This is a genomic window from Legionella jamestowniensis, assembly GCF_001467745.1.
GTDB classification, from domain to species: Bacteria; Pseudomonadota; Gammaproteobacteria; order Legionellales; family Legionellaceae; genus Tatlockia; species Tatlockia jamestowniensis.
The window spans coordinates 1,887,781-1,978,200 of record NZ_LNYG01000013.1; the positions used below are offsets into that span (position 1 = coordinate 1,887,781).

The window sequence follows — 90,420 nt, forward strand, 5'->3', positions numbered from 1 at the left end:
ATGGGTGGGGCATTTTGTGCTGCTTCCTTGCCATATCGCTCAACAAAATATTCACCCTGGAATGCCATGCGGTGTTGTACTGCAATACCACCTCCAAGCTTTTTAATACGTTCCAGATTGTGTTCATCTACTGTTTCTGCATGATCAAAGAACCAGCGCAAACCATCAAATGCTGTATCCTTGTTTACTGATTCAAATACACTTAGTGCACGATCAATGGTTTCATTATAGGTTGCATGCAATCGGAAGGGCCAACGTTGGTCAACAAGAAAACGTACTACATCTTTTAATTCGTCTTCCATTTTTCCAGGCATATCTGGACGTGGTTGCAAGAAATCTTCAAAATCTGCTGCGGAAAAGACTAGCATTTCACCAGCACCGTTGTGACGATAAAAGCCATCGCCACTATAAGGACTAATCTGTTTAGTCCATTGTTGAAAATCAGCTAATTCCCTACCTGGATTTTGAGTAAAAAGATTATAGGCAATACGCACGGTCATTAAACCTTCTTGATGCAGTTTTTCAATCACTTGATAATCTTCAGGATAGTTTTGAAATCCACCACCGGCATCAATACAGCTGGTAATCCCTAAGCGGTTTAATTCGCGCATGAAATGGCGGGGAGAATTAACTTGATGTTCAAAGGGCAGTTTGGGACCTTTAGCTAGGGTGGAATAAAGAATCATTGCATTTGGTTCAGCAATCAGCATACCAGTTGGATTGCCTTTTTTATCACGTTCAATACGACCACCTATTGGATCAGGTGATTCACGAGTAATTCCTGCTGCTTTAAGTGCTGCGCCATTGAGTAACGCGCGGTCGTACAAATGCAGAATAAATACAGGCGTGTTAGGTGCTGCGTGGTTGATTTCAGCAAGGGTTGGCATCCGGCGTTCTTTGAATTGGAACTCGCTCCATCCACCTACGACACGAACCCATTGTGGATTTGGTGTTCGTTCTGCTTGTACTTTCAATATCATTAGTGCATCAGCTAGTCTGACTACCCCATCCCAACGTAGCTCCATATTATAATTAAGACCGCCACGAATAAGATGTAGATGTGAATCATTAAGTCCTGGAATGACTCGCTTACCCTGAAGGTTGATTTGCTGTGTTCCTTGTCCTGCGAGTTTCAGGATTTCTGCATCGTTACCAATCGCCGTGACTACCCCATCTGATAAAGCAATGGCCGATACTTCTGATTTTTTTTTATCTAACGTTGTGACTTTTCCATGATAAAGAATAAGTTCGGGATGTCCTTTTGACATAATGGTTTCTCCTGAAACATAGACAGATCAATAACTTTCATTACCGTCCGTAATTTTAAGCAACAATTAAGCTTTATTTTGGGGTTGCATGACCTTATGGAGATATTTTGCTCGTTGCCCGTAGTCATGCACCATGCTTGCTGCATAATCAATACCCATTCCATAGGCACCGAAATGATCACGCACAATATTGGTTATACCTTCGTAAGTCTCCTTACGACTCCAGTCACGTTGTAATTCGAGGGTTAACTGTACTGTAGAGATTGATTCGGCACCATGTTGTTCACAACGACGAATCGCTGCGTCATGAGCTTCTTTCGATGTACCTCCAGAGGCATCAATATTCATGATGACCTCATATCCTTCATCCAAAGCACATAGCGTGGGAAAAATTAAACAGGCTTCTGTCCAGAGTGCTGCAATAACCAGTTTTTTTCGCCCCGTTTTTTTTACCGCATCCACAAAAACCTTGTCTTCCCAACTGTTCATGCTGGTACGCTCAATGGGGTCTTGTTGCAGTACATCCATCAACTCAGGCCAAATGTAACCACTGAATGATTCTGTTTCGACTGCGGTTAGGAGGGTGGGGATATTGAATAATTTGGCAGTTTTTGCCATGGCGACCACGTTATTCTTAAGCAGCTGACGATCAATGCTGGTGACACCAAATGACATTTGCGGTTGGTGATCAATAAAAACAAAAGCGCAGTTTTGTGGGGTAAGTAATTGTTCGGTTGCTGCAGACATTGCCTTCTCCGGGAGTGTGTTATTAATTCCATTTCATACTGAATTTATACTATAGCTCAAAGCAAAATAACCGCAACCATGCGGGGTCATATTAGGCTAAAGAATTAGGGCGTTTATGTTGACACTTGTTATCTGTGAGTGCACCGTAAGTGCCCCTTAGCGGTCTTCAATCTTTGGGAATTACTCGGAACTGCTTAATTTTATTGGTGGGCCCACTAGGACTTGAACCTAGGACGACCAACGGATTATGAGTCTGTAAAATGCGGGTTTTAGCACGTTTTATCAAATTTTAAATTCTTTCAAAAACCTTTTAAAATCAACGTTTATAAGCCATAATTTGCCATATTGGAATTTATTTAGTTTTAAATAAAGTGTCTACATGGCGTCTACATGGAATTTTAGAGGTGTATTATGGTGGAAGCTGAAAAGGGTATTAAATTAACCAAAACCATCGTTGATAAACTCGAATATATCGCTGGAAAAACCCAAACCTTTTATCGTGAGCATGATTTAAAGGCTTTGCTTTAAGAATTACCTCTGGCGGCGTCAAAAAGCTTCATCGTTGAAAACAAGAATCAACGGTAAGGGCTATTTTTAATTACGCCATGTATGAATATTAAGATGGTAACGGCCATTCCATCATCACTATTAACCCGGTCAAATACCTATCGCATACCCGGGGATGGTATCGAGTGGATCGAAAACAAACTGTCATCAACCGCATCAATTAGCTGAGTTGTATAAAGCTATAATTGTATTGGTAGAGACCGATAACTACCGCAATGCCTTATTGTGGCATGATTATTTTTTATTACTCTTATTCACTGGCATGCGAAAAATGGAAGCAGCTTCTTTACGTTGGGAGGATATTGATCTCAAATCTAAAACGCTCACTTTGCAAGATACCAAAAACCACGAAATCCATACACTGCCTATGTCTGATTTTGTCTATGAGCTAATGGAACGTAGAAGCCGGAATAAATCCAGTGAATTTGTATTTCCTGCTGATAGCAAAACTGGCTACGTCTATGAACCTAAAAAAGCAGTAAATAGGGTGGTGGAATTATCCGGTGTACCATTTACTTTACATGATCTGAGAAGAACATTCGCTACTATTGCTGATAGCCTTGATTTACCTGCTTATGCCTTGAAGCGTTTGCTGAATCACAAAATGAATAATGATGTTACAGCAGGGTACATCATGAAAGATGTTGAGCGGTTGAGAAAGCCGATGCAACAAGTAGCTAATTTTTTACAGGAACACATGACAGAGGCAGTTGAGTTATGAATATCAATGAAGTAATAGATCATTGGAAACATATTTCACCGGTAATACGTGAACCTCAAAATGTAGACGAATACGATAAATTGGCTGATTTTCTTGATAAGTTGCTGGATATTGTTGGTGAAGATGAGGCACATGAGCTAATAGGACTTGTAGATGTAATTTTGCCAAGTATGATGAAACTCATTAGAATTAATTGATTTGTTCCGTTTTTACCCTATTTGTTTGTATGTGGGGATAAATCGACATGTGGGGCATCCACGCCATTACTGGACTAATAATTGAGTAGAAATTTTGCTATTAAAAAGTCATGTTAAGAAAATCCACTTTTTTTAACACGAACATGTACTCATGTTAAAAAATCTCTATTTTCTTAACATGATGAGTACAAGGATCTGAATATTACATGCTAATCATTAAATCCTTTCTTGATCATTTCAAGCATCGTGAGCGCATGATCGTATTCAAGTTGAGAGTGAGTTATAGAAATAGCCAGATTATCCATTAAGATGGGATCATTAAATAACTCCTTAAGACGAATCTTAGTTTCTAGAGATAGTTCCTTAAAATCTCGCCCTAAAAGCCGACACCCGCTTAAGGTATAATCAAAGTCCTTCTCTAAAAGATCATGATGTTTTCCATTTAGCCTATCTTGATCATCGAAATCGAAGTAGTTGGAAATAATATAAGCCAAATCACTTGCATCTTTATTTGCCTTTCTGGAAAGCCAGGAAAATAGCTTTAAAAGTGCCAATCCTAAGGATGAGGCTACTTTTATAGTAAGATCGTTAATACTGATATCCATAGATCTTTGATATGCATCATTAAATCCTGTTAGGCTAAATTCGATGTCATATTCTGGTGGCCATTTTAGAGTAGAGTTCTCATCTTTTATATCGCCGAAAGGGACTATGTCTAGATAACCATATTTATTTGATTGAAGTCGGTGTTCACTTTTTTGATAGACAACAAAATCGCTCTTTTCGATTAGGGCATTTTTAATTTTATAGAACTCTTCCCAGCTTTTGCAGCAGATAGCTATATCGGTATCTAATGTTGCTCTTTGAGCTTCGTTTTTACCAAAATATTCTAAAAGAATATCTCGAGCTTTAGCTCCAATTAAAAAATAAGTACAATCATTGATAAGGGTAATTTCATTTATCAATTTAAATAAATCAATATTTTCTTCTGAAAAGCTATTCCATTTGTTGTTTAATGAATTTGTCATAAATAATTTCCGCGGTTTCTTGGTTGCGTTCATCTGATGAGCTTAATAAATCGGCATAAATCAAAATAAAGGGTACAACATTATGTTTGTATAACTTTGTATCAAAATTCCAAAATTTTTTTATCAGCTCAATATTCCCATTAATATTTTTCTTTAATCGGTATTTATACTGTAGTAAAGGCAATTCATTATCTGCATACACTGTAATTATTTGTGGTTTTAGATATTGGGTTAATTTAGCAGCGGCTATTTCTCCTCCCCAAAGAAAATTAAAGTCTATTGGGTTCGTTTCTTTTAATTTCTCAAGATTATCGCTGTTAAATTTTTCAATTATTAATTTGGGGCGTAATTTTTCGTTGTACCCAATACACCATTTGCTTAGTAAATTTTCTTTATTAAGTAAGAATTTTTCGCCATGATTTTTTTCAGTTATATATCCGTATTTTTCTAATATTGAAAAAGTTTTACTTACACTCCCAAGTGCTACATCACTCATTTTTGCAATGTCACGGTAGTTATGGTTTAAGGCACTTTTCATTGTTAATAATGTAAAAATAATTTTTATGCTGGCAACGCTAAGCGTGAAAGAGTTTGTATCTAATTGGTTTGATTTCTGAGGTGTTTCACCCTTAATAGAGATATAGACTGGGTCAGTATTTATAAACATATTTCCTGAAAAATCTATATATTCAATATTCGCATTTTGCAATTTTTCAGCAAGATTTTTATTTATGTACTTAGTAATTAGTATGCTTTTTTTATCTAAATGATGCATATGCTGAATTATTGCACCCACGTTTGTTTGATCAATATTACCAATCATTTCAGGATTAAAATTAAGCTTGGTATGAGGTTTTATATAGATATAAAGCTGATTGATTTTTTCGTCATACTTGCATTGAAATCCTAGTTTATCTTTAATATTAGATATCAATTGTTGAGTATTCATAGCCGTTTACCATTCGCCCTTTGTTCATAATTATAGTATGTTCATTAAAAATGAACAACATTAAAAAATGAACAAGCCTGTTAACCAATTGTTTTTAGGTATTTTCGTCTAAAATAACCCCAAGATAAATAATTTAATTCCATGTGGAAATCCTAGGTTATTAAGCTGTGGAAATCATAGTTTATTGTGTTGCAACGAGAAATTTTATTGATGAGATAAAAATCTTTGGGACTAAGGGGACACAAGTGGGATGTTCTCATCATTACTGGACTAGATTCGTCCCAGCCTTCTATTGCAACACTGGGACGCATGGGACATGAGTAATTCTTACATATTGAAGGCTATGATTAATTCGCAATTCGCGAATTGCGAATTAATGACATGGCATGTTTAGTATTTATTTCCAATATCATTCGATACCGTTTATTTGAATTCGATCTTTTTGCTTGACAAGATTTGAAGGAATACGCAATACTTTTTCCGAGCTTGAAGTTGAAGCTTTCATGGCCAAAAGGCTAGTGAATATCAATTACTTGTCCAAATTTAGTCGGATAGGCATTTGAATTCATCTCCAGGGACGGTGCAGGTCGGCATTATGCTGAATGAATAGTCACATGCGGAGTCCCTATGTCTTTACAAAAACCAACACGTTTACATCTATTAAACGAATTTGAATCTGCGCCACATTCTGCGCTTTTTAATCAACAAACCATCGCTGCGGTATTAAGCTGCTCCACCCAGTTACTTGAACGTAACCGTTGGTCGGGTGGTGGTGTTCCTTATTTGAAAATCGGTCGCAAGGTGTTGTACCGAAAAAGCGATGTATTGAGTTTTCTCCAACAACAAAAAATTTATTACTCAACCAGTGACGAAGGTCAGTTACAGCTCGTTGAGAACGCATAAATTTAAAATTTGTCAGAATGGATTTGTTTCATTCCGATGGTTTGATTGTTGTTTGGAGAATATTGTATGTCACAAAATCATGTTATTGAATTAGCAAATACACTAAAGCAGCGCCCCAATTGTATGTGACTATGCTGGTGGTCGCTTCCGGTTAACTAATGAAGGGCTAACTTTTATCGGTATTGATAAGGATGGAACTCCTTTACCATCTCGATGGATATGTGCACCATTGCATGTCGTTGCCAAAACCCAAGATGCTCAGAGCGGTGAATGGGGTCGCTTGCTGGAATGGCAGGATGATGATGGGGTAACTCATCAGTGGGCGATGCCATTGGCTTTATTGCAAGGTGATGCCTCCGATGTAAGGCGAGCTGGCAAGATTGGGATTGAGTATTTCTCCCAATAGGACTACACGCGATTTGTTGGCCTCCTATTTACAAGTTTTTCCAGTAGACGCACGTGCCCGATGTGTTGATAAGCTTGGTTGGCATGGGGATATCTTTGTAACAGCTTCTCAATGCATCGGGAATTCAACAGAAAAAATTGTGTTCCAAAATACAAATGCCATTGAGCCAGCTGTATCCGCGAAGGGCAGTGTTGAAGAATGGCGCGACTCAATAGGTCGTCTGGCTTCCGGCAACTCAAGACTGGTATTTGCCATTTCTGTAGCACTTGCTCCAGTTTTGGCAAAGATTGCTGGTGAAGATTCAGGAGGTTTTCATTTCAGAGGCGCATCTTCATCAGGCAAAAGCACTGCATTGAGTCTGGCTGCTTCGGTGTGGGGAAACCCGCAATCCTATTGCCGTTTATGGCGCAGTACTACCAATGGGCTTGAAGGCTTAGCCGCATTGCATAATGACGGCTTGCTGATTCTTGATGAACTCAGTCAAATGGATCCCAGGGAAGCAGGGGAGGCCGCTTATTTGCTGGCTAATGGTCAGGGAAAAACACGTGCTTCTCGTACGGGTACAGTAAGGCAATCCTCCCGATGGTCTTTATTTTTCTTATCTGCTGGTGAAGAGTCATTGACGGCACTCATGGCAAAATCAGGGCAACGCATCAACGCAGGTCAGGAAATCAGGCTTGCTGATATCGAGGTGGATGCGGGCTGTCAGATGGGGATATTTGAAACGATTCATGATCAACTAAGCCCAGCCAGCATGGCTTTATCGCTAAAGAAATACAGCAGTCGATTCATGGCGCAATCGGCATGGCGTGGCTGAATCAAGTCGTTGCCAATCGACAAACAATCAGCCGATTTATCACCGACACCATTCAAACCTTTGTTGATGCAGTCATTCAACCTGACGCAACAGGACAGATAATCCGTGTTGCCAGACGCTTTGCATTAGTTGCTGCTGCCGGAGAACTGGCCAGTCAATATGGTCTGACAGGATGGCAAAAAGGTGAATCGTTCCATGCTGCAAAGGCCTGCTTTATTGCATGGCAAGATGCTTTTGGGATTGATGGCCATCGCGAAGATCGCGCCATTATGGCGCAAGTACGTGCTTTCTTTGAATCTCATGGTGCCAGTCGATTTGATAATGCCAATTCACCCAACAATGACAAGATTCTCAACCGAGCAGGATTTTATCATACAGATGGCGAAGGCTTTCGAATCTATATGGTATTAACCGAGACGTACAAAAATGAACTGTGCAAAGGTTTTGATCAACGGACTGTGACAAGGGTTTTATTACAAGCCGGCTGGTTGAAACCTGCCTCTGATGGCAAAGCCTCACACAAACCGAGAATCAAAGGAGTTGGCACCCCAAGACTGTATGTTTTTACCGGTAAAATTTGGGGCGGTGAATAAGAATTGCCTATAAAATTGGTTTTTACGTTGAGCACCGAAGGTGCGAATAAGACTCGTGAAGTTTGGCAACCAGCTCGCTGGTTAGCTAACTTCACCTATCTTGCCCTGTATTTTGAAATTTATTTTAGAACCATCTTCTGGTAATTATTCGTAATTGTTCGTTATATAACGATTAATTACGAAAATAATCATGAATAAACGGAAATAAATAATAAATTACTGAAAATTACCAAAAAGGGCTTTGCCAGTTACCGAAAAAGTCGAAAATAAATAGAAATAAACGATAAAACTCAAAGGATTGAATAACCAGTAATATGGAGAGTAAACCATGAAAAAATCTTTAACAGAAAACATAACGACTTGTAAGCAGGGTCAAAAAAGAACGAATGCCAGAATAAATAAGGTGGAATTTCTAGCTATGCACAAAGACATTTCCGAAGCCTTGGAAAAGGGGTGGTTGATTACAATCATTTGGGAAACGCTCAGAGATGAGGGAAGTTTCACTGCAACGTATAACACGTTCCGGTTATACGTATTGAAATACCTGAAAGTTCAGAAGTCTGGATATTCGCCAAAGGAAGACATCGAGCAACGAACTAAGAGACTAGTCGAAAATCTCGCCAAAATGAAAAAGCCAACAGCTATGCCTTCGTTTACTTTTAATCCAATACCAAATCCAGAGGAATTGTTATGATGTGCTGGATTTTTATTGGTGGATATATGATATTTTAATGAACTGAGTCCCATATGCCCCACCTTCATGACACAAGGTGGGGACGGCTAAAACCTAGTAGTGACGTGCTTGCCCCAAATGTCCCATTTGTCCCTGAGATATTGGATAACATGTTTATGTGAATTTACTTTCATGATGATAAAAATGTTAATCAATCGAGTCTGATCCCTAATGATTATGACCCCATTGATTCCTACTGGTATATTAGCAATTAAGTTATTATATCTTATTTACACGAATTGGTAGAAAAATGTCTCGTTATAATAGGGTTGACAAAGCATATAACTTTCTTATTAATAAGGAAAAATCTGGTCTATCTTTTTCTATTGAAGAGTTGGCAGATTATGTAGGTTGGAAACCTCAATCATGCAAAACTTATCTTTCAAAACGCTGGTTCCAATACATCCAAAAGAAAGAGCACAGGTATGAGGTAATAGGTATTTCCTTCCTTAGTCAAGAGGACTTTCGTAAATTAAACTGTCAAAATTTGGAGAGAGTGAGCGATTCTTCAGAAAGAGGGATGTTAATTAAGAAAGCTAAGGAGTTTACTCTTATTGCTGTTGCAACCTATAACAATCCTTTTATTGAACTGAAGACCCATGGTTTCATTGTCAATATAGTTATTGCCTTTACTGCCCTATTTCACGCCATTTTTGACAAAAACTCAATTGATTTTCTTTATAAAGATAAGCACGGAAATCAAATGTTCAAAGATGGTGAAGCTAAGGCTTGGGAACTGAGTAAATGTTGCGAACACTATTGGAGTGGGCAATCGCCAGAAAAGTCTAATTTAAAATTCTTAATTGGCTTGCGTAACAAAATTGAGCATAGAAGTTTACCTTACTTGGATCTTATAGTCGCTGGATATTGTCAAGCTGCACTGTTAAATTTTGAAGAAATATTAGTTAATGAATTTGGTAATAAACATGCACTAATGGCTAATTTAGCTATGGCAATGCAAATGACTCGAGTCGCTAATGAACAACAAACTGAAGCAATGAAATGCTTCCAAAGAGAAAATTATAAAGTCATAAGAGAGTATATGCAGACTTTTAGTGATGACTTGAGTAATGAAATTATCGAAAGTCAAAAATATCGTCTAAATGTATTTCTTGTGCCAAAGATAGGTTCCCGAGCTAGTACGACAGATTTAGCTATAGAGTTTGTAAATGCAACTAATCTAGATGAAGAAGAGCTAAAAGCTTACAATCACGCCATCGCTTTGATCAAAGGTGTGGAATCACAATATAAGTTGAGGCCAAGAAAAGTTGTTGAGCAAGTTAAAATAAAAATCCCAGAATTTAATATGGCTCATCATACTAAACTTTGGAAGAAGTATAAGGCAAGACCTTCCAAAAAAATGCCTAAATATAAAGGCAAATATTCTGGATATGTTGAGGGATTTGATGGTTATTTATATTCGCAAGATTGGGTAAACTTCATAATTGAAGAATTAAGCCAATAAAAAATAGAGAAAAGCTGTTATACATATTAATTTGTATTCTCGGTACTCCACGCATTATCAATTAATCCATTTTTAATGTATCGATGAATACTCGTAGGGGGCACCCATTAATTCGTGTAATGAAATTGAGTTGGACTATCCATGGAGATGAATAATAAGGCTACATAGGCTATATGTAAAAGTTATTTGAAGGTGTGATAAAAACCTTGATTACTCTGTCGCTGCATCAAGGCTACGCTGGCTAATTTTTTGTTCTTCAATTTTTGACTTATCCATAATAATCCTGCGGACATTCATTTATTTTGTTTACTTGAATAATGATTATAGACGTATTTATTGGATTTATGAGCAAATTGAAGAGGGATACCTTCTTCAAATATTGAGGTTTTTAATACTAAATTTTCAGATGATTTGATTTTGAAAGAATTAAGTTTGAAGAGTAACAATTAAGGCCAAGGATCGCTAAGAAAAATTTGTAAGGATTTAAATATTCTAATTTAAACCCTCACGGACGCAAATATCCTGCAAGATTACGATTTATTCTTTTTTTTATTTGAAGCGATATTTAATGAGTTTTTTGGTTTAGAAGGATAAATAATAGGGCCGTTATCCAGATGGCCGCTCACAGCTCTACCTTGACTGTCAGCGCCAGTAACTTCCGTTTTATGTTCGAGAATGACCGCTTTATTTGAACTCATAGAGAAAACAGATGATGTTAAAATTAAGGATATAGAGATTAAAACTAATTTATTCATAATGGTTCCTTATTATAATAATTCTATATTAGCGCATTATTTACTTACAGAAATAGATGCTCGACCGCTTGCATTTGAGGACGTGTCTCCTGAAATCGTTGTTGTTGCCTCCAGTGTATAATTTCCGGCATAAGAAAACGAACAGGTTAGATAACTATTTGAGCTGTTTGAGTAAGAGCCTCCCTTGTAAACACCCACGGTCGTTTGATCATGAAAACAATAGGTAGAATTAGCACATAATTTAATATTTACAGTATAGGTTTGATAGCTTCCTGAGGTGTTATTTATAGAGAAGCCATGTGAGCCATTCGTATAAATATTGCTGTTCACTGTTCCTCTAGCATTATCTGCGCGTGCGCTAGTTGAAGCGGACGAAAAATAAGTATTGGGGTTATTTTCTATATGGCCTGCAATTATAGTGATTTTATTATCAGGGCCACTGAACCAAGAATGATGCTCTAATATTTCAGCATTCTTAAGTTCCAATGCATAACTAGATGACGTAGCAACAAGTGCTCCGATTAAGACTAATTTTTTCATTATTTTTCCTTTTATTGGACGTCGCTGTATAATCTTTTGTTACTTAAAATTTGGCTGGATTTTTAACGCCATCAATTCGCACTATTTTAACTAAATATTAACTGGGTGTTTATCCAAGTATAACTGTCATCCTTTTCTACACTGAAAGGCTTTATAGAAACCCACCATAAGCTATTTTTATTTTTTATGCACGAATATTTTCCTATTTTCCCCTCACGTATAGCTTTTCTGTAATCTTGGGCTTCAAATGAGTTATTGGTGACATTGGCATTATGTTTCAGTCTTAAATATTCGTTTTGTGCTGCACTTAAGGCATAATCCTGTTTATTAACATTATAAGTCTCAGATCCAATCATATTATTAATAGTAATTTGAGACGGCGCAGATGCCTTGGCATTTTTATAGGTGTAAAACACGGCTTGTTTTATATCGTCTTCAGAAATATATAAACCCGGAGGTGGATTATAATAAGCCTGTTTAATTACTAAATTTCCTCCAAGAGCCTGGCAGAAATTGTTTATATCATCATATGGTCTTTCTATTCTACTGGCGAGCAATCGAATATTGATAGAATTTTTGGATGTTTCTTTATTATAAAAGCCTGTAGCGCGACCAAGCTGATCAGTAAAGCGCTCTTTCATAAAGTCGGCTAATGAAGTGTTTTTATATTTTAGAGCAGCTTCTTTCGATAAAGGCCTTTGGCAACCGGCACATATTTGGTTATCTATCATTGTGCATGAAGATATAACAGAGCTTATGAAAGGGCAAGAAACAATTTTTGAAGTTTACTATTTACAGAATACATATTTAACAATCCAAGCTGTCTAAAATTAAATTTACTTCCTTAAAGTGTCTACATTGCGTCTACATGGTTTTTTTGAATTTCCTAAAACTACACGTAACTACTTGATTTTATTGGTGGGCCCACTAGGACTTGAACCTAGGACCAACGGATTATGAGCCCCTCAATCTAAAAATAAGTTATTGATTTTATTACAATATTTATCGCGGGAATCCACTACAAATGTCCTACGATGTATAACAGTGTCGTACTCAAATACGCAAATTCCCCACAGTCAAATTATGAGGTCTGTTTATCAATCATGGTATAATTTCCCTCAATGAATCAGTCGATGATGTAAAATCCCCCTGCTTTCGTTAAAAGCTCAGTCTATTTCGCGTTAGATTAGTGATTAATTCGCATACTCAAATTACGAAATGTCCATTTAGAGACTCCCTTTTAGAAAATCATTTGTGTTTGTCAAACCCAAAACAATTTTAATGTTTATATATGGGGCACTAGGTTTAAATTGATAATATATTTCAATGTGTTGTAATATACTTCGGGTAGGTATAGCAATGGTTATAACTACAAAACTTAAGACTTGATTAGGATATCCCTCGGTTATACTAAGCAAACAAATTAGAAAATAGGATAATTTAAATTATTCTTACTAAGTTAATCATTACTATGTATTCAACAAAATGGAGTTATTTATGAAAACATCTACAAAAACCAAAACATTGACCATCTCTAAAGTTTCAAACGCGACTAAAATTGCTACGAAAGCATCTTTAATCACCGCTGTACCTTAGTCTTTATAATCTTAGCTGTAATTTCGCGTTAATTTTAAAATATTATTGTTAATGATTCGGTTGCAGCTAAGACTAGCAGAACGCATGGATTTATATGAAACAGATTAAGTTAAATGATAATCTTTATTTACAACCATATGAAAGTCAAATAATCATCCACCTACCTGATGATCAATCACTTAAAATAGAAGAAAGAGAGCTTTTCATCGATTTACTCTACGAAATTAAAAGATCAGGATTAAATGGCTTGGAGGAGGTCTATAAACAAATCACACTCAACCATGATTTATCTAGAGAAGAGTTTAATGATCTTATCGAAACTCTAAGTGATAATAATATTATAAAATTTAAAACCGATTATACTCATTCATTATCTGACAAAGAATTAATAAAATATGATCGTCAGATTAAGAGCTTTGCTACACTGCAAAGCAATAATATTGACGATGCGATTCATTTTCAGGAGAAAATAAAAAGTTCCAGTGTAGGAATTCTGGGTGTTGGTGGTGTTGGCTCTTATGTATCTTATGGCTTAGCTTCAATGGGTATTGGCAAATTAACGCTTATTGATCATGATCATATAGAACTTAGTAATACTGCTAGACAAATGCTTTATAATGAAAATGATATAGGTAAGCAGAAACTTGAAGTAGCTCAACAAAAATTAAACCTAGTTAATCCCTCCATGGACATTGTTACAATAAATAAAAGAATTACAAGTTCATTGGATTTAGAACCTCACCTAGATAATCTCGATATTTTAATACTGTGTGCTGATACTCCCCGGGGAAAAATCGTATATATGGTTGACGATGCCTGCCAAAATAAGGGATGTCCCTTTATTTTTGGTTTGCCATCTTTCAACCAGATTACATGCGGTCCTTTAATTATACCGAATAAAACAAGAAGCTATTCAGAAATTTTTCCAGTGCCAATAGAAATTGATATAGCAGATATTTCTGTTTCAGAAAAAGAAAAAACTAACTTAATTAATTCTGGACTCATAGCAACCATTATTGATCCCTACAATGCTATAGCAGGAAAATTAGTTGCTCTTGAAGTGATTAAATTTTTAACAGGGTTTCTCCCTTGTCAATTAATCGATCGTGTATTTAATTTTGATACTAATACGCTAAGTTCAAGCATTACTGAGGTGTAATTTGTTTTTATCATCTGTCAACTTAAACGAGCTAATCCAACAACTAAACTCGAATAATCGACCAATTAATTTATTTGAAATATTATCATTGCTTGAAGCTCAAACTAATATTGTGCTTGATGGCGAGTGGTGCCTTTTCAAAGAAAATAATGATAAAGCAATTTTCAATCAAATTATTCAAGATCATGGTCCCAATATTAATTTGCAAAATGCTTTGAACTATTTGTTAGAGTCGGAATCAGTCTATTCTAACCTTATATCTGACTACTTGGTAAAATATCGAGGTTCTTCTAATAGGGGAAATAATATTCTAGGCCAGTATGGTTATAATCTACTAAGTCTGAAAGAAGAAACCTGCCTTCATAGAGAGCAAGAGCAAGAGCTCATAAAAATTTGCCTTACTCGAAATTATAAGAATAATGTCATGTTAATTGGCAGTTCAGGCGTCGGGAAAACATTCTTAATATCCTCCATAGCTCGTCTTATGAATCTAGATATTTACTACGTAGATATTAGTAGTATATTGTCAGGATCCAAATATCGTGGCGAATTTGAAAAAAAATTTCATACCCTTCTGAATGAAGCATTAAAAAGCAAAACAACCTTGTTCTTCGATGAAGCACATACAATATTAAACACTGGTAATTCTGATGGTGGAATATCTGGCGCAGACATACTAAAACCTTATTTGATGAATAGTGATTTTCGCATGATTGGAGCCACAACTATTGATGAGGCAGAAGCCTTTACTAAGGACAAAGCATTTTCAAGACGATTCAATTTTCTAAAACTCGAAGAGTTACCAATAGAAAAAACTAAAGATATTATTAAACGAAAATACACTCAAACATTGAATTGGGATCAGAAAACATTTAATAAAATATTTACCTATCTTGATAGTGTCTTTCTAAATAGAAATTATCCTGATAAGGCGCTGGACTTTTTTGATTTTTATTTTTCTGGTGAAAGGCTTTCTTTTTTTAATATTAACAATGATATAGAAAAGGTCCTTAATTTATTTACAAAAATGAATACGATAATCGCTTAAAACTCACTCATTAATCATTAAGGTAGAAAATGCCCTTATTCTATAGATTATTAACTTATACCATTTTATTTTCTTGTATAAGAATGCTTATAGGTGGATATGCCTCCTTGTATTTAATGCAACATGGGTTTTCTATAGCTGATATATCTTTTTTAAAAGCATTTCAGAGTCTAGTGATTGTTCTGATTCAAATACCGATAGGATATCTAATTGATAATCGTAGTAATAGATATCCATTTATTCTAATTTCTATTTTTTTTGCTGCAATTTGGATGTTTCTAACTGCTGTGGGTAATAATTCCATTTATTTTTTCATAGCAGAATTATTTAATGCACTATCTTTGGCAATTTTTAATGCTGTTATGCTTCCTATTTTGGTTGAAACTTATACTTATGAAACAGGTAAAAATGATTACAACTATACGTTGGGAAAGTTTTTTAAGTATCAGAACTTATTGATGGCGATATCTGTAATACTTGGAAGTGGTTTTGTAAGGATTGATTCAAGATATGTCTGGTTAGTTTCAGCATTTTTACTGTTTAGCACAGCTATCTTTTCAATTTTGTCAAAAGATATAAAGAAATTTAATTTCTTGCCCCCATCAAATTCAGAAAGAAAAGTGAAAAAACATTTTAGACAAATAATTGAGTTAATAAAAACTGAAAATCTCATGATTTTACTTCTCGTTAATATTGCTCTTACTACAGTTTTTCAAATATTAGCTCAGTTTTGGCAGGTAATTATTTATTCTTACTTAGATGAAAATACATCATATGCTTTAACTTATGGACTTATATTCTCTGCAATTTTATTGCTACAAGCTGTGGGTTCCCATCTAGCTGAGAAGAGGAGCTCGTTGAAATTAAGTCTGCTGAGTATGTTGCTTTTTGTTGGAAATACCGCTTATCTAATCTTTTTTAACAACTATTTTATATTTAAAGTTATTCCTGTTATTTTATTTATAATGTCGTTTATTTTATTTAAATATCCATCGATAATCATTAGCGCGATACTTCATAAAAATATAAATAATAAAGTAAGGGCAACATTCGATTCAATTATAAGCATGTTAACCATGGTGATTTCCACCATCGTATTTTATTTGATAGGAGTTTTGCTTAATAAATATGGTAATAATGTAATTATGCTATCATTAGGTTCTTTATCTTTATTAAGTCTCTTACTTACTTCTGTATATTTATTAAAAAATAAATATACATTAAAAAATAGCTTAGCAGCAGCTTAGTAAGTATTATAGAACAGCTGTCTCTAATAAGCTTACTGTTTCTTCAAATGGATTTATCTCAGCGAGACACCCATATGGCATTATCCACATGGGATCGGAGTGGCCAAAATCCATGTTTATTACTATTGAGGCTCTAGGAATTTCAAACTCATCAAAAACTTCTAAAATTGCTTTGCCATACTCTTTAAACTGAGGAAAAAAAACATGAGATCCACCTGGTTTACTGAACAAAACTCCTGCTATTTTTGATAATATCCCTTGAGCAGCTAAATTCCTCAAAATTCTCTTTAAAGCCAACGGTGTTATTCCCTCCTCAGAGGTTTCAAGGAATAGTATACATCCACTCCAGATATCTAAGGTTGGCCAGATTTCGGTGCCATTAATAAACTGAAGAACTTCAATACATCCTCCTAGCAAACGTCCTTGAACAATTTTCTGGGTATTACCAATAAATTCCCATTTTTCCGTTTTCTGTAATTTCCTTTTTATGTTTTGATTTGATGGATCCTTCCAATCTAAATACTCCTTAGTCCAACCCTCAATTGGAGTAGGTATGTTCCCAATAATATTGTCTGTAAATAAAGTTTGCTTAATACCTTGAACTGTATAGTCATGCATTTCAACATTTTCGGCAAAGCCTGTCATCACTGACGTCCCATAAAAAGTAGCTAGTCCAGCTTTCAGACAAATAAAATGTATCACGGTGCTATCAGAGTACCCTAAAACAACTTTTGGATTCTTTCGAATAATCTCAAAATTGATATAAGGTAATAATCTTATAGCATCGTCACCACCGATAGTTGAGAAAATTCCTTTAATCGTAGGATCTAAAAATGCCTGCATGAGATCATCAGCACGAGCTTTAGGATTTTGATAAACCCATTCAGAATCAGATAAGGCGTGAGGCATTTCAACTACTTCTAAACCAAATACATTTTGAAGACGCTTCTTACCTATTTCATAACGGTATGGAAAAGTACCGGGCCCACCCCAGGAAGCGCTTATCACAGCAATTTTATCACCAGCACTCAATTTTTTTGGTAAGATTAACTTTTGCATTTCCACGCCCCTGTAACTTGTAAGTATTTTAATACAGTGTCGCTAATTTATAGCTTATACAGCAATAATCTATAAATTAACTAATATTAAATACTGATCTTGCCTCGGAAAAACGGACACCCCACTAAGCAACTTTTTTAACTTCAAACTCATCTGGCGATCGATAGTCTAATCTCGCGTGAAGTCGTTTTCGATTATAGTAAATTTCTATATATTCGAATATATGATTTTTAGCGACTGACCGAGACACAAATTTTGCTGCAACAGATTCGGTGCTACTGGAAGTTGATGATTGCTATTGGTGGTCGCCTTAAATTTTTTCGACGCTTTGGCACGCCATCCTTGTTGGCGCATAACCCTCGCAACGCGCTGCTTGCCAACATGCACGCCTTGTTGATGTAAGCGTTTAGTTATTCGGGGTGCTCCTGCACGAGATTTTTCCTCATCAAATAGGGCTTTTATCTTTTTAGTAAGCTCTAAATTTTTCTCTGCCTGCCTTGATGGCTTACGGTTAAGCCATGCATAGTATCCGCTAGCTGAGACGCTCAGCAAGCTACACATTAACTGAACTTTGAATTGATTCGATGCTTCCTTGATCATGGCGTACCTCACTTGGATTCCTTGGCGAAGTACGCTGACACTTTTTTTAGGAATGCATTTTCTTCGGCAAGCCGTGAGCACTCACGTCGCAAACGTGCCATATCAGCCTGTTGGAGTTTTTGATTTTCAAGTGTGTCACCACCTTGGCGTTTCTTCGTCCGCCAACCATATAAAATGGCTTCCGGTATTCCAAGATCTATAGCAACCTGCCTGACACCATCTTTTTCTGCTCGCTCAACTGCTTGATCTTTAAACTGAGGACTATATTTTTTCTTTCTCTTTGTATTTCTGGTTTAGTATTGTTCATTATTCACCTCTGGTTAAGATTTTACTCTCTTAACAAGGTGTCCATCAATTCAAGGCAAGATCAATGTATAACTGTGTCGTACTCAAATACGCAAATTCCCCACAATGGATTTTACGGGGTTATTTTTAATATTAAAACCCATTTAGTGTTTCTGGGTTTTAATATTAAAATTATAAGTACGAAACTAAATAGATATTATCTGCTAGCAAATATTTGTATTGCTTTTTCGCCAAGCAAATATTTAGCCATAGTTTCACTTCTTGTGTCCATAGTAAACCAATAGTGAGATTGTCATCTTCCTGTTAATGAGCGATAGTGGAGCCAATTTAGATTAAAGCTTAATGATAATTCATTTAAGATTTACCACGCACTGCGTGGTGAATTTCAGAGTTAAAATAAACAAGATATCCTGCTCTAGTTTTTTTTCTTGTTCTGATAAAATGAAACGTAATTTTGATACAAATATTCGTTATTTATTTGTAAGTAACGAAATTATGTATCATAATTTAAATATGAAGACAAAGGATAGCTATAAACAAATAGTACTCCAAATGGCTAGAAAAACGGGTGTAATCAAAATGTCCGATCTAACCAAACAGGGGATAACTAGAGCGACCGTTTCAAGACTTGTTAACGAAAACAAACTTGAAAAACTTGCTCCCGGACTATATTGCCTACCCGAGACTAAGTTTTCTGAAAAGGAAAGCCTGATTATTATAGCAAGCCGAGTACCTCAAGCCGTGTTTTGTCTGCTAACTGCTTTGCAGATCCATGATCTAACAACACAACTACCTCGAAAAGTATGGATCGCTATGCCAAAGGGAAGTCATGTGCCAAAAATGGATTATCCGCCGCTAAAAATGGTGCAATATTCAGATGAAGCCTTTAGTGAAGGAATTGAAATTATAGAATCAGATAATATTAAACTAAGGGTGTATAAATGTGCCAAGACAATTGCAGATTGTTTCAAACATCGCAATAAAATTGGACTTGATGTGGCCATTGAAGCGCTCAAAGAGGCTTATACAAAAAATAAAGTAACAGTTGATGAACTATGGCATTATGCGAAAATTTGTCGCGTTGCAAACGTAATGCGTCCTTATATTGAGGCAATTCAATGACAAAAAATATTGGTGAGTCTGTGCGCTCACGTTTGAAGAATATAGCTATAAAAGAAGGGTCTGATTTTAACGCGATATTGACTCGTTACGGACTAGAACGTTTGTTATATCGGATTGGAGAATCAGAATATTCTAATCAGTTCTTGTTGAAGGGTGCTTTACTTTTTAACCTATGGTATGACATGCCACATCGACCCACTAAAGATATTGATTTATTGGGGTTTGGTGATAATGATCTAGCGTATATTAAACAAACGTTTAGTAAAATCTGCAGCATCTCCGCAGATGATGGAATAAACTTTTTATCTGAATCAGTGACGGTAGACACTATAAAAAAAGATGGTGGGTATACTGGAGCAAGAGTTGAATTATTTGGGGAATTAGCTAAAGCAAAGATTAAAATACAAATTGATATTGGTTATGGTGATGCAGTTACACCTGGTCCAATAGATGCCCATTATCCCGTTCTCCTTAATGATCTTCCTGCTCCTAAGATCCGTACTTATCCAATTTATACGGTAATCGCAGAAAAATTGCATGCTATTGCATTATTGGGCATGGCTAATAGTCGGTTAAAAGACTACTTGGATCTTTATGTGTTATTAAGTAATGAGCAGTTAGATAATCAAGTCTTGGCTAAAGCTATACAGGCTACATTTACTCGTCGAGGTATGGCTATTCCTGAAGAGCTGCCTATTGGTCTGACTGATGAGTTTGCTAATGATCCAAGCAGAGAGTCGATGTGGAAAGCCTTTTTGAGAAAAAATGAACTAGAGCAGAAACCATTAACTGAAGTTATTGCTGTGATCAGAAATTTGATTCAAGTGCCATATTCTTTGGCAAAGTAAAATATTATTTTGCTAATGAAAGTCAGATAGCTGCAGCGATAATTGTGCAGATTAATTGACGCAACAAATAGATGAATATTTAAGCTTGCAGTATGTCCTGCCATGCCTCAACGATCATTACCATGGCTAATGTATCTAATTCACAGTATCTCAATAAAGCATTTCTAAGTTCCTCTCGCTCAGAATCACTCATATTTGTAAACTGTAGCTTTGCATAAGCTATTGTTGCGGCACCACCTTCTTTTAAGTCTTCACTATCAAATAAAAGTTGCGCGTCTTCATCAGAGATATCTTTATTAATTGGTGGTAACAAATGATAAGGGTCTTTTATTCGATTATTTTCTTTAACTATCCAGCATTGATTTATAAAGTTATGGCTTTGAATTCCTTTTACGGCTCCATAGATTGGTTGGCTATATTTTTCTTGTAGGAAATCTGATCGATTTAAAATAGCAGGAAATACTTGTTTAATTGAATTAGAACCATTAGTTAGAGGATCATAATAAAAACGCTTAACTAATTCCAAAATATCAACCATACAACGGGGTCCTTCCCATTTTACCTTGCGATCAGATAGTGATTTTGTGATGGAGCGTATAAAAGAACATAAATCTTCTTTATCATTAGGAGGTTCAATCATTTGTTCTAGTCGTTCAAGAATAGAGTTGAGATAGGTATTTTCATGATTACTATATCGAAATATTGTCCCATCATCATTTTCTAATTCCTTTTTTAGATGGCGAACAAATTCGATGCTTGGATCAACTCCAGGCTCAGAATTCAGATACTGACCAACATGAGAAACTTGACAGTTTTCATTAAGTGTATGATGTGAGAATTGAAAGGCGATACCTTGATAAGGGTGCGAACCCTTATTAAAAGGAATTGGCAGCATAGCTGTTTCAAAGTCTATAAAGTGGAAGGGATATCGCCATGAGTCCATCTCCGCTTTTAGGTTTTCTTTATCAATCCAGACACTATTATCTTGAGTTTTAACTTTTTCTATCTGAAGCCATTGCCTTTCTGTCCTGGAAATACCAGGTTTATCTGATTCGGTAATTTTGAATTCTGTTTCGTCAATGTCTTTTAGCTTGATCAGCCCTTGCTGAATGTATTTCGGTTTGTCTCGGAAATCCCATAAAGTGAGAATGGTCGGCTCATTAAAATCCGCTTCTTTATATCCTAATGATTCACGCCAACATTCTTTAAAACCAGATAGGAATTTATCTGATTCATTTGTCTTAAACTGGCAATCACCACATTCGCTTTTTGCTTTAGGGGGAAATTTCTGCCCACTAAAATATATTTTGCTGAAATTGTGAAACTGGTCTTTTACCGTTTGTTCTTCGTCATTTTTTTCTTGCCAAAATAATTCGATATGATGGTCAACATTTACCTCTCTTAGGATTTTTATCGATAAATCTCCTTCAGTTATTGGTGATGTTAATGTGACAATAGCCTTACCGTTTCTATCTTTTTGAACCAGAAACTTTTGATTTAAGCCATCAGTTGGACAGATAGCATCTTTATCGACAAGCATTAAATAACTACTTATGTTGAAGGATGGGTAGAGTTGCTGCAGAACCCATTTTTGAAAAGCGATATCAGCAATATATGGCTGCCATTTTTTAGTTGCCATCTTAGATTCATCTTTTTTACTAATTGATTTTGCTTTAACTTCAATTATTTTGATATGCCCTGGTCTTTTTTGCAGGATATCAGCACGTAGAAAATAGTTTTGATATTGAAAGGAGGCCTCAAATACAGTTATTGAATCCCGTTGAATTAACTCTTGAGTTTTGTTCAGTGCCTCCGTTGTACTTGAGCTCTCAATTGATATGCCATCTGGAAAATAACATCTTGCCAATGCTTCTACTTGAGCGCCACCTTCAGCTAATGCTTTTAGAAAAGAGTCATCATCCAATATATTTGTATATTCATCAGGTCGATCATAATACCAGAGCTTAGTTGGGCATTCTAAGGCCATCTTGAACTTTGATTTAGTTAGGAGCTTTGTCATCCCTGTCTCTATCAATATTGGGTTTAAATATGTATATTATTAAGTTTAGTTGATAAAATAAGAAGCCCTAATGTGGGCAATAGATAGATTTATAATTCTTTTGAAATGGACCTTATAAAAAAATTCTAAAAAAGCATTATCAAAATATGTTGGAAACAACGTGGCTGATGAAACAATTAATTAATCATTCATAGTATTCCCAATCTTTTGGTCAAACAATAATTTCTTAACTTGGAGTTCTCATGAAATCATTTCTAATCGGTTGCATCCCTGGGATAATCATAATTTTAATCTTGACATTGTTAAACTTGACTCCCAAACCATCACTTTCAGATCCTGCTTGGGAAATTGTTCCAACCCCAAATTCAACTTCAGATATTATTAGAACGCGAGTCCCGCATGGATGGTTAGTTGCGTATAGAGCTTATTTCGCAAGAGGATTGGTATATATTCCTGATGATAAACATGAGTGGAAAGTTAAATGAACTCTTAAACCCAAGACTGCATGACTATATAATTTTACGATTCGTGCTTTTTATTCCTATTTTTGCAACTTTATCACTAGTTCATACTTTAATAATATGAACTAGTGATGAAACCAAATTTTTAGTATCCATTAACTCTTTTTGCAGTCTAAATACAGTACTTATTTACAAAACAATAAGAGAATTATACAAGAGGCAGCAAATAATGAGGCTGATGAAACCAATGCAAATCGACTAAATTTTTGCGTTTTTTGTGTTAAGGAGTGAGCCTCAATTAATGAGTCTGAGATTAATTTCTTCATAACTTGTACTGATTCTCTAGTAGATTCTTGCAGTAATCTGGCTATAACCTCTTTACTACTAGCTAATGCAGCATTGAGAACCTTTTCAGCTTTTTCTTTGGCATCTTCTTCCCATTGAGAGGAAATTCCCTCCATCTCCTCTCGGAACTGTACCAGCAAATCCTGTTGGGCTTTTCGATTTTCCTCAATCAGTTGTTCATTCATAGTCTGAAGCATGAGGATTGGATCGTCTTTACCCAAAAGTACACCATGTTTGACGGTGATGTCTTGAACGATTTTATCGAGTTTATCCGACATTAGATCACCCTGGCGCTATCCAGCTGTCCGAACAGTTGATCGCGAACGATTTTTAAGCGTTGGCGGGTCATAATGCTTTTTTCTGGCGTACCCAAAACTTCATCGAAGGTCAATTTCTGTTGAAGCATCTCGGTTAGATCCCGGCCATAGGTTTCTTTTTTCAGATCGGGGATTTGAATTAAGGCTGATATTCTGTCTTTATTATCTCGGTAGGCTTTCAGTTGTTCAAATGCTTTTCCTTCATGTTCGATGGCTCCCCAATAGGGATTAAGCCAGACAACAAACTGGGCTTCATTTGCAAACTGGTCAATTAGCTGTGCAAAACCATTAATGGTATCGAATAAGGCTTGGCCACCGGTGATGACCGTATGAATCACCATTTCATGACCTAATTCCTTTAACAATGCGGGAACTTGGTTGCTGATGAGGTAATGAGATAGTGGTACAAAAGAACTGGCACCGTTATCAATGACTACATCATTAGTTGTGGAGGCAATTTTTTCGATGAGGGTATCAAAGAGACGGGGGTTAATTTCATCACCGCTCATGACTTGAATATGATCGACGTTGAGGGCTTTAAAGCCATGAAAGGTTGAGTTGATGGGGTCGGTGTCAATACACAGCGGAGTATGCCCTTTGTGTTGTTTGTATTGAGCAGTTGTTGCTGAAATAAATGATTTGCCAACACCACCTTTTCCCTGCAGTGTGATATGTATTTTTGCCATTACAAGAGTTCCTCCAAGTTGGGTTTTGGATTAAAAGTAAAGCCGCGAATTTCGGTTTTTGCTTTACTTTTAGCCTTTTCATCATCCTTGGTGTTTTCCTGCATAGATGGCTTTTTTTCTGCAGCAATCAAGCGTGCTACATAGCCACAAAAAGTTTTATATGAAAATGAGATTTTGCCTTCCTCGACTAAGGTTTCCCAGACAATCTTTATAGACCAGCCGTCAGCTAGCGCTGAAGCGATGTCATTTTTTAAAGCAAGAAATGCGGCTTTATTTACAGATTTAGCAGAGGCTTTTCTTACCATTTGCTTTGCTGCGATTCGTTCGCTGAGGGAGTTTCCCATGTCATACCGTCAACATATTATTGTTCTCTTTCTGATGGTACAAACTATTTTATAGTTATGCAATTGGTTAAGTTATTTTATTGCCTTTTGGCGTAATTAAGAATCATAATAAACGTATAAATATGTAATTTATCGTAATAATTGGTAATTATTAGAAATTAATTTGGTTTTAAAGCAAATAGCCTTGAAATTACATAAAATTACCTGATAGTATGCTATTAGATGAACTTAAAACGCAGGGCAAGATAGGTGAAGTTAGCTAACCAGCAAGCTGGCTACCAAACCTCACAAGTCTTATTCGCACCTTCGGTGCTCAACGAAAAACCGGTGTTTTGAGATCAAATTAATACCCAAAGGATTGCATAACCACTTTATTAAGAGGTCGGCATCCTTATGGACGATAAGCTTAAAACACCCACCAGAAAAAATGGTCGCCATCTTCGTGTACCTGTCTTGCCTTCTGAAGAGATTCAAATTAAATCGAATGCAGCCACTGCCGGCCTTTCAATTGCTGAATACTTAAGACGGATAAGTCTTGGTTATCAAATTCAAAGTAGTGTTGATAAAGATCATATACTGCAGCTAGCCAAAATTAATGGGGACTTAGGACGGCTTGGTGGACTGTTAAAACTATGGTTGACTCAGGATAAACGCGTTGCGCATTTTGACCTCCAAACAGTAAAAACATTATTAAATCGTATTCAAACCATCCAGGATGCAATGTTGGAAGTGGTGAAAAAACTATGATTATTCGCCATATCCCTATGAAGAAAACTAGACTTAGTAGTTTTTCGGGTCTTGTTCAATACCTGTGTAATCAACAAAACAAACAGGAGAGAGTGGGAAAAGTCAGATTATCAAACTGTAATAGCCTGGATCCCATTTGGGCTGTTCAGGAGGTATTAGCAACACAAGCTAAAAACCAAAGAGCCACTGGAGATAAAACCTACCATATGCTTATTTCTTTTGCTCCAGGAGAAAACCTTTCCGCTCAAGTTTTACGTGAAATTGAAGATAGAGTGGCATTGTCGATTGGATTTAAAGAACACCAAAGAATCTCAGTCGTTCATCATGACACAGACAATCTTCATATTCATGTTGCGATTAATAAAATTCACCCTCAAACCTTTAATATGATTGAACCTTACAGGGCATATAAGACCTTTGCTGAGGTTGCATCCCAGCTTGAAATTGAATTAGGTCTTCAAATAACTAATCATCGAACTCGAAAAAACCATTCGGAAAATCTTGCAGACGATATGGAGCGCCATTCAGGAGTTGAAAGCTTGATTAATTGGATGAAGCGTCACTGTAAAGAAAAAATTGAGGCAGCTAGAAACTGGAAGGAGATTCATAGTATTTTGGCAGAACATGGGTTGATTATACGTTCTAAAGCCAATGGTTTTGTTTTCTGCAATGCGCAAGGGATGACTGTTAAAGCTAGTTCTATTTCCAGAAGCTTTTCTAAAAAAAATCTCGAATCCAAGCTAGGTGACTTCGTACCATCCTACTCAGAGGACGGTGCACCTGCTTCTAATGTTTACCGTTATGAACCACTAAATAAAAAAGTACTTGGTACGGCCCTTTATGCCAAATATCTGCATGAAAAGTCACACAATAAACACTTCATTTCAGACAAACTTAAAAACTTGCGAGAGGCCAGAGCCAAACTTATTGAAAAGGCTAAAAAGCGAGGTCGAATTAAAAGAGCGGCTTTGAAATTAATGAACCTTCCTAAAGTACAGAAAAAGCTCCTATATAGTCACATAAACAAAACGCTGCTTAATGAAATTGATAACATAAGGAAAAATTACACCAAAGAACGTAGCCGGTTATTAGATTCCTACCAAAATAAAACCTGGGCTGATTGGCTGAAACAAAAAGCACAAAGTGGTGACCAGGATGCCTTAGTGGCAATGCGTTATAGTAATCGTAAAAATAAGCATGATTACACCATTTCAGGTGCAGACTCATTTTTTACACCTTTAAATTTTGGACAAATCGATTCGATTACTAAAGAAGGCACTGAGATTTATAAAAAAGATAACAGTGTTATTAGAGACAATGGAAAGGAAATTATCATTTCTAAAGGCGGGTCTATTCCTACGCTTAAAAGAGCCTTGGAAATGGCAAGGCAGCGCTATGGTGACTGTATTTGTGTGAATGGGTCTCCATTATTTAAAAAGATCATCTTGCAAATTGTTATTCAATATCAAATGCCAATCACTTTTGCTGATTTGGATTTCGAACATCAACGTCAAAAACTAATTTTGGAACAGGAGAAATTTCATGATCAATCAAGATCAAACCGACAAAGCCATCGAGGAAGAACTTCAGGAGGCCATGAGGCTGCTGGAACAGCCACTGGAAATAGAAGGGGCAGTACAAAGCCCCACTCTTTCAGCATTAGACAAGGCTCGCCAGCCAAAGATCACCACAGCTTGCGAAACTTGTCCAAATGCGATCTGGTTCAGCTCATCGGAGGAGGTCAAGTGCTATTGCCGGATAATGCACATGATCACCTGGAGCGGAAAGGATTCAAATTTGATAACCATGTGCGATGGAATGTTTTTGGATTAAAGCAGAAAGGGAAAAATCGAAAACCATAATATTTGAATATTATTTGTTCATTTTGTATACTTAAACTATCGCCCATATGGAAAAGGGTCAGATTATGATAAAGCAATGGAATGATATAAGTCACAAATATGAAGGAGCCTCTCTTATTTTAGGCAATGGCGCGAGCATAGCTTTTAGTAATGTGTTCGACTACACCAGGCTATATGAAGTGGCGAATGATAACAATTATATCAATCCAAAACTACGTAGTTTATTCAGGAAGTTTGGCACGACAAATTTTGAGCTTGTGTTATACAGACTGTGGCAAGCAAAAGAAGTATTAAATTTACTTCAAGGAAATACGAATATAGTTGATGAAAATTATTCGCTGTGTAGAAACGCCTTAATCAAAACCGTCAAAGATGCTCATATTCAATATGATAAAGACGATGAGGTATTTGTAGACAAATTACAAAATGCATCAAACTTCTTAAAGAATTTTAATATTGTATATTCGCTAAATTATGACCTTATTCTTTATTGGGTCATTGCAATGGGTAATCGGGAAGGAACTATCTTTAAAGATTGTTTCTGGGAAAAGTTTCCTGATACAAATTTTAACCTATTTAATTCCAATTGGAGTTTTTTAAAAAAACCTGTCTGTGGCCAAAAGAAGGCTATTTTAATATTTTATCCTCATGGGAATTTAACTTTAGCAAGGGTAAAGCAAAAGCACTTAAATGAGATTGATTTAAAAATAGTATCGGCTGCTGAAATGCATTTGGATGCAATAATTGAAACATGGAAAAATGATAATCTTGAACCAGTATTTATATCAGAGGGTGATTGTACAGAAAAAAGGAACCGAATTTATGAAAGCCATTATTTGAATAGCGTATATGAGAAGGGATTTGAAGAAATTGGACAAAAGTTGGTTTTATATGGGTGGAGTATATCTAAAGAGGATAACCATATATTAGAAAGGATTCAAAATATCCAAAAAGAAAGAAAAAAATTAGAAAATAACGTCACAAAAAAGCCTATTGAAAGTATAGCTGTGTCTGTTTACCAAAATGGTGATGAACAAAAATTCAAAAATCATGTGAAGGATAAGCTTAAGTATATAGCAACTGATATAGATTTTTTTAATTCAAGCCAAGGTTGTTGGTGTTTTTAGTAAGCAGTTAGATGTAAAGCCTCAAAACTTAATCTGAAAGCCTGAAGCTTTACATATCATATTCAACCATATGAAATATGGACTATATTGCTTCTTTGAGGCTGGCGTAATAGGTTATATCGTTTGGCGATTCTATCAACCTTGGGTTTTATCTGACGTTTTACGCCTTCAATACCTAGCTTGCTGTGTTTGGCTAAATCATTAAAATCACTGAATTGCCTGGGGTTTAATGATTGTTCACCTGGTGCAAAGGTTGGTAAAACAATAAAGCCATTGACAGCGTCGGCGGCTTCACCAGCTTTTTCTTTACCGGGGTTGATACCCTTCGATAACTCCAGATGCTTGTCATCATCAGCTGCCAGGATAACTGGAGTATGCGGGTATTTTTTATGCAATGCTTTAGCTACTGCTTTAAGGTTCCCTGAATCAAAAGCGGAAACTACAGCAGGCAGCTCACATGCTTCTTTTATTGTTGCAGCAGTAGCATAACCTTCAGCAATTATAATTACAGGTGCATCAGAAAGTTTGTCCATACCGCCCAGAACATGAAAGCAGCCCTCTTTTTTTGAGTCTTTTGCAAATCGCTTAGTGCCATCTTCAGAAATATATTGGACAGTCCAAATGCTACCTTCGCAATCTGTTGCTGGAATACAGGTTAGTTTTCTTTCTTCATCAGTATATATGCCAGAATGAACTTGAATACCTTTGTTCTGCATATAAGGTGTGGGTTCTACAACCTCTATCATCATAGATAATTTTTGCTTGAGTCTTAGTGCAGTACTTTTTTGCTTAACTTCAAGCTCACGTTGTCGAGTTTGTTGATGTTCAAGTGCCTCTGCTTTGAGTGTTGCCTTCTGTTCATCAGTTAAAATGTAACCCTTACATTTCCAATTAAGCTCAGCACCAGTTCGATTATTTTTAATATATCCAGCCGGAATGCCATCTAAATGGGCTACATAAAATCCTGCCTTTTCACCGTTTTTATCACCCTCTGTGACTATGCGATGAGGTTTACCATCCATAATTGGATGCCCACCTGAAACAATAGCACCAAGGCTCATCAATGCAGCCTTAAATTCATCTTCAGGTATAAGTGCTTTATCCTGGGCCTGGGTTAGTATTTGATTTTCAGGAAGCCAGGCTTTGATTTTCTCAACAGGAACACCAGGATTTGCATACCAACATTTTCGAACTTTATCCCAGGCAATACCTGGTGTTCCATCAGAGAGTTTTCCTATTGTGGATTTGGCTATCTCTTTTTGTTTGAAGGGGATGCTTAACCAGACCTTTTCAGAAGTGGTGTTTTCAGACGCCATAAAGACTTCCTCTTTTGGTTGATCATCCTTGATTTCAATAAGTTCTGTCAGCTGAATGTCTTGGGTTTGCTCTAAGGCGCAGAGGTGATTAATTATTTTCTCTGCATCTGCGGATGCTCTGAATATTTCTAAGGGCTCATCTTCCAAAACACGAATCCATGATTTGATATATGCAGTGTGTTGCGAGGGATCATGACCTATACCAAGTTCTGCACCTAACAGCATGCTTGCAATTTCTGCTCGTAATTCTTCTTTAGCATAGGCATCTGAACCAAAAGGATGACCTAAATCTCTATCCAGTCTTGAAGGATGACCACTCCAATGTCCAAGCTCATGCAGGGCAGTGGCATAGTAGTTCGCTGCGGATTTAAATTGCTCTTTCGGTGGAAGATGAATGCTATCAGTCGATAACCTGTAAAAAGCTCTGTCTGCTTCAGAATGCTCAATGTTAGCGCCAGAGTTATGTAACAGTTTTTCTGCTCTTTCAATTAAGGACCAATCAGGCTCTTTTGCAATAAGCTCTGGCATATTATCAATTTGCGAAGCATGAAATACCGTTGCATAAAACACCTTAGGTCGTTCAATATTCACCTGCACTTTTAATGGGTTACCATGCTCATCGAGCACAGGTTTTCCAGCATCATCGAGTTTGGTTTGTTCCTCATGAAATTTCCAATATTGGATTGTGGTGCCTTTTTCTCCCTTGCGAACTTGCGCATCCATACTTTGTGCTTGCTTGTAGGTTAACCAACGATTGTCATCATTTTGGTTCAGCATTAAATACAATGCATTAATTCCGCGATAACGCTTTCCGGTGATCGGATTATAAGGAACTTGACCATTGCCTATGCCTGGCTCCCATGGTTTCAACCAGGGAGTAGTTCCTGCTTTCAGGCTTTCAATAATTTGATTGGCAACAACTTGATGGTAGGGCATTTTAGTCATACATGGCCTCCATCGCATCTTCTTCATTGAGTGCATCTTCAAAAAATGCGCCCATGATGTCAGCTTCTATCGGACTGACTTCAGCTAGAAAGCCAGGGATTACTAAATCCTCGTATTTTTCTGAAATCAAATCCATTAACTCGGTTTCATGACTCATGTAGTTTTCTCCCATTTATTAATTACCCATATGGGTGTGATCATTCCTTTGATTTGTCTTGTGTGAACAAGACCATAATATCGACCATCAAATGACCATTCGCTTTGGCTGGTCATAGTCATCACTTCATCTTTTTGGAGTTGGTAATTCATTACCTGCCATTGGGGTAAGGCGCGTTTCATCCCATCTTGAACTTTTGGTTTTGAATAGGGTATTAGCATTTGATTTACAAAAACCCCTTCATTGGTCACAGAGAGGATATCGCCAGATACCGCAACCACTTTTTTCATTAAATAACCATATCCGCCACAATAAAGACCGTGGTCTATATAGTCTCTATTCCTTGCTAACCTAAATGACTCTCTGTTATCAGGACAAAAAATCACATAAGTATTTTTGATAGGGGCTGCGCTGGTAATGCGATATAAACCTATTGGAATGGATTCAGTCAGGTTTATCCTAAAACCCATGCCATGAAATAGTGCGGCTAAAACAATAAGGCTTATCAAAAATATAGAGATGATGACTGACAGTTTTTTCATAACCTGATGACCTCATCCTCACTTAAACGAGTATGTAAAATATCTGAGTGAACAGGAGCCTCAACGGATGCTCTTGCCTTGAATATGGGATCTTTATAATAAAGGGGTTGTTTACCATAAATAGCAGGGAAGCCCGCTGCATAAACAACCATATCCCCAGCTTCAACAATCAAACCATTGGCATCTTTTTTAGGCCCTGGCATGCGCAGACACTCATCAACCGTTAAAAGTGGTCTTGATATTTCCTGAACTGTTTTTGATATTTGATTTAAGAACGTAGAAAAACGTTTACCGCTGGTGGTGATGTGTTCTTTAACAATTGTTGTTTGACCTGTCAGCTTCGAAAGATGTTCTGCGGTTTCAACTCTGTTGGGAGGATAGGCATTTTGGATATGACAATTTGAAGTGATGGTTTCATCGGGGCCATAGCCTCGTTCACGGCTTTTAAGCTGATTAATGTCCTGACAAATTAAGTAAAACTTTAAACCATAACTTGCAACAAAGGCTAATGACTCTTGTAGAATATCGAGTTTTCCAAGGCTTGGAAATTCATCAATCATGCAAAGCAGTCTATGCTTATATGTTTTTTTAGCACTTACATAAGATAACCCTTTGTCATCAGACACACGCTCAAATTCCATTCTGTCGGCCAATAGCCTCACTATCATATTAATCATGACTCTAACCAGAGGTTGAAGCCTAGCCTTGTCATTAGGTTGAGTAACAATATAGAGACTCACAGGATTTTCATGATTCATCAAATCGCGGATGCAAAAATCTGAGGCAGAGACGTTATGTGCTACCACTGGATCTCGATATAACGCTAAATAAGATTTTAAAGTAGATAATACAGAGCCTGCTTCTTCTTCGGGTCGGTCTATCATGTCACGCGCAGAGGCCGAAATAACAGGATGGGTTTTGCCTTCAATATGTGGGTATTGCGTCATTTCAATGAGCAGGTCAGCAATATTAATATTGGGATCAACCAACATGCGGTCAATGTTGGGAAATGTGGCTGGTTCTCCTTGGGTTTTCAGTTTATAAATCGCATGCAGAATAAAACCAACCAAAAGGGCTTGAGAGGTTTTTTGCCAGTGCGTCTCCAACCCCTTACCATCGGGATCAACCACAAGCGTTGCCAAATTTTGCACATCACCCACCTCTGATTCTGTACCCACTCTGATTTCATCCAGAGGGTTCCAGCGTGCGCTTCCTTTTAACGTTGCAGGTTCAAATCGAATGACTTTATTGACGGCATGTTTCTGCCTCCATCCAGAGGTCATTGCCCAGAGCTCGCCTTTTAAATCGGTAATAACACAGGAATGTTTCCACGAGAGAAGGGTTGGAATCACAAGGCCAACACCTTTCCCTGAGCGCGTTGGTGCATAAGTTAAAACATGCTCAGGCCCATTATGGCGTAGATAATGAATTTCTCCTTTGTCATCTTCAAACGCGCCAATATAAACTCCTTCATCATGTCCAATAAGGCTTGCACTGTTTAAGTCCTCCCAATTAGCCCACCTGGCTGAACCATGGAGGTAATCACTCACATCGTTCTTTTTAAAATACTTGGAAGCCAACACGATCATCATTAAAAAGAGACAACCCATCATAACGATGAGACCAAAGGCAGCATTAAAAGAATCTGGGTAATTGGATTGATATTTAATAGCCCAGATAAAAATCTGCCAAGGCATATAAATATGGGCGAATGAAGCCCCTAGGGCATCAGCATAGTGAAATTGATGCGCAAAAAACTGTGTGCCAATTTGGATGCTGATTAAGAAAGAACAAACCACTAACAAGACTAAGGTTTTATTTAACTTGCCGTGATTTTTTTCTCTGACTTGAGGACCTATGGCTTTATTAGGCTTGTTTGGGCTCATTGGCTCTCTCCAGATGCCTTTTGGTTTACAAATTGACTCACCTCATCTGATGTCTCAAATTCTGAACTAAGACTACCCGCAGGTGTGCCCATGGATAAAATATTTTGCGCGTTGGATTCTTGCGTTTCAGAAGTGGATGAATTCGCCTTGTTTTGGATTGCTTCGGCAATTTTTCCACCCGTTGTGTCAGCGATTTTTTCAGCAATTGATTCTTTAATCGTGTTCGCTTTCTCACGAGCAACATCCATAGTGCCTGAGGCTAAATGTGATCCAAAAGAGCCTGCAAATTTGGCAGCTGTTCCCATAGCTTCAGCTAAACCACCAGTTTTGGAGCCTTTATCCATTCCAGACAGTGTACTTGTGTCACCAGAATTGGTTGATTGACTGGCTGCTTTAAACGCGGCATTAAGTGCGGATAATCCACCACCACTTTGGGCAAGTGCACTGCCTGCTGCACCTGCCATGGCAGCACCTGCAATTCCTGCGGCTCCCATAGCCCCACCAAGACCTAGTCCACCGCCACCGCCAGAGCCACCTCCTGACACAATGCCAGCTAAAGCAGGTGGAATTTTATCAATAAGAACCAGCAACAGTACGGCAACAACCAGCATGACAAACATTTCTTTGAGCATTATGTTTTCAGACATCGCTGCGTAATATTGATCTACAAAAGATTTACCGATACCAATAATCAAAATCATGGCAAAAGCTTGTAATGCAATACCCAACACAGTTTTGTAGTAGTTAATCGCAATATCCTGCGTCCAACGGCCACCACCAAACCCTAATAAAACAATGCCACCATAAGTTAAGATCCAGGCGGTGATTAAGATAATGAGCATGTTTATACTGACTAAAGCTAGAATAATCAGAATAACCCCTGCAACGATCAAACCAACTGTAGTTGCTGCAGGGGACCAGATAGATGAGCTGTCTATAGCTTTTGAGACAATATCAAACCCAACATCCACAATATCAGAAGGAGAGACATGCTCATTAATTCCAGAAGCCTTTGCCGCAAGTTGCCGCATGGAGTCTATGATTGCCTTAGCAATTGCAGGTCCATTGTCTAAAATCCAATAGAAAAAACCGACAACTACAAAAAAACGTACCGTTTCGCTCAAGAATTCTTGAATGTCTGCTTTCCGCAATGCCATCAAGCCGTAAGTCCATACCATACTGATTAATGCCAAAGACCAGAAAAGATATCTGGCGTAACTCAACATGGTTTTACTCCAGAGCGCAGAAGTGCTGGCAAAACGCTGCAAAATATTATCCAGTAAGTCACGACTATCCATGCCATGCCCTTTGGCATGGCAGCAAGCAGAAAACCCAAATAAACCAAACGCAATTACATAGGGAATTATTTTTTTATTCATAGCATTACCACGTCTGTCCAGAGCTTTTGGAATAACTTCCCCCTCGGAAACACGCATCACCAATAGCTTGTAGTTCTTCTTGAGTTCGACCCTCTCTTGAGCTGCCGCAGGTGAGTGTTGCCAAGTGCTCAGCCTTTTTATGAGCCTTGGTTTCAGCACTGCCGCAACCTGACAGAACACATGTAATAACCATAATTGATAAACATAACATCTTCATTTTCCTCTCCTTTTTATGATGGATTACCATTTTTTTCCTGAGCTTTTATGGTATTTACCTGATCTAAACTGTTCATCCCCTGCAGTCTGTATCGCTTCCTTGTTAGCACTCGCTGCATCTTTGACCGCCTGAGCATTCTGCTGTGCTAATAACACGCCTCGGATTTGAAGCAATTGATGGGATTGATTACTAGCTAATTGAGAAGCGGCTTGAAGAGCCTGTTTTTGGCCTGCAGCATTTTGTGCTTGAGATTGCAAAGTACGCAGCTTTGCAGAATCATTTTTTAAGCTCTGTTGTTGTTTATCAATCCCCTTAAGCATGGCATCATTCGAGCGCTTTTCAGCAACAGAAGCTGCTAATCTGCTTTGTTTGATTTTTTTAAGTTCTTCAGGAGAACATTGCCCATTGCCATTAAAACAAGGGGTCTTTTGATAGTATTCCTGACTTTGGAATCGGTCCAGGTACCCTTGGAGGCTGCCAGCTTCCTGCTTGTAATAATCAATGGTATCAGTCGATTCAAGTAAATTATTAATAACTGAGTTAGCATTATCCCATTCAAAGGAAGTGAGTGACTTCGTGTTTTCCAACATATTTCGATACTGATCCATCTGATTTTTGTATTGATCGACTTGCGTTTTATACTCGCTAATCTGAGTTGCAATCATTTTTCCATTTTGAATCCAATTCGCAACGTCAAACACAGGTGCACCACTTGCGAATACTGGCAAAACAGAGAAATAAATAATCATGGATTTAAATTTCATAATGTTCTCCTTCATTAATAAGCAAATTGCCTATAAGGCTGTTTAAACGTTAAGTCCTTCACCACGATGATATTGAAACGATAACCTGGGCGAACATTGATGGTGGGAGACACATTCAGGTTTTTTGAAACCAGTTGCGAAGTGACCTCGCCCAACTGTTGCCCTAAAGCCTGACTCATCACGCTGCCAGCTGTGGGCTGGGCGTAACCCAATTGGTTAGATTGATTGGTATTTTGGCTATAAGTAATACCAGCAATAATGCCTGACATTAAAAGCGCTGAACCATAAATTCGCGCATAATGATGATCTACCTGATCGCGAAACCCACCATATCCAGCACTATCAGCACCTGGCATAGAGCCGATATCCAGAGCTTTACTGTCTGGAAACACCAAACGTTGCCATGCCACTAATACGGAAGACTGACCAAAAGGGACATCACTGGAATAAAGCCCCAATATCTTGGTGCCTTGGGGTATCAAAAGATATTTTCCGGTAGCGGTGTCATATACGTTTTGTGATACTTGAGCGATAATTTGACCTGGTAATTCTGAAGAAATACCACTAATCATTACCCCTGGAATCACGCTGCCAGCTCTTAGTTCGTATCGACTGTTTGGATTTTGCAGCGTTGAATTTAAATGCCAGCGCATTTCATTTTCCTCACCACCTAATGTTTGTGGCATAGGTTTGGCCTGTCTTCCTTGTAATAATGCGAGCTGCTCTTTAAACGTTGATGAAGGGTCGATGTTTAATGTCATCTCATTGCTATTCATGGACGTTTTGGTAGTGTCGCGATTATTCAATCGTGGGTTATCGACCATTACGGATGACTTAGCTTTTACAGCCTCTTCAAATTCTTGAGTTTTTTCCTGACGAATACGTTCGATTTCAGCTTCAGATACCTCTTGTGTCAGAGTATCTTCTTGATGAGAAAGTTGTTCAGGAATGGGCAAAGGACCTGCTTCATTATTAGCTATCGTGTCACTCTGGGGAGGAATCACTGCTGTTTTATGATTTCCTACCACATCATTGGCAAGGCTCATGGTATTTTTTCTATGGGTTTTAACCTGTACATTGTCTTGCGGCTGGTTTTGCGCATTAGCTCGTTTATTGGCAACTAATGCGATGAGCACCACAAAAAGTGTTAAAATACCAATTGCAATCATGAGTGGCACATTATTTACTCGTTTTACACCTGTGGTTTCAAGCTTTTTTGGTGAATTGTCTGGTGACAAATAATCATTATTTCGATTCATTGTTCTTACTCCTTATGAGTCCATGCGCTGACAGGAATGATATTTTCATTGTTTTTTGCATACAGACGGCTCAATGTTTGTATTCCTACAAAAAGGCTTACTCGATAGCTTTGAGGTTTAAGCTCATCAAGCACGTAGAAAAAATTAGCTTTATTCTTAGGGCATTGATTTTCATTGATGCCATAACCCTTTTTTCTCAAGTTTTGAATAAGACTTAAGCCAAAGCCATCGTTGACTGCCTGACCAATACAAAATGTATTTTGAGCAGGTGGATAGACTCGGGTTAATTGAGTGGCTGCATCTGCCGCCAAATAAGCATCTTTGCCCCGAGACATTTGAGTGAAATTGCCATAACGCATGCTGGCACAGCTTGATAACAAGACGGCAACCAATAAAACACTTAATTCTTTCATCTTCAGCACCTTGTAATCGTAATTTTTTCTTGAGAGGAACCGCTGCCGATAACCAATATGGCTTTATCAAAAACACCATCCACTATGTAACGACAACCCTGAAGGCGATAATTGACCATCACGGACTCTGATTTTTTAAATAGTCCTCGACCTCTTAAAACTAGCAGCGCAGGTGCTTCACTTTGAGCCATGGTTCTTGGCATCTCAATAATCGTTTTGACACCATTGTTATAAACTCTAACTGGCTTAAATCGGGCATTGCCTTGAATTCGATAATTGAAGTTAAGATCGCCTAGATATTCATTGGTTTCTGGTAAGGTATCTACTTTTCGTCTTTCAGCCTGAATGCGTTGTAGTGACTGCCATTTGGCTTTTGCCTCATCAGGATAAGTAAATGAAATGTAAGGCATAAATTCGGTTCTATCTGACTTTAATCTAAAGTGATACGTTCTTCTGTCTGTGGTGACTACCAAAGAAGAATCAAGTCCTACATCTTTAGGTTTTATGAGCAGATGGATTTGTTGCATGCTACCTGCTCCTGTGATGGATGGTTCAACGACAAAGCGTGGGTCACCAACGTTCATGTCATTAAATTGCTCTCCTGGTTGGAGGGCAATATCACACACTTGTAAAGGCGCACAAACTACCCTGATTTGCCCTGATCCATAAATAAAACTGACTGAACCATCAGCGGATGCAAAGGGTTTACTTGTTTTTTCTCCTTTTTGTGTACGCTCTGCAATATCTAAACCTTGTTTTTCCTGACTCGATAGCTTGGGCACAGTATCCGAAAAATAATGCTCGGCTAGAATGGTGTTATCCAATGCAAAACTTGTGAGCGGTGTTAATAAACAAAATAGCTGCATTATTCTTTTCATTGCTGTTCTCCATGCTTTAATTCGTAGGACCAGTTAAAATCACGCACATAAATCAGGTGGGGATTTTTCAAAATGGACTCACTGGTGGCATCATTGATTTCATTCTCCTGATACATCGTAATCATCGCTTTCATCATGCGAGGCTTTTCTTTAAGCGATCCATCACGATTTCTCACCGTTTCAATCCAGTCGACTTGCCAAGTCTCATCCGACTCTTGAAGTACTGAGCGAATGTCTATGCTCACAATCTCAAAGGCCGCTCTTTCAAAGGGATTAGATTGCTGTTTGTCGCTGTAGAACTCTTGAATCTTAGCTAAAGCCGCATCATTGGCATTTAAATAGGAATACACCTGAAAAACCGCTTTCTTTTGCAGTTCTGCATCAAGACTTACCATGCGAACGTTTTCAATGAAATGCGCTGCTGCAGCACGATAATCATCGATGCTTGCTTCACCAACCTTATCAGCACGGGTAACAGATAAGGTATTGCCATTGGCATCTTGTTGAAACACCAAAGGGATAAATTTGGATTGGCTACCTATCGTGATGAGCCCACCAACAGCCGCCAATGCGATTAACAGGCTACCTAATCCCACCAATTGCCAAACTTGTAGTGATTTCATAAGTCCTGCGGTATGAACATTCCAAGCGCGTCTGGCGTTGAGGTAGGGGTTATTCGTTATACTTTTTTTCATGCTGCTTCTCCGTACTGAGCCAAATGAATACCTTTTTCTGAAAGCCATTGAGAGACCCACTCATCTTCATACTTCGACTCTAATTGCTTCATACGCGCAATCGAATCGGGATCTGTTGCACCTACAAATGCTAAGGCATAAGGGCCTAATGCCAATTGATAAAGGCGCTGCCCTTTTTCACTGACATAGTAGTAATCACGTTTAGGTTGAGCAGATGCTATGATGTCTATCTGGCGTGGATTTAAACCCATGCGCTCATAAATGAGGCGGGTTTCAGGATCTCTTGCATACAGATTTGGTAAAAAGATTTTGGTGGCGGTTGATTCAACAATAATATCTAAGATTCCAGAGTTGGATGCATGGGATAAATGTTGGGTTGCCATAAACACCACACAGTTTTTCTTAGCCATGGAATCAAGCCATTCAGCAATCTTGTTTTTAAACACAGGATGCGCCAGCATAAGCCAGGCTTCATCAAGCAGGATTAGAGTGGGGCGGCCATCTAATGAGGTTTCAATACGTCTAAAGAGGTAAAGCAAAACAGGCAAGGCAAACTTCTCACCCAAACCCATTAAATGCTCAATTTCAAATGTCATAAAGGAAGACAAACCAAGCCCATCACTTTCTGCATCCAATAAATGTCCCATTAACCCATCTATGGTGTACTGCTTTAATGTTTCTCGAATGGGTTCATCTTGAATGGTCATCACAAATTCAGATATGGTTTTAGAGCCACTTTGGTGCATGCTTAAAATGGCATGGCCGATTTCATTGCGCTGAGCTGGTGTGGTATTCAAACCATTCAAAGCTAGAATTGTATCAATCCACTCCATAGCCCAAGCCCGATCTGCTTTAGTTTCTAAAAACTGCAAGGGCGCAAAGGCAAGGTGTGAATCTTTACCTGCGATGGTGAAATGCTCCCCGCCTGTTGCTTTACAGGTTGGATACATAGACATGCCTTTATCAAAAGAATAAATACGGGCATCTTTATATCGACGCCAGGATAATGCTAATAAACCAAGATGAGTTGATTTACCAGAGCGTGTGGGACCAAACATTATGCCATGGCCTAAGTCTCTGACATGAAGATTCAAACGAAATGGTGCGTTACCGCTGGTGACACAGTGCAGCAAAGGCGGTGATTGAGGAGGAAATAGTGGGCAAGGCGCTTTATTTTCACCAGTCCAAATGCTAGATGTTGGCAACAAGTCCGCCAGATTCATGGTATTCATTAGAGGTCGTCTGATGTTTTCAACACCATGGCCTGGTAGGCTGCCCATGTAGGCATCCATGGTATTAATGGTTTCTGTCCGTGCGCTAAAGCCTAAAGCGTTGATATTCTTTTCGATAAATAGAGCAGCGTTCTCAACGTTCGCTCTATCCTCATCCATTAATACAACGACAGATGTATAGTAGCCTTGACCCACCATTCCTGAATTGGTTTCGGCAATGGCTGCTTGCGCGTCATTAACCATGCTGAGCGCATCTTCATCAACGATACCAGAGCTGGTATTAAACATTTGGTCAAAAAAGCCTCTGACCTTTTGTTTCCACTTTTTACGGAACTTAGTGAAATGAGCTACAGCTTCATGCGGATCCATGAATATGAAGCGAGAGTTCCAGCGATATTCCACAGGCAGTTGGGTCAACAGCGTTAAAATACCTGGGTAAGATTCCATGGGGAATCCTTCAATAGCAACACATTGAATGAACTTTCGGCCAATTTTGGGTGTTATACCTGGAATTAATTCCTGACCGCCTATGAGTGCATCCAGATAAATTGGATTTTTAGGCAGATTAACGGGATGGTTAATTCCCGTGACACAATATTGGATGTGTCTTAAAAAGTTATCTTGAGTGACTTTATGGTTTTCATTGTTCAATATTTCTGAACCCAACCTTTCGAGGTGAAGTGCAGCACTCATACGAGACTCAAAGTTTCTGCACGATTGCTTGAAGGTTTCAATCAGTTGATGGGTTTTTGCTTTATGGTTTAATTTTTCCCCTGAATCATCAAACATCAACTCAACAAAACGTTTTTGCGCCAATACAGGTGGATACCAGGTTAGTGTGATAACAAAATAACCTTCATACAATGACCCTATACTTTCAAAGTACTGTCTTCTTTCTTCATCAACAGCTTTTGATACAACATCGGGAAAGTATGAAGCACTCTGCTCACTGTAACCAGGAGCAGCCCGCCTTATAGCATCGACATGAATCATCCAGCCATTACCCAATGAGGACATTGCCTGATTGATTCGAAAAGCCATCATTTCACGGGCTTCATCTGTAGTGTTGGCTATGTCTTCACCCTGATACAACCAGGCTGCCATAAAAGAGCCATTTTTACCTACAATAACACCATCATCGACTACTGCTGCGTAATTCAGTAAATCAACCAGTCCAGCTGTATGACTTCGATGTCTTCTGACATGGTGCTTACGGTTTTTCATTTGTGTGGCGTGAAACAATGTACCTAACAACAAAAGCCCAGTAATACTGATTAAAAAGGTAATGAATCCAATCATAGATAACTCCCTTTATTATTACGAAAAGGGGTAGAACGTGCTGGATAATAAGCCTGATAGCCTCTTTGTCTCAGATAGACCGCTCTCATATAGGGATCAGCTTTTGCCATGAGCCTTAGACCTTTTAGGGATAAAAACCAAAGGGCAAAGCCAAAAAGTGCAGCAAGCCAATCCTGAGCTGCAAATATCAAGATTGCTGAGAGTAAACCTGAAAACATAACCAGCTCGCGATCAACACCCATGAAAAGGCTTGGGCGGTTACCACATCTGCGTATAGGAATGGTACGGAGGCTCATAGCTGCGACTCCATAGCGCCCGTTAAAACTGAGGGTTTAGCAATTTCAGCTCCCTTGCCTGTAATCGCTGTCATGGTATTTTGTGCAGCAACCAGGAATGAAAGCACCAACACAATAAAGAGAAGGGTTCGCAAAAAACCATTCATTTCACCACCAAAAATCAGCGTGGCTCCTGCGCCAACTAAACCAATAATTGCAGCAGTAAAGGCAAATGGGCCAGTAATCGATTTTTGTATTTTGGTTAGATAGGAGTCAAAAGGTAAACCTCCACCTGCACTAGAAGCACATGCAGGATCTGTTATAAATAGAAGCAATAAAACAATCGCTCCCAACATCCATAGACTTCGATAATTTATATTGACTGCTTGGTTCATACCTATTCTCCTTAAATAAGTTGTTCGATGTTGAAATGACCGTTTTCATATCCTTTAACTGATATGATTTCTTCAACTCTGCGTCCTTGCGGGGTTCTTGCGATATGCACCACACAATGAACCGTCTCACCAATCAAAGGTTCAATTTCAGTAGGCGCTGCGGGGTTACGGGTAATGAGTGATTTCAAACGATGAAGTCCTGCAAGACAGTTATTGGCATGCAAAGTAGCAGCACCACCCTCATGCCCGGTATTCCAGGCATCGAGTAAATCCAGTGCTTCACTTCCTCTAACTTCACCAACAAGGATTCGGTCTGGCCGCATCCTAAGAGTGGTTTTTAAAAGCTGGGTCATATTGACATCAATAGTGGTGTGATATTGAACGCAGTTCTCAGCGGCGCATTGAATTTCACCAGTATCTTCAATTATGAAGACGCGCTCGGATGGTGAACTACGAACCATTTCATTGATAATGGCGTTCACTAATGTAGTTTTCCCAGAACCCGTGCCACCAATAACTAGAATGTTTCGATGTGCAATAACAGCTTTTTTAATCACTGCACATTGTGCTTCCGTCATAATTTCTGATTTTACGTAGTCGTCCAGTGTAAAAACCGAAATGGCTTTTTTACGAATTGCAAATGTTGGCTTTGAGACCACTGGTGGCAGCTGCCCTGCAAAACGTGATCCATCCAGTGGCAGCTCACCTTCCAGTATCGGATTAAAACGGGTTATTTCCTTACCATGAAAGCCTGCAACAGTTTTAATGATGGATTCAGCACGAGCGTCATTGATACTACCTATACAACGCATTGTTTCACCAAGACGTTCCTGCCAAAGTTTGCCATCTGCATTGAGCATAATTTCAACGGTTTTAGGATCACTTAGCGCCTGTTCAATCATGCCACCCAAATCACGCCTTAGCTTTTCACGGGCGCGGTCTTTAACCGTTATTCCTTGTTCTTCTTGTGCTTTCATACGAATAATCCTCGATGTTTTTAAGCTGACTTCAAGCTGTGTTTGAATTTGCTAATTAAACGGTCAACAATGCTTTCCTTATTGGAAGGACAGTCGCTGAACCATTGATCTTTTTGGCGTTCTCGATAAATACGTCTTTGGATTTCATCACGGTGAACAGGGATCGATTGAGGGGCATCGAAAGCAAGGCGAACTTCACCATCACGATAACCCACTACAGTGCAGTAAACTTCCTCACTGATAACAACGGACTCCCCAACTTTTCTTGTTAAAACCAACATATTGCTTCTCCTTCTATTATTTAAATAAATAGGCTTTGCACTGCCTGATATTCTCTTCAACCACTTCTTTGCTGGCTGGTTGGTGTTTCTCTGGTGCGATGTCAAAAGAATTTCGCCTTTTGATATCGCGACAAAAGCCAATCATTTGCGGTAGGGTAGGAGGCATTTCGCAATGATCACGGCAATCAATAATGACCTGATTCAAAATCTCATCACTGAATTGATTTAGGCCCTCCAGCCACTCCTTCTTGGCAAACTCTAAAAATCCATCACTCTTGAACTGACTGCGCCACAAATGCCCATAGAAAACTGCAAAGCGTGTAAACAGGTTTTCAATACACTTTTTTCTACTGTCGGTAGCATTGCAGGTTGATGACGTTTGATTGCTGATATTCGTCTTCACCGCTGATTGCTGTATCTCCTGCTTCTGGGTTCCAGAATGGATCAATGGCTCCGCTCTTAGTATTTGTGCCGCACTTCTCATTCCTTTTCTCCTGCGTTAATTCGACTTTGACTTCATCTTCCCAACATTTTTGAGACAACCAATTGGCTGGAAATTTCCATGCTGGAACCCATTCCCCATGGGCCTCTTTTGTTGTACGGGTTTTGATTTGTTGATCTAGGGCTTGCAGCATGCTTTGCAGCAAAGGCTCATCTGGATTGATTTGTTTAAAGATTTCAAAGGCACGTTCACGTGACTTTTTCTCGGGGTACATACGCCAGAAATGGTCGAAGCGTTGTAATAAATAAATATAATTATTTTCTTTTATTAGAGGTGTGTCGGCTTTTAGGATTTCATCTGTGTCGGCTTTTGCTCCTACACCCTCAGAATACCCTGTATTTATAGGGAGTTTCGCATGCGGCTTTGTGTCGGCTTGCTGTGTCGGGTTTGTGCCGGGTTTATTTTGGACACAATAATTGATATCCGCTAAAAGACATTTTAAAATAAGATGTTTATCGAAAGACTGAATGACAATAAGTCCTGAGCGTTCAAGCCCTTTAACGGCTCTTCGAATTTGCTGACGGCTAGGATTTCCAGATTCTGTAATGCCTTGATGGGGTTCAATATAAAGCACCTCAGCCAGCGATTGGTAACTAATACGTCGCTTAATCCCTACTATGAAAGTATTGCGATCCATGTAGGGTCGAATCCCTCTTAAGTAAGTAATTTGCTGGATATATGAAAGCCCACAGAGCGCATCCAATTCCTTGTCATTCACTGTAAAGTACATAAATAATCCGTTATTCCTTAACTAAAAGTCTTAGCGCCCTAGGAAACTTGTGGTACCATTTTGAGAACTTAAGACGTTAAATAGCTCTCAATGAGCTTAACTACTCAAAACGAGTATTTTATAGATCTCAAAATAACACAAATTGAGTTATAGTCAATATATAAATGGATTAATTTATTAACCAAACACCGTGGAATAGGTATGAACATCAAAGAGAAAATTGGCCAAAGAATCATGAATGAAAGAAAGGCCAAAGGATTGACTAGAAAAGCATTGGCTGAGTTGACCAGTGAGCTGAAAATTTCACGTATTAATAATTATGAAAGAGGGGACCGTACCCCTGGCCCAACAGAAATTAAATTGTTGGCAGATGCACTAGAAGTTTCAGCTTCTTATTTGATGTGTTTAACTGATAACCGTGAAGGGAAGATGACAAAATCTCTTGGCATGGGTGCATTGATTCCTGTCTTAGATTACAAACAAGCTATTGATCCGGCTGTTTTCATCCAGAAAATTAAAGAAGATGTTGATAATAAAGTTGAATTTATTCCTGTCAGTACAGCTGTTAGTGATAGCATTGGAAAAAATGCTTTTGCGCTGCATATTAAGGATGAAAGCATGATGCCAGAGTTTCGGATTAATGATGTCCTCATTGTAGATCCTGATACTAGTCCTAAGCCTGGCGATTTTATAGTGGCTTTGATTGAAGGAGAGCAGGAAGTCATTGTTCGTAAGTATAAGCAATTATCTGTCGCTAAAGAAGTACGGGAATTTGAGTTGATTGCTCTTAATGAGGACTGGGCTGACATTCGTGTTGGTTCCAACGAAATGCAGGCCCAGATTATTGGATGCGGGGTTGGTTTAGTTCGAGAGTTAAGAGATTAATTATCCACCACGGTGATAATTTGATCGTCAATAATCTCGATTCACCTCTATTCCTCATCAAACTCAGAACTACTAAACCGCAGTACATTACAATTTTCTGTTATCGTGCGCTGAAGTGCTTCATCAAAACCATCCTTAGACTTAGCTTGAATTTCTACGGATATTGAAACTTCAACACCAAGTTTGGCAGTGAACTGCTGCACCACTTCGTCAACGATGGTGGCGAATTCCATTTTGGCTTTCACAGGGTCTAGCTCAATATTGCCGTAAAACTGTCTTTTTACTGCAGTTTGGATAGGTGGTGGCATTGATGTAGATTTACTCGGTAACTGTTGTGGATGAAAACCACTAGTTGTTCCTGCTACACCGGTGGTCAAAGGAGTCGGTTTGCCTCCGGTAGATTGTATAAGCTCGGGTTGGGGTACGGGTTTAGTACGCTCGCGATATTCAGCGGCGGCTTCACGCTCAATCAGCAATGAAGATTCGTCCAATGTTGGCATGGAGTCACAACCAAAAATAAAACCTAAATAACGGTCGCCATCTTTTCCGGAGGCAAAGCCAAAGTAATCCTCACTATTCAAACCTGAGGTGATGGCATTTTTGAATACCTGATCATTGACCAGGCGAGGTAAGTAAAGATAATGGCAGCTGTCTTGCCATACTTTTAATGCGCTCACGTCTTTGACGCCATCTTTAAAATACCATTTCTGTAGAGTGTTACGCAGGTGAATAGGACTCCACTCAGAAGTCAACCACTCTTCTTCACGTAGCGTATTTTCAATTTCAGCGATCAGATTTTGTGTCGCAGGTGATACAGAAACTGCCTCCCATGTTAATTCTGGTTTACCACGCACGAAATCTTCAACTGGGCAGATAATCCACTTATATGTTTCGCGTACAATTTGCTGTAAGCTTTGTTCAGCCACTTCCGCATTGCGTATAGCTTGTTTAGACAGCGATACCGTTAAGTCCAGTTTTCCGTCTGTTACATCTGACACTATGCTTTTCCAAGCAAGGTATGTTTTTCCCGCATCATTTAAACGACTGACAACATCATAATCTGCGGCAAAGAAAATAAGGCGGTTTTGTTTTTGTCGAGGCTGATCACCACGATTGCGAAGTATTTCTTCAGCAGCTTCGTAAGTAAGTCTTGCATCACCACGGCTATAGGCTGCGCTGGGTGGCAACACAACTAAACGTGGGCCAAGGGCATAGTCGTCCGGTATATCAATGGATGGCGTGAATACATGAATCCCGCCAAAACAGTGATTACGGCCAAATATACGAGCGACACTCTCCTTTAATAAAGGGTGCAATTCTTGTTGCTGATTTATATTTTGTTTGCGACTTTCCATCTCACGACGCAGGTTTGGTCGTGTGTCCAAATAGTAACGTTCTTGCTCTGAGTATAAGTAGTGCAAACGGTCGCGTAAGCGTTTTAGCACATCCTCAAAAACGCCGATTGTTTGCCGAGGTTGGACACAACCCAATAAGATGTGTTCTTGGTTGAGTCCTTTAACACCTTGTGCTGCATTTGAAGGCGCACTACCCAAAAAAATGGTTCGCATTGCACGACGTGCCGCTTGCACACTACCAAATCGCGTATCATGTCCATCAATGTCAGCAGGTTCTGAACGCGGCCCATCCACTTCTTTTTCCAGCACGGGTTCCCATCCTTGAGGCAGGTAGTGAATGCTCTTGTTACGCACATTGCTGTCATCTAGGGGGATAGAGCCAGGCATAATCAATGCATCTTTATTGTCTGAATTCCAAAGGCGATGAATGACAATCGCCATGTACTGCAAGACACCACGGGTGCGTTGGAACTTATCAAGTGTCGACCAATCTTCATATAGACGATCAAACACCTCAGGATGAATAGGATAAGATTGACAAAGACGTTCAAAGTAAACATTTGATTGAGTTTCTAGGGGAAATTTATCGCTGTGGGTGCGATAAAAATCTGAAAACTGACGGCTAATGCCCTCGATTTCTGCTCTCTCACCGGCTGATTCAAATAACCGTCTACGTACAATCTCAAAGGCCTCTGTGCTGGCAACAGGTTTCCAAATTGACTCAACACGGGCAAAGTATTTTTCTAAAGATTCCAGCGAACGCTGACCCATTATACCCCCTACTTCCAACTCGGATTCTGGCAATGAAGCTAAAAGAATGGCGTTAGGTACGGTTTTCATCGCTTCAGTGAGCGCCTGAATAAATGAAATATTGCTATCAAAGGTACCGGCTTTAAATTGTTTACCCAATTCCAGCTGACGAATGAAAGCAACTAACTCGTCAATCAAAATAACGCAAGGCGCGGCTTTTTCAATCAGCTGGCGTAACACCTCTTTTCCAGGAGAGGTACCATCAGCATCGCTTTGTGCAACCATGGCGTAACCTTCTTCACCTAACAATTGCCATGCGAGTTCGCCCCACAAGGTATTCACTACAAGTTTCTGGTTTCCTGTGCCATGTTGTTGTGGCTGGCTAGGGGATAGTTTGATGCCATCGATCACCGCTACTTTGGCGCTGGGCAAATCTTGAATACCAGCTTTATCTAATATTGGTGGAATGCCTAGCAGTCTATCGGTGCTCACTTGGCGAGATGCCAAGTGTAAAACTGCTAACATGGTATGGGTTTTACCACCACCAAAGGCAGTTTGTAGCTGAATGACCGGGTCGCCGCCTTGGCCCACTAAGCGCTGGGCCACCGAAATCAACAATAAACGCATACCTTCGGTAATAAAGGTACGGGAGAAGAATTTCTCGGCATCTTGGTATTCATCTGTCGCGGTACCAGAAGCCACTTGAGAAATATCTGCTGCAAACTCAGATTGCTTAAAAGTGCCTTCTAATACGTCTTTGTGAGGCCGGGCAATTTCACGCCATGGTTTTAAACTCATTCTTTTTTCCCCTAAAATTCTAATTCAAGTCCTAGCTGGGTACCGCGATGGCCAACTACGTGTGAAGCAGCTATAATGGCATGCCAGGAACCTATCAATTCGTTATAGGCGCGGGCTTCTTCTGCCCACTTTTTGCGTTCGCACAGCGTATACAAGTGATAAGCCAATTGGCGTATTTGTTCACCTTTCTCAGGCATACGTGCAAGTAGAGCTCCAGCACTGTCTTCACCGTTTTGATTCATCTCACGAATCATGTGGTGACAAGCTTCCCATATAGGCATGTGGTTATCTGTTTTAGGGTCCCAGTCGGTAGGGTATTCATTCCATTTTAGTAACCTTACTTTTCCTGAGCCTGACTTAATCACACCAGACGCATTTACTCTAGGTAGGGAAGTGCCTTTTGCTTGCGCAAGTATATCTGCATCCCCAAAATTACCTGCTGACCAACCTACACTGGTGAACCAGTCTATACAAAAGCCTGTATCAGCATCCTCTGAACCAACACCGCCTAATATTTCATCTTTGGTCTTATTAATGATTTTGAGTGCATCATGCACACTCATTGATGTACCATCTTGGTTTAGAACTGCCTCATATTTCGAATAGATAGCCATGCCAGGCCCAATCGCAGATTGCGCTATATCCACTGGTTTAACAACAGACTGACCAAGAGTCCCCCCCATCATGGCATCTAATGCTTCTGGCAGTTGAGAACGAAGCTCTCGCTGGAATTCCCGTCGAGAAATTGTTCCAGAGCCCGTTTCTCGCCGATGACAAACTAGAACAATCGATGAAGCCAACGCGTTAAAATTCTTCTTCAGATTTCCAGTTAACTCAGTACGAACTGGCCATGTGCCTGAGATAACAAAACCTGCACGAATCACTGCTTCCAAAAATGTTTCCCAACCAGTGGAAGATGTACCGGATTCATTTGTTTCGGACGAGCGGAATGCATAATAAATGGTTACTGGAAACGCAGGATGAGAGTTGACAGCAATTTGATGCATGACATCTGTCATACCTTTCATGAAAAATTTCTCAGCGTTTTCTCGTCCTCCATGACGCTTTTGGTCAGCTACCAGCTCCTCGTGCTTAGGCACTAACATCGTAGAGTAAGTATCGGGTAGAAAATTTTTTAAACTACGACGTAGCCAGACATAGAAGAAGTCTGAGAGATCCGCATAAGGTATATTGTCATAATACGGTGGATCTGTAGATATCACTTGATTCTTGTAATCAGCAGACTGAGCGTCTTTTTGAAATGCAACACCCTCTTTTCCTTCTGCGGGGAGAGTCGCAATGGAGTTTGCTAAGTATTCAATTTGTCCGTAAAAATTTCCAGATGAATTGCTAAAAGGGTTTCCTTCAGCTGTATCCCAAATCATGGGTAAAGCGTGTCGAGCAAAAACTTGCTGTATCTTTTCAGCACTGTTTTCCCAGAAAGTATTTGTTGACTGACGGTTAGCTAATCGGCTAATTCCTAAACCGAGGTAAATGCATATTGCATCAGCATAGGCAGTTGCTCCGTATCCCCCCTCATTGAGTGTGGTGTTGTCATCTTCCATCCCTGCTTTTAATGCATCAGCATGTATCAGCTTATGCATTTCAGTAAGCTTTTCAGCAAATGTATTCAGAGCTAATGTCTGACGATCCATAAATAGATCAGCCACAACTGAAGGACCATAATTGGTCACACTCATGTACTGAGGGTGGGTAGACAATGGAAAATCTGGTCGCCAGTTAGGTTTGGCAGACAAACCTATCTCTTCTTGTTCGGGTGTTGCCTCTGCATAAAGTCTACCTTTTTTTCCTTCAGCCACTATACCCAATAGCTTCCAACCCATACGACCAGCTTTGCCTTCAGCTTTGACGTAATCTGCCGTAATTGGGCTGCCAGTTAAGATGCAGGTAAAGTTCGCTCCTCTTGCTGACTTTGTGCCGGATTTTATTTCTTCCGGTTTTTCAGGGATTCCTCGGTGAAGTTCAAATTTATACTCAAGGCCATCAACCATGGGCTTGATATACACTTCTTTTCCTTTTTTCTTGCACAGCCAGAACGTTGATACCAATGGAACATGTTTTCCTTGCGCTGCTGGATTGGGGCTAGCAACTGTTCTCCCCCAAAGCCAGGCTATAACCGTTGCATCTTCTCCACCAAAGCTTTCATGTACTTTTAATTTCGGATAATAATCTCCAATTGCCTCAAAGGCTTTATCTGATAAAACTTTTGCATAGCGTCTCACATCTTCAGCAAGACCCGTTGCTAATTTCCAATCCTGAATTGGTATTGTTTTTTGATTCTCTAATTCTGGACCGATAGGTGGTTGATTGGCAAAACGTGGTGGAATCTCAATCATTGCTTTATTGATTGTGACAGCTACAGGGTTTAAATCTGTAGAAATGGGCTTAAGGCCAAGTCGCTGTGCTTCAACAGGTATTGTACCACCTCCTGAAAAGGGATCGTGAAATTCTGGCAAAACATCCGGATCAAAACCGAATTTACCTTCATTAAGTTCACAGGTTTCTTTCCAACTTTTAACAATTTCTTGGCGTGCACGATCAAGTAGCTCTTCATTATTGAGGTTTTCCCATTTCACCATTTCGCGGATAATCTCGAATAACCTTTCACGTTCTAAGTCTGCTTGTTTTTTAGTTTTACCCTTGTACCAGCCTCGGTCACCTCCCGGATCGTTTACCAGTTGTGCAAATAAAATAGCGCGAGCAGTAGCTAGAGGACGACGAGCCCACCACAAATGCAAGGTTGATGGATGACCTTTTCGAATTGATTTTTCACGAGTCGCTTGCTCGTTAATATCATCAAGCGGCAAGGCTACCTCAATCAATTTCTTTGGAATCTTTATTTTGCTCATTATCTGCCCTAAATAGTTTGCTCAGGCGCAATTGCTTTCGACAGCAGGTCACTGAGGTCATAGTTAATACTTGCTACACAAAAATCTGGCTCGACGGTAAAAGGCTTTTTTATATAAAACGGCCCTTCGAATTCTTCTCCATCGACAATGACTATGGCAAGCATAAATTTGTCTGCTTGGTTTAGGCCGTAAATAATTTCGTTACGGCTAACCGTGATGGTGTTTTGACCTTTGGCCCGTCCTTTCACTTCAATATGCCTATCTTGTCTTATTGAACCATCTGCATTTGTAGGTGGGCGCGAGGTAACATCCCAACCACATTTTTCGGTACCTACATCCTTTACCTCAAAGCCAAAACTGCGCTCGGTATCAATCACTGCATTCATTGCGATACTCTCTATTCGAGAACGGAATTCAGCATCGACACTAAATTGCGTTTCGCCTTTGCGATGAGCCAACAAGCCTTTAGGAATGACTAATGCTCCCCCTATTACCACTGGGGTGCTGGATACCACATTTTTCAGTGCTTCCAGTTCGGCTTTTCGTTGTTCTAATCGAGCGGTGAGTTCATCTACTCGGCGACGCGCCATTTCGGGTTGCATGCGTGGCTGTTTGCCGGCATTTACATCGTCTTGAAGTTTAATGTAACGGTCAGACCAATAGTTGATCTCCTTTACCAGTCGTTCATTTACTGCTGCGAGGGTTTTATTGGCCTGGCGTTCGCGACGCTCTTTTACTTCAGTGTAATGCTCCGGTACTAACTTTAGTGAAGCGTGGTTTAGTGCCAATGCTTCTAGCTTGTTGTTTAACCAAGGAGCATTCAGAATATCGCTAATCAGGTCATGGTCGTAATCATCGATAGGCTGTAGATCTAAGTGGGGTGCCCAGCCTGCATTAATGGTATTACCTCTTTCATCAATTTCTATGAACTCTAAACGTCGAGAGGCGATTTTGATTGAGTTACCGCCTTCTCTTACTGTGTGATCCAACATAAACAGCACTTTGGGGTCTAGGCCATCGTCATTTGGATCAACCAGTACTGCACCTTGTTTTAGTTTGGAACGGTGGGCTTCTAATACCAAATCGGTTGCAGAATGCATCAATGGGTGCAAAGGGTGAATCATTTCCGCCATGGGTTTGCCTTGCTGGCGAACATGGTTCTTTTCAAAGCAGATGCGTTCGTACTTGCGTAACACGGGTGTTCTTGTTTCACCAATGATGCGATCACGTTCACGAATGGCAGCAGGAACATGGCGTATTTCAAAGCGGCCAGGCTCACGATTACGCATCTCTCCACCCAAGATTTGAAAGGCTTCCGTGAAAAAGGCGCGGATAAAGTATGGCTGAAGTTTACGCGCTTCTGCTTTTTCCATTTCTGCTTTTACCGCATAGAGCTCTTCGAGTCCCATATGCTGCTCAACCAAAGCGTTACGACGAAGGATTTCTTTTAGGTGTTCGGAATCAAGCGCAGAATCGATCACTTCATTCATCTTGGCCCTAGTTTCTGGTGCCTCGCCGTATCGAATGGCATCAACAAGTAAATCTTTTAATGAGACATTGTCAAAGGCCTCACCAAGCACGTCGAAAACTTTTCCTCCCAATGCTTCTTTTTCGATTTCTATTTTGTCAAAGAGCTTTTTGAACACCTCGCCTTCACGAGTTTCAGAAGCGACAATGTTCCAGAGGTGGCAAACTTCGGTTTGACCAATACGGTGGATACGACCAAAGCGCTGTTCAAGGCGATTGGGGTTCCAGGGCAGGTCGTAATTGACCATGAGATTGGCGTTTTGTAGGTTAACACCTTCGCCCGCAGCATCGGTGGCGATGAGTACAATTACTTCGGGGTCGTTGCGGAATTCTTCCTGCACTTTGCGCCGTTCATCTCGATTGGTGCCGCCATAAATGGTGCGAACAGCGTTTTCGTTACCGAGCATGTCTCCAACACGCTTGGCCAGGTAATTCAGGGTGTCTTTATGTTCTGTAAAGATTATCAGTTTGCGACGAGCACCGCTGGTTGTGAGCATTTCTGGTTTGTCTTGTAAAAGGTAGGAGAGTTCTTCCCACTTTTTATCGTTACCTGATTGGACGACTTTGAGCGCTTGATTCTCAAGATCCTTCAGGATAAGTATTTCGGCTTCTAGTTCAGGGATGGTTTCTGATGCAGAAGCTTGGTCGACCACTTGCTCTGAAAGAATCTCATATTCTTCTGCACTTAAATCTTCATCTATTTCATCGAAATTATCAGGTAAATCAATTTGTTTTTTAAGGTTGTATCCACCTAGTGTTTCGGCAACATTATCCTTTTTAACTGTCTGTCCTCGGGCCATTAGCTTCGTTTCTTCCAGGCGATCTTCCAAACGTTTACGGCGACGTTTCAGCGATTGATAGATTGCTTCTGGGCTGGACGCGAGCCTCCGTTGCAACATGGTTAATGCAAAACCGACATTATTTTTCTTTTTACTGTCGAGGTTGTCGGCGCGGTTCATCTCTTCACGAACATAGGTGGTGACCTGTTCGTAAAGTGACGCCTCCATAGGAGAGAGTTCATAGTTGGCGGTATAGGCTCTACGCTCCGGGAAAAGTGGTGTACCGTCAAACTTAAGCAATTCTTCTTTAACCATGCGGCGCATCATATCTGATACGTCAACCTTGTGAGCACCTTCTCGGAATTTGCCATAGAAGCGGTCGCCATCCAGTAAGGAAAGCCAAGTTTGGAAATCTTCTTCTTTACCATTGTGCGGAGTTGCTGTCATCAACAAGAAATGGCGGGTAATTGAGCCGAGCATTTCACCTAGCTGAAAACGTTTGGTCTTGTTGATCTTTGATCCGAAATAACTGGCCGATAGTTTATGTGCCTCATCAACAATGATTATGTCCCATTCAGTGTTTTTAAGCTTTTCTTGGAGTTCTTCGTTTCGAGACAATTGATCCAAACGACAGATAAGTTGGTCGGCTTCATCAAAGTAGTTGCCTGAAGCGCATTGCTCTTGTTTTTCCCGGCTGAAAATATCAAAGGTGACGCCAAACTTTTCTAATAATTCATCTTGCCACTGTTCGGTTAGAGAGCCAGGTGAAACGATGAGTATACGCTTGGCATCGCCACGCATGATGAGCTCACGAATTAACAGGCCTGCCATAATGGTTTTACCGGAACCTGGATCATCTGCCAGCACAAAACGCAGCGGTTGTTTGGGAAGCATGGCCTCGTAAACGGCAGATATCTGATGTGGCAGTGGCTCCACGTTTGATGTATGTACTGCCATCATAGGGTCAAATAAGGCTGCTTGGCTAATTCGGTAAGCTTCCAGTCCAAGCTTGAATTCCGCTCCCGGGGCGTCAAATGCCCATGGCCGGCCAATAGTGGCTAGTTCAAGGCGAGCCTCATCCGAACGAAACAGCATTTGCTCACCGAGATTGCCTTGGCTGTCTTTATAATAGACCGTGATAGCTGCATCACCGATTGGCTCTACCTGTACTACGCGCACAATCTCTTCTGCTTGGATGCCGCGAACCTGTGCGTCTTTTTTAATATCTTCTAACTTTAACATATATCAGATTCTTGTTTTGATCCTTTTTTAATCCAACTATCAACCTCATTAATTTTGAATTTCCAAAGGCGCCCAATCTTACTGGCAGGCATGCCTCTTTCATTAATCCATTTGTAGACAGTATCTCTTTTAACGCCGAGGTACTCGCCAATTTCATCAACAGATAACCATCTATCATTCATTGCTCTTCTCTTATGATTATTTTTGCAATATAGAAACAAGTATAGCCAATGAAAAACTAGATTACATTAGGCTAAAGAGGTTTAAATCGGGCTTATATTAATGAGTTTATTTTGATCAATCAATTTTAAAGCATAATAATAGTCAAAGTGTGCTAATTTTGATTTATTTGGTGAGTGGATCTGTTCTTTAAGTCTCAAAAACAATAGAACAGATCAGGCATGATAGAATTAAAAACGTTAATGGCTAATCAGCATAGTGAAATAATGAAATAGGCTGTGTGCTTTCGATGGTCCTAAGAATTCTTTTCCAGCCAATACATGACTGAGTACTAAGGGGCTGGATTCAAGTATTTGAGCCAGGTCTTTGCAGTCCAATTTACTGTATGACAGAATATAATCAATCAAATATTTCTGAGTATCTTTTTTTAGTTGAAACTTAAGATCAATAACAGGTTCTGCAACCTCGATAAAACATTCCATGTAACATCCTCGCTTTCATATTATTACGGCATAGTCCAGTCGAAAAACAGTAAACCATAGCCACATTATCGATAAAATTAGTTTTTTTACATGGAAAAGATCAGAGGTAAAATGCAATTCTGAACTATTTGTTATCAATTGTTATTGTTTGATACTCCTTTTTTATGCAGCTGTTATCGCTTCCGATAACCCTGAATCTGTTTTTTGGTCAATAACAGGTTTAATTCTTTTGGCAATTAAGTAAAGGAAAACAGCGCCCATTAGTGCCCAGAAACCTAGGTGGTTAAAAACCTGCTGATAATCTCCATTGGAAATCAATGGATTCGTGGATTCACCTTTAGTCATGGCATTGGAAAAGTAATGTGATAATGATGCAGATACTCCTGATACCATCATCCAGGTGCCCATGAGCACGCCTTGTAATTGTGGTGGAGAAATTCTGCCGATCATGGCATATCCTACTGGTCCTATCAGTAACTCTGCAATTGCTTGAGTAGTAAAATGGAGCATCACCCAATAAACACTGACATATCCATTGTTATCGGCAGAAAGGGTGCCGATGGATAACAAGAAGAAAGATCCTGCGAGTATTAGAAAGGCCCAGATAAATTGTGTGGTTATAGATACATTGTATCCTTTTGCTTGCAGTCTTGTTAACAGTATTGATAATAATGGGGCACCTATAATAATTACGATGGCATTGATATTCAAAATCCATTGGGTCGCCATTTCATAGTGGAACAAATGTTTATCGACATTGTTTTTAATGAATAGGGTGACGCCCATTGGGCCAGTGAAGTAGATCATCCAGAACAGGATTGATGTTACAGTTAGGATTAGAAAAGTCATAATCTTGTGCTTATCCAAAGTCGATTTTTGCTGGTAGCCAAGGTATAAAATGACAAAAAACATAATAATGCTGAGTCCTACTACAACTCCATTGCTGAACTGGGCTTTATGAAAACAAAGTAAGGTAAATGGGATAAGGGCTATTATAATTCCCCAGCCAATAGACTTTTTGATATTCAGTGAAGCCTTACTTGTAACTTTAATTAAAGGAGTATCGCGATCATTCAAGTTCGACCAATATCCCCACATAAGCAAAAGTGTGATTAAATTTGGAATTATGCTGGCATAGAGCAGTGTTTGATATTGATTGGAGTAATCACAAAAGCCGCTTATGATATAGCCAGCGCAAAAGCCTACATTCATGTAGGAATAGCTCAAGAAAAAGGCTTTATCTCTGCGGTTATCAGCTGGGTCAAAGCGTTGTGTCAGTATACTGTTGTATGCGGTAGTGTTTAGGCCACATCCTACCAGAAATAAACTCAGTCCGAGAAAAAGCAACGACTTAACTGAAAGTGCCAAAAGTAAAATACCAATCGTTTGTATGGCTGTGGTTATCAAAAATAAGGCTCGGTTGCTTAGATATTGTCCACCAACCACTCCGCCGAGTAAATGCAGAACATAGTTAAATGCTAGAAATAGCCCAACAATACTGTTTGAAAGGGTATTAGACAATCCTAATTGTTTAGTGAGAAACAGAGATAATGAGGAATATAGAATTGCGTAGGAAAAGGTTGAAAAAGCCTGTATTAAATACAGTGGCATGATTCCTTTTGGCATTTTTTCTGGTGACAACATATTTTTTCCCTAAAACTATTTTGGAAGGTGACTCTACCATTAAAAATGGATAAACTTAATCCCTTTCTGCAATTATCCTGATTTTAAAGGGAGGATAATTGATATGTAATTGTTGTATGGGTGTTTAGGAATGAACAAAATTATTAGAGTTTCATGGAATGAAATCAAGCATCAAGTAAAGCAAGTCAACGAATCGATATATCGTGTTATTGAAGAAATTAAACCCGACCAAAAAATACCATTCTTTGTAGCTCGTTATAAATTTGGTGAACATTTCGGTATTAAAAATCATGCTTATCTGCCAACAATTAGTGGCCAAATGGAAAAGATTGACTGTAAGCATACCGATAATGAATTATTCAATCATCTTGGTTATGGCAAAAATAGTCTGCCTTTGGGCTTAATACTGGATAAGTTTTGCGAGTGGCATTATTTTGGTGAAGATGATCGCCTCTTTCCAGATTGTGTCCAGGGACCTGGTGCAATTTTTAATATGCAGGTTATTTTTGATGAGGATCAGACTGTAGATAACAATGTACTTTCTGTCTCATCTGGTGCGCTTTCATCCTTTTTATTACCAAATATCGGTTGCAAAAGAAAGCATGCAAGAATTCAGAAATATTTTAATGTTGCTGTTCCGGCTCCCAAGTCTCCTTACGAACATTACTTGGTATTCAAGGAGATATTGAAGGATAAAAATACCATTGATAACTGGTATAGCGAGATTCTTTATTTTTCCGAGCAGTTTATTAATGAAGTTAAACATAATGATAAATGGCTCAAGCTGAAACTATACTTCTCGGAGTCGTTAAGGAAAAAGCTAACGCAAAATACTTACGATGCTTCTTGTAACGATTTATTCCTTAGTGCCAAGAGTATTAATCGTTTCAGACCTACTCCATTCATCATGGATACTGCAAAATATATTTTTAATATTTGCATGGGTTCTGGAATCGGTGTGAAGCCAGCAGTTGATGAACAATACTTTCCAGTTAAAACGATTCAGAAAATTTATAATGAGTGTTATGACTTAGAATACACAGCCACTGTAATGGTGCCGTCGGCTTTGAATAGTCAGTCTGATAGTGTTTACTATCCCTTACAGTGTCCCTTTGCCAAGATTAATACTTTTAAAACCAATCAAAGCAACAGTGCTTATAGTGAGCTGGAAATGTTGAAAAATGTACTGTTGGCTTATCAGTCGGAGTTTACTGCAGATAATAGTTCTGCTTTTGGAAGTCCGCTTTATCATGTAAGCAAACAAACAGAGTTTTCCTTTTACCATTACAAATCCTTTAGTAATAAAAACATTAATAGTTCTGAAGAAATAGAGAGTGCAGATAACAGATTTGCTTTTTCTTATTGCAGCGATAAAACGCAATTTGCCAGCGATGCGAAGTTGTTTAGAGGGTGTGTAAAATTAAGAAAACAATGAAGCTATATATTTGAGTATATTGATATGGAACTTTGAATAATTGACTGGTATAGTAGTGAAAAATACGTTATCAAGGAAAGCTCGTGAAGAATAGTCCATTTCAACAAAGAACACCGTTAATAGATGGTAATTCACTGATTCGTATACCGCAGCATGAAGCTTATAAAGAGCTTGAGAAGTTTGCTAAAAATCCAAATGAACAAGAGAGGGAAGTTGGAATTGTCTTACCTGTTGGTTGTGGTAAATCAGGGTGTATAACTTTAGCTCCCTTCGCATTTAGTTCTGCCCGTACACTTGTCATTGCCCCTGGATTGAATATTGCGAAGCAGCTATATAATGATTTTGATCCATCAATTTCCAGCATGTTTTACATCAAGTGTCGTATCTTAGATGGCCAACCTTACCCAGAGCCAGTTGAAATTCGAGGTAAAACTACTAATCTTGCAGATCTTGAAGAAGCTGATGTTGTTCTTACAAACATTCAACAACTACAAAGACAAAATAATCATTGGCTGCAAAATCTTCCTCATGACTTTTTTGATCTCATTTTATTCGATGAGGGACATCACAGCGTGGCCGATAGTTGGCACACATTAAAGACAAAGTTTCCAAATGCCAGAATTGTCAATTTTAGCGCGACACCTCTTCGTGCGGATGGTCAGCTTATGGCTGGCCGTATTTTATATTCTTTCCCTATTTATCGAGCGATTCAAGAAGGGTATGTTAAACGCCTTAAAGCTATTGTTCTTAATCCAAAAACGTTACGTTATGTGCGGCGCGCAGATGCACAAGAAATTGAGGTTAGTCTCGATGAAGTTCGTCAACTGGGTGAGCAGGATGCTGATTTTAGACGCAGCATTGTAACATCAAGTGAAACATTAAACACAATTGTTGATGCATCGATTCGAGAGCTTGATAAACTTAGAGAAGGTACAGGTGAAAAACGGTTAAAAATTATTGCTTCTGCTCTTAATTATGAACACTGCCGGCAAATTGTTGAGGCATATAATGCTCGAGGGCGGCGTGCTGATTATGTGCATTCCATTGAAGAAAGCAATGCTAATAAAAAGGTAATGGATCGTTTAGAAAATCATGAGCTGGATGTCATTGTACAGGTTCGTAAGCTAGGGGAAGGGTTTGATCATCCTTACCTATCAGTGGCAGCAGTATTCAGTATATTTGCTAATTTATCCCCTTTTGTTCAATTTGTTGGCCGAATAATGCGCGTCATTAAACAAAATGCTCCTAGTGATGTGCTTAATCAAGGTACAGTCATATTTCATGCTGGTGCAAATGTTGCCCGGAGGTGGGAAGATTTTCAACAATATAGTGAGGCAGATAGAGAGTATTTTGATGCGCTATTGCCAATGGAGGGGCTTAATTTTAGTTCATCAGATGAGCTTCAGGTTGAGATCCAGCCACAAGTTTTCGAAGATAAATATGGTTGTGAGGTACGTAGTCAATCAGAGATTCATATAGAAGAAATACCGCTTATTACCAATGATCCCGAAGCGTTAAAAGCTCTTCAGCTCTTAAAAGCTAAAGGTTATTCCTTAGAGCAAGTCCATGAGGCGTATGAGTTAATCCCAATTCCTGTGACACGGGTTCGACAGCGGCAAGCAAAACGTAATAGTTTAGATACTTGGGCGCGCACAGAAACAGGCCGAATTTTAGCGGAAAAAAGTTTAAACTCACACGGAAGAGATTTAGATAGAAAACATCTTGGTAAAACAAATTTTGTGGTAATTAAATCCACGATTGATCGCCATATTAATGAATTAGTTGGCCATAAGGCAGGTGAAAGGCATGAATTTAATAAGCAAGAACTAGAAAAAATTGAGCAAAATTTTTCTGCTATTTTGGATGCTGTTACTAAGGAGATTTTTGATGCCGAGGATTAAATCTCTTATTACTAGGTTTAATATTGATGAGGCTCAGAAAGCCCATAATTGTCAAGCTAACAACAAACATCGAATAGAGAAGGGAAATAAGCGCCTTAAGGTTAGTAATCAGCGTAGCTGGGATCATTATTGTTTGGATTGTGGAAAAAAGATCGTGCAACGCGATATAGTTAAACTACAAAAACTTCTTGAGGAACTTAATTAACTAATTAAATTTTATATTTTTATATACAGTTAAGAGAAAAGATGAAAATTGGTTATGTGAGAATATTTAAAGCTGAAGATAGGCAATTACTCAAGCTACAAATCGATTCACTTATTAAGTATGGAGTTGAACGAGTAAATATTTATCAAGATTTAGTTTCTGATAAAAGTGAATATTTTCCAGGATTAGATGCTTGTCTGAGAGCTTTGCATAAAGGTGATATTTTAGTCGTATGGAAATTAGATCGTTTAGCTCGGGATCTAAATCATTTGATTAATATCGTTCAGGACATTTCTGCACAAGGTGGTGATTTTAAGGTATTAACTGGGTCGAAAGCGATCGACACCTCTAAGGATTCAGGTAAGTTCATATTTTATATTTTTGCTGCTTTAGCTGAATTTGAACAAGAGGTAATTCAAGAACAGAAAATAATTGGTTTGAAGTTAGCTAGAGCGAGAGGAAAAAATGGTGGGCGGAAATTTCTACTTACGAAAGAGCAAGTAACGCTTGCACAAGAGTCTATGCAACAAAAAGATACAAACGTTAGTACCCTGTGTAAAGAACTTGGAATATCTAAACAAACTCTATATCGCTATATTAGTCCAGAAGGCAATCTTCGAGAGTATGGAAAAAATGTTCTGGGTGTCTAATTAATTTTAATAAAGATAAGGCTTTAGCTTATTGATATATGGATAATTTTTTTATCATTATATAGATATATTTTGGATTTAAGTAAGCGGTTGTATTTGACTAAACATCATCAGCTAGTTCGATTATTTGTCATCCTATTGTATAGCTTAAAACAATTAGGTATTCATCATTTTAGTATTAAATCATCAACTGTTAGATTTAGTAGCCTCAAGTACTTGTTGCTTATAGGTTTATTTTCGATTGGTGGAATGTATGCTGTTGTTATTAAGGAAATATCAAATTGATCCATATGACCGAGCTGTATCCATTCTATCCTAGGAGAGCAAGTGGGGAGGGAAGGTGCCTCATAAAGACAGATTGAGTAGTCTTCTGGATAATAGTCAATTAAATAGTCTTTTAGAATTGATAAGTTGTTAGTTTTTTTCCCATCAGTTCTACCAAAGTTTGACACTTGCCAAAGTATTAAATGCGCCCGCACATCAATGCACCGTTCAAATAATACCAACTCTGTAGCTTCTATCGAAAAACAACCCTGATCACCTGGGTCAATTTCAAGATCGCTAAACAAGCAGTCCTGGGCTGATACTGCAGGTAAAATAATGGCTTCACCACCATTTTTTTTAATTTGTCTTACTGCATTAAGTGCCGAATCTGCAAAGAAAGTAGGATGACCGTAAAAAACAACGCATAAAATTGAAACCTTCTTATATTGTTCAATAATGTAATTTGTCAGAGACTGATATGCTTCAATTCTTTTTTCGCTGCTAAAATAGATGGAATCCAATGATTCAGAGTTTTTAGCTTCTCGTTGAATCCATTGTTTTAGGTTATCTTCATTTACAAGATAAAGTACCTTATCAGCATTTTGGATAACACGTTTTGTTTCTTCGGTTAGATGGGAAATCGATTTTATTCCCGATCCTACTACTATAAGTTTATGCATTAATTCGTTTTTGATTCTCTATGATATTGCTATCAACTTTGTAGGAATTTTGTATTGAAACTATTTTATTGGCATTAGCCTGTCTTTGTTTATTTTGATTGATATTTAAGAATAAGTCTTTATTGTTTACTAAATACTCATTCCCTACAGCATATTCAAGTTTGTCCATTAAACTCATTTTGATGCCACCTTATATTAAATTCTGATAGCCATTGTACAAATAAAATTCTTATAGGTATAGCCTAAAAAAATATTTGCAGTGATGTGCTCAATATGCTCTAATAAATACTCGAAACGAGTATTTTGATTTTATGAGTTACAGGAGTTGAGAAATCATGGGCAATATTCACCTAATCCCCCGACTAATCCGCTTAAGAGATGCCCCAACCTATGTAGGTATGGATCGCCATCGATTTAATAAAGATGTTAGACCTAACTTGGTTGAAATTCCAATGGGAGTTCAGGGAGTTGCATTTGATCGACTTGATTTAGACGCCTGGGTGGACGATTATATACAGTGTAGTGGTCGTCCTGCGGTAACCAAGCAGAGGAGTTTGGAACAATGGGACGAAAAAAATCGCCGGGTCTCTTCAAAAGAGGTGACTATTGGCACATCGATAAAGCGGTCTTTGGATGCAGAATTCGAGAAAGCACTGGTACGGGCAACCTCGAAGAAGCAGAAAAATACTTTGCAAAACGTTTAGAAGAAATAAGGCAAGCGAGTGTGTTTGGGGTAAGACCCAAGCGCACATTTATGGAAGCTGCTATTAAATTTCTGGATGAAAACCAACATAAGCGCAGCATCAGTGATGATGCAGGGCGTTTACGTGTACTGGTTCAATATATCGGAAAAATGCCTTTAGACTCTATTCATATGGGAACTTTACAGCCATTTATTGATGGGCGACGTCAGGATCAGGTTAAAACAAGAACGATTAATCATGGTCTAAAAATAGTGCGTCGTATTTGTAATCTGGCTGCAACCGAGTGGATTGATGAATTTGGGCTAACTTGGTTGTTGAATGCACCCAAAATTAAACTATTGCCAGAAGATGATTTGCGAAAGCCCTATCCGCTAAGTTGGGATGAACAACACAGGCTTTTTGCCGAGTTGCCATCGCATTTGGAGCAAATGGCACTATTTGCGGTGAATACGGGATGCAGAGAGAGTGAAGTATGTCACTTGCAATGGGATTGGGAAATTAAGATCCCTCAATTGTCACACTTAATGGTGTTCATCATTCCGCCTGAAATGGTTAAAAATGGTGAAGAGCGCTTGGTTGTCTGTAATCAAACGGCAAAATCGGTAGTCGATAACCAAAGAGGAAAACATAAGCAGTTTGTTTTTACCTTTAAGGGCAATCCGGTTACCCGTATAAATAATACAGGCTGGAAAGAGGCTCGCAAGAAAGCTGGTTTGGAGTTTGTGCGTGTTCATGATCTGAAACACACCTTTGGCAGACGCTTACGTTCTGTTGGTGTGAGCTTTGAAGACAGGCAAGATCTGCTTGGGCATCGTTCAGGTCGTATTACAACGCATTACTCATCAGCCGAATTGCAAAATCTATATGAAGCTGGAAACAAGGTTTGCGAAAAGCAACAAAGTGGGGTAGTTCTCACTTTGCTTCGTAATCCAAATAATAGGAAAGAAAAAGATACATCTCATGGGCGTAAGGTAGTTAGTTTATGAGTTTGTGTCTACTGTGCCCCACAAAATCCCCACAATGGTTTTTGAGGGGTCGGGATAGTCGATTGCAAGTTATTGATTTTACTGGTTTTAATTGGTGGGCCCACTAGGACTTGAACCTAGGACCAACGGATTATGAGTCCGCTGCTCTAACCAACTGAGCTATGGGCCCGGAGAGTTGCAATTGTAATGGTTATGGTGGTTGAATACCACAAATTTTTTATTTTTTTCTTAAAATTATCTCACTAAGTGTAGCTTATTTTTTTGGTTATTAAAGAACCATGAATTCTTTAATAACCAGTAACTAGCTCGATTAGGTATCGTCGCCTTCTAAGAAGCTTCTGAGTTTCTCTGAGCGGGAGGGGTGGCGCAGTTTGCGTAATGCTTTGGCTTCGATTTGTCGTATACGTTCGCGGGTTACGTCGAATTGTTTACCGACTTCTTCTAAGGTATGGTCGGTGTTCATTTCAATACCAAAACGCATACGTAATACCTTAGCTTCCCGAGGGGTTAGTGTCTCAAGGATTTCCAGGGTTGCTTCACGTAAACCTTCAGCTGTTGCGCGTTCAATGGGGGATTCGATGTTGGTGTCTTCAATGAACTCACCTAAGTGGGAATCATCGTCGTCACCTACCGGTGTTTCCATTGAAATGGGTTCTTTTGCAATCTTTAAAACTTTACGGATTTTATCTTCGCTTAAGTCCATTTTAGCTGCCAGTTCTTCAGGAGTAGCTTCACGTCCTGTTTCCTGCATAATCTGACGTGAAATACGATTAAGCTTGTTAATAGTCTCAATCATATGTACTGGAATACGAATGGTGCGTGCTTGATCTGCAATAGAGCGGGTGATTGCCTGACGAATCCACCAAGTTGCATAGGTAGAAAATTTATAACCACGTCGATACTCAAATTTATCGACTGCTTTCATCAAACCGATATTTCCTTCTTGAATCAAATCAAGGAACTGTAAGCCACGGTTGGTATATTTTTTGGCAATGGAAATTACCAAACGTAAGTTCGCTTCAACCATTTCTTTTTTTGCACGTCGCGCTTTGGCTTCGCCAATGGACATCTTACGGTTAATGTCTTTGATTTCGCTAATAATCAAGCCATATTCTTCTTCAAAACTTGCCAATCTTGCTTGCAGACGTTTTATCTCTTCACGATATTCGTCGATACGAGTCAAATCAAGCTTCTTAGCATGTTTGCTGATAATGGTTTCTAACCAACTTAGATCAGTTTCCTGACCTGGAAAGGTATCAATAAACAATTTACGAGGGATACGCGCTTTTTCAATACAAAGACGCATAATCGTGCGTTCAAATTCACGGATGTGATTTCTTAACTGGCGGAAGTGGCGGGTTAATTTGTCCACCTGTCTTGAAGTTAGTTTTAACTTCAAAAATGATTCTGACATGGTATCCAATAGAACAACCGTTTTTGGAGCGGTGCGGCCATGTTCCTTTAAGGCACTCATTGCGTTGTGATAATTTTCACGCAATTCATCAAAATAAATCTTAGCTTGCTCAGGATTAGGTCCTTCATCTGCCTCAGCGAGCCCGTCACCATCTTCGTCTTCGCCCGTTTCTTCCAGCTCGTCGAGTTCAAGCTCATCTTGTTGGGACTCATCGAGCATCGAACCAATATTGGCTGCAGGTGCTTCTTCTTCAACATCCGCAAAGCCACTAATTATTTCACTTAGACGAATTTCTTCAGTCATCACGCGGTCATAATCTTCAAGAACCAACTGTACGGTTTCAGGATAATGAGCGAGTGCTTTAAGAACCTGATAAATACCTTCCTCAATGCGTTTGGCGATGCGAATTTCACCTTCACGGGTCAAGAGCTCAACGGTTCCCATTTCGCGCATGTACATCCGTACAGGGTCGGTGGTTCGTCCAGTCTCTTTATCAACAGAAGCAAGTACAGCTGCGGCTTCTTCGACGTCATCAGCATCAGGAGCATCTTCCGTGGTACCAAGAAGTGCTAACTCATCTGCGCTAGGAGATACTTCAAATACTTTGATGTTCATGCCTTCCAGCATGCTGATTATTACATCAAAATGTTCGGTATCAACGATATTGGGTAACAAATCATTGATTTGTGCATAAGTCAGGTAATTTTGTTCTTTACCCAAGCGGATGACTTTAGTGATTTGCGAGTGCTGCTGTTCTTGATCATTCATAGTCGTCATAAGCATTTGTGAGGTTAAGGGAGCCACAAAAAGGTTTTGATTATAAACCTGCTATAGCAAACATGCCAGTAAATTTTGCGTTATTTTTTATCATCAACCGTTTGATGCCGTTGTTTTAACATTTCTTGCAAATTAAGTCTTTCTGATAAAGTTAAGCCCTGATTGCGTGATTTTGCAATGTATTGATTAATTTTATTCTCCAAATTCTGCTTTTGCAAAAATAAAATAATATCGACAAACTCTTTAACCAGGGCAACTTCAGGGACTTGATGTTCCCAACTGGCTAATTTTATCAATGCCTCAAAATAGGGGGTATTACGCCATTGTTCAATAAGGGTAGCGGTATTGACTTCAGGGGTTTTGGCGATCTGTTGTAATAATTTTTGCAATAGTTCCTGGTCTTTGCCATCCAGTAAAGCGGGATCGATAGCATGCTTGCACTCATTAAAAATTTCAGGGTGCTGTATTAGCAAGGCGATGGCAAGACGAATAGGGGAGCGGGTAATGGGTTTATGGCTTGTCTTAAGTTGAGGTGCTTTATCACGAAGCAATTGCTCAAGGCGATGGCTTTCAATGTGAGTTATTCGTGCCAGCTCATCAAGCAAAAGTTGTTTGTAAGGGCCTTCTTGCATTTTGAGTAAATGCGGCTTGGTGACATTAACCAATTGGCTTTTACCAGCAACAGACGCAAGGTCAATATTGCGGCTAAGCGTTTCGAAGAAAAATTGATTAAGTGGTTTCGCTTGCTGTAATCGTTCTAAAAATTGTGTGGCCCCTTCTTCCCGGACAAGACTATCGGGATCCTGACCTTCAGGGAGAAAAATAAAACTGGCATTAAGTCCTATATTTAACTGAGGAAGACAACTTTCTAAAGCACGCCAGGCAGCCTGGCGGCCGGCAGTATCGCCATCGAAGCAAAATATGAGATGTTGAGTATGTTTAGTTAATAATTGAATATGATAAGTACTGGTGGCAGTTCCCAGAGTAGCAACTGCATTGCCAATGCCATGCTGGGCAAGGGCTATCACATCTAAATAACCTTCCACAATAATAATACAATTAATCGTTTTTTGTGTTTGCAGAACCTGATGTAGTCCATACAGTTCACGGCTTTTTTGAAAAATAACAGTCTCTGGTGAATTCAAATATTTTGGTTTTTGTTGCGCATCAATAGCGCGCCCACCAAAGCCTATAATGCGTCCATGCCTATCGTGAATGGGGAACATAATTCGATGACGATAGCGGTCATAGGTTTTGCCATCTTCTTTCTGAATGAGCATACCTGTGGTGATGAGCTCTGCACGATGCCCTCTAAACTGTTTTTCAAGTATTTGCCAATCGGAAATTGCATAACCAAGTTGATAGCGTTTGGCAATTTCACCAGTGAGTCCTCGCTGGCGCAAATATGTAATCGCTTGTTGTCCCTGTGTTTTTAATGTTTGTTGATAAAATTGACTGACTTGTTCTAGTAGTTGATACAAACTTAAAGAATGCTGATTTTTTTCCGTACGACCTTCTCTTGGTACTTGCAAACCTAGACGGGAAGCCAAGGTTTCTATTGCATCAGTAAACCCTTGATTGAGATAATTCATTACAAAACTAATGACATTGCCGCTCGCACCGCAACCAAAGCAGTGGTAAAACTGCTTTTTAGCAATGACATTAAAAGAAGGCGTTTTTTCACTGTGAAAGGGGCAACAAGCTACAAAGGCTTGTCCACTTTTTTTTAAAGGAATATAGCTATCAATCAATTCAACGATATCAGTACGAGTTAGCAGTTCGTCGATGAATGGCTGCGGAATTAAGCCAGTCATGATGGGGAGTTAACTCAATCTCGCCTTTATTAGCGCACTAACTTGGGTCATATCAGCTCGTCCTTGAAGTTGAGGCTTTAAAAGAGTCATGACTTTGCCCATATCACTCATTTTTTCAGCACTGGTTTCGGCAATTGCTTTATCAACAAGCGCTTTAATTTCAGCGTCAGACAATGGAGTAGGAAGATAATTATTAATTATATCCAACTCAAACTGCTCTTGTTCGACCAAATCATTACGATTAGCGGATTTGAATTGAGCAATAGATTCTTTTCGTTGTTTGGCGAGTTTATCGAGAATGACAAGCATCCGAGCATCATCAACTTCGATACGTTCATCCACTTCAACTTGTTTGACGGCAGCAGTAATAAGACGAAGCGTGTCCAGTTTCTTTTTATCCCTGGCACGCATGGCATCTTTAATGTCATTACTGATACGGTCTTTAATCATCATAAATTACTTGCGTTTGCGTTTAGCATTACGGCGAGCTGACATACTAACATCACGAGAGATTTTTTTCAGGTGGCGTTTTACAGCAGCAGCTTGTTTACGTTTACGTTCAGCAGTAGGCTTTTCGTAAAACTCGCGACGACGTAACTCAGTTAAAATGCCTGCTTTTTCACAGGAGCGCTTAAAGCGACGGAGTGCATATTCAGGGTTTTCGCCTTCTTTCACACGAACGGTGGGCATTAATGTGTTTCCTCTAAAATTAATTTAACATAATAGGCTGGCAATTCTAGTGCCAGTTAAGGCAATCGTCAAGTTTATAATGGTAATTTAATTTCACTTTAAATCAATCCATAACTATACAATTTATAAATAAGTTAGTCTTTCTTGGTGTTCCAGCGTGTCTTTTCGTATAATGATCGTTTATTTTTTAATCACAGCAGTAGGAGAGCGATGCGAGTACTAGGCATTGAGTCATCATGTGACGAAACAGGGGTTGCCATTTACGATTCCGACAAAGGATTAATTGCTCATGCCCTGCATTCACAGATGGAAACCCATCAGCACTATGGCGGGGTTGTGCCAGAATTGGCCTCACGTGATCATGTTAAATATATAGTGCCCTTGGTCAGTGACGCTTTACAACAGGCTGCTGTTGAAAAGACCCAATTGGATGCCATTGCTTATACTGCGGGACCTGGGCTTATTGGCGCGTTGTTGACAGGGGCTTGTTTTGCAAAAAGTTTGGCACTAGGGCTTGGGATTCCTGCACTAGGAATTCATCATCTGGAGGCTCATTTACTTGCTGCAAAACTGGACTCACCGGCGCTGGATTTTCCTTTTCTTGCCCTGTTGGTTTCTGGTGGGCACACACAATTAGTTGAAGCGCGAGCTTTAGGGGAATACCATATTATTGGGGAAACTCTGGATGATGCAGTGGGAGAAGCTTTTGATAAAACGGCAAAGTTGATGGGATTGCCTTATCCAGGTGGCGCTGTTTTAGCACATCTTGCGGATAGTGTACGGGCAGAGGATAATCAGCTCCCTCCCTTTCCAAGGCCTATGACTGACAGACCAGGCCTTGATTTTAGTTTTAGTGGCTTAAAAACCCATGCGCTAACGGTCTGGCATAGTAGTCATAAGGATGAAAATGCTAGGAAATTAATCGCAAAAGCCTTTCAGGATGCTGTCATAGAAACGTTACTTATTAAATGTAAACGTGCCTTAAAACAAACGGCTTGCCCAAAATTGGTAGTTGCTGGTGGCGTGGGCGCTAATCAGGCATTAAGGGTGGGCTTAACAAAACTGCTTGAGGAGATGGGAGGAGAAATTTATTTTCCACGTCCGGAGTATTGCACAGATAATGGAGCTATGGTGGCTTATGCAGGTTGTCTACGGTTATTGCGTGGTGAAAAAGATCCGGGGCAAGCGGTGGAAGTAAAAGCCCGTTGGCCATTGAGTTAACCTCTACTTACCGCGATAAGCAGAGGTTAGTCGATTAAGGGTTTTCTGTTTTTTCTGTTTGCTCTGTCTCAGTAGTTTCTTTCGTTAAAGAAGTTTTATCTTCTTTAACCAGCTGGACTGGCATTTCTTCATTTTGTTCCAATTCTTGCTGTTCCTCTTCAAGGACGGCATTAATTTCTTCACGCAAGGAGGAGCGTTTAAACTGAATTTTTGATTCTTTGCCATCAATTAAGCGCGTTATATTCTCACGATGCTTGTAAATTACAAACAGCATAATGAAAAACAGCGGGGGGAACATGAGTAAACCATTGGGAATAAAAAGTGCATACCATGGTGCCATGCTCATTGATACCATCGATGCAACGGATGAGTAACGAGTGAAATTGGCAACCAGAAGCCAGGTCGCAATTACAACCACACCTAACATAAAATGCAGGCCTAGTAAGGCTCCAATTGCCGTTGCAACCCCTTTTCCACCACGAAAACTAAAAAATACAGGATACATATGACCCATAACGGCTGCCCAACAGGTAAAACTGACAGCAATAGGATCCGCCCCTATTATTTTTGCGAAAAGAACAGGTAAAACGCCTTTTAAAAGATCAGCCAACAGTACGATAGCCGCAAATTTTTTCCCAGAAATTCTTAAGACATTAGTCGCCCCTGGATTTTGTGAGCCTGTTATGCGTGGATCAGGAAGAGCGAAAACTCGAGAGACAATGACTGCTGAGCAAACCGAACCAGCCAAATAGCCAACCGTGACTACAAAAATAAATAACAGGGCAGATAACATCGCGCCTCCTCGGCAGATAAAAGCTTCATTATTAATGAAAGCAGAACTATTGTGAAGACTCTTAGAGTATAGACTCAATCAAAAATGAGCACAGGAAAGGATAGTGATTGGTAGAAATTATTCCGGTAAAAAGAGCGCTTGCAAATCATTCGTGTAACGTCGTCCAAGTTCAGTAATTTGCCAAAATGATGCATGAAGACTTATTAGCTTTTTTTCGGCAGCAATTGTCAACAAGGGTTCTAATTGTGTGAAAGCCAACCCTGTTCTTTCATAAAAAAGTTGGTAAGCAATAGGTTGATGCAAACGCGTTGTGTTGAGCATAAACTCGAAAATGAGCAACTCAGGTTTAACAGCTTCTTTAGTGGCATAAGGTTTAGTTAAATCCAGATAATCTGCGGGTTGTCGATGTTTTCTAGTGCGAAAGACATGGCCTTCTGCAGAGGTTAGTTTGCCATGGGCGCCGGCGCCAATTCCATAATAATCACCAAAAAGCCAATAGTTTAAATTGTGACGAGCTTCCTTTTCTGTTTTGCAGAATGCAGAAATCTCATAGCGGGTAAAGCCATTTATAGCCAATAGTTCAAGGCCTTTGTCTTCGAGCTCGCAAGCTTCATCTTCATTGGGCAACACAGGACGTTTTTTATAAAAAACAGTATTCGGTTCGATTGTTAATTGATACCAGGACAAATGCTCAGGCTGGTGATTTATGGCGATTGCCAGATCACTTAATCCCTGTTCAACAGTTTGACCAGGTAAGCCATGCATCAAGTCAATGTTTATATTGTCAAACCCAGCGCGTCGAGCGGCTTGGATAGCCCTATGCGCTTGCTCATCATCATGAATACGACCTAGGTTTTTCAAGTGTTGAGAATTAAAACTTTGTATGCCTAAAGAGAGTCGATTAATACCTAATTGGCGATAATTATTAAAGCGTTGTTGTTCTACAGTACCTGGATTTGCTTCTAGTGTAATTTCAATCCCTCGCGTAAAGGGTATTAATTTATTAAGTTGACTAAGCAAGCTATCATAGGCTTTAGCTGAAAATAAACTGGGGGTGCCGCCGCCAATGAAAATACTGCTGATCTCCTGCGGCGCAGGAAAAGTATCTAAATCGGCTTTAAAGTCGGCAACAAGCGCTTGAACATAAGTATCCTCTGGCAAGCTAGACGGACTCTTGTGGGAATTAAAATCACAATAGGGACATTTGCGAATACACCAAGGGATATGAATATATAAGGAAGTGGGTAGCATCGTTTAACATTCAGGCTGGCTTGTTTAGACTCCTAATAGTATCATGACAATATTTTTTACAAAACACTTGTTGATTTAAGTGCAGGTTATTTTTTGCGGCAATCAGTAGGATCCATGATTTAGCTATCTGACGGGATCCCGCGCATAAAGCGCGGGAAGTTGTAAATAAGGCTGGAAGTTGTGGATAAAGAAGGGCCGTTTAGTATGCCTACGTCCTGCGACTTGTCCCCAGGATTCAGACATCTGTGTAAATGCAGAAGGTTGGTGTTAAAGTTTAGACATTAAATTGTAAAGGTATTGGAGATGCGTAAAAAACCGACTTGCTCAAAGCGCTCTGTAGTCGCCAAGTCTAATTTGTTCACGATAGAACAAATGCACCTTCATTTCGCCAATGGAGCGCAGCGGATTTATGAACGCATTCGTAGCCATGGACATGGGGCAGTGCTGATTGCAGCTATCACTGCAAGTGAATCTTTTATCTTGGTGCGTGAATATGCTGCAGGAACGGACACTTATGAATTGGCGTTTCCCAAAGGACTTATTAATCAAGGGGAAAGCCCATTGGACGCGGCAAATCGTGAGTTGCGCGAAGAAGCGGGTTTTGCGGCGAAGCAATTGCATTCATTAAAACGGCTGACATTAGCGCCAGGCTACTTTGGGGCTGCTTTGGATGTGGTAGTGGCGTATGATTTATATCCAGCACCTTTGCCGGGAGATGAACCAGAGCCCCTAGAGGTGGTTGAGTGGCCTTTAGAGGCAATTGAGGAGTTAATTGTACGTCCTGATTTTTCTGAAGCGCGAAGTATTGCTGCGCTTTATTTGGTAAAACAATGGTGGAAAAAGGAAAAGAATAATGAATAAACGAGTACGAGTTGCGATAACCGGGGCTGCCGGTCACATTGGTTATGCCTTACTTTTTAGGATTGCTTCTGGACAAATGTTTGGTCCTCATACCGATGTTGAGTTGCATCTTCTTGAATTAGAGCCTGCTTTGCCTGCGCTTGAAGGTGTTGCTATGGAGTTGGAAGACTGTGCTTTTCCTCTTCTAAAGCGTATTGTATGTACCGCTGATCTTAAGCAGGCAATGGATAGTGTAAACTGGGCTTTGTTGGTTGGTTCAGTACCTCGCAAGCAAGGCATGGAGCGTTCTGATTTACTACAGATTAATGGCAGTATTTTTACTAAACAAGGACGTGCTCTGAATGATTATGCAGCTGAAGACGTCCGGGTTTTTGTGGTTGGCAATCCGTGTAATACCAATTGTCTGATAGCAATGAACAATGCAAAAGATATTCCCAATGATAGATTTTATGCCATGACCACCCTGGATGAATTACGGGCCCGTACCCAACTTGCAAAAAAGGCAGGGGTTGACGTGACAGAAGTTAGTCAAATGACAATTTGGGGAAATCATTCATCCACACAATATCCTGATTTCTACAATGCAAAAATTGATGGTTTATCTGCTGCTTCAGTTATTAAAGATGAAAACTGGTTAAAAGAAACGTTTGTCTCCACCGTCCAACAGCGTGGTGCGGCAATTATTAAGGCGCGTGGTGCATCGTCCGCTGCTTCTGCCGCGAATGCGATTATTCATGGCGTTAATAATCTAATTACCGACACGCCAGCAAATGAATCATTCTCAATGTGCTTAAGTTCACAAGGGGAGTATGGGGTTGATGAAGGTTTAATTTTCTCTTTCCCTTGCCGTCGTACGCATGGTGAGCTTCATATTGTAGAAGGGCTATCATTTAACGAGTATGCGAAAGCAAAATTTGAGGCCACGTTGGATGAACTTCGTCAGGAACGAGATACTGTCAAAGAACTAGGCTTACTTGATTAAAAAATAGAACTAATCCGACAAGATGTTTTGTCGGATTAGTATTTTGATAAAAAATATCCGCTCAAAAATTAACTAACACCCATCAAATAAATAATTAGTGATAAATAAATTCATACAAATTGTTGTTTATTAATAATCTCTTAATGTATTAATGTTATCCTTATTGTCATTTTATTGCGTAGGATGACTTTATGTGGTACCAAGACTTAATGTTACCCCTGCTTGCTAAAGTTAAAACAGCGGATAGACAGAAAGCCGCAATTTTTTTAGAAAATTTTCTTAAGCAGTTAAAGCAAGCGCTTTATTTTGAAGAGAGTAGTATTCCTGTAGCACCTATGCTTCAGCTAATAGATAGTTCTTATTCTGCATTTAAAAATACCAATGATAATTCTCTGTCACTAAATCAGTTTGCTAATGTTGTTTTCCCAAGAGCCTTACTTTATGTCAAAGTTAGTGAGGACTCAGCCACTTGGAATGTCGATTTCTTGTCTATCGTAGAGCAAGTAAAAGAGGATTTGGGTTGGCAAGCAGATATTGATGAGTTAAGCCGTGATTTTGCATCGGGTCAGAAAAAACTTAATAGTAAAACTTATCTTAGTGACACAGACAAGGCTATTATTTATTTGCTGAACAAAAAGGAAATAAAGTTACTCCAAATTTTAAAGCATCAATTGAATGTTAATTTTTTTGATCTTGAGATTATTTTTCGTCGATTCGGCAGCACTAAAAATTTGGAAGCATTTAGACAAGATAGTGTGCAGTTAGAAAATAGTGCCTCTCGAGATTTCAACGATTTGGTAGGTTTTTTAACGCTGCCTGGTCTGATTCAAAAAATGAAAGAGGCTGCTGTATTATTCGCCCGTTTTGAATATGAAAATTCAACATTCCTAAGTCTTGCCAAAACCCTGGAGGGTCAAGAGCAAGAACTCAGCAAGGCATTTGCAGAATTAGCCCCTAATTTGGGAAAAATAAATGAAGTAAAGAAAAGAATTAAAGATAACTTACAAGAGCAAATGGAGCAATTAGTAGCTTCTTTAAGTAACGACATACAGGCAATGCGCCTATTTTCTCATGCATTTGCCTCTCATAATTTTCTTTTTCCAAATCTAGTGCAGCAAATAGAAGACCAACTTAAACTTAAAAACAGGGAAATAAAAGCTCTTTTTCCAGAGAATATTGCTAAGCTCTGTTTAGACATCTTTAAGGTAGAATGTGAACTATGGGAAAGTAGTCTAAATAATCAAAATATAAAGTTAGAAGAAAAAAATAAGATTAAATTGAAGGATTTACTTCAGCAACTCGAATTGCTATTAGATGGAAGTCCATTAAAAACCAGATATTCTTTCTTGAAATATTTTGAAAAATTCTCCGTATTTTCACCTTTGCTTATGAAGCAGAATGGTTTACTTCAACTAAATCCAGTGCCTCAGAGTATTCTAAAAATTAAAAAATTTGCAGAACAATTAGATTCACCCCATAAAGAAAAAATTCAACAGTTTGCTACTCAAGAGCAGGAGCGTTGGGAAAGTTCGGATAAGCCTGCAGATGCGGCTTATACCACTGCCTTTGGAATGTCCCTGACAGAAGCATTTTATAATGAACTGCTCGCTGCTAATTCCTGGGAGTTGTTGCAAAAATTAAAAAGTTTTGCTCCATCTTTTACTGAAAAAGAGGCTGTTAATTTTATTTTTGAAGCGATTTTGAATAGAAATAACAGAAATCTAGCCATGCTTGATACGCATGAGATCGCTACGGCAATTACGCAGATGGAAGTTTTTGCAAATACGACGAGCTTGAGAAAAAAGAACGCAATAAACGATTTAGTACCTCAGCTAAAAACTCAATGGCAGAATTTATCTATAGAGTTGATAAAACCTAACCCTGATAACGGCAAGGTGCAACACTTAAAATCAAATTTTGTGACATTACTTCATTCAAAAGATGAATTAATGAATGAGCATCAAGATCCTTGGTGGCAAATCGTATTTAATATCATGTTTGCTTTGACAGGCGTTGGTGCGCTCGCCATTGCTGGTAAAACAGTCTATAGCGGCCTTAAACATCAACAATTATCCATCAATTCATGCCTCTTTTTTGCAAAGACTGCCTCACAAGGAAAAATTGAGACCATTGAAGAGAAAGTGATTAGTGTGACTGCGTAATGCAGTCATTCTAATAGCAGCTATCTAAATAGTTGATCTTTACCTCTGTATAGCATCAATGTGGGGTGATTACAGTTTAATCTAGTCACTAGTCTTGCATAAGAGCCATACATCTAAAAGTTCATACTCACTTTTGCTTGAGAAGCATTATAATTTTTAATCATTTCGGTAAGCAATTGCTTATCTTGAAGTGTCTCAACAAGCTCTTTGATTCGGGGTTCAAAGGTTATTGCTTCAAAGTAATTTAAATCAGAAAGTGATAGCTTTTCGAGACAACCTTTTACTGTAAGAAAGGTATTTGTTCCAGTACTTTCTGCCATTAAATCTTGACTGAGTTTTCTTAAGACATTAGTTCTATTTTGTTTTTCAATAAAGGTTTGAATTTCTTGACTACTACTAACCGGGAGATCTGCCAATTCCTTACGTAAACTTGTTTCGAGTTCCTGAATGCATTCCACAACCGTTTCAATGTCTTCATTACGATAACCCGTATAGTCGGCTATTATTTTTTCATAATGGTGATATTTATCGATGAAAACCTGAAAGGGCTCTTTCTGTTGAGAATAATTGACTATAGTATCAGCCACAAGTCCTCCTAATACCATGGGGATAGCTGATGAAATACCCACGGGATAATAAGGTGACATGGCGCAATCGCCTAAAAGGACAATATAACCTCCATTAGGAAGTTTTCTGCAGGGTTTATCTACATACCGCATATCAGATAAAAAAGTATTGATATTAGATTGCTTGTCATTTTCACCTTTCTCATCGATGATAAAATTATCTGCGGAAACCTGCACTCTTTTTGCGGCAAAAAAGCTAGCCCACTCAAGCGCCTTTCTTCTTTTAATAACCGGATTAGAGTTTGTATGAAGAAGCTCGGGGATACGAGATGCAATAAATAAGCGAGGTTTCCAGTTTGGATCTTGTAAATTTTCTTTATACAAATTATCGTCAAAAATACAGTCTGGATTGCCCCATAACGGATCCCAGCCGTAAGAGTGTAACTCTTTAGCGCTTAGCTGAATTGGTTTTCTATTTTTTGCCAGAAACTCTTGATAGGTTTTTTCTTTACTCAAAGGTTTTACTGTTAATCTCGCAGCAATGTGATGAGTTGGCGTTCCCATTTTTTTATAGTGGAAAGGAGTTAATGAGGATGTAAAGTCTTTGGAAATGATGTTATTGAGTTCTTGTACTAATTCCCTTTTTTCCCCCTCACAGATCAATAAATAATCAAACGTTACAGATTTCTCATTTTCTAAATGCAGTACTTTTTTTTGCAAATCAATAGTTATGACTCTTGTTTCGTGCCATTGTAATTTAACGTTTGGGATAGTTTGATGATCGATGTGTTCTTTAAGCACTTCTTGTAAGGCTTTAATTGAAAAATTTTTAGGGGCAGGATAATTATCTTTCTGACGCATTAGTTTGCGTAAAAATTTTTGTCGTTTGTTTAAATTGTTAATGGGATTTTGGTGTGTATCAATTAATTCCCCATGATGATTAATTCGTAACTCATTATGTGGATCAAATAACCGGTGGCAAAATTCATCCCATCTTAATTCTGGATCAGGAAGAATGTCCGTTTTAGGAACAATTAGTTTTTGTCGACGTGTAAATTCTTTACGTTTTTCAATAACATCAATTCTAAGTTCAACAGCGGGTGCTTTTTGGGCTTTTTCTAAAAGCGAGGCAATGGTTGCCAAACCAGCAGGGCCGGCGCCTACTACGGTTACATCGATTACAACTTGTGGCATAACTAGATCAAAAAATATTAAAATTGGCGAAAATTATACCACAATGACGCGTAATAAAACTAGGTGGATTGGCTCAAAACAATTATCCTCTTAATTACGAGTTCTTCACAAAAACACCAAAAGGGGCATAAAGTTCTTTACCATTGATTTTTACCTGCGCAAAAACTTTGGTATAGCCTGATTTTTCAGGTTGAATATGGAATTGTAATTCCGGACCTCCTCGCGCCCCCTTGCCAGTTGGTTCTTGCCCCATCGGGTGAATATGTACAACGGTTTTAAGATCCTGGTTAAAACCGACAATGTGAGCAAAAGCCCCCATGATGGGCTCTAAATTCTCTACAGGTTTGCCTTTATTGTCAGTAATAACAATTTTCCCCATTGTAGGTTTTCCTGTTTGTAGAGGAGTGTCAAATGATAAATGAAACTGGTAACCATCTACAGCGCTTTCATAAGAGGATTGAGGTTTAATATTGATAGATTCATTGTTGTCTCCAGAAAGCAAATCGACTGTTACATACTCTTGTTTATTTGTTGTAACAGGTACTAAATCAGCCCAAGCTCGGTACGTGCCGTTCTTATGCGCAGGCTGCCATTGAAAGCGGTAAACACCTGCTACTTTTGTTGGTGTGGGGTGCACATGACTATAATCAGAAAGCGTATTATCAATAATTAATAAATGAATTTTTTGAGTATGAACTTCTTTAAGATCGGACAGAAGGACAGGTTGGTTTGTTTTGTTGTTAGTGAGTTTAATGAAAACTTCTTTCCCTGTATTCTTAGGGATAATTTTTTCAATGGTAAAATCAATGGTTGATAATGGTTGTGAAGTTGACGAGGAGTGTTGATGATGTTGATGCACTGCCAACTTAGAGTGAGCAATCAAAGGGGGACAAATCAAATTCATCAAGAAAAAGATAATCAGATTTTTCTTAGTTAGTATAGAAAGTAATTTTTTCACAACATACTCCAGTGCATTTAGATAATTTATATGGCTTATTGCAGTTGGTGCTTGGCTCGCCATTGTTCAATGTAATTATATACCGTAGGCACCACGATCATATTTAAACAGGTTGATGTGAACAAGCCACCTAACAGCACTTGTGCCAAGGGACGTTCCAACTCTTTACCAACAGGGGATCCCCAAAGTAAAGGAATTAAGCCTAAGGCAGTGGTAGTTGCTGTCATCAATACTGGAATAAGTCTATCCAGGGTGCCTTGCACGACAACTTCCTGCAGTGTTTTTCCTGTTGTGCGTAATTGATTATAGTGGGCAACGAGAATAATACCATTGCGTGCCGCAATACCAAACAAGGTTATGAAACCAATCATGGCAGCGATACTCATTTCTCCACTGGCAAAAAATAAAGAAAAGACACCACCAATTAGGGCCAAAGGTAGGTTAAAAAGCACCAAAACGGCTTCTCTTAATGTACCAAATGCCTTGTACAATAACAGAAGCATGGCGATAATTGCCAAACCACCTAAAAGCAGTATAGTCCGAGCGGCTTGTTGTTGTGTTTCAAACTGTCCCCCATATTGGATAAAATATCCAGGAGGCAATTTGACCTGTTCGTTAATTCGCTGTTTCAGCGTGCGGATAACCTCTCCTAAATCCTTTTCCTGGACATTAAAAGCGATAACGACCATACGCTGGACATTTTCGCGATTGATTAGAAAAGGTTGCTCTTGTTCCGAAATTTCCGCAACGGCCCTCAAGGGAATTTTTTCAGTTTGCTGCGAATCAATTCCATGTGCGTCAATTAACATGTCATGAACAGCCTTTACACTTTGCCGACCTGGTTCAGCCAAGCGTAAATACAGATCAAAACTGCGTTGTCCTTCAAGCACACTTGAAACTTGCACCCCATTAAGTAATGTTTGGATATCTTCAGAAATCTGCCCGACGTTGATTCCGTAATAGGCCGCTTTTTCGCGATCGATTTTAATAATCAATTGTGGGACATTAATTTGCTGTTCCTTGTTAATATCAACAACGCCTGGGATGTCTTTAATAAGTGATGCGATGGAATCTGCGAGTTGGTTAAGCATGGCTAAATTGTCACCGAATACTTTAATCGCTACTTGTGCTCGTACACCAGAAAGCACTTCATCCATCCGGTGGGCAATGAACTGTCCAACATTAAAAACAGCACCAGGTATTAGGGCTAAGTCCTGGCGTATGCGTCTAAGTAATTCATCAGGGGGCATGCTTTTGTCTTTATCAAAGTCTAAGTAGAGATCAAATTCACTGACATTGGGGGGGAGTGCATCTTCATCCAGTTCACTCCGTCCCGCCCGTTGGGCTATGGAAATAACTTGGGGGTATTTTAATAAACGCTTTCGAACTTGCGTGCCTAACCGCATTGATTCTTCTATGGAAGTGCCGGGAAGTGTCGTCATAGCGATGATAAAATTTCCTTCATGAAACTCAGGTAAAAAAGCAGTGCGAAAAAAAGGAAGTAACATCAGCGAAATAAAGAAGATTAAAAATGCGGAAGTAATGACTAACCAGAAGTGATGAATTGACCACTGTAAAATGGGTTGGAAATGACGTTTAAGCCAGGAAACAAAAGGTGTTTCTTTTTCGCTGCTCTGTGACAGTGACAGCATGGCAGTGTTCTCTGAGGACAAACCTTTCTGGATTAATGCATTGAAGGGATAGTTTTTATCCTGTTGTTTTTCTTTGTGATTGACAAATAATAAATAACAAAGAGCAGGTACTGCGGTGATTGAAACCACAAGAGAGCCCAAAACAGAAGCAATATAGGCAATGGCTAAGGGGCTGAAGATTTTTTCACTGACACCGGATAAGAAAAAAATGGGGATAAAGACCAAACTGACGATAATGGTAGCATAAATAACGGAATTTCTTATTTCAATCACCGCAGCAAAAATCACGGATAAGGTGGGAAGAGGATGTGTAGATGCACGATTTAAACGTAAGTGTCGAATTACGTTTTCGACAGTAACGATACCATCATCGACCACTTCACCAATAGCAATGGCAATCCCACCAAGCGTCATTGCGTTAATGCCAAAGCCAAAAAAATATAAAATGAGAATGCCAAATACAAATGAAATGGGCATGGAAAGAAAGGTAATGAATGAAGCCCGCAAGTTCATTAAAAAAATGAATAAAACCAGAATGACAATAAACGCGCCTTCCAGCAGGGCAATACTAAGATTTTTAATAGCTGCTTCAATGAAGGTGGCTTGTCTAAAGACATTAGTTTTTAGCTCCACCCCCGGAGGAAGAGAAGCTTTAATCTCAGCCAGGGCTTTTTCTACCTTATGTGTGGTTGTTAGGGTATTTGCACCAAAGGATTTAGAAATCGTGCCAATGACTGCGTTTTTAACCCCAAAGGCGGCGTCGCCCCGTTTAATTTCGCCTCCAAATGTAACTGTTGCGATGTTGTCAATGGTTATAGGAATTCCTTTGCGAGTGGTTATAATTGTTTTTTTAATATCTTCAAGTGTTTTTATTCTGCCGATGGTTCCAATAATTAGCTCCCCCCCTGCTTTTTGCAGAAAGGCACCAGGAACGTTGCGATTTGACTTTTCCAAGGCTTGGCGTACTTCTTCGATACTAATGCGATAAGCCAACATTCGTGAAGAATCAAGCAGGACTTGATATTGCTTTACTTCGCCACCTAAAGATACTACCGAGGCTACCCCTCCTAAAGCCAATATGCGAGGACGAATTACCCAGTCAGAGATAGTGCGTAACTCTTCAGGGGATAACGTATCACTTAGCAGGGCATATTTTAGCATCCATCCCACGGCTGAAATAACCGGTAGCATCACTGGCGCTTTGCTTCCAGGCGGCAGTTTACCAACCACTTGCTGTATACGTTCATTAATCAGTTGTCTGTCGCGATAAATATCAGTTTGGTCATTAAAAATAACTACAATGGTGGATAAGCCTGCTGAGGTTCGTGAGCGAACAGAGGTTACACCAGGTGTTCCATTAATAGCGCTTTCCAAAGGATAGGTAATCAAGGCTTCGACATCTTGGGGAGCCATTCCTGGGGCTTCCGTTTGAACAACCACTTGTGGTGGGGCAAACTCAGGAAAAACATCCACCGGCATTTTTTGCAACGCATAGCCGCCAAGAATACATAAAGCCACCGTCATGGCTAACACCAAAATTCGATTGGCAAGTGACCAGGCGACGAGACGGTTAAACATCTAATGATGATCCTCTGTTGATGATGATTGTCCTCCTGTTAACCACAGCGTATAAAGTTGGCGATTTCCTTGGACTACCACCTCATCGCCGGCAGATAGGCCTTGGGTAATTTCAGTATAATTGTCATCACTCATTCCTGTTTTAACGATTACCCGCTGAAATTTATTATCATCACGTTTAAAAACAAATTTTTCATCATTGGATTCTAAAATGGCTGCGTTTGGCACGGTTAACGTGTTTTTGTTTTCTTGTAAAATTAAATTTGCACGCGCAAACATCCCGGGTTTCAGTAAATTGTTTTTGTTATCCAGAATAATTTGGACATTGACGGTACGGGTAACGGAATCAAGATTCGGTTCTATTAAAGTCACTTTACCCAAAAAGGTTCGTTTAGGATAACTTAACACGCGAACATACGCCTCTTGTCCAAGTTTTACTTTGCCTAAATCTTCCTCATAAACATTTGCTACAACAAGAAGCCGATTGCGGTTACTGATATGAAACAAGACAGTATTAGGTTCTACGGCTTGACCTAGCGTTACGTTGCGTGCATCGATAATCCCTGACATAGGTGAGGGAATGACGACACTGGGAGGAGGGTCACCAATAAGGCGTGATTGTACTTTTGCCAATGCTTGCCCTTCTTTTACACGATCACCTAAATTGGCGTATAAGGCAGAAACATTGCCACTGATTCTAACGCTGACATCGGCCTGCTCATTTGGCAACAACTGTATTTCGCCGTTTAATCCTAATATTTGGGATAAAGGGCGTTTTGTTGCATGCACAATTTTCAAGTCAATAATTTGCTCCTGCTCTTTGGTCAAAAAAACAGGACCCCGTGGTGTTGTGGAAATTTCAATTTTTTCACCATGAGCAAAACTTGCTTTACTGAAAGCGAATGCCCATAAAATAAGAAGTCCATGAAGGAGACGGTGTTTTCTAGGATACTTCACGATGAACGAATACATTTAGCGTCCTTTTTCCAGAGAAGGGGCTGCAGAGGGAAATGCGGTTATTTCCTAAGGCTGTGCACAATTTCACGACTGCTTGTAAATATTTTTCGAGAACATTGAGTTGACTCGTTTGTAATTCATTTTGCTGCCGTTGAATCTGTAAGACTTCAAGCAAGGAGATTTGGCCTTTTTGGTAGGCCTCTCTTGCTAATTTAATGTTACGATTAACGAGTTTAAACGTATTGCCAGTTTGTAATTGTTGCAAAGCCATATGCAGCGCATTAACCTGGCCATAGTTGCTGGCTACTTCATTTCGAATAGTAAGCTTTAATGCTTTTATTGTCATAAGATTTTTTGTGCCTTGCAACTTTGTTTCCATAATTCGTCCCTGGTTTTTGTTAATCAAGGGAAGTGGAATAGAAATATTGACGTTTAAAGCACGATCAGGTTTTTGCTGAGGGGCACCTTCGACAGCGATTTTCTCTTGTTGCACCGCGAGCCCAATGGTCCAATCTGCCCAGCGTTCTCTGCGAGCGAGTTGCGCATCAGCCTGGGCACGCGTAAAGTTTAGCCAGGCAATCTGCATTTCGGGACGCTGCTGTAAGGCATGTTGTTGTAATGCAGTCAAAGAAGGTAAGCCTGCCAATCTCGGTAAAGACTTATTGATTAGCAACGACGTTTGTCTTTCGCGTCCCAGTAGCAAATTAAGGCGAGCTTGCTGATTAATCCTTAAGCTGGTTAAGGCTTGCTTCTCTTGCAAAAGTCGTTGATATTCAAGTTTTGTAGTGTTTGCATCCAGTTCGGAAACTTCTGCGGCGTAAAAACGTTTTTGGCTTACTTGCATTAATTGTTGGCTTATCGTCAACAGTTTATTTAATTGTTTTAAACGTTCATCGGTAATGAGAAGAGCGTAAAAATTTTCAGCTACTTGGCCGCGAAGTTGTCGTTTCGCATTTCTGATTTCTGCCATGGCAATAGCAATATCGATGCGAGCGACGTTTTTTTGCTTATTAATTCGACCAGAAACAGGAAAGGCTTGGATAAAACCAATGCTGCGTGTATATTCGCCTTCATTGGTGAAAAAACGATCATCGCTATTGAGAATTTGTAAACTTGGATTGGCCCATAAGCCTGTTTGTTTTAAGCGTGAAGCTGCCAAAAGAACATTATAGCGAGCCGCTTTTAAATCTTTATTATTCTCTACAGCAAGTTTCACCACGGATTTCAAACTCAAAGCGGTGGCAGCAAAACCAGGCAAAGGCAGCATACTACAAATCAGTAGGCATGCTAACTTTATTTCCCTTCGCTTGCCAATTTTCATAATTCAATCCATCGCAAGCGTAATGCATTAACAATCACAGAAACAGAGCTTAATGACATCGCTGCCGCTGCAATCATTGGATTTAACAATAATCCTGTGAACGGAAATAAAATTCCCGCGGCTACAGGAACGCCTAAGATGTTATAAATGAAAGCAAAGAATAGATTTTGACGAATATTACGCATGGTTGCTTCAGAAAGACGTCTGGCTTTAACGATGCCATCCAAATCACCATGAAGCAAAGTAACGCCTGCACTTTCTATCGCAACATCCGTACCTGTTCCCATGGCAATTCCTATGTTGGCTTTGGCGAGAGCAGGTGCATCATTAACACCATCACCAGCCATGGCAACAATATTATTTTTAGCTTGTAGTTCAGCCACAATTTTACTTTTTTCAGCAGGCAAAACCTCAGCAACTACTTTATGAATGCCAAGTTTTGCGGCAACGGCTTCAGCCGTTTTTTTATTATCCCCTGTAAGCATTACTATTTCTATGCCTTCTTCTTGCAAGGCTTTAATGGCATTTTGGGCTGTTGATTTTACGGGATCTTCGATAACAAGAATTGCTGCTATCTCTTGTTCAATTGCCATATACATGACAGAAGCACCGTGAGCACGTAATCCTTCAGCTTTTTCTTGAAACACAGAAACATCAGCGTGCTCTTCTTCCATGAGTAATGCATTACCAATAGCAATGTTACGCCCAGTGATGGTACCTCTTACACCTTTGCCTGACGGGGCGTCAAAATGAGTTACCGTTTCAAGTGTTAAACTTTTTTCTTGGGCTGCTAGAACGATAGCACGAGCAAGCGGGTGCTCACTGTTATTTTCCAAAGAGGCAGCCAAAGTTAATGCCTCCGTTTCTGTTATTTTTGTTGTAACAAGTTGGGTTAATTTAGGATGCCCCTCCGTTAAGGTGCCTGTTTTATCCACTACCAGCATGTTAACTTTTTCTAATTGCTCGAGAGATTGCGCATTTTTAATTAAAACACCATGGCCTGCACCTTTGCCAATCCCCACCATAATTGACATAGGCGTTGCCAAGCCTAAGGCACAAGGACAAGCAATAATAAGAACGGAGACAGCAGCAATTAAACCGTAACTGAAAGCAGGGGAAGGACCTACAAAAAGCCAGATAACAAAGGCGAGTAAAGCAATTAAAATCACAATGGGTACAAACCAGGAAGCAACCAGGTCTGCCAAACGCTGAATAGGTGCACGGCTTCGCTGGGCATCACTAACCATTTGAACAATCCGTTGCAACATGGTATCGCGTCCAACGTGGATGGCTTTCATAATGAAACTACCTGTTTGATTAATGGTTCCGCCGATTACTTGCGAACCGGTTTCTTTACTAACGGGAATGGGTTCCCCAGTAATCATTGATTCATCAATATTGCTATACCCTTCGATAATTTCACCATCAACAGGTATTTTCTCACCTGGTCGCACGCGTAAACGATCACCTGTTTCTATCGCCTCAATGCTAATTTCTTGTTCAAGGTTATTGGCATCAAGTCGGTGTGCTGTATCGGGCGCTAAGTTTAATAGTGCCCTTATGGCACCTCCTGTTTTTTCGCGTGCCTTAAGTTCTAACACTTGGCCCAATAATACCAGTGTGGTGATAACAGCAGCCGCTTCAAAATACACAGCAACAATACCCTGTTCGTTGCGAAAAGTAGTGGGGAAAAGTTGCGGAAAAAGGGTGGCAATTACACTGTAGCCCCAGGCGATACCCGTTCCTATTGCAATTAGGGTGAACATATTTAGATGGCCTGTTGTTAGAGAATGCCAAGCACGAACAAAAAAAGGCCAACCACACCATAAAACAACCGGTGTTGCTAAAATAAGCTGGATCCATACTGATGAATTGTCAGGAATAACAGGCAGCAGGTGTTCACCCATTGCAAGAATTAACACAGGCAGGGATAAAAATAAGCCTACCCATAATCGCCGCCGCATATCCACATATTCAGGATTTTGTTCTTCTTGTAACGAGATGGATTCAGGTTCTAAGGCCATGCCACACAAAGGGCAATTACCGGGTTTATCCTGACGAATCTCAGGGTGCATGGGACATGTATACATGACAGGCGCACCAGGTGCGGGAATGGGTTTTTGCACCGCCTCTGAATGATGGCAACAGTTGTGTTGTTGTTCGTTTTCTTTTGCATGATGATGTGAAGGATGTTGATGGTTCATAATTGCCTACTCGTATTTTTGCAATAGATTGATAATTTCTTTAAGTTGTTTAACTTTTTGCTGTTCGTCATTAACTTGACAGGCTTTAGCCAAACAATGGCCCAAATGAACTTCAAGGACACTCAATTCAATGGTTTTTAAGGCATTTCTTGAGGCCCTTAATTGTGTCATGATATCAACACAATAACGTTTTTCTTCAATCATTCGCTTAATGCCTTCAATTTGTCCAAGCACGCGGTTTATACGCGATAATTCTTTGGCATGGGTAGGAAAGTCTGACATAGCTATATTCTCCAATATACCTATATAGGGTATATACCCCCAGGGGGTATTTGTCAAGCCACACTATAAAGTAAGCTTATTACCAAGCAGAAGTTCCTTCGCGACTGCGCAAACAGGATTAACTTTTTCATAACATATGATCAAAAGTATATTTGCCCGATTAACTCTTCCTAAAAAAGACAAATGCTTGGATTTATGAAATAATTTACTTGAGTTTATAGTCGCCGTACAAGGAAGCAATCATGATTTTGAAAACTTATGATATTAATAATATTGATCATCTCCTTACCCCTCTTGAATCTTTCGAGATAACATTAGATTCACCCGCGCTCGATATTTTTACTGACTTTCAAAAGACAGAACCTCTGGTGATTGATGATTCACTCGATGTAGTAACCGCGGAAGATTTAATGAAAAAAACACATGTGCGATTGAAACTTGTGTTAAATGGTGAAGAGTTTGTAGGAACGCTGGCTTATGGTGATTTAATTGGTGAAAAAATGATGGCTCTATCCCATCATACGCCGAGAAATCAAATTTTAGTAAGTGATGTAATGACGCCAAGGAGTCACTTGAAAGCAATCGCTTTTAATGATTTGAAGCGAGCAAAAATCCGGGATGTTGTAGAGACACTAAAAAATGAAGGTAAGCAACATTTTTTAGTCATTGAAGAAGAGCGTTACATACGCGGTATCCTTTCGGCAAGCGACATCGCACGTCGTTTGCATGTACCTGTAGATATTACTCGCGTTTCGACCTTTATCGATATTTATAAGGCTTTAAATCACGATAAATACTAATTTATTTTCCCAGGTACATTATCCTGAAAGTGCCATTCTTCAAGCAGCTATGCCGCTTTCAGGTGGATCGCAGTAATCGGTATTTATAAGACAATATGTTTAAATAATTGCCAATTCGCATCAATTAAGTCATAATGGTTCGGTATGAGTTTTTTTATGACTGTATTATGAGAGCTAAGGTTAGTTTTTTACCTATTTTTAAACCTGTTCATGTTAAGGGCGTATTAAAAGAAGATAAAGTTAGTACCCTCCTTACTGAAGCCACAGAAATTATCGAATCAGCGGTTAGTAATATGTCCTCCATTGTCGAAGAACAGTCTTATGATTTCGGTATTGTTATTGGACATGAAGATTTTTTTGAAAGTGCAAGAGATCACATCGGTGATGGATGCATACCCCAAGCCCAAGGATTGGCTTACTTTGTCAATGAACTGTGTAAATTGAGTGCGCGATATCCCAATGTTCTCCTAATACCGGGAACCATTTATCTTTCCGTGAATAAACTAATCCAAGATGAGAAACACTATCGCCAAAATGGTTCTAAAAATTATACTGCGGCTGTTTATGTGCAAAACATAGCCCCAGTCTTTTATAGAGGCCAGCTGATTCGACTGATTAAAAAAGGGAATTATTTGGAAGGTATTTTTCGTGATGAGGTTAAAGCGTCAAAGTTAAGACGTGAGTCTATCACCACTGAAAATGATTTTTTGGAGATGCTTTCTTCAACCTGTGAGCGTTTGGAAGTAAGCGCTTATGCTGAAGATGAATTAGAGTCTTTTGTTCCACGGGTAGTCATGTTTGGTAAAACGCCTTTACCAGGTGAAGAACAATTATTACAAAAATATAATTTAGCTCATGAGAATTTTTTTTCACCGGTATTTACTGTAAAAGGTGTACACTGCGGTTTGGAAATTTGTGCTGATCATCGTAGAGCCCAAGCGGGTTTGCTGCCTTGTTTAAGAAATTTGGATATTCATCTTTTAACCTGTTTTGGTCAGACACCTGTTTATGACGGCACAAACAATCAAGGTTTTTTTATTCGGGCTGATCATGATAGTTCTACTATTTATGATATGAAGGTAGACAAGGCTATTGAAATAGAAGAACCGCTTGCTTTCTCAAATAAAACAGGGCGTTTGGGGAAAGACCAAGCATTTACATTATTCACTTCGGCAATGAATTCAACAGAAGAACCGTTAAGTTTAAGCGCAGAATCTGCAATAATAAGTCTGAACGATACTTAGTGTTTAAAATGCCGATAACCGGTAAATATCATGGCTATTCTTGCTGCATTGGCGGCCGCAATAACCTGCTTGTCACGGATGGAGCCTCCTGGCTGAATAATTGCTGTTATGCCAGCCTCTGCTGCCATCACTATATTATCTGGAAAAGGAATGAAGGCATCGGATGCCAACACTGCACCTGAAGTAGAAAAACCTCCTTCTTTGGCTTGCCATAGTGCTATTCGTGTACTCATGACACGGCTGGTTTGTCCTGCTCCTATCCCAATAGTGGCTGCATTTTTTGCAAGCACAATCGCATTGGATTTTACATATTTGGCTGTTATCCAGGCGAACATTAGGTCTTGCATTTCTTGTTCAGAAGGTTCTTTTTCAGACACAAGCCTTAAATCATCGCCATTGATAATATAATCATCATGCTCCTGAACAAGTAGGCCGCCGTAAATAGTGTGCATGTCTAGCTTAGATTGACTTTCCTTTGGCCATTCTCCGGTTATTAAGACACGCATGGCGGGTTTACTGGCAAAAATAGCCTTTGCTTCCTCATGAATCGCAGGTCCTATAATTACTTCGGCGAATTGTTTTTCTAAAATTGCTTTTGCAGTTTCCGCATCAATGGTGCGATTAAATGCGAGAATCCCGCCATAGCTTGATACCGGATCAGCCTGGTAGGCGCGTAAATAGGCATTAGTAATGGTGTCTCCAACGGCCACACCGCAAGGATTACCGTGCTTAACAATCACACAAGTCGCAGAAGACAGTGGAAACGCTCTAATGCAATTAAAGGCAGCATCTGCATCCAGCAGGTTGTTATAAGAAAGTTGCTTTCCCTGAATGGTTTGTGCAGTGGCTAGTGAACCTTTTGGTGGGTTTTTATCGCCATAAAAAATGGCCTGTTGATGAGGGTTTTCACCATAGCGCAACGTATATTGTTTTTTAAACTGACAAGTTAAGATAGAAGGAAAACCAGACGGTTCTTTCACATCATTCAGAGTACCCAAATAATTGGCAATAGCAGCATCATAGGCAGCAGTATGGGCAAATGCTTTCTTGGCCAGCAAAAATCCCCAGTTTTGCGGAGCTTGTCGAGCATGCAGATAATTTTCCACTGTTTCATAGTCATCAGGGGTGACAATAACAAAAACATGCGCATGATTCTTTGCCGCAGCTCGAATCATCGCAGGACCGCCAACATCAATATTTTCGATCGCTTTCTGAAAATCACAATCAGGATCGCTAATGGTTTGTTCAAAAGGGTACAAATTAATAATCAATAGATCAAACCGTTGGATCCCAAATTGCTGCAAGGTAGTTTCATCATCCCGGCCCCGAGCAAGTATGCCTGCATGAATGGCGGGGTGCAAGGTTTTCACACGGCCATTGAGCATCTCAGGAAACTTGGTGCAGGCACTGACCTCAGTCACTGGTAAATGATGTTCCTGTAATACAATGGCGGTATTACCCGTTGCAACCAGCTCTACTCCATTTTCATGAAGTGTTTTTGCTAATTTAACAAGGCCTCGCTTATCAGAAACACTTAATAAGGCACGTTTGGGATAAAAGTGAATAAAGTCCTGAGCGCTCATGGTAAAGCCCACATTTTAAAAATTTTTATTTAACGGCGGGAAAATAATAATAAA

General features: G+C 39.3%; 80 protein-coding genes, 1 tRNA gene and 2 pseudogenes (1 of these 83 only partly in view). 27 read left to right on the plus strand and 56 right to left on the minus strand.

What is annotated here, in order from left to right; translation table 11 throughout:
* Together Ljam_RS12710 and Ljam_RS12715 are read right to left on the minus strand one after the other, a co-directional pair.
* Nucleotides 1-1,268 carry the 5' portion of an amidohydrolase gene (locus Ljam_RS12710; RefSeq protein ID WP_058450377.1) on the minus strand. 574 nt of this gene lie to the left of the window's left edge, so only the first 1,268 of its 1,842 coding nucleotides appear in the window; the start codon lies at nt 1,266-1,268; its stop codon lies off the left edge, out of view.
* 66 nt (nt 1,269-1,334) lie between these two features.
* Nucleotides 1,335-2,015, minus strand: a complete 681-nt coding sequence (locus tag Ljam_RS12715) for a hydrolase (protein ID WP_058450378.1) — start codon at nt 2,013-2,015, stop codon at nt 1,335-1,337.
* Between the two features lie 736 nt (nt 2,016-2,751).
* On the opposite strand from Ljam_RS12715, the gene Ljam_RS15660 reads away from it, so the two are divergent.
* Nucleotides 2,752-3,303, plus strand: coding sequence for a tyrosine-type recombinase/integrase (locus tag Ljam_RS15660; protein WP_420795616.1), 552 nt, complete (start codon nt 2,752-2,754; stop codon nt 3,301-3,303).
* Complete coding sequence (locus Ljam_RS12725; protein WP_238583732.1) at nt 3,300-3,500, plus strand: hypothetical protein; 201 nt, start codon at nt 3,300-3,302, stop codon at nt 3,498-3,500. The genes Ljam_RS15660 and Ljam_RS12725 overlap by 4 nt, the downstream gene beginning before the upstream one ends.
* A gap of 209 nt (nt 3,501-3,709) precedes the next feature.
* On the opposite strand, the gene Ljam_RS12730 is transcribed toward Ljam_RS12725, so the two are convergent.
* Both Ljam_RS12730 and Ljam_RS12735 read right to left on the minus strand, forming a co-directional pair.
* Nucleotides 3,710-4,528 carry a nucleotidyl transferase AbiEii/AbiGii toxin family protein gene (locus tag Ljam_RS12730; RefSeq protein ID WP_058450379.1) on the minus strand — a complete coding sequence of 273 codons (819 nt, stop codon included), beginning with the start codon at nt 4,526-4,528 and terminating at the stop codon, nt 3,710-3,712.
* On the minus strand, nt 4,497-5,477 hold the full coding sequence (locus tag Ljam_RS12735) for a type IV toxin-antitoxin system AbiEi family antitoxin (protein WP_058450380.1): 981 nt from the start codon (nt 5,475-5,477) through the stop codon (nt 4,497-4,499). The genes Ljam_RS12730 and Ljam_RS12735 overlap by 32 nt, the downstream gene beginning before the upstream one ends.
* Before the next feature lie 627 nt (nt 5,478-6,104).
* On the opposite strand from Ljam_RS12735, the gene Ljam_RS12740 reads away from it, so the two are divergent.
* The 4 genes and pseudogenes from Ljam_RS12740 (at nt 6,105) to Ljam_RS12755 (ending at nt 10,394) form a co-directional block, all read left to right on the plus strand.
* Nucleotides 6,105-6,380 (plus strand): MerR family transcriptional regulator, encoded by a 276-nt coding sequence (locus Ljam_RS12740; RefSeq protein ID WP_058450381.1) that lies wholly within the window; start codon nt 6,105-6,107, stop codon nt 6,378-6,380.
* A gap of 66 nt (nt 6,381-6,446) precedes the next feature.
* Nucleotides 6,447-8,196 (plus strand): annotated as a pseudogene (locus Ljam_RS12745) (DUF927 domain-containing protein).
* A 328-nt stretch (nt 8,197-8,524) separates the two neighbouring features.
* Nucleotides 8,525-8,890, plus strand: a complete 366-nt coding sequence (locus Ljam_RS12750; protein ID WP_058450382.1) for a TraK family protein — start codon at nt 8,525-8,527, stop codon at nt 8,888-8,890.
* A 289-nt stretch (nt 8,891-9,179) separates the two neighbouring features.
* Complete coding sequence (locus Ljam_RS12755; protein ID WP_058450383.1) at nt 9,180-10,394, plus strand: DUF3644 domain-containing protein; 1,215 nt, start codon at nt 9,180-9,182, stop codon at nt 10,392-10,394.
* A gap of 530 nt (nt 10,395-10,924) precedes the next feature.
* Here the strand turns inward: Ljam_RS12755 and Ljam_RS12760 are convergent.
* From Ljam_RS12760 to Ljam_RS12770, 3 genes are all read right to left on the minus strand, one after another.
* On the minus strand, nt 10,925-11,149 hold the full coding sequence (locus Ljam_RS12760; RefSeq protein ID WP_058450384.1) for a hypothetical protein: 225 nt from the start codon (nt 11,147-11,149) through the stop codon (nt 10,925-10,927).
* 36 nt (nt 11,150-11,185) lie between these two features.
* On the minus strand, nt 11,186-11,689 hold the full coding sequence (locus Ljam_RS12765) for a hypothetical protein (RefSeq protein WP_058450385.1): 504 nt from the start codon (nt 11,687-11,689) through the stop codon (nt 11,186-11,188).
* Between the two features lie 86 nt (nt 11,690-11,775).
* Complete coding sequence (locus Ljam_RS12770) at nt 11,776-12,420, minus strand: hypothetical protein (RefSeq protein ID WP_131762208.1); 645 nt, start codon at nt 12,418-12,420, stop codon at nt 11,776-11,778.
* A gap of 959 nt (nt 12,421-13,379) precedes the next feature.
* Here Ljam_RS12770 and Ljam_RS12775 point away from each other — a divergent pair.
* Genes Ljam_RS12775 through Ljam_RS12785 form a run of 3 tightly spaced genes read left to right on the plus strand, consistent with a single transcriptional unit; the run spans nt 13,380 to nt 16,739 of the window.
* Entirely contained in the window at nt 13,380-14,444 is a 1,065-nt protein-coding gene (locus Ljam_RS12775; protein ID WP_058450387.1) for a HesA/MoeB/ThiF family protein, read from the plus strand.
* Between the two features lies 1 nt (nt 14,445).
* Nucleotides 14,446-15,492 carry an AAA family ATPase gene (locus Ljam_RS12780; RefSeq protein ID WP_052585449.1) on the plus strand — a complete coding sequence of 349 codons (1,047 nt, stop codon included), beginning with the start codon at nt 14,446-14,448 and terminating at the stop codon, nt 15,490-15,492.
* 29 nt (nt 15,493-15,521) lie between these two features.
* Nucleotides 15,522-16,739, plus strand: coding sequence for an MFS transporter (locus Ljam_RS12785; RefSeq protein WP_044496811.1), 1,218 nt, complete (start codon nt 15,522-15,524; stop codon nt 16,737-16,739).
* 6 nt (nt 16,740-16,745) lie between these two features.
* On the opposite strand, the gene Ljam_RS12790 is transcribed toward Ljam_RS12785, so the two are convergent.
* The 4 genes and pseudogenes from Ljam_RS12790 to Ljam_RS15670 all read right to left on the minus strand — a co-directional run.
* Nucleotides 16,746-17,798: a S66 family peptidase gene (locus Ljam_RS12790; protein WP_044496812.1), complete on the minus strand. Its 1,053-nt coding sequence runs from the start codon at nt 17,796-17,798 to the stop codon at nt 16,746-16,748.
* A gap of 124 nt (nt 17,799-17,922) precedes the next feature.
* Nucleotides 17,923-18,048, minus strand: coding sequence for an IS3 family transposase (locus Ljam_RS15665; RefSeq protein WP_080313219.1), 126 nt, complete (start codon nt 18,046-18,048; stop codon nt 17,923-17,925).
* Nucleotides 18,006-18,398, minus strand: a complete 393-nt coding sequence (locus Ljam_RS12795; RefSeq protein ID WP_052585451.1) for an IS3 family transposase — start codon at nt 18,396-18,398, stop codon at nt 18,006-18,008. Before Ljam_RS12795 ends, Ljam_RS15665 begins: the two co-directional genes overlap by 43 nt.
* Nucleotides 18,399-18,406: 8 nt before the next feature.
* Nucleotides 18,407-18,667: pseudogene (locus Ljam_RS15670) on the minus strand (transposase); the annotation flags it as partial.
* Between the two features lie 478 nt (nt 18,668-19,145).
* On the opposite strand from Ljam_RS15670, the gene Ljam_RS12800 reads away from it, so the two are divergent.
* Nucleotides 19,146-19,826 (plus strand): type IV toxin-antitoxin system AbiEi family antitoxin domain-containing protein, encoded by a 681-nt coding sequence (locus Ljam_RS12800; RefSeq protein WP_223918926.1) that lies wholly within the window; start codon nt 19,146-19,148, stop codon nt 19,824-19,826.
* Nucleotides 19,823-20,674 (plus strand): nucleotidyl transferase AbiEii/AbiGii toxin family protein, encoded by an 852-nt coding sequence (locus Ljam_RS12805; protein WP_044496813.1) that lies wholly within the window; start codon nt 19,823-19,825, stop codon nt 20,672-20,674. Before Ljam_RS12800 ends, Ljam_RS12805 begins: the two co-directional genes overlap by 4 nt.
* A gap of 79 nt (nt 20,675-20,753) precedes the next feature.
* Here the strand turns inward: Ljam_RS12805 and Ljam_RS12810 are convergent, their stop codons facing one another.
* The 4 genes from Ljam_RS12810 to Ljam_RS12830 form a co-directional block, all read right to left on the minus strand.
* A complete protein-coding gene (locus Ljam_RS12810; protein ID WP_058450389.1) occupies nt 20,754-22,694 on the minus strand; it encodes a DUF2779 domain-containing protein in 1,941 nt (646 codons plus the stop codon).
* A 646-nt stretch (nt 22,695-23,340) separates the two neighbouring features.
* Complete coding sequence (locus Ljam_RS12820) at nt 23,341-23,778, minus strand: conjugal transfer protein TraM (protein ID WP_058450391.1); 438 nt, start codon at nt 23,776-23,778, stop codon at nt 23,341-23,343.
* On the minus strand, nt 23,778-24,503 hold the full coding sequence (locus Ljam_RS12825; protein WP_058450392.1) for an ArsA-related P-loop ATPase: 726 nt from the start codon (nt 24,501-24,503) through the stop codon (nt 23,778-23,780). The genes Ljam_RS12820 and Ljam_RS12825 overlap by 1 nt, the downstream gene beginning before the upstream one ends.
* Nucleotides 24,503-24,847 carry a TraK family protein gene (locus tag Ljam_RS12830; protein WP_058450393.1) on the minus strand — a complete coding sequence of 115 codons (345 nt, stop codon included), beginning with the start codon at nt 24,845-24,847 and terminating at the stop codon, nt 24,503-24,505. Before Ljam_RS12830 ends, Ljam_RS12825 begins: the two co-directional genes overlap by 1 nt.
* A gap of 393 nt (nt 24,848-25,240) precedes the next feature.
* Here Ljam_RS12830 and traJ point away from each other — a divergent pair, with 393 nt between their 5' ends.
* From traJ to Ljam_RS12845, 3 genes are all read left to right on the plus strand, one after another.
* Nucleotides 25,241-25,594, plus strand: a complete 354-nt coding sequence (gene traJ / locus Ljam_RS12835; RefSeq protein WP_058450394.1) for a conjugal transfer transcriptional regulator TraJ — start codon at nt 25,241-25,243, stop codon at nt 25,592-25,594.
* The gene (gene traI / locus Ljam_RS12840; RefSeq protein WP_058450395.1) at nt 25,591-27,456 is read left to right on the plus strand and encodes a TraI/MobA(P) family conjugative relaxase; all 1,866 of its coding nucleotides are present in this window, start codon (nt 25,591-25,593) and stop codon (nt 27,454-27,456) included. The genes traJ and traI overlap by 4 nt, the downstream gene beginning before the upstream one ends.
* Nucleotides 27,457-27,521: 65 nt before the next feature.
* The gene (locus Ljam_RS12845; RefSeq protein ID WP_058450396.1) at nt 27,522-28,583 is read left to right on the plus strand and encodes a DUF4917 family protein; all 1,062 of its coding nucleotides are present in this window, start codon (nt 27,522-27,524) and stop codon (nt 28,581-28,583) included.
* Between the two features lie 62 nt (nt 28,584-28,645).
* Here the strand turns inward: Ljam_RS12845 and Ljam_RS12850 are convergent, their stop codons facing one another.
* Genes Ljam_RS12850 through Ljam_RS12935 form a run of 18 tightly spaced genes read right to left on the minus strand, consistent with a single transcriptional unit; the run spans nt 28,646 to nt 44,725 of the window.
* A complete protein-coding gene (locus Ljam_RS12850) occupies nt 28,646-30,844 on the minus strand; it encodes a zincin-like metallopeptidase domain-containing protein (RefSeq protein WP_058450397.1) in 2,199 nt (732 codons plus the stop codon).
* Nucleotides 30,837-31,001 carry a hypothetical protein gene (locus tag Ljam_RS15375; RefSeq protein WP_058450398.1) on the minus strand — a complete coding sequence of 55 codons (165 nt, stop codon included), beginning with the start codon at nt 30,999-31,001 and terminating at the stop codon, nt 30,837-30,839. The genes Ljam_RS12850 and Ljam_RS15375 overlap by 8 nt, the downstream gene beginning before the upstream one ends.
* A complete protein-coding gene (gene traF / locus Ljam_RS12860) occupies nt 30,998-31,543 on the minus strand; it encodes a conjugative transfer signal peptidase TraF (protein ID WP_058450399.1) in 546 nt (181 codons plus the stop codon). Before traF ends, Ljam_RS15375 begins: the two co-directional genes overlap by 4 nt.
* A complete protein-coding gene (locus Ljam_RS12865) occupies nt 31,540-33,429 on the minus strand; it encodes a type IV secretory system conjugative DNA transfer family protein (RefSeq protein WP_058450400.1) in 1,890 nt (629 codons plus the stop codon). The genes traF and Ljam_RS12865 overlap by 4 nt, the downstream gene beginning before the upstream one ends.
* Complete coding sequence (trbL, locus tag Ljam_RS12870) at nt 33,426-34,808, minus strand: P-type conjugative transfer protein TrbL (RefSeq protein WP_058450401.1); 1,383 nt, start codon at nt 34,806-34,808, stop codon at nt 33,426-33,428. Before trbL ends, Ljam_RS12865 begins: the two co-directional genes overlap by 4 nt.
* 4 nt (nt 34,809-34,812) lie before the next feature.
* Entirely contained in the window at nt 34,813-35,025 is a 213-nt protein-coding gene (locus Ljam_RS12875; protein ID WP_058450828.1) for a hypothetical protein, read from the minus strand.
* 23 nt (nt 35,026-35,048) lie between these two features.
* Nucleotides 35,049-35,789, minus strand: coding sequence for a P-type conjugative transfer protein TrbJ (gene trbJ, locus Ljam_RS12880; protein ID WP_058450402.1), 741 nt, complete (start codon nt 35,787-35,789; stop codon nt 35,049-35,051).
* Between the two features lie 14 nt (nt 35,790-35,803).
* On the minus strand, nt 35,804-37,048 hold the full coding sequence (locus tag Ljam_RS12885; protein WP_058450403.1) for a TrbI/VirB10 family protein: 1,245 nt from the start codon (nt 37,046-37,048) through the stop codon (nt 35,804-35,806).
* 5 nt (nt 37,049-37,053) lie between these two features.
* Complete coding sequence (locus tag Ljam_RS12890) at nt 37,054-37,461, minus strand: conjugal transfer protein TrbH (protein ID WP_058450404.1); 408 nt, start codon at nt 37,459-37,461, stop codon at nt 37,054-37,056.
* A gap of 2 nt (nt 37,462-37,463) precedes the next feature.
* Nucleotides 37,464-38,339: a P-type conjugative transfer protein TrbG gene (trbG, locus tag Ljam_RS12895; RefSeq protein ID WP_042234474.1), complete on the minus strand. Its 876-nt coding sequence runs from the start codon at nt 38,337-38,339 to the stop codon at nt 37,464-37,466.
* A complete protein-coding gene (locus Ljam_RS12900) occupies nt 38,336-39,034 on the minus strand; it encodes a conjugal transfer protein TrbF (RefSeq protein WP_042234472.1) in 699 nt (232 codons plus the stop codon). Before Ljam_RS12900 ends, trbG begins: the two co-directional genes overlap by 4 nt.
* Entirely contained in the window at nt 39,031-41,565 is a 2,535-nt protein-coding gene (locus tag Ljam_RS12905) for a VirB4 family type IV secretion/conjugal transfer ATPase (RefSeq protein ID WP_058450405.1), read from the minus strand. Before Ljam_RS12905 ends, Ljam_RS12900 begins: the two co-directional genes overlap by 4 nt.
* Nucleotides 41,562-41,861 (minus strand): conjugal transfer protein TrbD, encoded by a 300-nt coding sequence (locus Ljam_RS12910; RefSeq protein WP_058450406.1) that lies wholly within the window; start codon nt 41,859-41,861, stop codon nt 41,562-41,564. The genes Ljam_RS12905 and Ljam_RS12910 overlap by 4 nt, the downstream gene beginning before the upstream one ends.
* On the minus strand, nt 41,858-42,235 hold the full coding sequence (locus Ljam_RS12915; protein WP_058450407.1) for a TrbC/VirB2 family protein: 378 nt from the start codon (nt 42,233-42,235) through the stop codon (nt 41,858-41,860). Before Ljam_RS12915 ends, Ljam_RS12910 begins: the two co-directional genes overlap by 4 nt.
* An 11-nt stretch (nt 42,236-42,246) precedes the next feature.
* Nucleotides 42,247-43,212 carry a P-type conjugative transfer ATPase TrbB gene (gene trbB, locus Ljam_RS12920; protein ID WP_058450408.1) on the minus strand — a complete coding sequence of 322 codons (966 nt, stop codon included), beginning with the start codon at nt 43,210-43,212 and terminating at the stop codon, nt 42,247-42,249.
* A gap of 20 nt (nt 43,213-43,232) precedes the next feature.
* Nucleotides 43,233-43,493, minus strand: a complete 261-nt coding sequence (csrA, locus tag Ljam_RS12925; RefSeq protein ID WP_042754971.1) for a carbon storage regulator CsrA — start codon at nt 43,491-43,493, stop codon at nt 43,233-43,235.
* Between the two features lie 16 nt (nt 43,494-43,509).
* Entirely contained in the window at nt 43,510-43,821 is a 312-nt protein-coding gene (locus Ljam_RS12930; RefSeq protein WP_058450829.1) for a hypothetical protein, read from the minus strand.
* 19 nt (nt 43,822-43,840) lie between these two features.
* On the minus strand, nt 43,841-44,725 hold the full coding sequence (locus Ljam_RS12935; RefSeq protein WP_058450409.1) for a hypothetical protein: 885 nt from the start codon (nt 44,723-44,725) through the stop codon (nt 43,841-43,843).
* 201 nt (nt 44,726-44,926) lie between these two features.
* On the opposite strand from Ljam_RS12935, the gene Ljam_RS12940 reads away from it, so the two are divergent.
* A complete protein-coding gene (locus tag Ljam_RS12940; protein WP_058450410.1) occupies nt 44,927-45,610 on the plus strand; it encodes a helix-turn-helix domain-containing protein in 684 nt (227 codons plus the stop codon).
* Nucleotides 45,611-45,657: 47 nt separating this feature from the next.
* Here the strand turns inward: Ljam_RS12940 and Ljam_RS12945 are convergent, their stop codons facing one another.
* From Ljam_RS12945 to Ljam_RS12970, 6 genes are all read right to left on the minus strand, one after another.
* Nucleotides 45,658-48,342 (minus strand): ATP-binding protein, encoded by a 2,685-nt coding sequence (locus tag Ljam_RS12945; RefSeq protein ID WP_202967569.1) that lies wholly within the window; start codon nt 48,340-48,342, stop codon nt 45,658-45,660.
* Between the two features lie 182 nt (nt 48,343-48,524).
* On the minus strand, nt 48,525-51,383 hold the full coding sequence (locus Ljam_RS12950; protein ID WP_058450412.1) for a DUF1156 domain-containing protein: 2,859 nt from the start codon (nt 51,381-51,383) through the stop codon (nt 48,525-48,527).
* 8 nt (nt 51,384-51,391) lie between these two features.
* Nucleotides 51,392-54,931: a helicase-related protein gene (locus Ljam_RS12955; protein WP_058450413.1), complete on the minus strand. Its 3,540-nt coding sequence runs from the start codon at nt 54,929-54,931 to the stop codon at nt 51,392-51,394.
* Entirely contained in the window at nt 54,925-55,113 is a 189-nt protein-coding gene (locus Ljam_RS12960) for a helix-turn-helix domain-containing protein (protein ID WP_058450414.1), read from the minus strand. Before Ljam_RS12960 ends, Ljam_RS12955 begins: the two co-directional genes overlap by 7 nt.
* Nucleotides 55,114-55,350: 237 nt before the next feature.
* A complete protein-coding gene (locus tag Ljam_RS12965) occupies nt 55,351-55,593 on the minus strand; it encodes a hypothetical protein (RefSeq protein WP_058450415.1) in 243 nt (80 codons plus the stop codon).
* 162 nt (nt 55,594-55,755) lie between these two features.
* Nucleotides 55,756-57,237 (minus strand): peptide MFS transporter, encoded by a 1,482-nt coding sequence (locus Ljam_RS12970; RefSeq protein ID WP_058450416.1) that lies wholly within the window; start codon nt 57,235-57,237, stop codon nt 55,756-55,758.
* A gap of 130 nt (nt 57,238-57,367) precedes the next feature.
* Between Ljam_RS12970 and Ljam_RS12975 the strand changes: the two genes are divergently transcribed.
* From Ljam_RS12975 to Ljam_RS12990, 4 genes are all read left to right on the plus strand, one after another.
* Nucleotides 57,368-58,672: a hypothetical protein gene (locus tag Ljam_RS12975; protein ID WP_058450417.1), complete on the plus strand. Its 1,305-nt coding sequence runs from the start codon at nt 57,368-57,370 to the stop codon at nt 58,670-58,672.
* Between the two features lie 83 nt (nt 58,673-58,755).
* Nucleotides 58,756-60,573 carry a DEAD/DEAH box helicase gene (locus Ljam_RS12980; RefSeq protein WP_058450418.1) on the plus strand — a complete coding sequence of 606 codons (1,818 nt, stop codon included), beginning with the start codon at nt 58,756-58,758 and terminating at the stop codon, nt 60,571-60,573.
* Nucleotides 60,560-60,778: a hypothetical protein gene (locus Ljam_RS12985; RefSeq protein WP_058450419.1), complete on the plus strand. Its 219-nt coding sequence runs from the start codon at nt 60,560-60,562 to the stop codon at nt 60,776-60,778. Before Ljam_RS12980 ends, Ljam_RS12985 begins: the two co-directional genes overlap by 14 nt.
* A gap of 41 nt (nt 60,779-60,819) precedes the next feature.
* Entirely contained in the window at nt 60,820-61,428 is a 609-nt protein-coding gene (locus Ljam_RS12990; protein WP_058450420.1) for a recombinase family protein, read from the plus strand.
* A 167-nt stretch (nt 61,429-61,595) separates the two neighbouring features.
* Here Ljam_RS12990 and Ljam_RS12995 read toward each other — a convergent pair whose 3' ends face one another.
* Complete coding sequence (locus Ljam_RS12995; protein ID WP_058450421.1) at nt 61,596-62,372, minus strand: SAM-dependent methyltransferase; 777 nt, start codon at nt 62,370-62,372, stop codon at nt 61,596-61,598.
* Nucleotides 62,365-62,541 carry a hypothetical protein gene (locus Ljam_RS13000; RefSeq protein WP_338011349.1) on the minus strand — a complete coding sequence of 59 codons (177 nt, stop codon included), beginning with the start codon at nt 62,539-62,541 and terminating at the stop codon, nt 62,365-62,367. Before Ljam_RS13000 ends, Ljam_RS12995 begins: the two co-directional genes overlap by 8 nt.
* Nucleotides 62,542-62,707: 166 nt before the next feature.
* Here Ljam_RS13000 and Ljam_RS15555 point away from each other — a divergent pair, with 166 nt between their 5' ends.
* Both Ljam_RS15555 and Ljam_RS13010 read left to right on the plus strand, forming a co-directional pair.
* A complete protein-coding gene (locus Ljam_RS15555) occupies nt 62,708-63,076 on the plus strand; it encodes a hypothetical protein (RefSeq protein ID WP_058450423.1) in 369 nt (122 codons plus the stop codon).
* Between the two features lie 50 nt (nt 63,077-63,126).
* Nucleotides 63,127-64,062, plus strand: a complete 936-nt coding sequence (locus tag Ljam_RS13010; protein ID WP_058450424.1) for a tyrosine-type recombinase/integrase — start codon at nt 63,127-63,129, stop codon at nt 64,060-64,062.
* 92 nt (nt 64,063-64,154) lie between these two features.
* Here the strand turns inward: Ljam_RS13010 and Ljam_RS13015 are convergent.
* The 5 genes from Ljam_RS13015 to rpsU form a co-directional block, all read right to left on the minus strand.
* Nucleotides 64,155-64,231, minus strand: a tRNA-Ile gene (locus tag Ljam_RS13015).
* Between the two features lie 141 nt (nt 64,232-64,372).
* The gene (rpoD, locus tag Ljam_RS13020; protein WP_058450830.1) at nt 64,373-66,244 is read right to left on the minus strand and encodes an RNA polymerase sigma factor RpoD; all 1,872 of its coding nucleotides are present in this window, start codon (nt 66,242-66,244) and stop codon (nt 64,373-64,375) included.
* 89 nt (nt 66,245-66,333) lie between these two features.
* Nucleotides 66,334-68,067, minus strand: coding sequence for a DNA primase (gene dnaG, locus Ljam_RS13025; protein ID WP_058450425.1), 1,734 nt, complete (start codon nt 68,065-68,067; stop codon nt 66,334-66,336).
* Between the two features lie 9 nt (nt 68,068-68,076).
* Complete coding sequence (locus tag Ljam_RS13030; protein WP_058450426.1) at nt 68,077-68,520, minus strand: GatB/YqeY domain-containing protein; 444 nt, start codon at nt 68,518-68,520, stop codon at nt 68,077-68,079.
* Nucleotides 68,521-68,523: 3 nt separating this feature from the next.
* A complete protein-coding gene (rpsU, locus tag Ljam_RS13035) occupies nt 68,524-68,757 on the minus strand; it encodes a 30S ribosomal protein S21 (RefSeq protein ID WP_058450427.1) in 234 nt (77 codons plus the stop codon).
* A gap of 210 nt (nt 68,758-68,967) precedes the next feature.
* On the opposite strand from rpsU, the gene tsaD reads away from it, so the two are divergent.
* Entirely contained in the window at nt 68,968-69,978 is a 1,011-nt protein-coding gene (gene tsaD, locus Ljam_RS13040; protein WP_058450428.1) for a tRNA (adenosine(37)-N6)-threonylcarbamoyltransferase complex transferase subunit TsaD, read from the plus strand.
* Between the two features lie 34 nt (nt 69,979-70,012).
* Here the strand turns inward: tsaD and plsY are convergent, their stop codons facing one another.
* On the minus strand, nt 70,013-70,771 hold the full coding sequence (plsY, locus tag Ljam_RS13045) for a glycerol-3-phosphate 1-O-acyltransferase PlsY (protein WP_058450429.1): 759 nt from the start codon (nt 70,769-70,771) through the stop codon (nt 70,013-70,015).
* Between the two features lie 117 nt (nt 70,772-70,888).
* Complete coding sequence (gene hemW / locus Ljam_RS13050; protein WP_058450430.1) at nt 70,889-72,022, minus strand: radical SAM family heme chaperone HemW; 1,134 nt, start codon at nt 72,020-72,022, stop codon at nt 70,889-70,891.
* A 303-nt stretch (nt 72,023-72,325) separates the two neighbouring features.
* Between hemW and nudE the strand changes: the two genes are divergently transcribed.
* The 3 genes from nudE (at nt 72,326) to Ljam_RS13065 (ending at nt 76,027) form a co-directional block, all read left to right on the plus strand.
* Nucleotides 72,326-72,883, plus strand: a complete 558-nt coding sequence (nudE, locus tag Ljam_RS13055) for an ADP compounds hydrolase NudE (protein ID WP_058450431.1) — start codon at nt 72,326-72,328, stop codon at nt 72,881-72,883.
* The gene (locus tag Ljam_RS13060) at nt 72,876-73,865 is read left to right on the plus strand and encodes a malate dehydrogenase (RefSeq protein ID WP_202967570.1); all 990 of its coding nucleotides are present in this window, start codon (nt 72,876-72,878) and stop codon (nt 73,863-73,865) included. The genes nudE and Ljam_RS13060 overlap by 8 nt, the downstream gene beginning before the upstream one ends.
* 191 nt (nt 73,866-74,056) lie before the next feature.
* Entirely contained in the window at nt 74,057-76,027 is a 1,971-nt protein-coding gene (locus Ljam_RS13065) for a hypothetical protein (RefSeq protein WP_058450433.1), read from the plus strand.
* 113 nt (nt 76,028-76,140) lie between these two features.
* On the opposite strand, the gene Ljam_RS13070 is transcribed toward Ljam_RS13065, so the two are convergent.
* The 7 genes from Ljam_RS13070 to Ljam_RS13100 form a co-directional block, all read right to left on the minus strand.
* Nucleotides 76,141-77,787 (minus strand): FAD/NAD(P)-binding protein, encoded by a 1,647-nt coding sequence (locus Ljam_RS13070; RefSeq protein WP_058450434.1) that lies wholly within the window; start codon nt 77,785-77,787, stop codon nt 76,141-76,143.
* A 94-nt stretch (nt 77,788-77,881) separates the two neighbouring features.
* Entirely contained in the window at nt 77,882-78,745 is an 864-nt protein-coding gene (locus Ljam_RS13075; RefSeq protein WP_238583733.1) for a hypothetical protein, read from the minus strand.
* 35 nt (nt 78,746-78,780) lie between these two features.
* Complete coding sequence (locus Ljam_RS13080) at nt 78,781-81,975, minus strand: efflux RND transporter permease subunit (RefSeq protein WP_058450436.1); 3,195 nt, start codon at nt 81,973-81,975, stop codon at nt 78,781-78,783.
* Nucleotides 81,976-82,947, minus strand: coding sequence for an efflux RND transporter periplasmic adaptor subunit (locus Ljam_RS13085; RefSeq protein ID WP_082651628.1), 972 nt, complete (start codon nt 82,945-82,947; stop codon nt 81,976-81,978).
* Nucleotides 82,919-84,253: a TolC family protein gene (locus Ljam_RS13090; RefSeq protein ID WP_058450437.1), complete on the minus strand. Its 1,335-nt coding sequence runs from the start codon at nt 84,251-84,253 to the stop codon at nt 82,919-82,921. The genes Ljam_RS13085 and Ljam_RS13090 overlap by 29 nt, the downstream gene beginning before the upstream one ends.
* Nucleotides 84,250-86,457 carry a copper-transporting P-type ATPase gene (locus Ljam_RS13095; RefSeq protein WP_058450438.1) on the minus strand — a complete coding sequence of 736 codons (2,208 nt, stop codon included), beginning with the start codon at nt 86,455-86,457 and terminating at the stop codon, nt 84,250-84,252. The genes Ljam_RS13090 and Ljam_RS13095 overlap by 4 nt, the downstream gene beginning before the upstream one ends.
* 6 nt (nt 86,458-86,463) lie before the next feature.
* Nucleotides 86,464-86,739 (minus strand): metal-sensitive transcriptional regulator, encoded by a 276-nt coding sequence (locus tag Ljam_RS13100; protein WP_058450439.1) that lies wholly within the window; start codon nt 86,737-86,739, stop codon nt 86,464-86,466.
* A 242-nt stretch (nt 86,740-86,981) separates the two neighbouring features.
* On the opposite strand from Ljam_RS13100, the gene Ljam_RS13105 reads away from it, so the two are divergent.
* Both Ljam_RS13105 and Ljam_RS13110 read left to right on the plus strand, forming a co-directional pair.
* A complete protein-coding gene (locus Ljam_RS13105; protein ID WP_058450440.1) occupies nt 86,982-87,539 on the plus strand; it encodes a CBS domain-containing protein in 558 nt (185 codons plus the stop codon).
* Between the two features lie 167 nt (nt 87,540-87,706).
* Nucleotides 87,707-88,783, plus strand: a complete 1,077-nt coding sequence (locus Ljam_RS13110; protein WP_058450441.1) for a hypothetical protein — start codon at nt 87,707-87,709, stop codon at nt 88,781-88,783.
* Here Ljam_RS13110 and purH read toward each other — a convergent pair.
* The gene (gene purH, locus Ljam_RS13115; protein WP_058450442.1) at nt 88,780-90,366 is read right to left on the minus strand and encodes a bifunctional phosphoribosylaminoimidazolecarboxamide formyltransferase/IMP cyclohydrolase; all 1,587 of its coding nucleotides are present in this window, start codon (nt 90,364-90,366) and stop codon (nt 88,780-88,782) included. The genes Ljam_RS13110 and purH overlap by 4 nt on opposite strands.
* Nucleotides 90,367-90,420 lie beyond the last annotated feature (54 nt).

What these genes read in the sequence shown, in the direction of transcription:
- tsaD (WP_058450428.1), top strand. Translation starts at nt 68,968, where the DNA reads ATGCGAGTACTAGGCATTGAGTCATCATGTGACGAAACAGGGGTTGCC.
- traJ (WP_058450394.1), top strand. Translation starts at nt 25,241, where the DNA reads ATGGACGATAAGCTTAAAACACCCACCAGAAAAAATGGTCGCCATCTT.
- trbG (WP_042234474.1), bottom strand. Translation starts at nt 38,339, where the DNA reads ATGAAAAGAATAATGCAGCTATTTTGTTTATTAACACCGCTCACAAGT.
- trbB (WP_058450408.1), bottom strand. Translation starts at nt 43,212, where the DNA reads ATGAAAGCACAAGAAGAACAAGGAATAACGGTTAAAGACCGCGCCCGT.
- Ljam_RS12810 (WP_058450389.1), bottom strand. Translation starts at nt 22,694, where the DNA reads ATGACAAAGCTCCTAACTAAATCAAAGTTCAAGATGGCCTTAGAATGC.
- dnaG (WP_058450425.1), bottom strand. Translation starts at nt 68,067, where the DNA reads ATGACTGGCTTAATTCCGCAGCCATTCATCGACGAACTGCTAACTCGT.
- Ljam_RS12765 (WP_058450385.1), bottom strand. Translation starts at nt 11,689, where the DNA reads ATGAAAAAATTAGTCTTAATCGGAGCACTTGTTGCTACGTCATCTAGT.
- plsY (WP_058450429.1), bottom strand. Translation starts at nt 70,771, where the DNA reads ATGTTATCTGCCCTGTTATTTATTTTTGTAGTCACGGTTGGCTATTTG.
- Ljam_RS12805 (WP_044496813.1), top strand. Translation starts at nt 19,823, where the DNA reads ATGACAAAAAATATTGGTGAGTCTGTGCGCTCACGTTTGAAGAATATA.
- trbL (WP_058450401.1), bottom strand. Translation starts at nt 34,808, where the DNA reads ATGAATAAAAAAATAATTCCCTATGTAATTGCGTTTGGTTTATTTGGG.
- Ljam_RS12960 (WP_058450414.1), bottom strand. Translation starts at nt 55,113, where the DNA reads ATGAATGATAGATGGTTATCTGTTGATGAAATTGGCGAGTACCTCGGC.
- trbJ (WP_058450402.1), bottom strand. Translation starts at nt 35,789, where the DNA reads ATGAAATTTAAATCCATGATTATTTATTTCTCTGTTTTGCCAGTATTC.
- Ljam_RS12890 (WP_058450404.1), bottom strand. Translation starts at nt 37,461, where the DNA reads ATGAAAGAATTAAGTGTTTTATTGGTTGCCGTCTTGTTATCAAGCTGT.
- hemW (WP_058450430.1), bottom strand. Translation starts at nt 72,022, where the DNA reads ATGCTACCCACTTCCTTATATATTCATATCCCTTGGTGTATTCGCAAA.
- Ljam_RS13110 (WP_058450441.1), top strand. Translation starts at nt 87,707, where the DNA reads ATGAGAGCTAAGGTTAGTTTTTTACCTATTTTTAAACCTGTTCATGTT.
- Ljam_RS12875 (WP_058450828.1), bottom strand. Translation starts at nt 35,025, where the DNA reads ATGAAGATGTTATGTTTATCAATTATGGTTATTACATGTGTTCTGTCA.
- Ljam_RS12800 (WP_223918926.1), top strand. Translation starts at nt 19,146, where the DNA reads ATGAAACGTAATTTTGATACAAATATTCGTTATTTATTTGTAAGTAAC.
- Ljam_RS12905 (WP_058450405.1), bottom strand. Translation starts at nt 41,565, where the DNA reads ATGATTGGATTCATTACCTTTTTAATCAGTATTACTGGGCTTTTGTTG.
- Ljam_RS12910 (WP_058450406.1), bottom strand. Translation starts at nt 41,861, where the DNA reads ATGAGCCTCCGTACCATTCCTATACGCAGATGTGGTAACCGCCCAAGC.
- Ljam_RS12725 (WP_238583732.1), top strand. Translation starts at nt 3,300, where the DNA reads ATGAATATCAATGAAGTAATAGATCATTGGAAACATATTTCACCGGTA.
- Ljam_RS12985 (WP_058450419.1), top strand. Translation starts at nt 60,560, where the DNA reads ATGCCGAGGATTAAATCTCTTATTACTAGGTTTAATATTGATGAGGCT.
- Ljam_RS12830 (WP_058450393.1), bottom strand. Translation starts at nt 24,847, where the DNA reads ATGGGAAACTCCCTCAGCGAACGAATCGCAGCAAAGCAAATGGTAAGA.
- Ljam_RS13085 (WP_082651628.1), bottom strand. Translation starts at nt 82,947, where the DNA reads ATGTATTCGTTCATCGTGAAGTATCCTAGAAAACACCGTCTCCTTCAT.
- Ljam_RS12770 (WP_131762208.1), bottom strand. Translation starts at nt 12,420, where the DNA reads ATGATAGATAACCAAATATGTGCCGGTTGCCAAAGGCCTTTATCGAAA.
- Ljam_RS12740 (WP_058450381.1), top strand. Translation starts at nt 6,105, where the DNA reads ATGTCTTTACAAAAACCAACACGTTTACATCTATTAAACGAATTTGAA.
- Ljam_RS12950 (WP_058450412.1), bottom strand. Translation starts at nt 51,383, where the DNA reads ATGAGCAAAATAAAGATTCCAAAGAAATTGATTGAGGTAGCCTTGCCG.
- csrA (WP_042754971.1), bottom strand. Translation starts at nt 43,493, where the DNA reads ATGTTGGTTTTAACAAGAAAAGTTGGGGAGTCCGTTGTTATCAGTGAG.
- Ljam_RS12935 (WP_058450409.1), bottom strand. Translation starts at nt 44,725, where the DNA reads ATGTACTTTACAGTGAATGACAAGGAATTGGATGCGCTCTGTGGGCTT.
- Ljam_RS12760 (WP_058450384.1), bottom strand. Translation starts at nt 11,149, where the DNA reads ATGAATAAATTAGTTTTAATCTCTATATCCTTAATTTTAACATCATCT.
- Ljam_RS12715 (WP_058450378.1), bottom strand. Translation starts at nt 2,015, where the DNA reads ATGTCTGCAGCAACCGAACAATTACTTACCCCACAAAACTGCGCTTTT.
- Ljam_RS13010 (WP_058450424.1), top strand. Translation starts at nt 63,127, where the DNA reads ATGGAAGCTGCTATTAAATTTCTGGATGAAAACCAACATAAGCGCAGC.
- Ljam_RS12755 (WP_058450383.1), top strand. Translation starts at nt 9,180, where the DNA reads ATGTCTCGTTATAATAGGGTTGACAAAGCATATAACTTTCTTATTAAT.
- Ljam_RS13095 (WP_058450438.1), bottom strand. Translation starts at nt 86,457, where the DNA reads ATGAACCATCAACATCCTTCACATCATCATGCAAAAGAAAACGAACAA.
- Ljam_RS12995 (WP_058450421.1), bottom strand. Translation starts at nt 62,372, where the DNA reads ATGCATAAACTTATAGTAGTAGGATCGGGAATAAAATCGATTTCCCAT.
- Ljam_RS12795 (WP_052585451.1), bottom strand. Translation starts at nt 18,398, where the DNA reads ATGATCAAGGAAGCATCGAATCAATTCAAAGTTCAGTTAATGTGTAGC.
- Ljam_RS13080 (WP_058450436.1), bottom strand. Translation starts at nt 81,975, where the DNA reads ATGTTTAACCGTCTCGTCGCCTGGTCACTTGCCAATCGAATTTTGGTG.
- Ljam_RS13090 (WP_058450437.1), bottom strand. Translation starts at nt 84,253, where the DNA reads ATGAAAATTGGCAAGCGAAGGGAAATAAAGTTAGCATGCCTACTGATT.
- Ljam_RS12965 (WP_058450415.1), bottom strand. Translation starts at nt 55,593, where the DNA reads ATGGAATGTTTTATCGAGGTTGCAGAACCTGTTATTGATCTTAAGTTT.
- traI (WP_058450395.1), top strand. Translation starts at nt 25,591, where the DNA reads ATGATTATTCGCCATATCCCTATGAAGAAAACTAGACTTAGTAGTTTT.
- Ljam_RS13100 (WP_058450439.1), bottom strand. Translation starts at nt 86,739, where the DNA reads ATGTCAGACTTTCCTACCCATGCCAAAGAATTATCGCGTATAAACCGC.
- Ljam_RS13070 (WP_058450434.1), bottom strand. Translation starts at nt 77,787, where the DNA reads ATGCCACAAGTTGTAATCGATGTAACCGTAGTAGGCGCCGGCCCTGCT.
- Ljam_RS12790 (WP_044496812.1), bottom strand. Translation starts at nt 17,798, where the DNA reads ATGCAAAAGTTAATCTTACCAAAAAAATTGAGTGCTGGTGATAAAATT.
- Ljam_RS13105 (WP_058450440.1), top strand. Translation starts at nt 86,982, where the DNA reads ATGATTTTGAAAACTTATGATATTAATAATATTGATCATCTCCTTACC.
- Ljam_RS13030 (WP_058450426.1), bottom strand. Translation starts at nt 68,520, where the DNA reads ATGATGATTAAAGACCGTATCAGTAATGACATTAAAGATGCCATGCGT.
- Ljam_RS12735 (WP_058450380.1), bottom strand. Translation starts at nt 5,477, where the DNA reads ATGAATACTCAACAATTGATATCTAATATTAAAGATAAACTAGGATTT.
- Ljam_RS12915 (WP_058450407.1), bottom strand. Translation starts at nt 42,235, where the DNA reads ATGAACCAAGCAGTCAATATAAATTATCGAAGTCTATGGATGTTGGGA.
- purH (WP_058450442.1), bottom strand. Translation starts at nt 90,366, where the DNA reads ATGAGCGCTCAGGACTTTATTCACTTTTATCCCAAACGTGCCTTATTA.
- Ljam_RS12785 (WP_044496811.1), top strand. Translation starts at nt 15,522, where the DNA reads ATGCCCTTATTCTATAGATTATTAACTTATACCATTTTATTTTCTTGT.
- Ljam_RS12955 (WP_058450413.1), bottom strand. Translation starts at nt 54,931, where the DNA reads ATGTTAAAGTTAGAAGATATTAAAAAAGACGCACAGGTTCGCGGCATC.
- traF (WP_058450399.1), bottom strand. Translation starts at nt 31,543, where the DNA reads ATGAAAAAACTGTCAGTCATCATCTCTATATTTTTGATAAGCCTTATT.
- Ljam_RS13065 (WP_058450433.1), top strand. Translation starts at nt 74,057, where the DNA reads ATGTGGTACCAAGACTTAATGTTACCCCTGCTTGCTAAAGTTAAAACA.
- Ljam_RS12820 (WP_058450391.1), bottom strand. Translation starts at nt 23,778, where the DNA reads ATGTCGGATAAACTCGATAAAATCGTTCAAGACATCACCGTCAAACAT.
- Ljam_RS12730 (WP_058450379.1), bottom strand. Translation starts at nt 4,528, where the DNA reads ATGACAAATTCATTAAACAACAAATGGAATAGCTTTTCAGAAGAAAAT.
- Ljam_RS12825 (WP_058450392.1), bottom strand. Translation starts at nt 24,503, where the DNA reads ATGGCAAAAATACATATCACACTGCAGGGAAAAGGTGGTGTTGGCAAA.
- Ljam_RS12940 (WP_058450410.1), top strand. Translation starts at nt 44,927, where the DNA reads ATGAACATCAAAGAGAAAATTGGCCAAAGAATCATGAATGAAAGAAAG.
- rpsU (WP_058450427.1), bottom strand. Translation starts at nt 68,757, where the DNA reads ATGCCCACCGTTCGTGTGAAAGAAGGCGAAAACCCTGAATATGCACTC.
- Ljam_RS12775 (WP_058450387.1), top strand. Translation starts at nt 13,380, where the DNA reads ATGAAACAGATTAAGTTAAATGATAATCTTTATTTACAACCATATGAA.
- Ljam_RS12845 (WP_058450396.1), top strand. Translation starts at nt 27,522, where the DNA reads ATGATAAAGCAATGGAATGATATAAGTCACAAATATGAAGGAGCCTCT.
- Ljam_RS15375 (WP_058450398.1), bottom strand. Translation starts at nt 31,001, where the DNA reads ATGAGTCATGAAACCGAGTTAATGGATTTGATTTCAGAAAAATACGAG.
- Ljam_RS12975 (WP_058450417.1), top strand. Translation starts at nt 57,368, where the DNA reads ATGAACAAAATTATTAGAGTTTCATGGAATGAAATCAAGCATCAAGTA.
- Ljam_RS12850 (WP_058450397.1), bottom strand. Translation starts at nt 30,844, where the DNA reads ATGACTAAAATGCCCTACCATCAAGTTGTTGCCAATCAAATTATTGAA.
- rpoD (WP_058450830.1), bottom strand. Translation starts at nt 66,244, where the DNA reads ATGAATGATCAAGAACAGCAGCACTCGCAAATCACTAAAGTCATCCGC.
- Ljam_RS12970 (WP_058450416.1), bottom strand. Translation starts at nt 57,237, where the DNA reads ATGTTGTCACCAGAAAAAATGCCAAAAGGAATCATGCCACTGTATTTA.
- Ljam_RS12885 (WP_058450403.1), bottom strand. Translation starts at nt 37,048, where the DNA reads ATGAATCGAAATAATGATTATTTGTCACCAGACAATTCACCAAAAAAG.
- Ljam_RS12750 (WP_058450382.1), top strand. Translation starts at nt 8,525, where the DNA reads ATGAAAAAATCTTTAACAGAAAACATAACGACTTGTAAGCAGGGTCAA.
- Ljam_RS13060 (WP_202967570.1), top strand. Translation starts at nt 72,876, where the DNA reads ATGAATAAACGAGTACGAGTTGCGATAACCGGGGCTGCCGGTCACATT.
- Ljam_RS12865 (WP_058450400.1), bottom strand. Translation starts at nt 33,429, where the DNA reads ATGAGCCCAAACAAGCCTAATAAAGCCATAGGTCCTCAAGTCAGAGAA.
- Ljam_RS13000 (WP_338011349.1), bottom strand. Translation starts at nt 62,541, where the DNA reads ATGGACAAACTTGAATATGCTGTAGGGAATGAGTATTTAGTAAACAAT.
- Ljam_RS12900 (WP_042234472.1), bottom strand. Translation starts at nt 39,034, where the DNA reads ATGAAAAAAAGTATAACGAATAACCCCTACCTCAACGCCAGACGCGCT.
- nudE (WP_058450431.1), top strand. Translation starts at nt 72,326, where the DNA reads ATGCGTAAAAAACCGACTTGCTCAAAGCGCTCTGTAGTCGCCAAGTCT.
- Ljam_RS12945 (WP_202967569.1), bottom strand. Translation starts at nt 48,342, where the DNA reads ATGCGTTTATTGTTGATTTCGGTGGCCCAGCGCTTAGTGGGCCAAGGC.
- Ljam_RS15555 (WP_058450423.1), top strand. Translation starts at nt 62,708, where the DNA reads ATGGGCAATATTCACCTAATCCCCCGACTAATCCGCTTAAGAGATGCC.
- Ljam_RS12990 (WP_058450420.1), top strand. Translation starts at nt 60,820, where the DNA reads ATGAAAATTGGTTATGTGAGAATATTTAAAGCTGAAGATAGGCAATTA.